Annotated in this window: 90 protein-coding genes and 1 other annotated feature (2 of these 91 cut by a window edge); of the genes, 41 read left to right on the top strand and 49 right to left on the bottom strand. The window is 46.0% G+C overall.

Features of this window, described 5'->3' with window-relative positions; translation table 11 throughout:
* Positions 1-2,261 carry the 5' portion of a chromosome segregation protein SMC gene (locus GWI56_RS10100; RefSeq protein WP_198572818.1) on the bottom strand. The gene continues 1,156 nt to the left of window position 1, outside the view, so 2,261 of the gene's 3,417 nt are visible here — the first part of the coding sequence; the start codon lies at positions 2,259-2,261; its stop codon lies beyond the left edge, outside the window.
* Positions 2,262-2,458: 197 nt separating this feature from the next.
* On the opposite strand from GWI56_RS10100, the gene cysZ reads away from it, so the two are divergent.
* Entirely contained in the window at positions 2,459-3,238 is a 780-nt protein-coding gene (gene cysZ, locus GWI56_RS10095; RefSeq protein ID WP_028760963.1) for a sulfate transporter CysZ, read from the top strand.
* 176 nt (positions 3,239-3,414) lie between these two features.
* Positions 3,415-5,823: a DUF5916 domain-containing protein gene (locus tag GWI56_RS10090; protein WP_242068383.1), complete on the top strand. Its 2,409-nt coding sequence runs from the start codon at positions 3,415-3,417 to the stop codon at positions 5,821-5,823.
* A gap of 100 nt (positions 5,824-5,923) precedes the next feature.
* Here the strand turns inward: GWI56_RS10090 and GWI56_RS10085 are convergent, their stop codons facing one another.
* The gene (locus GWI56_RS10085; RefSeq protein ID WP_028760965.1) at positions 5,924-7,045 is read right to left on the bottom strand and encodes a beta-ketoacyl-ACP synthase III; all 1,122 of its coding nucleotides are present in this window, start codon (positions 7,043-7,045) and stop codon (positions 5,924-5,926) included.
* The gene (locus tag GWI56_RS10080) at positions 7,042-8,244 is read right to left on the bottom strand and encodes an RDD family protein (RefSeq protein ID WP_198572816.1); all 1,203 of its coding nucleotides are present in this window, start codon (positions 8,242-8,244) and stop codon (positions 7,042-7,044) included. Before GWI56_RS10080 ends, GWI56_RS10085 begins: the two co-directional genes overlap by 4 nt.
* A gap of 250 nt (positions 8,245-8,494) precedes the next feature.
* Here GWI56_RS10080 and cysK point away from each other — a divergent pair, with 250 nt between their 5' ends.
* The 4 genes from cysK (at position 8,495) to GWI56_RS10060 (ending at position 15,298) form a co-directional block, all read left to right on the top strand.
* Positions 8,495-9,463 carry a cysteine synthase A gene (gene cysK / locus GWI56_RS10075; RefSeq protein ID WP_113940761.1) on the top strand — a complete coding sequence of 323 codons (969 nt, stop codon included), beginning with the start codon at positions 8,495-8,497 and terminating at the stop codon, positions 9,461-9,463.
* Positions 9,464-9,665: 202 nt separating this feature from the next.
* Entirely contained in the window at positions 9,666-10,739 is a 1,074-nt protein-coding gene (locus tag GWI56_RS10070) for a methyltransferase (protein WP_198572815.1), read from the top strand.
* Positions 10,740-10,891: 152 nt separating this feature from the next.
* On the top strand, positions 10,892-11,890 hold the full coding sequence (locus tag GWI56_RS10065) for a TDT family transporter (RefSeq protein ID WP_168824158.1): 999 nt from the start codon (positions 10,892-10,894) through the stop codon (positions 11,888-11,890).
* 693 nt (positions 11,891-12,583) lie between these two features.
* Positions 12,584-15,298, top strand: a complete 2,715-nt coding sequence (locus GWI56_RS10060) for a TonB-dependent receptor (RefSeq protein WP_198572814.1) — start codon at positions 12,584-12,586, stop codon at positions 15,296-15,298.
* Positions 15,299-15,450: 152 nt separating this feature from the next.
* Here GWI56_RS10060 and focA read toward each other — a convergent pair whose 3' ends face one another.
* Complete coding sequence (focA, locus tag GWI56_RS10055) at positions 15,451-16,446, bottom strand: formate transporter FocA (protein WP_028760971.1); 996 nt, start codon at positions 16,444-16,446, stop codon at positions 15,451-15,453.
* Between the two features lie 1,219 nt (positions 16,447-17,665).
* Here focA and pflB point away from each other — a divergent pair.
* On the top strand, positions 17,666-19,948 hold the full coding sequence (gene pflB / locus GWI56_RS10050; protein WP_028760972.1) for a formate C-acetyltransferase: 2,283 nt from the start codon (positions 17,666-17,668) through the stop codon (positions 19,946-19,948).
* A 63-nt stretch (positions 19,949-20,011) separates the two neighbouring features.
* Positions 20,012-20,752, top strand: coding sequence for a pyruvate formate lyase 1-activating protein (gene pflA / locus GWI56_RS10045; protein WP_105252135.1), 741 nt, complete (start codon positions 20,012-20,014; stop codon positions 20,750-20,752).
* A gap of 43 nt (positions 20,753-20,795) precedes the next feature.
* Here pflA and yfbV read toward each other — a convergent pair whose 3' ends face one another.
* Positions 20,796-21,239, bottom strand: a complete 444-nt coding sequence (gene yfbV, locus GWI56_RS10040) for a terminus macrodomain insulation protein YfbV (RefSeq protein ID WP_081729091.1) — start codon at positions 21,237-21,239, stop codon at positions 20,796-20,798.
* 141 nt (positions 21,240-21,380) lie between these two features.
* On the opposite strand from yfbV, the gene ackA reads away from it, so the two are divergent.
* From ackA to GWI56_RS21830, 4 genes are all read left to right on the top strand, one after another.
* A complete protein-coding gene (gene ackA, locus GWI56_RS10035) occupies positions 21,381-22,580 on the top strand; it encodes an acetate kinase (RefSeq protein WP_107948097.1) in 1,200 nt (399 codons plus the stop codon).
* A 111-nt stretch (positions 22,581-22,691) separates the two neighbouring features.
* Positions 22,692-24,845: a phosphate acetyltransferase gene (gene pta, locus GWI56_RS10030; protein ID WP_028760976.1), complete on the top strand. Its 2,154-nt coding sequence runs from the start codon at positions 22,692-22,694 to the stop codon at positions 24,843-24,845.
* A gap of 477 nt (positions 24,846-25,322) precedes the next feature.
* Positions 25,323-25,757, top strand: coding sequence for a hypothetical protein (locus tag GWI56_RS10025; protein WP_028760977.1), 435 nt, complete (start codon positions 25,323-25,325; stop codon positions 25,755-25,757).
* Between the two features lie 569 nt (positions 25,758-26,326).
* Entirely contained in the window at positions 26,327-26,455 is a 129-nt protein-coding gene (locus GWI56_RS21830; protein WP_263206196.1) for a hypothetical protein, read from the top strand.
* A 102-nt stretch (positions 26,456-26,557) separates the two neighbouring features.
* Here GWI56_RS21830 and GWI56_RS10020 read toward each other — a convergent pair whose 3' ends face one another.
* Both GWI56_RS10020 and GWI56_RS10015 read right to left on the bottom strand, forming a co-directional pair.
* Entirely contained in the window at positions 26,558-27,475 is a 918-nt protein-coding gene (locus GWI56_RS10020; RefSeq protein WP_198572813.1) for a class I SAM-dependent methyltransferase, read from the bottom strand.
* Positions 27,476-27,478: 3 nt separating this feature from the next.
* A complete protein-coding gene (locus tag GWI56_RS10015) occupies positions 27,479-28,591 on the bottom strand; it encodes an AI-2E family transporter (protein ID WP_198572812.1) in 1,113 nt (370 codons plus the stop codon).
* 98 nt (positions 28,592-28,689) lie between these two features.
* On the opposite strand from GWI56_RS10015, the gene folX reads away from it, so the two are divergent.
* From folX to gltS, 3 genes are all read left to right on the top strand, one after another.
* On the top strand, positions 28,690-29,052 hold the full coding sequence (gene folX, locus GWI56_RS10010; protein WP_198572811.1) for a dihydroneopterin triphosphate 2'-epimerase: 363 nt from the start codon (positions 28,690-28,692) through the stop codon (positions 29,050-29,052).
* Between the two features lie 87 nt (positions 29,053-29,139).
* Positions 29,140-30,033: a TIGR01777 family oxidoreductase gene (locus tag GWI56_RS10005; RefSeq protein WP_168824167.1), complete on the top strand. Its 894-nt coding sequence runs from the start codon at positions 29,140-29,142 to the stop codon at positions 30,031-30,033.
* 532 nt (positions 30,034-30,565) lie between these two features.
* Entirely contained in the window at positions 30,566-31,789 is a 1,224-nt protein-coding gene (gltS, locus tag GWI56_RS10000; protein WP_113940752.1) for a sodium/glutamate symporter, read from the top strand.
* 75 nt (positions 31,790-31,864) lie between these two features.
* Here gltS and lepB read toward each other — a convergent pair whose 3' ends face one another.
* The 3 genes from lepB to GWI56_RS09985 all read right to left on the bottom strand — a co-directional run bounded on the left by lepB (position 31,865) and on the right by GWI56_RS09985 (position 36,020).
* Entirely contained in the window at positions 31,865-32,527 is a 663-nt protein-coding gene (gene lepB, locus GWI56_RS09995; protein WP_198572810.1) for a signal peptidase I, read from the bottom strand.
* Positions 32,528-32,793: 266 nt separating this feature from the next.
* Positions 32,794-35,289 (bottom strand): FtsX-like permease family protein, encoded by a 2,496-nt coding sequence (locus GWI56_RS09990; protein ID WP_198572809.1) that lies wholly within the window; start codon positions 35,287-35,289, stop codon positions 32,794-32,796.
* Positions 35,290-35,291: 2 nt separating this feature from the next.
* Positions 35,292-36,020 (bottom strand): ABC transporter ATP-binding protein, encoded by a 729-nt coding sequence (locus GWI56_RS09985; RefSeq protein ID WP_028760984.1) that lies wholly within the window; start codon positions 36,018-36,020, stop codon positions 35,292-35,294.
* Positions 36,021-36,072: 52 nt separating this feature from the next.
* Between GWI56_RS09985 and GWI56_RS09980 the strand changes: the two genes are divergently transcribed.
* Both GWI56_RS09980 and GWI56_RS09975 read left to right on the top strand, forming a co-directional pair.
* The gene (locus tag GWI56_RS09980; RefSeq protein ID WP_198572808.1) at positions 36,073-36,672 is read left to right on the top strand and encodes an arylesterase; all 600 of its coding nucleotides are present in this window, start codon (positions 36,073-36,075) and stop codon (positions 36,670-36,672) included.
* A gap of 145 nt (positions 36,673-36,817) precedes the next feature.
* On the top strand, positions 36,818-37,885 hold the full coding sequence (locus tag GWI56_RS09975; protein ID WP_028760986.1) for a DUF3083 family protein: 1,068 nt from the start codon (positions 36,818-36,820) through the stop codon (positions 37,883-37,885).
* Between the two features lie 87 nt (positions 37,886-37,972).
* Here GWI56_RS09975 and sohB read toward each other — a convergent pair whose 3' ends face one another.
* Positions 37,973-38,989, bottom strand: coding sequence for a protease SohB (sohB, locus tag GWI56_RS09970; RefSeq protein WP_198572807.1), 1,017 nt, complete (start codon positions 38,987-38,989; stop codon positions 37,973-37,975).
* Positions 38,990-39,100: 111 nt separating this feature from the next.
* On the bottom strand, positions 39,101-41,584 hold the full coding sequence (locus tag GWI56_RS09965) for a VolA/Pla-1 family phospholipase (RefSeq protein ID WP_198572806.1): 2,484 nt from the start codon (positions 41,582-41,584) through the stop codon (positions 39,101-39,103).
* 262 nt (positions 41,585-41,846) lie between these two features.
* On the opposite strand from GWI56_RS09965, the gene GWI56_RS09960 reads away from it, so the two are divergent.
* Entirely contained in the window at positions 41,847-42,584 is a 738-nt protein-coding gene (locus GWI56_RS09960; protein WP_105252124.1) for a YciK family oxidoreductase, read from the top strand.
* A gap of 146 nt (positions 42,585-42,730) precedes the next feature.
* Here the strand turns inward: GWI56_RS09960 and GWI56_RS09955 are convergent, their stop codons facing one another.
* From GWI56_RS09955 to GWI56_RS09930, 6 genes are all read right to left on the bottom strand, one after another.
* Complete coding sequence (locus GWI56_RS09955) at positions 42,731-43,696, bottom strand: exo-alpha-sialidase (RefSeq protein WP_198572805.1); 966 nt, start codon at positions 43,694-43,696, stop codon at positions 42,731-42,733.
* A gap of 101 nt (positions 43,697-43,797) precedes the next feature.
* Positions 43,798-44,673, bottom strand: a complete 876-nt coding sequence (gene rluB, locus GWI56_RS09950) for a 23S rRNA pseudouridine(2605) synthase RluB (RefSeq protein WP_028760991.1) — start codon at positions 44,671-44,673, stop codon at positions 43,798-43,800.
* Positions 44,666-45,262 (bottom strand): SMC-Scp complex subunit ScpB, encoded by a 597-nt coding sequence (gene scpB / locus GWI56_RS09945; protein WP_198572804.1) that lies wholly within the window; start codon positions 45,260-45,262, stop codon positions 44,666-44,668. Before scpB ends, rluB begins: the two co-directional genes overlap by 8 nt.
* Positions 45,263-45,265: 3 nt before the next feature.
* The gene (locus GWI56_RS09940) at positions 45,266-46,054 is read right to left on the bottom strand and encodes a ScpA family protein (protein ID WP_105252121.1); all 789 of its coding nucleotides are present in this window, start codon (positions 46,052-46,054) and stop codon (positions 45,266-45,268) included.
* Between the two features lie 159 nt (positions 46,055-46,213).
* Positions 46,214-46,834 carry an L-threonylcarbamoyladenylate synthase gene (locus GWI56_RS09935; protein ID WP_028760994.1) on the bottom strand — a complete coding sequence of 207 codons (621 nt, stop codon included), beginning with the start codon at positions 46,832-46,834 and terminating at the stop codon, positions 46,214-46,216.
* Positions 46,831-47,691 (bottom strand): PHP domain-containing protein, encoded by an 861-nt coding sequence (locus GWI56_RS09930; protein WP_105253095.1) that lies wholly within the window; start codon positions 47,689-47,691, stop codon positions 46,831-46,833. The genes GWI56_RS09935 and GWI56_RS09930 overlap by 4 nt, the downstream gene beginning before the upstream one ends.
* A 211-nt stretch (positions 47,692-47,902) precedes the next feature.
* Positions 47,903-48,010 (top strand) — a sequence feature (Trp leader region).
* A 98-nt stretch (positions 48,011-48,108) separates the two neighbouring features.
* Between GWI56_RS09930 and GWI56_RS09925 the strand changes: the two genes are divergently transcribed.
* The 16 genes from GWI56_RS09925 to xthA all read left to right on the top strand — a co-directional run bounded on the left by GWI56_RS09925 (position 48,109) and on the right by xthA (position 66,384).
* Positions 48,109-49,782: an anthranilate synthase component 1 gene (locus GWI56_RS09925; RefSeq protein ID WP_198572803.1), complete on the top strand. Its 1,674-nt coding sequence runs from the start codon at positions 48,109-48,111 to the stop codon at positions 49,780-49,782.
* 9 nt (positions 49,783-49,791) lie between these two features.
* Positions 49,792-50,394 (top strand): aminodeoxychorismate/anthranilate synthase component II, encoded by a 603-nt coding sequence (locus GWI56_RS09920; protein ID WP_173496376.1) that lies wholly within the window; start codon positions 49,792-49,794, stop codon positions 50,392-50,394.
* Entirely contained in the window at positions 50,391-51,437 is a 1,047-nt protein-coding gene (gene trpD, locus GWI56_RS09915) for an anthranilate phosphoribosyltransferase (protein ID WP_173496377.1), read from the top strand. The genes GWI56_RS09920 and trpD overlap by 4 nt, the downstream gene beginning before the upstream one ends.
* 6 nt (positions 51,438-51,443) lie before the next feature.
* Complete coding sequence (trpCF, locus tag GWI56_RS09910) at positions 51,444-52,922, top strand: bifunctional indole-3-glycerol-phosphate synthase TrpC/phosphoribosylanthranilate isomerase TrpF (RefSeq protein ID WP_173496378.1); 1,479 nt, start codon at positions 51,444-51,446, stop codon at positions 52,920-52,922.
* Positions 52,923-53,117: 195 nt separating this feature from the next.
* Positions 53,118-54,308 carry a tryptophan synthase subunit beta gene (gene trpB / locus GWI56_RS09905; RefSeq protein ID WP_012089560.1) on the top strand — a complete coding sequence of 397 codons (1,191 nt, stop codon included), beginning with the start codon at positions 53,118-53,120 and terminating at the stop codon, positions 54,306-54,308.
* Positions 54,309-54,313: 5 nt separating this feature from the next.
* Entirely contained in the window at positions 54,314-55,150 is an 837-nt protein-coding gene (gene trpA, locus GWI56_RS09900; RefSeq protein WP_173496379.1) for a tryptophan synthase subunit alpha, read from the top strand.
* Positions 55,151-55,396: 246 nt separating this feature from the next.
* A complete protein-coding gene (locus GWI56_RS09895; RefSeq protein ID WP_198572802.1) occupies positions 55,397-55,831 on the top strand; it encodes a glycerate kinase in 435 nt (144 codons plus the stop codon).
* A 71-nt stretch (positions 55,832-55,902) separates the two neighbouring features.
* A complete protein-coding gene (locus tag GWI56_RS09890; protein WP_028761002.1) occupies positions 55,903-56,187 on the top strand; it encodes a DUF2798 domain-containing protein in 285 nt (94 codons plus the stop codon).
* Positions 56,188-56,920: 733 nt separating this feature from the next.
* Positions 56,921-58,435, top strand: coding sequence for a lysine N(6)-hydroxylase/L-ornithine N(5)-oxygenase family protein (locus GWI56_RS09885; RefSeq protein WP_198572801.1), 1,515 nt, complete (start codon positions 56,921-56,923; stop codon positions 58,433-58,435).
* A gap of 2 nt (positions 58,436-58,437) precedes the next feature.
* Positions 58,438-59,163 carry a GNAT family N-acetyltransferase gene (locus GWI56_RS09880; RefSeq protein WP_198572800.1) on the top strand — a complete coding sequence of 242 codons (726 nt, stop codon included), beginning with the start codon at positions 58,438-58,440 and terminating at the stop codon, positions 59,161-59,163.
* 9 nt (positions 59,164-59,172) lie between these two features.
* On the top strand, positions 59,173-61,101 hold the full coding sequence (locus tag GWI56_RS09875; protein ID WP_198572799.1) for an IucA/IucC family siderophore biosynthesis protein: 1,929 nt from the start codon (positions 59,173-59,175) through the stop codon (positions 61,099-61,101).
* Positions 61,102-61,197: 96 nt separating this feature from the next.
* Positions 61,198-63,402, top strand: a complete 2,205-nt coding sequence (locus tag GWI56_RS09870) for a TonB-dependent siderophore receptor (protein WP_198572798.1) — start codon at positions 61,198-61,200, stop codon at positions 63,400-63,402.
* A 123-nt stretch (positions 63,403-63,525) separates the two neighbouring features.
* A complete protein-coding gene (gene fhuF, locus GWI56_RS09865) occupies positions 63,526-64,614 on the top strand; it encodes a siderophore-iron reductase FhuF (RefSeq protein ID WP_198572797.1) in 1,089 nt (362 codons plus the stop codon).
* Between the two features lie 113 nt (positions 64,615-64,727).
* The gene (locus tag GWI56_RS09860; RefSeq protein ID WP_028761007.1) at positions 64,728-65,273 is read left to right on the top strand and encodes a septation protein A; all 546 of its coding nucleotides are present in this window, start codon (positions 64,728-64,730) and stop codon (positions 65,271-65,273) included.
* Entirely contained in the window at positions 65,273-65,572 is a 300-nt protein-coding gene (locus GWI56_RS09855; protein WP_028761008.1) for a YciI family protein, read from the top strand. Before GWI56_RS09860 ends, GWI56_RS09855 begins: the two co-directional genes overlap by 1 nt.
* Positions 65,572-66,384, top strand: coding sequence for an exodeoxyribonuclease III (xthA, locus tag GWI56_RS09850; protein WP_028761009.1), 813 nt, complete (start codon positions 65,572-65,574; stop codon positions 66,382-66,384). The genes GWI56_RS09855 and xthA overlap by 1 nt, the downstream gene beginning before the upstream one ends.
* A gap of 993 nt (positions 66,385-67,377) precedes the next feature.
* Here xthA and GWI56_RS09845 read toward each other — a convergent pair.
* The 10 genes from GWI56_RS09845 to GWI56_RS09800 form a co-directional block, all read right to left on the bottom strand.
* Complete coding sequence (locus tag GWI56_RS09845) at positions 67,378-67,803, bottom strand: SMI1/KNR4 family protein (RefSeq protein ID WP_198572796.1); 426 nt, start codon at positions 67,801-67,803, stop codon at positions 67,378-67,380.
* A gap of 187 nt (positions 67,804-67,990) precedes the next feature.
* A complete protein-coding gene (locus tag GWI56_RS09840) occupies positions 67,991-68,359 on the bottom strand; it encodes an SMI1/KNR4 family protein (protein ID WP_028761011.1) in 369 nt (122 codons plus the stop codon).
* A gap of 485 nt (positions 68,360-68,844) precedes the next feature.
* On the bottom strand, positions 68,845-70,296 hold the full coding sequence (locus GWI56_RS09835; RefSeq protein WP_198572795.1) for a methyl-accepting chemotaxis protein: 1,452 nt from the start codon (positions 70,294-70,296) through the stop codon (positions 68,845-68,847).
* Positions 70,297-70,400: 104 nt separating this feature from the next.
* Positions 70,401-70,892, bottom strand: a complete 492-nt coding sequence (locus GWI56_RS09830; RefSeq protein ID WP_028761013.1) for a DUF1097 domain-containing protein — start codon at positions 70,890-70,892, stop codon at positions 70,401-70,403.
* Between the two features lie 260 nt (positions 70,893-71,152).
* Positions 71,153-73,399, bottom strand: a complete 2,247-nt coding sequence (locus tag GWI56_RS09825; protein WP_198572794.1) for a molybdopterin cofactor-binding domain-containing protein — start codon at positions 73,397-73,399, stop codon at positions 71,153-71,155.
* A 1-nt stretch (position 73,400) separates the two neighbouring features.
* Complete coding sequence (locus GWI56_RS09820) at positions 73,401-73,904, bottom strand: (2Fe-2S)-binding protein (RefSeq protein WP_198572793.1); 504 nt, start codon at positions 73,902-73,904, stop codon at positions 73,401-73,403.
* Positions 73,905-73,907: 3 nt separating this feature from the next.
* Positions 73,908-74,639: a nucleotidyltransferase family protein gene (locus GWI56_RS09815; RefSeq protein WP_198572792.1), complete on the bottom strand. Its 732-nt coding sequence runs from the start codon at positions 74,637-74,639 to the stop codon at positions 73,908-73,910.
* 35 nt (positions 74,640-74,674) lie between these two features.
* On the bottom strand, positions 74,675-75,691 hold the full coding sequence (locus tag GWI56_RS09810) for an XdhC/CoxI family protein (protein ID WP_198572791.1): 1,017 nt from the start codon (positions 75,689-75,691) through the stop codon (positions 74,675-74,677).
* Positions 75,692-76,012: 321 nt separating this feature from the next.
* Complete coding sequence (locus GWI56_RS09805) at positions 76,013-77,752, bottom strand: methyl-accepting chemotaxis protein (RefSeq protein ID WP_198572790.1); 1,740 nt, start codon at positions 77,750-77,752, stop codon at positions 76,013-76,015.
* Positions 77,753-77,897: 145 nt separating this feature from the next.
* On the bottom strand, positions 77,898-78,542 hold the full coding sequence (locus GWI56_RS09800) for an MBL fold metallo-hydrolase (protein WP_198572789.1): 645 nt from the start codon (positions 78,540-78,542) through the stop codon (positions 77,898-77,900).
* Between the two features lie 255 nt (positions 78,543-78,797).
* On the opposite strand from GWI56_RS09800, the gene GWI56_RS09795 reads away from it, so the two are divergent.
* Positions 78,798-80,087 (top strand): alpha/beta fold hydrolase, encoded by a 1,290-nt coding sequence (locus GWI56_RS09795; RefSeq protein WP_198572788.1) that lies wholly within the window; start codon positions 78,798-78,800, stop codon positions 80,085-80,087.
* Between the two features lie 207 nt (positions 80,088-80,294).
* Here the strand turns inward: GWI56_RS09795 and GWI56_RS09790 are convergent, their stop codons facing one another.
* From GWI56_RS09790 to GWI56_RS09780, 3 genes are read right to left on the bottom strand one after another with little or no spacing between them, the layout of a single operon-like run.
* On the bottom strand, positions 80,295-80,678 hold the full coding sequence (locus tag GWI56_RS09790; RefSeq protein ID WP_173244080.1) for a cytochrome c3 family protein: 384 nt from the start codon (positions 80,676-80,678) through the stop codon (positions 80,295-80,297).
* 42 nt (positions 80,679-80,720) lie between these two features.
* Positions 80,721-82,358, bottom strand: a complete 1,638-nt coding sequence (locus GWI56_RS09785; RefSeq protein ID WP_198572787.1) for an aromatic amino acid ammonia-lyase — start codon at positions 82,356-82,358, stop codon at positions 80,721-80,723.
* A 40-nt stretch (positions 82,359-82,398) separates the two neighbouring features.
* Complete coding sequence (locus GWI56_RS09780) at positions 82,399-83,952, bottom strand: flavocytochrome c (protein WP_198572786.1); 1,554 nt, start codon at positions 83,950-83,952, stop codon at positions 82,399-82,401.
* A gap of 165 nt (positions 83,953-84,117) precedes the next feature.
* Here GWI56_RS09780 and GWI56_RS09775 point away from each other — a divergent pair, with 165 nt between their 5' ends.
* On the top strand, positions 84,118-85,644 hold the full coding sequence (locus GWI56_RS09775; RefSeq protein WP_028761024.1) for a sigma-54 dependent transcriptional regulator: 1,527 nt from the start codon (positions 84,118-84,120) through the stop codon (positions 85,642-85,644).
* A gap of 115 nt (positions 85,645-85,759) precedes the next feature.
* Here GWI56_RS09775 and GWI56_RS09770 read toward each other — a convergent pair whose 3' ends face one another.
* Positions 85,760-86,929 carry a porin gene (locus tag GWI56_RS09770; protein WP_198572785.1) on the bottom strand — a complete coding sequence of 390 codons (1,170 nt, stop codon included), beginning with the start codon at positions 86,927-86,929 and terminating at the stop codon, positions 85,760-85,762.
* Between the two features lie 248 nt (positions 86,930-87,177).
* Entirely contained in the window at positions 87,178-89,304 is a 2,127-nt protein-coding gene (locus GWI56_RS09765) for a DNA topoisomerase III (RefSeq protein ID WP_198572784.1), read from the bottom strand.
* Positions 89,305-89,470: 166 nt separating this feature from the next.
* Here GWI56_RS09765 and GWI56_RS09760 point away from each other — a divergent pair, with 166 nt between their 5' ends.
* Positions 89,471-89,758 carry a hypothetical protein gene (locus GWI56_RS09760; protein WP_113940721.1) on the top strand — a complete coding sequence of 96 codons (288 nt, stop codon included), beginning with the start codon at positions 89,471-89,473 and terminating at the stop codon, positions 89,756-89,758.
* 267 nt (positions 89,759-90,025) lie between these two features.
* On the top strand, positions 90,026-91,504 hold the full coding sequence (locus tag GWI56_RS09755; RefSeq protein WP_105252099.1) for an alanine/glycine:cation symporter family protein: 1,479 nt from the start codon (positions 90,026-90,028) through the stop codon (positions 91,502-91,504).
* 126 nt (positions 91,505-91,630) lie between these two features.
* Here the strand turns inward: GWI56_RS09755 and purF are convergent, their stop codons facing one another.
* The 9 genes from purF to fabB form a co-directional block, all read right to left on the bottom strand.
* Positions 91,631-93,145: an amidophosphoribosyltransferase gene (purF, locus tag GWI56_RS09750; RefSeq protein ID WP_028761029.1), complete on the bottom strand. Its 1,515-nt coding sequence runs from the start codon at positions 93,143-93,145 to the stop codon at positions 91,631-91,633.
* Between the two features lie 57 nt (positions 93,146-93,202).
* A complete protein-coding gene (locus GWI56_RS09745) occupies positions 93,203-93,691 on the bottom strand; it encodes a CvpA family protein (RefSeq protein WP_028761030.1) in 489 nt (162 codons plus the stop codon).
* Positions 93,692-93,806: 115 nt separating this feature from the next.
* Positions 93,807-94,580 (bottom strand): SPOR domain-containing protein, encoded by a 774-nt coding sequence (locus GWI56_RS09740; RefSeq protein ID WP_198572783.1) that lies wholly within the window; start codon positions 94,578-94,580, stop codon positions 93,807-93,809.
* Positions 94,573-95,844, bottom strand: a complete 1,272-nt coding sequence (gene folC, locus GWI56_RS09735; RefSeq protein WP_198572782.1) for a bifunctional tetrahydrofolate synthase/dihydrofolate synthase — start codon at positions 95,842-95,844, stop codon at positions 94,573-94,575. Before folC ends, GWI56_RS09740 begins: the two co-directional genes overlap by 8 nt.
* A gap of 44 nt (positions 95,845-95,888) precedes the next feature.
* On the bottom strand, positions 95,889-96,674 hold the full coding sequence (truA, locus tag GWI56_RS09730) for a tRNA pseudouridine(38-40) synthase TruA (RefSeq protein WP_028761033.1): 786 nt from the start codon (positions 96,672-96,674) through the stop codon (positions 95,889-95,891).
* Positions 96,675-96,776: 102 nt separating this feature from the next.
* The gene (locus tag GWI56_RS09725; protein ID WP_198572781.1) at positions 96,777-100,208 is read right to left on the bottom strand and encodes a FimV/HubP family polar landmark protein; all 3,432 of its coding nucleotides are present in this window, start codon (positions 100,206-100,208) and stop codon (positions 96,777-96,779) included.
* A gap of 177 nt (positions 100,209-100,385) precedes the next feature.
* On the bottom strand, positions 100,386-101,402 hold the full coding sequence (locus GWI56_RS09720) for an aspartate-semialdehyde dehydrogenase (protein ID WP_198572780.1): 1,017 nt from the start codon (positions 101,400-101,402) through the stop codon (positions 100,386-100,388).
* Between the two features lie 2 nt (positions 101,403-101,404).
* Positions 101,405-102,535: a 4-phosphoerythronate dehydrogenase gene (locus GWI56_RS09715; protein WP_198572779.1), complete on the bottom strand. Its 1,131-nt coding sequence runs from the start codon at positions 102,533-102,535 to the stop codon at positions 101,405-101,407.
* A gap of 160 nt (positions 102,536-102,695) precedes the next feature.
* A complete protein-coding gene (fabB, locus tag GWI56_RS09710) occupies positions 102,696-103,907 on the bottom strand; it encodes a beta-ketoacyl-ACP synthase I (RefSeq protein WP_198572778.1) in 1,212 nt (403 codons plus the stop codon).
* A gap of 138 nt (positions 103,908-104,045) precedes the next feature.
* On the opposite strand from fabB, the gene mnmC reads away from it, so the two are divergent.
* Entirely contained in the window at positions 104,046-106,088 is a 2,043-nt protein-coding gene (mnmC, locus tag GWI56_RS09705; protein ID WP_198572777.1) for an FAD-dependent 5-carboxymethylaminomethyl-2-thiouridine(34) oxidoreductase MnmC, read from the top strand.
* Between the two features lie 96 nt (positions 106,089-106,184).
* On the opposite strand, the gene GWI56_RS09700 is transcribed toward mnmC, so the two are convergent.
* From GWI56_RS09700 to prmB, 6 genes are all read right to left on the bottom strand, one after another.
* The gene (locus tag GWI56_RS09700; RefSeq protein WP_198572776.1) at positions 106,185-106,958 is read right to left on the bottom strand and encodes an RNA methyltransferase; all 774 of its coding nucleotides are present in this window, start codon (positions 106,956-106,958) and stop codon (positions 106,185-106,187) included.
* A complete protein-coding gene (locus GWI56_RS09695; RefSeq protein ID WP_011788898.1) occupies positions 106,948-107,232 on the bottom strand; it encodes a YfcL family protein in 285 nt (94 codons plus the stop codon). The genes GWI56_RS09700 and GWI56_RS09695 overlap by 11 nt, the downstream gene beginning before the upstream one ends.
* Positions 107,233-107,236: 4 nt before the next feature.
* Positions 107,237-108,415 (bottom strand): ATP-NAD kinase family protein, encoded by a 1,179-nt coding sequence (locus GWI56_RS09690; RefSeq protein ID WP_198572775.1) that lies wholly within the window; start codon positions 108,413-108,415, stop codon positions 107,237-107,239.
* Between the two features lie 60 nt (positions 108,416-108,475).
* The gene (locus tag GWI56_RS09685; RefSeq protein WP_198572774.1) at positions 108,476-109,651 is read right to left on the bottom strand and encodes an MFS transporter; all 1,176 of its coding nucleotides are present in this window, start codon (positions 109,649-109,651) and stop codon (positions 108,476-108,478) included.
* A gap of 91 nt (positions 109,652-109,742) precedes the next feature.
* Entirely contained in the window at positions 109,743-110,837 is a 1,095-nt protein-coding gene (gene aroC, locus GWI56_RS09680; RefSeq protein ID WP_028761043.1) for a chorismate synthase, read from the bottom strand.
* A 124-nt stretch (positions 110,838-110,961) separates the two neighbouring features.
* The gene (gene prmB, locus GWI56_RS09675) at positions 110,962-111,906 is read right to left on the bottom strand and encodes a 50S ribosomal protein L3 N(5)-glutamine methyltransferase (protein WP_011788895.1); all 945 of its coding nucleotides are present in this window, start codon (positions 111,904-111,906) and stop codon (positions 110,962-110,964) included.
* Between the two features lie 80 nt (positions 111,907-111,986).
* On the opposite strand from prmB, the gene smrB reads away from it, so the two are divergent.
* A complete protein-coding gene (gene smrB / locus GWI56_RS09670; RefSeq protein WP_028761044.1) occupies positions 111,987-112,517 on the top strand; it encodes an endonuclease SmrB in 531 nt (176 codons plus the stop codon).
* A gap of 99 nt (positions 112,518-112,616) precedes the next feature.
* Here smrB and sixA read toward each other — a convergent pair whose 3' ends face one another.
* Positions 112,617-113,087 carry a phosphohistidine phosphatase SixA gene (gene sixA, locus GWI56_RS09665; protein WP_198572773.1) on the bottom strand — a complete coding sequence of 157 codons (471 nt, stop codon included), beginning with the start codon at positions 113,085-113,087 and terminating at the stop codon, positions 112,617-112,619.
* Between the two features lie 169 nt (positions 113,088-113,256).
* Here sixA and GWI56_RS09660 point away from each other — a divergent pair, with 169 nt between their 5' ends.
* Positions 113,257-115,343, top strand: partial view of an insulinase family protein gene (locus tag GWI56_RS09660; RefSeq protein WP_198572772.1) — the 5' portion only. 703 nt of this gene lie beyond the right edge of the window; only the first 2,087 of its 2,790 coding nucleotides appear in the window; the start codon lies at positions 113,257-113,259; the stop codon falls past the right edge of the window.

Raw genomic sequence — 115,343 nt, 5'->3', positions numbered from 1 at the left:
GCTTGATGGCGCACACTATCGGCCTGTGTGTCTTGGATGAGTTGCCGCTGAATATCTTCACTAGCCTGCAGCGTCTCATCGAGCTCCATTTCTTGTTCTGCTAATAATTCGCATTGCTCGCTTAAGCGTTCAATATCAATCAAACTCGTACTTAAAGCCGCGTCGAGTTTACTTTGCTGTTCAACGCGCGCCTTCACTTGTTCGATTAAACCACTAAGCTGCATCGACTTAGTCGCTTTATCTAACTGCAATTGATGCAATTTTTGCGCGCCATCGGTCAGTTGCAGTCTTTGTTGCTGCAAAATAGCCGCAAGATCTGTCATCTTGTCTTGCCGAATCTGCAGGGATTGTTGCAAATCGAGGATATTTTGCGCTAACTGAGCTTGCTCTTTACTGAGTTGCACCAGTGACTGGGCGCCCTCTGTTTTCGTGATTAAAAAACCTTGTCCCAGTAGATAACCGTCGGCAGTGACAATCCGTTGATCGGATGTTAGCTGTGGCAGCAGTTCTTTCGCTGCATGGATATCCTTTGCCCACTTAAGCCCCGCTAACCAAGGGGCGAGATTCACCTTAGCCTGTAAAAATTCACTTTGGCTTGATTGTGACGCTAACGCTTGAAACCCCATTTCAGTTTCAGTGACGCCAACGGGCAAGGTCAACAAGCCATTTAGGGCGAGTTCGGCCGCGGTTTCCCAACCATTTTCAACGGTTAAACTCTGCCATAACTGCGGTTTATCACTCTGCTGTTCTTGCTTAGTCAACCATTGTTCAACCAGCTCATGGCGCGCTTTAGTCGCGGTTAATTGCTGCTGAATTTGCTCAGCGCTATGGCGGGCTTCATCTAAGGCTTGCGTACTTGCACTTACACTTTGTTCTTGCTGATGATTAATTTCATTTTGCAGTGTGAGCGCATCATCCAAAGACTCAATATCTTGCTGCAATGGTGTAATACTCGATGCGAGATCACCGTCCATTAACGCCGAAAGTTGCGCCTGCTGCTCACGACTTTGCTGCTGTTTGTGTTGCAGTAATTGCTGCTGATGCGCTAACTGGCTGCGACGTAGTTCAAGCTGCAACTTATGCTGAGAAACATCCGCTGCCTGTTGGCGCGCCACTTCGGCCTGCTGCTGACTGCGTTCTATGCTCATTTCCCATTGGGATTGCAGCTCATCCATGATCTCTTGTTGCTCATCATGCTGTGGCCCAAGTTTGGCAAGCTCAAGCTCCAATGCGCTAAGACTCGCTTTATAACCGTTAAGCTTATCGGTATTTTGTTGGATCTGCTCTTTGACTTGCGCCAACTGGGTTTCGAGCTGGGCGTCGCGCTGCTTTTGATTCTGTAACTGTTGCTCTAACTTAGCGATTTCAGTACCAGTCAGATAATAGGCCTCAACCGCTCGCTGCTCTTGCTCCGCCAATTGCGCGAGTTGCACTTGCAATTCAGTGGTTTGTAATTCATCGGTTTGCGCGAGTGACTGCGCCGCCGCTTGCTGCACTTCAATAGCACTTATCTGCTCAGATAGGCTCGCCATCTGAGCTTGCAACTCTTGATAGCGCATCACAAGGAGTTCAGCATGGGTCTTACGCTCGGCCTGTTTAAGCTCACGATATTGTTTAGCGGCTTTAGCCTGCTGCGCGAGTTTATCTAACTGCTTACCGAGTTCACTGCGAATATCGCCCAAACGCTCGAGGTTTTCGCGGGTATGACGAATACGGTTTTCAGTTTCGCGCCGACGCTCTTTATAGCGGGAAATCCCGGCGGCTTCCTCAATAAAGGTGCGCAAGTCTTGGGGTTTAGATTCAATCAGGCGGGAAATAGTGCCTTGCTCGATAATGGCATAACTTCGCGGACCAAGACCTGTGCCCATAAACAAGTCGGTAATGTCTTTACGACGACACTTTTGACCATTGAGAAAATACCAAGACTCACCGTCGCGGCTCACTTGACGCTTAACGGCGATTTCTTCATAACTGGCATACTGACCAGCGAGGCGACCTTCTTTGTTTTCAAAAATAAGTTCAACACCCGCCACAGACACAGGTTTTCGCGCACTTGAACCGTTAAATATCACATCGGCCATAGAATCACCGCGTAGGTGCTTCGCCGAGCTTTCACCGAGCACCCAACGCACGGCATCGATCACGTTCGATTTGCCGCAGCCATTTGGGCCAATAATGGCGGTTAATGCCTGTAAAAAAGGAATTTTTGTGGGATCGACAAACGACTTAAAGCCGGCAAGTTTTATCTGTTTTAATCTCATGGTGCCAGTTAGCGCGTCTCTGAAGTCTGGCCCGAAAATGAGCCAAGCGGTGCAAATGCATTTATCGGCCAACTTTAACAAAGCAGGCAGCATTTTGTAACGCTTTTTATTGAATTCATGCGGCTTTTAGCTTGTCATCTGTCCATGAGTTGATCACAATCGCATATAGCTGTCGCTTAACTTTTTGGAAAAACGATATGACACAGAAAAAAACCTTGCCCTTCCCAGCCAAAAGTGGCGTTAATTATTTTCTCGATGGCTTTGGTTTAATCACACGTAAAGGCCTGCGCACTTTCGTATTTATTCCGCTAATGATTAACCTTCTGCTGTTTGCTGGCGTCATTTATGTAGCCATAGGCCAGTTAGATACGCTATTCACTTGGATGAATGCCCAGCTCCCTGACTACTTAAGCTGGTTAAACTTTTTACTTTGGCCACTCGCCGTCACCACTATGCTGGTGATGCTTGCTTTTGTATTTAGCTCCGTCATGAACTGGCTCGCCGCCCCCTTTAATGGTCTGTTGGCTGAAAAAGTCGAGCAGTTGTTAACTGGTAAGCAGCTGAATACCGGTTCTGGTATTGATTTAATCAAAGACTTACCGCGTATCCTTGGGCGTGAGTGGATCAAACTCAAATACTATCTGCCCCGCGCACTGGTATTTTTGTTATTGTTTTTAGTGCCTATGGTAGGCCAGACGCTGGCGCCGATTTTATGGTTTCTGTTCAGCGCTTGGATGATGGCGATTCAGTACTGCGATTATCCCTTCGATAACCACAAGGTCAGTTTTAAAGATATGCGCTTTGCCTTGAATCAAACCCGTGGCACCAGTTTTAGCTTTGGCGCCACTGTGACGCTATTTTCGATGATCCCCATAGTCAACTTTATCGTCATGCCAGTGGCGATTTGTGGCGCGACGGCCATGTGGGTCGATAAGTATCGTGAAGCGTATCGCAACCATGCCATCGCACCCGAGTAGTAACACCAGCAGTGCTGAGTCATGGCTCAGCACTGCTCCCCAATTTTTTAGATCCAATAATCTCATCATGTTTCGCCTCGTTAAAATCAACGCAAACCTTGTAACAATTACTCGCTATTGTTAACTTCACATTTTCTGGCAAAATGCGCGCCACGAATGTGTTATTTGAGTCTTTTTTGTTGAAATCAATCTTAGCCATCATCTTATCTAGTCTTACTTTTCTACCTGTAACTTGCCTTGCTGGCTATGCCAGCCAATTTCAGTTAGCCATTCCAACACTTAACAGTGCTGCCAATATTGACGGAGAGTTGGACGATGCCATTTGGCAACAAGCCGCAGTCACAGAGCTCAAATATGAAACCCAACCAGGGGAAAATATTGCCGCATTAGTGAGAACCGAGGCGCGAGTCTATGCGACTAAAACCAGTCTTTTTGTGGCATTTACTGCCAAAGACATTAATCCCAAACTCATTCGCGCCACACTCAAGGACAGAGACAAGCTGTGGAGTGATGATTTAGTCGGAATTAAACTCGATACTTTTAATAATGCCCGTTTAGCATACCAATTTTTTATTAATCCTCTTGGCGTGCAATTAGACTCAATTGAAAACGAATTAACGGGTGAAGAAAGCGAAGCATGGGATGGTATTTGGAAATCCGCAGGCAAGATCACCGCCGATGGCTATCAGGTCGAAGTCGAGTTACCACTGAGACTGTTCAACTTTGACGACAAGAAAAGCCTGCAAGAATGGGGCTTTGAGTTAATTCGTTATTATCCACGCAATGAAAAACATCGCCTATCGACCCATAAGATTGACCGTAATACGAGTTGTCAACTTTGTCAGTTAGGTGTGGCTTCTGGCTTGGCGGGGGCAGAACAAGGACAGGATGTACAAATCACCCCGACTTTTATCGCCAACCGTAACGAACATAAACAGGCGGATGGCTGGGAAGCTGATAACAATCTCGAGCCAGGTGTAGACTTGCGCTGGGGCATTAATTCCAGCACCTTACTCAATGCCACCATTAATCCCGATTTTTCCCAAGTGGAATCCGATGCTGGCCAGCTCGATGTGAACAGCACTTTCTCCTTGTTCTATGATGAGAAACGGCCGTTCTTTTTGGATAATAAAGACTATTTCGACACACAGGTGAATCTGCTGCACACCCGCAATATTGTTGCACCTGACTATGGTATCAAACTGACAAGTAAGAGCGATGATCACACTTTAGCTCTGCTAGCGAGTAACGATAGCCAAACCACGTTTTTGGTACCGGGAAATTTAAGCTCAGAGGTTGCCTCGCTTGATCAAGAAAGTTTGAACCTTGCGGGACGTTATCGTTTCGACATTAGCAAAACCTTCTCCATCGGCGGATTACTTACCGCGAAAACAAGCAGTGACAACACTCACAATGGTACAGCAAATACCCCCCACAATGAGATCAACAGCCAACCCGATTACCACAACTATGTGATTAGTCTAGATGCGAAATATCAACCAACACCACAGGACAGTTTCACTGCACAAGTGGCCCAATCGGATACTCAATACCCCACGGGAGTCTATCGTCAATTTTGTACTGATACTGAAAATGACTCTAGTAATGGTTTGCCCTGTGGCCAATCTCAGCTTGATTGCGAACTCGGTCATTGTCAACTCAACGAACAAGTATTACGTAGCCAATCTGATAGCCGCTTTGGCGGCAATTTATATCAGTTAACCTTTAAACACGAAGAGCGAAATTGGTTTGCTTACAGCGAATACAACGCAGTTGATCCCGATTTTCGTGCCGATTTAGGCTTTGTCGAAAAAATCGATTACCGCACCTTTGAGGCTGGTGCGGGTTTGATTTGGTATCCTACGGGCACCTTTAACAAGGTGGAATTAGCGGGAGATTGGGATATCACTCATAACCAAGCAGGCGAACGACTTGAAGAAGAGTATGAAGCCTACATCGAAATCATCGGCGCATTACAAAGCGAAATCACCTTTGGTGTAGAAACCCGTGAACGTGTGGGGCCTCGCCGCGATGCTTCACAACTCACTATCGCCGGAAATAGTCAACTATATGATGAAACCCAAGTGTGGTTTTATGGCGCAGTAACCCCGTTATCGCCCCTGAGTATGGAGCTTGAAATGTACTACGGCGATGAAATTGATTTTATCAATGATAGGCTGGGCACTAAAACGCAAATGAACCCGAGTATCAATTGGAAAATTGCTAATGGACTTTCTATCGATATCTCCCATCTTTATCAGCAAATGGATGTGGAACAAGGTGCACTTTTTACCGCTAATCTGAGCGATGTACGCCTCAACTGGCAATTCAGTCTACACAGTTTTATTCGCCTTTCTAGCATTTACACCCGGATAAATCGCAATGTGGCGCAGTATTTATATTCAGCGCCGCAGAGTGAGGAAGCGCATTTAGGCAATGAGCTCCTCTACGGTTATAAACTCAATCCGCAGAGTGTGTTCTACCTCGGATACTCTGATAGTTTGCAGGCTAATGATGAGTTAACCCGCCTAACGCGGGACGAGAAAACCTACTTTATGAAGTTAAGTTACGCATGGCTGCTATAAACAATCATTGCCTTAAACAGAAAGCAACTTAGACAAACAACTGACATAAAAAAGCCCACATCTTCCTCGATGTGGGCTTTTTATTATGACGGTGAGAATCTTAGACCTTCTGCAGAATAACACTGCCAATAGAATATCCTGCGCCAAACGAACTCAATAAACCTAAATCGCCAGTCTTAAAGTCACCGGAAAACTTGTGAAATGCAATAACAGAACCCGCGGAAGCCGTATTGGCGTATTCATCTAGTACCACGGGCGCTTGTTCCGCAGACACATCATCCCCAAGCAACTTTCTCACCACAAACTGATTCATGTTGATGTTCGCTTGATGTAACCACAAACGTTTGAAAGACTGTGGCGTTAACGCTTGTTCGGCCAGATGTTCATCCAAATGTTGATAAATCATCGGCAACAGCTCTTTAAATACCTTGCGCCCTTGTTGGTGGAATAACTTATCGGCTTGATGGGCCGCACTCGGATCGCAGCGATTCAAGAAACCGAAATTACTGCGAATATTGTTCGAGTAATCGGTAAAACAGCGGCTTGAGAGGATCTTAAACACATGGTCAGACTGGGCTAAGCTTTGTTCTTCCAGTACCAGAGCCGTCGCCACATCACCGAAGATAAAATGGCTGTCACGGTCGCGATAATTCACCTGTGCCGAGCAAATTTCAGGGTTGATCACTAGCACTCTTGAGGCAGAACCCGTAGCAATGGCATTAGCCGCGGCGACAATTGCAAACGTCGCCGATGAACACGCTACCTGCATGTCGTAACCATAACCCCGCGTACCCAGTGCACGTTGAATTTCAATCGCCATAGCAGGATACGCACGCTGAGTATAAGCGCAGGCAACAATCACTAAGTCAATTTGCTCAGCCTTGAGATTGGCATTCTTTAGTGCCATCAAGGCAGCTTCAAGGCCAATCTCAGCCTGCATCGATAATTCGTCACTGCTGCGCTCAGGAATCAACGGCATCATGACTTCGGGATCCAGAATGCCCTCTTTCACCATCACATATCGGTGCTTGATGCCTGAGGCTTTTTCAATAAACTCGCTCGATGAATAGGACAAAGCCGCAACATGGCCTTGCTCAATTAAGCCTGCATTTTCAAGATTGAAAATATCCACATAAGCATTGAAGCTCTCAACTAAGGCTTCATTGGAAATACTGTGGGGCGGCGTAAATAGGCCACTCCCCGAAATGACGACCTGTTTCATAAATGCTCCAAACGGGTACTGGTTGTAAGGTGAGCAGAGGATGCATCATCACTCGTAAGCACAGGTGCTAACTCATTTTGCCCCTGCGCTTGTTGCTCTAATCGTTGCTTTTTATGCATTTGCACTAAGTCTATCACGACTGTTGAAGATATTTTATCTTGGATCCCCTGCCGATTGGCATCCCAAAATATTTGCATAAAGCCAAGTAAGCCTGTGGTAAAGCCTGCGGCATAGCCACCATAACGGCCAAACGCGGCCCATAAACTGATGTTGGCACCATCGAGCTGGATCACCCGAATGCCCAGCATCTTCTTACCTAAGGTTTGACCATCAAATCGTGCAGTAAAGACGGTAAAGTAAAACGCTGCCCACCCAAAACCCAGCCCCATATCACTCAGAAAGCCTTTCACCCAAGCGACAACACTATGGCTTGTAGCTTCATCAACGGTTCTGAGGCGAGAATATTGCGAAGGGCTCACATTCACTGCATCAGCCACCGCACTTTGCGGCTGTACATCCGGCGAAATAGCTTGAATAGGCTGAAGTGGCTCAGGCGGAGAATCTGTTGTCGCCAACTCAACAGGAAGCGTAATAACAGGCCATAGGCTGCCATTAAGCACTTCCGCCTGTAACTTTTCACTGTCTATGGCAGGCAAACTACTGTTGGCTATGGTTGCTAGCACTATTTCACGTTGATCATTTTCTGTCATGCCCTTTGATCCTGAAGCATTTTTTATCGCTTCATGTAGGGACTGAACTTGAGTTTTACCACAAGCATAATTATTACACTGGCTCAACGACATCAATGCTGGTAGTGACGTAATGATTTGTTCACCTAATGCCAATTGTTGCTCTACTCCCTCACTGCTTTTAACGTCTGTTCCATTAAAATCAAACAGATTATTAGCGGTTGTCAGCAACATAAAAACCAACATCAAGGCATAAAGTCCCCACTTTAATAAACGACCAAACTTACGACTGCGCTTTTCAATCCAGATAATACTGACCACCAGCAAGACAAACATCCAATCCATCTGCTCAGCTAACACAGTGATCAGCAAACCATCAATCAGTATGGCTAACATCCGCTTCAACGGTGTCGCCAATGGGGTATATAACACGGCTGCTGCAATGGTAAATGCCTTTGGTGTTACCATCGTTTTTGGATCTTTACCCAGATCCATTTGTTGCTGCTTCATCTTTGCGCTTGTCCGATACGAGTGATAGGCTAGTTTTACGATTGAGACATCAAGAAGTTATCCCTGTTAATGCCACAATCTTTTTTATGTTAGCAAGAGGTTAACACAGTTAAACTGGCTGCCAATCAGGGTTTGCGAATAACAGCACACCCTTTAATAACCAAATCGAATAAAGAAGAACAAACAATCACTTCTAAAAGCGCCACAGCAGATTATGATTCAGTAGTGCCAACATAGGAGCAAGCAATCCATGAGCAAAATTTTCGAAGATAATTCATATACTATTGGTAATACACCACTAGTACGTTTAAACCGTGTTAGCCAAGGTAAAGTGCTGGCCAAAGTCGAAGCCCGTAACCCAAGTTTCAGTGTTAAATGCCGTATCGGTGCCAATATGATTTGGGATGCCGAGAAGAAAGGTCTATTAACAAAAAATCACGAGCTGATTGAGCCAACATCAGGCAACACAGGTATTGCATTAGCGTATGTTGCCGCGGCCCGTGGCTATAAACTGACCCTTACCATGCCAAATACCATGAGTTTAGAGCGTCGTAAGCTACTCAAAGCCTTAGGCGCAACTCTCGTGCTGACTGAAGGCGCGAAAGGCATGAAAGGTGCGATTGATAAAGCGGAAGAAATTCGCCAATCGGCTCCTGAAAAATACATTTTATTGCAGCAGTTTAATAACCCTGCTAACCCAGAAATCCATGAAAAAACCACAGGTCCAGAAATCTGGAATGATACCGATGGTGAAGTTGATGTGTTTGTTGCCGGTGTAGGTACTGGCGGTACAATTACTGGCGTAAGCCGTTACTTGAAAAAAGTGGCCGGTAAAACCATCACCTCAGTTGCGGTTGAGCCAGCAGATTCCCCTGTTATAGCTCAAACCTTAGCGGGTTTACCTGTGCAACCAGGGCCGCATAAAATCCAAGGTATTGGTGCAGGCTTTATCCCAGGTAACTTAGATTTAGAATTGATTGACCGTGTTGAAGCTGTAACTAACGATGAAGCCATCGACATGGCCCGCCGCTTAATGCAAGAAGAAGGCATTTTAGTGGGTATTTCATCGGGTGCCGCCGTTGTCGCCGCCAACCGCATCGCTGAGTTGCCAGAGTTTGCAGGCAAAACCATTGTGGTGATTTTGCCATCGGCTGCCGAGCGTTACCTATCTTCAGTCTTGTTCCAAGGCCAATTCGGCGACGAAGAAAACGTTCAATAAACGACGTTTTATCGTCCTTAAAATACCCAGCTTTGGCTGGGTATTTTTATTTATGGCATTCCATTATTTAGATCTCGATTACAGAGCATAAACAAGTTACTGCTCAAGTTTGGATACAGCTCATAGTTCTTTGTATCTCAACTGGCTTTCACGGCTAACTTGGTTATAAAGAACGGACCCGCTCGCCAATTCATTCCTTTTTATGTCTTTTTACCGAACACCAAGTAACATCAGCGCCTTCAATGCAAAGTTTGAAGCTCAAAAAATTGCCTTTGGCCCCATTAGTTTCCAAGTCGCCCACTGCCTACTCAAATTCGATGTGCTAGCCCAAATAGATAACGCGGCCGAGCATGGGATCACTGCGGCCGAGTTAAGCCAATCCACCCCACTGAGTGAATATGCCTTGGGGGTATTGTTGGATATGGGGCTCAGTATGGGTCTCGTTTGGCAAAATGAAAATGGCTATGTGCTCGACAAAACGGGGCACTTTTTACTCCATGACGACATGGCAGCCATCAATCTTAACTTTGTGCAAGATGTTTGCTATCAAGGCCTTTTTAACCTTGATACCGCGCTACTAGAAGGCAAGGCCACAGGACTTAAGGTGTTCGGTGACTGGAATACCATCTACCCCGCCTTAAAAGATCTACCACCCAAAGCGAAACAGAGCTGGTTTGCCTTCGATCATTACTATTCGGATCATGCCTTTCCACAGCTTCTGCCATTAGTGTTTGCCCATAAGCCAATCCATTTAGTGGATATAGGCGGCAATACGGGCAAATGGGCACTGAGCTGCTGTGATTATGACGCGAACGTTGAAGTCACGATTATGGATTTCCCGGGGCAACTAGAGGTAGCCACACAAAATGCACTCGCACGAGGTTTTGCAGCGCGCGTGCATACCTTTGCCACCGATCTGCTGGACGACTCCCTACCCTTTGTCGAAGGCGCCGATACTTACTGGATGAGTCAATTTCTGGATTGCTTCTCAAAAAGCCAAATCCTGAGCATTTTACAACGCACGGCAAAGGCAATGACATCAAACAGCCAACTCTTTATCGTCGAAACCTTTTGGGATAGACAGCCATCGGCCGCCTCCGCCTATTGCGTAAATGCCACTAGCCTCTATTTCAGCGCCATGGCCAATGGCAATAGCCGCATGTATCACTCTAAGGATTTATTGGCCCTGCTTCACCAAGCGGGACTGTATGTGGATGAAGATACAGACAATCTTGGCCTAGGGCACACGCTACTGCGTTGTAAACTCAAACCTTAAGTTTAATAGCAACATTAAAGTAAGCAAAACTTATGTAATGAATAAAATTAATCAAATTTATTTATCATAGATACCCGCAGTACACTAAATACATCAAAACAGCGCCCCAAAAAAGCGATGTTAAGCATTGTCAGTATTGAGAGGTATTCAAAATGACTTCAAAACGCAAACGCTGGACATCCCACGCAGCTAAACTTCCCAGCCCTATGGCTGGGTTGGCACTGGCAATTGCCAGCTTAGGTTGGACATGGGAGAACATGACACCTTCACTTAATGGCGCAGGACAACTCACAGGTGCCATCATAGCCTCTGTGTTACTGTTATTGCTCATGGGTAAATTCATGCTTCATCCTAATATTTTAAAGGACGAGCTGAGTCACCCTGTGATTGGTAGTGTGATCCCCACCTTCGCCATGGGCTTGATGGTGGTGTCTAAATCACTCGGCGATTATTTCCCCCATGCAGGCTTAACTCTGTGGCTAGTCGCCATTGGTATCCATGTGATCTTCCTAAGCGCGTTTATCTATTATCGCGCCATTGATTTTAAACTCGAGCACATGGTTCCAAGCTGGTTTGTACCACCGATTGGCATTATCGTCGCGGCAGTGTCTTTCCCTGTGTCTGACTACCAATGGTTAGCAAATGCCATTTTGGTTTTTGGGATGTTGGCTTACTTAATCATGCTGCCTTTGATGCTCTATCGCCTCATTTTCTGTCAGGCGATACCCGATGCCGCTAAACCAACCATTGCCATTCTCGCGGCGCCCGCCAGTTTATCACTTGCAGGTTATCTGACCGTTTGCGAGCAGGCGTCGATTCCCTTAGTCGCCTTACTACTGAGCATCGCCATTCTGATGACCAGCATCATCTACTTGGCCTTCTTTCACCTACTAAAACTGCCCTTTAGCCCAGGCTACGCAGCCTTTACCTTCCCTATGGTGATCGGTGCAACCGCCCTCTTTAAAACCGCTGCTTGGTTAACGCAGTTCAATAACATGGGTGAGTTAGCGATATGGATAAAATACTTAGCAGAATTCGAACTGGTAATCGCCACCTTAGTGGTTGCCTATGTCGCCCTACGTTATTTAGGACACTACTTTCCACTGCAATTTAACGTGGTAGAGCACAAATCAGTTCTAAATAGCAAATAAACAGAACAGCTTTTTGTAAAAATAATTAACCATACAAATGAATTGTTCACTCAAAAAACTAAACAATAAACCGAAAGCGAAGTGAATAGATATTCACTTCGCTTTTATATTTAAACAGTCAAAATTAAATAATCAGAAATAGCATTTGATTAGTTTTTATTCTTTACAACATTTCATTCCATAATTTTACTTCTAGCTTACTGACGCGGTGTAAAAATATCACCATACAAAATTAAACCGCATGAAAACCCTTATTGATAACACTCCTCAATCATCCAATCTAAAATATATGGAATGACAAACCATATCGTTATTAATCTTTACTTTTTCACATAAAATAGTTTCAAACTATTATTGAAAACAACAAAATTAAAACACAATAAAACAAAATATTAGCAACAATAAAAAAACAAAAAGAATCAATAATAAAAACAAAAAGCCAAATAAAAAACAAAACCCTCAAATTAAAACCTTATCTGCCACCGATTACACACACACCCTACTTATATCTGCATTTTAAAAAGAGAGTAAATAACAAATTTTAAACAAAACTCCAGCATGACCAATGTTGCACTTGTTATTTTCTTGTGGTTATATCCTGAACTCAATTAAATGAGAGCTTAATTCTTTACATAAGTAACCATTTAAGAAAAATAAAAAATAAACATACAACATGTGTTAAGGGAGAATAAAATGCGTGCAAATTCTACATTAGCCAAAGCCGTTCGCTTTGCATTAATAAGCGGAGCAGCTACTGCCGCGTTAACCACTTCGATAGTATATGCAGCTGAAGATGGTGCCAAAGTTGAACGTATTGAAGTAACAGGTTCACGTATTAAGCGTACCGATATGGAAACCGCAACCCCAGTTACAGTACTAAGTGCTGATGATATGGCAAAACAAGGTTTTACTAACGTACAAGATGCATTGCAGAGCCTGACTTCAACAACAGGAGCAATGACAACTCAATCAGTACATGGTTTTACACCAGCTGCGTCATCAATCAGTTTACGTAATGCGGGTGCAAGCAGAACGCTAACATTGATTAACGGTAAACGTCTCAACCAATATCCTAAACCAGCAGGTGGTACAGACAACTTTGTTGATACCGCAAACTTACCAATGGAAGCAGTTGCTCGTATTGAGATATTACAATCTGGTGGTTCAGCAATTTATGGTGCAGATGCTGTTGGTGGCGTAGTAAACATTATTTTAAAAAGAGATTTTGATGGCGTCGCATTAAAATATCGACATGGTGATACTACTGAAGGCGGTGGTGGAAGCGATCGAATTGCGCTATCTCTGGGTTCATCTTCCGAACGTGGTAACGTCTCAACCTTCATCGAATTTACTGATACTGAGCGTTTGAATGCAACTGATAGAGCTGTTTTTGGATTAGATACAGACAAAGTACCTTATAGTAAATATTCACAATACAGCTCATATGGGGCTGGCATTACAGGTAAAAAACCTGCTGGTGGAACGACACCAAAAGGCCAACGTGTCCTCACTGCGAGTGAATGCGAAGCGGGCGGTTTTCTTTGGACAGGTAACGCATGTGGCTTTGATCGCTCAAAGTGGCGCGATCTATCACCAGAAAGCACCCGTTTTATCAGTTCAACGAACTTTAACTATGAACTTGCAGATAATTTGAACTTTGTAGGACGTCTTGATTTTGCAGAAGCAAAATCAACAACACGTATCGAACCTATGGGTATCGATAACTACACAGTCAATGTTGCAGGAGACAAAGTAACTTTAGGCGTTGATTTAGATGATTCACTGACAAAGACATTCGACAAGAATACAGGTCTTGGTGGAGATTTTAAAAATGCCGAAAATGGTGACTACAACTATATTCGTCGTTTGCACGAATTCGGCAACCGCGCAGGAGAAACAAGTACCCGTAACTATTTCTTCACCGCGGGCTTGGAAGGCGTGATCGCTGATGATTATAGTTGGGATACATCCGTAAATTACGGCCGTACTAATGTGGATGTATTCAATAGTGGCTTTGCGACTGTTGGTGGATTATTTAATTATCTAGCTCAAGGCACTGACGGTAAATCACTGCTTGCGCCAATCAGCACAAATGATGTCAGCGGTATAGCGTACACTCCGTTTGAAAAAGCTCAATCAACTCAAAAAAATATTCAGGCAAATATCACAGGTCCAGCATTTGAACTGCCAGCAGGTTCAGCAGACTTTGCTTTTGGGGCGGAATATACCACTCAAGACTACTCATCAGAATCTGACTCAGAATCTGTTAAAGGCAATATTCTAAGCCGTGGTGGTTCATCAGGTGCTGGTGAGCGTTCATACTGGGCAACCTATATGGAATTAAAGCTTCCAGTTCTTGAGGACTTAACACTTGATGCGGCCTTACGTTATGACCGATATGATGATTTCGGTGGAAATTTGTCGCCGCAATTAACCGTAGAGTATCGTCCACTTGATGAATTATTAGTTCGTGGCTCTATCAGTAAAGTGTTCCGTGCACCAGATATGCATCGCGTATATGGAGATGCAACTAAAGCATATAGCAATATCATTGATTTTAAACAGTGCCAAGCTCTAGGTGGAACTCCATCTCAGAAAAATCCAGATCCAACACTGAACAAAATCTGTAATGAACTCAATATTGATATCACTACTGGTGCTAACAAAGATCTTAGCGCTGAAACAGGCTATACAGCCAACATAGGTGCTGTATATGGTGGCGATAGCTTAAATGCTTCACTCGATATTTGGGAGTGGAAACTGGATGACATGGTAAGTGACATCTCTGCAAGCAAAGCTGCTCGTGAATATGAAACTTATGCAAACATGATCACCCGTGACGCATTAGGTACTATTACTCACATTAATACCGTCGCACAAAACCTTGCTTATCAGAAAGTTCGTGGTATTGACTTAACCACTGGTTACGGATGGGATGTCGCTGACTTTGGTGAGTTAAAACTAAACTTTAATGGTACTTATATTCTTCTTTCTGAAGGACAAACAGATCCTACAGCTGCAATTGATGATGACATCGATGATGGTGGTTTACCGCAATATAAAGCCAATATCATTTTAGGTTGGTATATAAACGATTTTGAAACAACTTTAGGCGCTTACCACACAGCAAGAATGCATGGTGTTGGATATAAATCGTTTAAAAAAGCTGCATTAGATAAAGGTTTGGCATTCGATGAAAGTGCAAACGAAATTGCATCACAAACGAAGTGGAACTTAACATCGGCTTATAACATCACAGACGCAATTAAAGTGACTGGCGGTGTAATGAACTTATTTAATGTTGGACCAAACTTTGATCCAACAGATACAGCCTGGCCACACTATAACCGCTCATCATATGATGCGCGTGGTCGTGAATGGTTTATCGAAGGCGAAGTTAAATTCTAATATGGTGTTTATGAGTTAGAACCTAATCAAAAAACGGCATCTTCGGATGCCGTTTTTATTTACTTCATTATTTACACATCATAGTAAACCGACATAAAAATGCCCAGCTACCTGCTGGGCACTTTCACTTCAGACTAATAATTAAAGGCGTTCTAGGAATGTTTAGTCAGCTTAATCTCACTCTGATGCTGAGATTTTTCAGCATGCGAATGTGGTGCAGAAAAATGTTCATGATGAGCTTTGTGTGGTTCAGCCAAGGTGACTTTACCCTGCTCTATCCACCAATAACCTAAACCAACAATCACACCGCCACCGACAATATTGCCTAAGGTTACAGGTATTAAATTATTGAATATAAAGTTTGCCACGGTTAAATCGGCAAATTGTGCTTGAGTAACCCCTAAAGACACGAAGAACTCTGGGCTGGCGATAGATTGGATCATCATGCCCATAGGCACCATAAATAAGTTAGCGATACTGTGTTCAAAGCCACTACTAACGAACATAGCCACAGGTAAAATTAACAGTAACGATTTCGTCAGTACATCACGACTAGCAAAGGTCATCCACACACCTAAACACACCAACATGTTACATAAAATGCCTAAACTAAAGGCTTGAATCCAAGTATGGTGCAGTTTGTGCTGTGCCACTTTAAGTGCATTTAATCCCCAATTACCACCATCGAGATCATACATACCTGCGGCAGTGATCAAGCAAACCATCAACATAGCGCCGACAAAATTGCCGGCATACACGCGGCACCAACATTTGAGTAATTCAGCGCCAGTGACCTGTTTTTGTGCCCAGGCGACGGTACTGAGTACAGAACTGGTGAACAGTTCTCCACCGCAAACAACCACTAAGATTAAACCTAAACTAAAGGCTATTCCGCCAACGAAACGAACTAAACCCCAAGACGCATCGCCTGCGCCAGTAGTTACGGTTAAATAAAAAACAAAGGCTAAAGCGATAAATGCGCCAGCAAACACGGCTAAGCCAAAGGACTGCCAAGGTGCTTTAACCACTTTGCTTGTCCCGTAAATTTCAGCCTGATTGTAACAACTAAAATGAGCTGAAACCTGTGGCGCTTCATGTGCGCTGTTTGTCACAGTTGGAACTGATGACGATGGATTTGGGCTTTTCATTGCATAACTCCAACTTCAGATAAACAAACTTGAACGCGTAGCATAGGTATCTCCAGCAGCGCCATTGCGCAGATAACACGAATCAAAACCGAGATAATGATTTGCTGCTTAAATGATGATTCACTAAAGTCTCGCTTTGTATCATACAACACGCTTATGCTGTGAAGCAGATATTGCTAAAGCGTGATGCTATTCACACCCAAAATGTGAAAACTTTGAAGCCAAAAACACAAAAGGTTAATTGGTCTTACCATGTCAACCCGATTTTCATCGCGAGAATGTGGCTTAATTAAGATGGTATACAATGCATATCCTGCACGTTTCCATCTCATATTTAGCGAACTAACGCTTAAATTAATGCGCTATAGATTCAAGTTAACCTCAGCAATGACACATTAAATGACCAATAGCTTGACGCGTGTATCTCGGTATTCATTAAATTGAACCCACTATAACCCATAATTTAGCATTGACAGTTCAGTCCAACAGCAAGTAACAAGTTGCCTGCATCATTGCAAACTACCATATTTAGCCACTCTCTAACCCTTCCTGAATGATTTAAGTATTGCATGCTTTATTTGATGGCGTTATGACATGCCGTATCCTAAATCGACACTAAGTTAGCAAAGAAAAATAAATTAATACAAATAGCTAACATCAAACTTATTTTTAATATCATAACCACTGCGCCTACTGTGACAGCTCCCATTATCGAGCCGTGACTCCCACCAATCAAAATCAGCCTATACGAGGATAGATTTATCCTCGCTAAAGGTGGACAGTAAATGGTAACAATATAGGCAGGCTGATTTAAGAGATAATGGGGTTCAGATGTCACACCAAGTTAAAAAGCGTGCCGTATTCCCTATTGTGGTAAAAAAATGCTACCTAGCTAGCAAATTTGGGATTAACAGAGCATAAACCAAGCCGTTTAAGATGCGATAGCGACAGACCTATGTTAATATGCCTATGGACAATTGGTCTTACCAATTATAAAGATTTATCAGTAGCCGATAATCAAAGTAAGCGAATATTTGTCATCTTATCGGGTATCAATAGACAGACTTTTGGAGTGACGAGCGCTTCAAAATCCAGTTCCCATCATAGGGCGTCATCATGAAGGGAGCTTTATTTCAGGAATTAGCTATTGGCTTATACTCAGCATTGCTTAACGCTGATCGCCAATAACCTTTTATCTCAACCAGAAGGTATTAGTACGATGACCGACAAAACTGAACTGTTTGCCAACGCATGGGAAGGCTTTACTCCTGGCGATTGGAAATCTGAAGTCAATGTACGTGACTTTATCCAACAAAACTACGCGCCTTTTGAAGGCGACGAGTCCTTCCTCGCCGGTGCCACCGAAGCGACCACAAAATTGTGGGATAAAGTCATGGAAGGCATCAAACAGGAAAACCGTACCCACGCGCCTGTTGATTTCGACACTAAGATGGTTTCAACCATCACTTCCCACGACGCTGGCTACATCAACAAAGAATTAGAAACTATCGTTGGCTTACAAACAGACGCGCCGCTAAAACGCGCTATGTTGCCTAACGGTGGTATTCGTATGGTGGAAAGCTCATGCGCCGCCTACGATCGTGTACTGGATGAAGATGTTAAATACGTTTATTCAGAACTGCGCAAAACCCATAACCAAGGTGTGTTCGATGTTTACACCCCCGAAATTATGGCCTGTCGTAAATCAGGTATTTTAACGGGCTTACCCGATGCCTATGGCCGTGGCCGTATCATTGGTGACTATCGCCGTGTGGCACTTTACGGTATCGATTACCTGATGAAAGATAAGTTTGCCCAATTTAGCTCACTGCAAGCGCAGTTTGAAGCGGGTGAAGAGTTATCTAACGTTATCCAATTACGTGAAGAAATTGCCGAGCAACACCGTGCATTAGGCCAAATGAAGAAAATGGCTGCCAAGTATGGCTTCGATATTTCTCGTCCAGCGACCAATGCACAAGAAGCGATCCAATGGACTTACTTCGGCTATTTAGCTGCAGTGAAAAGCCAAAACGGCGCAGCCATGTCATTAGGTCGTACCTCTTCATTCCTCGACATCTATATTGAACGTGATCTGAAAAATGGCACCTTAACTGAGCAACAAGCTCAGGAAATGGTTGACCATTTCGTGATGAAATTGCGTATGGTGCGTTTCCTACGTACCCCTGAATACGACGAATTGTTCTCAGGCGACCCAATTTGGGCGACAGAGTCAATCGGCGGTATGGGCTTAGATGGCCGTACGTTAGTGACGAAATCAAGCTTCCGTTTCTTGAACACCCTTTACACTATGGGTCCAAGTCCAGAGCCAAACATCACAGTCTTATGGTCAGATAAACTGCCAATCGGTTTCAAAAAATATTGCGCCAAAGTGTCTATCGACACTAGCTCAATCCAATACGAAAACGATGACTTAATGCGTCCAGATTTCCAATCAGACGACTATGCAATCGCCTGTTGTGTGAGCCCTATGGTTGTGGGTAAACACATGCAGTTCTTCGGTGCTCGCGCTAACTTAGCGAAAACCATGCTGTATGCGATTAACGGCGGCGTAGACGAAAAACTGAAAATCCAGATTGCCCCTAAAGCAGACATGATCACAGACGAAGTGCTCAACTTTGATGATGTGATGAATCGCTTAGACGGTTTAATGGATTGGTTAGCGACTCAATATGTCACTGCACTGAACTCAATCCACTACATGCACGATAAGTACTCTTACGAAGCCGCGCTTATGGCGCTGCACGACAGAGACGTACGTCGCACTATGGCTTGTGGTATTGCGGGTTTATCTATCGCAGCCGACTCACTGTCTGCCATCAAATACGCCACCGTAAAACCAGTGCGTGATGAAAACGGCATAGCCGTTGATTTCGATATCAGCGGTGACTATCCAAAATTTGGTAACAACGACCCACGTGTAGATGATATCGCCTGTGACTTAGTTGAACGTTTTATGGCGAAAATTCGTGACCGTAAAATGTATCGCAATGCGATCCCAACGCAGTCAATTCTGACCATCACCTCAAACGTGGTTTATGGTAAGAAAACCGGTAACACACCCGATGGTCGTCGTTCAGGTGCGCCATTTGCACCGGGTGCAAACCCTATGCATGGCCGTGATGAAAAAGGCGCAATCGCTTCTTTAACCTCAGTGGCAAAACTCCCATTTGCCCACGCTCAAGATGGTATCTCTTATACCTTCTCAATCGTGCCAAATGCGCTGGGTAAAGATGATGATGCTCGCCGTACCAACTTAGCGGCATTGATGGACGGATACTTCGACCACAATGACAAAAAAGAAGGTGGCCAACACTTAAACGTCAACGTGATGAACCGCGAGATGCTCGAAGATGCCGTTAAGCATCCAGACAAATATCCACAGCTGACCATCCGTGTTTCTGGCTATGCAGTGCGCTTTAACTCACTGACGCCAGAACAACAACAAGATGTGATCACGCGTACATTCACAAAAGGTCTGTAAGCTAAATTAGTCAAGGCTGTAGTACACTGTGCTACAGCCTCACTTATTTTAACAGGAGTCACAATGGCAGTTATCGGTCGGATCCACTCGGTGGAATCCTTTGGCACAGTAGATGGTCCCGGCATACGGTTTATCACCTTTATGCAGGGCTGTTTAATGCGCTGCCAATATTGCCACAACCGTGACACTTGGGATCTTGATGGCGGAAAAGAAGTTCTGGTCGATGAGTTAATGAGTCAAATCATCAGCTATCGGCCTTTTCTCGATGCCAGCAATGGTGGTGTTACGGCCAGTGGTGGTGAAGCCATTTTACAGGCCGAATTTGTCGCCGAATTATTCACAGCCTGTCAGCAAGAAGGTATTCATACCTGTTTAGATACCAATGGTTTTGTACGTAAGTACACGCCAGTGATTGATGAGTTACTCGACCATACTGACTTGGTCCTGCTCGACATCAAGCACATGGACGATGAAAAACATATTGAGTTAACCAAAGTCAGCAACCATAGAACATTACAGTTTGCGCAGTATTTGGCAGAGCGTAATCAAGCGACGTGGATACGTTATGTCGTAGTGGGCGGATTTACCGACGATGAAGCATCGGCATTACAACTGGCCGAGTTTATCAAGCCCATGAAAAACATTGAAAAGGTAGAGTTACTACCCTATCACGAATTAGGTAAACATAAGTGGGAAGCCATGGGCGAAAGCTATCAACTCGATGGGATATCCCCCCCGAGTCGAGAAACCATGGAAAAGATCAAAGCGGTATTTGTCCAACAAGGGATTAACGCGATTTATTAATCCACAGTAATAGAAAGCCAAAACGGATAACCGCGGCAACGGCCTAAAGTTCTTCCCAATAACTGGCATCTAAACGCTCAAAGGCTATTTTTAAAATCAGTGCCATATCGAGGTAACAGGCCTTAGCGCCTAACGTGTGGCAATTGATACCCATGGATGACAACTTCGCACTCAACTGGTTAATCCAGTCGAACAGCGTTAACGGTAATGGATGGCGAGCTCGCCAGCCTAACCACAGCAGCCCCTGTAACGGTAAGCTGATGAAAAATAAACCGAGAGTGACAGCTTGGGGCAGAAATGCCCAACCGTGAATATACAGCTGGCTCATGCTCACAAAAATCGCCAGCACTGGCATCACCAGTATGGCAAGCTGAGTCGCTCGGACGACCCGATACTCAGGAAAATAAAAACCCAGTTGTCTAACCATAGGCCAAGTCTTCATATACTGATGACCATCACCTAAGGTTTTGAGGATCTTAATGCTCAATCTTAGACACCAACTACAATGGAATACTGCTCTTACCATAGCACAATCTGGCGAATCGCCCCAAGACTGATATGGTAAAAACACCGCAGTTCCTCATTATTTTGAATCGTTATATTAAACACAATGGCAAAGGGTTTACACATGTCAAATAAACTGGTTTTAGTTCTCAATTGCGGTAGCTCTTCTCTCAAATTTGCCGTCATTGACGCGCAAACAGGTGACGACCAAATTTCTGGCTTAGCTGAATGTTTTGGTTTAGAAGACTCTCGCATTAAATGGAAAATCAACGGCGAAAAACATGAAGCAGCCTTAGGTGCATTTACGGCTCACCGTGAAGCAGTTGAATACATTGTTAATAAAATTCTTGCGGAACAACCTGAATTAGCAGCAAAAATTCAAGCCGTTGGCCATCGTATTGTTCACGGTGGTGAGAAATTCACTCGCTCAGTGATCATCGATGAGAGCGTGATCAAAGGTATCGAAGACTGTGCTTCATTAGCACCACTGCACAATCCTGCTCACCTTATTGGCATCCGCGCGGCAATGGCCTCTTTCCCTAAATTGCCACAGGTTGCTGTATTTGATACCGCTTTCCACCAAAGCATGCCAGACAGAGCTTATGTCTACGCCCTGCCTTACAAGTTATACCGTGAACACGGTATTCGTCGTTATGGCATGCATGGCACGAGTCATTTATTCGTTAGCCGTGAAGCGGCAAAAATGCTCAACAAGCCCATCGAAGAAACGAATGTTATCTGTGCTCATTTAGGCAATGGCGCGTCAGTCACGGCCATCAAAGGCGGCAAAAGTGTCGACACTTCTATGGGCTTAACCCCATTAGAGGGTTTGGTCATGGGCACGCGTTGTGGCGATATTGACCCTTCAATCATCTATCACTTAGTCCATCAACTGGGTTACACCTTAGAAGAAGTGAATAACCTGATGAACAAGCAAAGTGGTCTGCTGGGTATTTCCGAGCTGACCAACGATTGCCGTGGCATCGAAGAAGGTTACGCAGACGGTCATAAAGGCGCGACCTTAGCCTTAGAAATCTTCTGCTACCGCTTAGCCAAGTACATCGCCTCTTACACTGTGCCACTGGGCCGTTTAGATGCAGTCGTCTTCACCGGCGGTATTGGCGAAAACTCAGATTTAATCCGTGAAAAAGTGCTCAACATGCTGGAAATCTTCAATTTCCATGTCGATAGTGAGCGCAACAAAGCGGCGCGTTTCGGTAAGAAAGGTATCATCACCCAAGATAAAGGCACGATTGCCATGGTGATCCCAACGAACGAAGAATGGGTTATCGCTGAAGATTCCATTAAACTTATCAACAAATAAAAAGACCTAAGCCGTTTGCTCACCCAGACGGCTTTATACCTTACGTAGCCGTACTCACAAGCAAATTTGCAGAAACTATTCTGCCAAAAACCATCGAAACTAGAGGTTTTTATGTCTCGTAATATTATGTTAATCCCCATAGGTACCGGAGTCGGCCTGACCTCCTTAAGCCTTGGGATGGTGCGCGCACTGGAGCGCCACGGGGTTAAGGTTCAGTTCTTTAAGCCTATTTCTCAGCTTCGTCCAAACGATAATGGCCCAGAACGCTCGACCACTATTCTGAGCAAATCGCCAACAGTAAACCCCTTAGAGCCCTTCGACATGGCCCATGCCGAAGCCTTAATTCGCGCTGACCAAATCGACGTCTTAATGGAGCAAATCATCGCCCGTGCGGCCGATTGCGCTAGCAACACGGAGACCTTAATTGTCGAAGGTTTAGTGCCAACGCGTAATCATCCCTTCGCCGATGATGTGAACTATGCCATTGCTAAAGCCATGGATGCCGACGTGATTTTTATTGCCACACCAGGCAGTGATACGGCTACAGGGCTAATGAATCGCCTCGAAATCGCCTATAACTCTTGGGGCGGGAAAAAGAATAAACGCTTAATTGGCGCCGTAATTAACAAGATTGGAGCACCCGTTGACGACGAAGGTCGCGCGCGCCCTGACTTATCTGAAGTCTTTGATCACCAAGGTGTTCAACGCTCAGATGCGGCCAGCATGTTCCAACTGCCGGGTAAAAGCCCACTGCGTATCTTAGGCAGCGTGCCCTACAACCTTGATCTTGTCGCTCCTCGTGCGTCAGATTTAGCGAAACATTTAAGTGCACGCATTCTGAATGCTGGTGAAATGCATACTCGTCGTCTGCGTAAAGTAACCTTTTGTGCCCGCAGTATTCCGAATATGGTCACTCATATTAAGACTGACTCCTTGCTTGTAACCTCAGGCGATCGCTCAGATGTGATCGTATCAGCCTGTCTTGCGGCCATGAACGGCGTAAAAATTGGTGCCCTGTTATTAACTGGTAGCTACGAGCCGGAGCCAGAAATTCTTAAGCTGTGTGAACAGGCCTTTGAAACCGGTTTACCTGTGTTCTTGATCGACAGTAACACTTGGCAAACCTCGCTCAACATTCAACGTTTCGACCATGAAGTACCCGTCGATGACGCGGTTCGTATCGATCTGGTGCAGGATTATGTGGCCAGCCACATCGACCAAACGTGGATTGAAAGCGTGACTAAAAACTCACCCCGTGAGCATCGCCTGTCACCACCGGCTTTCCGTTACAAACTCACGGAATTGGCGCGTGCCGCCCACAAGACTGTGGTGCTGCCAGAAGGTGATGAGCCGCGTACCATTAAAGCGGCGGCCATTTGTGCCGAACGCGGTATCGCTCGCTGTGTACTTTTAGGTAAAAAAGATGAAATCCTGCGTATCGCCGCACAGCAAGATGTGGTGCTTGGCGAAGGCGTGATCATTATCGATCCAGAAGAGGTGCGCGACCGTTACGTAGAACCTATGTTGGAACTGCGTCGCAGCAAAGGCTTAACTGAAGTCGTTGCCCGTGAACAGTTAGAAGACAACATGGTGCTCGGCACTATGATGCTGGCGCAAAACGAAGTCGACGGTATAGTTTCTGGTGCGGTTAACACTACAGCCAATACCATTCGCCCACCACTGCAATTGATCAAAACGGCACCGGGCTCAAGCTTAGTTTCATCCATCTTCTTTATGCTGATGCCAGATCAAGTGCTTGTTTACGGTGACTGTGCGATTAACCCAGATCCCAATGCTGAGCAGTTAGCAGATATCGCCATCCAATCGGCGGAATCAGCAAAAGCCTTCGGTATCGAGCCAAGAGTGGCAATGATCAGCTACTCAACTGGCAACTCAGGTACAGGTTCTGATGTGGATAAAGTGCGTGAAGCAACCCGTATTGCCAAAGAAAAACGCCCAGATCTGATTATTGATGGTCCATTGCAATACGATGCGGCAGTCATGCCTAACGTTGCACGCTCTAAGGCACCTAATAGCCCTGTCGCTGGTCAAGCTACCGTTTTCGTGTTCCCAGACCTTAATACAGGCAACACGACTTACAAGGCCGTACAGCGAAGCGCCGATCTGATCAGTATTGGTCCTATGCTGCAAGGTATGCGCAAACCTGTGAACGACTTGTCTCGCGGCGCGTTAGTCGATGACATCGTCTACACTATCGCACTAACGGCAATTCAAGCCGCACAAAACGACGCAGCTAAAGGCTAACAGCATTAAATCTGCATAGCGTTACGCACAAAAAAGCACTGGTTATTACCGGTGCTTTTTTATGCTCAAATTTAGCGTAAACCATACCGTTGATCGCAAGAATCGCTTAATGGATAAGTCGAAATTACAAAAGATGAAGAAAAAACGAGAAATATCGAATTATGCAGTGTGAATAAGCTCGGCAAATTGCGAAAAATATCCACAAGTAGAAGTGGAACATAATGGAAAGCAGAAAAGCGTCACTTTTTAACCAGGAAATAAAGCAAGACAATATCAGTGACTTACAAAGTATCACTGAAGTCTTCAACATAGTTTTCCACAGTTTCTGTGGATAACCTTTTTATATGACTCCTAACTATATGCCACACACATGAGGTTTGAGTCAATGCTTTTCACAATAGACAGCGAATCACGACAAGACTTGTACATTACAGCTAAAATCGCGATACTCGGAACAAATTCCAATAACTAAAACTTATGCGAACTCTATTTTTTTTCTCCCTCCTGTTTCTCTTCGGTTGTGGCGATCCCTCAACGCAAGAGCAGCGCCAGTTATCACCGGAAGAAGTGAGCTTAGGCTTTTTTCAAGCGATTTATGTTGATCGTAATGTTGAACAAGCCAAGCAATACGTCGACGATCCCATTAAACAAGTGCTCACCCATTACCACATTGCCGCAGCCGTACAGCGTAATATGCTCGGCCTATCTATGACCAATGTTGAAATGGAAATTGATGATATCGATATCGACTTCTTCCGCAAATTTACCAAAGACGTCATTGTTGTGGTCAAAATGAAAGGTCTTAAAGGTGGTCAACCATGGATTGATGACAGGACCATACGCCTACACAAAATTGGGAGCCAATGGATTATCGTCGAACTTCTGCCTGAAAAGCGCAAAGTTAACGGTTAACCCCCTTTCTTGCCTGCTTTCACCGCGCATACCTTGTCATACAATCATTCTGCTTACTTTCAACCAAAAAAATAGCAACCTTAGGGTTGCTATTTTTTTGTGCTTGTTCTGTTATTTCCGACTCATAAGTACCGTCAGTTTAATCACTATCGATTAAGCTTGGATCACTTCTTCTTCGCTTTCAGCAGGTAAAGACGTTAGTACATCGTCTTTCACTTGATAATAAGCATTTTCGTATTCATGAACTTCCATAACAACTCCTGCTTGATTGGGTAAGGTCGCAGAGGCTTGCCATTCTATGCTGACATTTTGCCTATGAGGAAAGGGATACATTCCGTGGGCTGGAGTATAACAAAGCAAAAGCCACAATTACAGAAAACTTTCAGTTTTGTATCACCAAGCATAGTGTTTAAGGCTGGTTATCATTTAAATAGCTCACAATCAGTGATTCGACATGAAAGACTTTCACTTTCTACGAGGATATTGAGGCCATGCTGACGCCATTTCATCATTCGCTTTATACACAAAAGCGATTAACAGAAATCGCTTACATAAAATGAATCTAGGGAATGCCATTAGATGTTCAGGGCAGGCTTTATGGTGAAATTTCTATCCTCAAACACTTAGACCAACATCAAGTCAGTAAAGTGATTGAAACCTATGGGCGATCGCAGCTATCTGAGCGATTAAGCTACTGAAGAATAAGTGCTGTGTAATAAGCGACAGTGTCGAAAGCTAAACACTCAACCTAAGCCGACAAAAAAGGCCAGTTAATACTGGCCAGTTAAGCTAAATCAGGCCTAGGCTTGAGTCGATAAGCGGTAGCGAAGCACCTTAAGTGACTTCTCTTCCGACACATCCATAAAGGCTAGCGGATTGGCTAAGCGCTCTATGTATTCGAGTGCAGGTGCAGCTTCCGCTACCTGTTGACGCAGGAAAGTGGTATCGAGTTCAGGTGCATTTAGACACAGTAATACTTCGCCATTCTCGGCAAGCAACTCAGGTAAACGCCTAATTAAACGCACATAATCCTTAGTCGCGACAAAACTGCCCTTTTGATTGCTCGGTGGATCGGCAACAACAATGTCGTAGGGACCGAGCTTTTTCAGTTTGCCCCAAGATTTAAAAATATCATGGCCTAAAAAACGGGCTCCCGCGCTAAAGCCATTAAGCAAATGATTCTGCTTACCTATGCCTAATGCGCCTTTGCTCATGTCCATATTCACAACTTCATCGGCGCCCCCTTGTAATGCGGCGACCGAGAAACCACAGGTATAAGCGAACAAATTAAGCACCTTTTTATAACGGGCGTTTGCTCTCACCCACTCGCGGCCATTGGCCATATCGAGGAAGAGTCCGTGGTTTTGTCCGCGCATTAGGTGCACCTGAAACCGTGCGCCATTTTCGCTAACGATATGCGGCTCAGGCACTTCACCTTGCAATAATTGGGTAAACGTCTCCCCTGCACTACGGTATTGGTAGACTAAATTCAATTGGCTATCTGGCCGAATAGCTTGCCAGCGCGCTGCAATCGCCTGTTGGCAGAGGGTTAAATCCGTATCCTCCAAGGGAGTAAAGCTGGTCAGCAATAGTACGGGTGCAAACCAATCTAAACATAGGTGCTCACACCCCACGTAATGCCCACCGCGGCCGTGGAATAACCGCACCGCATCATCACCTAACTCAATTGTCGCTAGCGCTTGTATAAAACTTTGCATCTTCTATTGCTTACTCTCAGTTGCACTTGTATTGGCTTCATCGCCATTGGAAATTGCATTTTCCGTGTTACTGGCCAAGAGCTTATCTTCGATATCGTCCGATAATAAAATGGCTAACCAATTACCACTTTTACTCGATTCGAGGGCAATTTTAACCACCATAGTCAATGGCACTGACAGCAACATGCCCACAGAACCTAATAACCAGCCCCAGAAAATTAATGATAAAAACACCACTAAGGTCGATAACCCCAGACCGCGCCCCATAAATTTAGGCTCAATGATATTGCCCATCACCATGTTGGCACCCACGTACAAAAGTGCAGTCCCCCCCGCAGCCGCAGGGCCAAGCTGAATAAAAGCCAACAACACCGCTGGAATGGCGGCAATGATAGAACCAATATTGGGAATATAATTAAACAGGAAAGCAATCACCGCCCATAACATGGCGTAATCCACGCCGATGAAGGTCAATCCCACACCGACGATGATCCCAGTAGCCAAACTCACTAACGTCTTGATCACCATGTACTGATTCACAGATTGTAAAAAGCGGTCAATCTGCTTTAAGCGCATATCGGGATCGTCCAATGCCAGGTGCAATTTCTTTGGCAGCGACTGAGCTTCAAACAGCATAAAGACGATAGTGAGGATGATCAGAAATAAATTCGCCATCACATTGCCGACACCCGATAGCATATTCGTGGTCATAGACAAGGCCATACCTGGGTCAAAATAGGCTAATACCTGATCCTTCGAAATCTGAATATTTAATGCCTGTAATTTATGGATAATCCACGAAAACTGCTCCACCAGCTGATCGCGATATTGGGGCAATTGTTTAGAAAACTCATTGACAGAACTGCCGACGACTGAGGCTAACCATAGGCCCATCAACACAATAAAACCCATCAAGAGGATCACTGCCAGCCATTTAGGCACACGGAACTTTGTCATCAAACCGATTGCAGGATTACAAATCACCGCAAGAAAACTGGACAGCACAAACGGCACCACAATAGGGCTCGCCGCCTTAATCCCTGCCAAAATAATCACTACAAAGGCCATAACCGCAAAGCCACGATAAGCAGCAGAGGGCGCATTAGGTCGAGTCATTTATTAAAAATCCTTCTTGATCTTAGATAAAATTGTTAGGCTAACCCTTGAAACCACTTAACCTCAGCAACTTTAGCTTAAGATAGCCATTTGTCATTATGAAACCAGAAACCGCGATTATACGCATTAAAAACTTAAGACTTCGTACTTTTATTGGCATTAAAGAAGATGAAATCCAAAATCGCCAAGACGTGATCATCAATGTCGTGATCCATTATTGTGCCGAACGTGCCCGCAACAGTGACAATGTCGAGGATGCGCTCAATTACCGCACGATCACTAAAAAGATCATTGAACTGATTGAGAATAACCGTTTCTCATTACTCGAAAATCTCACCAGCCAAACGCTGGCCATCGCCAGTGAGCATCCTTGGGTTGAATTTGCCAGTGTCGAAATCGACAAACCCTATGCACTACGCTTTGCCGATTCAGTCTCGATGGAGTTATGTTATCAAAAATAATCTGGCTAAAAATACTCCGACTAAGTGATCGTTGCACACCGCATTTTGGTATATATCCGCAGAGCTTAACCAATTAAGAGAGGTTCCATGAATATACTGATCACCGGCGCAAGCGGCTTTATTGGTCGCCAATTAGTTGAACGACTGGCGCCATATCATCAACTGACGTTATTAACTCGCTCAGTGCAACAAACACAAAAAGTGCTCGGTAATCAGCACCATTACCTCGAGAGTCTCGATGCGCTAAGCGACTTAAATCACATTGATGCCATTGTAAATCTTGCGGGTGAACCCATAGTCGCTAAACGTTGGAGTAAAAACCAGAAGCAACGCATTTGTGATAGTCGCTGGAATATTACGGCAAGATTAACTCAGCTAATACAACAGAGTAGCACTCCTCCTCAGATCATGGTGAGTGGTTCGGCAGTAGGTTATTACGGGCGGCACGATGATAAATTACTCGATGAGTCTAGTGGCGCCCATGTTGAGTTTAGCCATGACATCTGTCGAAAATGGGAACAAGAGGCGCTAAATGCAACCTCAGAGCACACACGCGTCTGTATTATCCGTATTGGTATCGTGCTAGGTAAAGGTGGTGCCTTAGAGAAAATGTTACCGCCATTTAAACTCGGACTCGGTGGCCCAATTGGCCATGGACGCCAAGGTATGAGCTGGATCCATGTGCAGGATCTCATTTCCCTTATTGATTTTTTACTCACTCAACAACACTGTAAAGGCATATTTAATGCCACTGCACCCAATCCAGTGAGTAACGCTGTGTTTACCAAAGCGCTCGGAAAAGCACTTAATCGCCCAGCGTTAATCACGACCCCACCGCTTGCATTACGCTTAGCGATGGGCGAAATGTCGGAGCTGCTGACAGAAGGGCAATTTGTTTACCCCAAACGTGCCCTCGAAGCGGGTTTTCAGTTTCAATTCAGTGATCTTGATAACGCCTTAACAAACGTGTTAGCCAAATAGGCTAGCACGCTAGAGCCCAAACTCAGCTTTAATATGCTGATAAAATCAGTCACTGATGCAGGCGGTTCTTAGTACTCAAATCCGCTCAACAACCAGGTATATTGTAGCGTCAATCTTGCCATTATTTTAGCAACACTAGAAAAACAAGAATGTAACATCATGATTTATATTATGATTTAGCGACAATCCGTCCATTTTCTGCTAAACTCGCCTCCATTCGGTCATAGGAGGCACGCATTAACCGCCTCAGCCTTGACCACAGATAGACTCAGCAACACCTCATAAATAGACAGTTATTTATGCTCAGGAACAGGCTATTTAATCTGCTGTTCTTGGTCTGTAGACCATAAAACGATACACACTCGCGCCTACTCGTCCTTTAAATTTTTTATCGGATTGACACTGATCTGTCCTCGACATCAAGCGCTTAACATCCAGCATTAGCAGGTACTTAATAACAAGATGGGTTACTTCTCATTGGACATTGTGCCCAATGAAACGCCCGCACTAAGACAGTTTGTAAGGAATTTTCATGCACACGACCTATATGATTGGCGAGCTAGAATCATTTTTAATTGCCATTTTCGTGCTGTTTATCGGCCACTCTATCAATCGCCATGTACGTGTCTTCAGGCAATATAATATCCCCGAACCCATAGTGGGTGGCCTTGTTGTCGCCGCGGGAGTCACATTTCTTCACTTTCAAAATATCAGTCTCGACTTCAGCCTATCACTGCAAAATACCTTAATGCTGATGTTTTTTAGCACCATTGGCCTCTCGGCAAACTACAAGCTATTGCTCAGCGGTGGTAAAAAAGTCTTCATCTTTTTAGGTGTGGCCTCAGTGTATATTGTGATTCAAAATGCCGTCGGCGTCAGTTTAGCCAGCCTATTGGGGCTCGATCCCATCATGGGACTTATCGCAGGATCAATTACCCTGTCGGGCGGCCATGGTACCGGCGTCGCTTGGTCACAAACCTTTGCTGAGCGCTACGGTATCAACACCTTAGAGTTTGCTATGGCCGCGGCAACCTTTGGTTTGATCATGGGTGGGATCATCGGTGGCCCCGTCGCGCAGCGATTAATCGGTAAGCATAATCTTGTTTCTCGCTATGGGGTTGGCCGCAAGCATCACAGTGAACATCCACATTTAGTCACTTATGATCACTTAGAAGAAGACCAAGTCACCGCCAAAACCATATTAGAAACTCTGTTTGTGCTGTTGTTGTGTGTTGCAGGATCAAAATGGCTCACGCTGTGGATCAGCCAATCGGGTATTGCATGGCTAAAAATGCCCGACTTTGTATATGCTCTTTTTCTTGGCGTGCTCATCGCTAATCTCACAGAACTCACCCGCGGTTACAAACCCCATACCGAAAGTATCGATGTGATAGGGACGGTCGCACTGTCTCTCTTCCTCTCAATGGCCTTAATGACTTTAAAATTATGGGAAATTTTTGATTTAGCGATCCCGCTATTGGTGATTTTACTGGTACAAACCGCAGTGTTAGCCATTTTTGCCTATTTCGTGACGTTCAAAGTCATGGGCAGTAATTACGATGCTGCGGTGATCACCGGTGGCCACTGCGGCTTTGGTATGGGTGCAACCCCAACAGCGGTAATGAATATGGGCGCGCTAGTCTCACGCACAGGGCCATCACCCCAAGCCTTTATGGTAGTACCTATCGTCGGAGCTTTCTTTATCGACATAGTTAACTTAATTGTCTTACAGGGCTATCTGAGCTTTATGAAGTAGTTGCGAATAAACCAATCACTTAAAAAATAGGGCGCCGACTTTGGCGCCCTATTTCATGGTTCAAAATAGTTAAGACTAGAATTCACGCATTAAGCGTTCAGGCCGAGGCAGGTAATTATCATCATAATCAAGGGAGAAAACGACTGAACTTGAACGGCCAACAATCTCATCACGGGGCACGAAGCCAATAACCCGAGAGTCTGCGCTGTTATCACGATTATCACCCAGGGCTAAATAATGCGCATCCGGCACTGTGACAGGTCCAAAATTGGCAAGCCTTGAGGGTACAGGGTTAAGGCGAATACTGTGGACCATACCGAGTAAATTTTCCTGCATTTCTGTCACATCAGCGGGAGCATAAGCACTCAATGCTTGGGATGTGTAGCTAAGCATTTCACCGTTTAAATACAAGCGATTATCCTGCATCATCACAGTATCGCCTGGCACAGCTATTACCCGCTTAATCAGTTTTTTATCGGCCTTTTTCGAGTCAAATACCACAATATCGCCACGAGCAGGATCTGCCAGTTTAACTAATGCAATATGCGTAAATGGCACCCTAAGATCATAAGCCATCTTATTAACAAGAATGCGATCACCCTCGACGATAGTCGGCAGCATAGAACCCGATGGCACAGTATTCCAATCGGCCACCGCGCTCCTGAACACTAGCATTAAACTGATAAACAGAAAAAAGGAGCGATTATCCTTAAGCAGTTTTGTTATTCCTTTGAACATAATATTCCCTCTATGGCATATATAAGCTAGTCGCTGTTCTCAGTTAGATAGACCCATTGCATTGCACTAAGTTCTGTTGCTACCTGCTTAAGCACAGATCAATTTGTAAGCCGATGTAAAAAGCATATTCAATTCAAGTGCAGCAGAATCAACCCCATAACAAAAAAGCACTGAGCTTATGTCGCATCAGTGCTTTTAATGTTGGCTCAGCTTGTTGTCTTAATAAGCTTTATGTTTTAGCCCATCAACAGAGTTCACAAACCGCCCTAGCTCCCAGCCTTTAATAGCTCAGAGCAAGATTGGCTGAGCAATTGTCGACAACGCCAAACCCCTAGTAAGGCGACGATTAAGGCTCCAGAAACAGGGGCAATACCCCACCAAGGCCAGTGCATGTATACATTAAGTTCAAATACTTGCGTCTTAAGTAGATATAACGCAAATTCGGCCACAATTACGGCTAACACACCCGCAATACCGCCAAGTAAGGCGAACTCTAAACCCGTTGCACTGCGCAATAACCATCCTGAGGCACCAAAGGTACGTAACACCGCCAGTTCACGTTGCCGAGTTGCCATGCCCGCTTCAGTCTGTGCAATCAAGACTAAGGCACTGGCTAATAACACTAAGGCCAGCACTAAAGACAACGACAGCGACACTTGCTCAATTATCTGCCGCAACTGCCCCACCATAGCGCCAACATCTATGATCGATATGGTCGGGAATTGCTGAATAAGCGCAAGGATCACTGCATCCTTAGGCGTACCATCAGCATTCATAGTCTTATCGTTAGTCGCCTGATCATTCAGATAGAAACTCGCCATCGAAGTATAAGCAAAAGGCGCGAGCGCTTCTTGGGTGAAAATCATAAAGAAGTTCGGTTGCAGTGTTTCCCAATGCACGGCACGAATACTGGCAACTTTAACTGTGAGCTCTTGATTATCAATCACGTAAGTCAGCTTATCGCCAAGACCAATACCTAAACGCTCCGCCACGCCAGACTCCACCGACACTTCATCGACGGCTTGATTAAAATGCCCCTCTAACAGTTCGTTGTTAGCAGGCAGTGTATTGCGCCACGTTAGATTTAACTCGCGCGAAATGCCCACTCTCCCCTTTTCACCCGCTTCGGACTGTTCATTCGAAATCAGTGCTTCACCATTAATTTGGGTTAACCGGCCACGGATCACCGGATAAATGTCCGTCGCCACTATCCCCTTAGTAGTCATGAAATCATTCAAGGGCTTTGCATCATCAGGCGCAATATTGACAAGGAAATAATTAGGCGCATTTTCGGGCAACTGTTTTTGCCATTCGTTAAGTAAATCTTGTCTTAACGCCAAAATAGTCAATAACAGTACCAGTGCAGCGCTAAAGCCAACCAATTGCACCGCATTTTGCCGCGCACGACGCCTTAGCCCCGCCAGCGCTAATTGCAAAGGATTGGTAGTCTTCATACCAACACTGTGTCCTGCTCGTATCATCACAAATCCAAGCAGACTTAATAGCACTGCCAGCAATAGCACAGCCGCGACCACTGTCAGAGTCAAAGTCCAACTTTGGGAATACAAATAGCCCAATAGCGCCATAGCCCCTAGACTCAGTAGCAAATGCAGCCACATACCAAGCTGTAAGCCTTCTAACTGGCGCTGCAACACCCGCAGTGGCGGAATAGCCAGTAAACGCATCAATGGATAAGCCGAAAACATAAAGGCGCTGATGAGCCCAGTGCTGATACCGAGTAATAATGGCCGTGTGAGTGGCGGTGAATAGGCCGCAATTTCGGGTGGCAAGAGATAACTGATCCCAAAATCGAGTAACCCTCCCCCAATAAGGCCTAGACCAATTCCCAGTAGCGTTACCAACAATAAATGAGTACCAAACAACAGGCGAATTTGCTTTGCCGAGGCGCCAAAGGTTTTCAGCATGGCCACCACATCGTAATGGCGCTGACAATAACGCTGGGCGGCAATACCGATCGCCGCGCAGGCCAATGCAATGCCCATCAAACTTGCCAGCAGTAAGAAGCGCTCCGCTCGCTTAACGGCTCCCGCAATCGGCGAGTCACCGGATTGCACATCGACCCAACGCTGGGTACTATTCAAAAGCGGTTTAACACTTTGTTCAAAGGCCGTAAGCGAGGCTTCATCTCCGGCAAATTGATACAGATAAGTCACGCGACTGCCCGGTTGAATAACACCTGTTTTGGCGACATCCTCCATCCGCATCAATACCACAGGCGATGAAGCAAAAGGATTAAAACCTGCGTCGGGTAAGCGGCTGATCTCATTGCTGAGCACAAATTCGCTGTTACCTAGTTCGATGGATTTGGGATAACCCAAAAGTCCGCCTAAGCGAGTCTCAAACCAGATTTCGCCCGCTTGAGGTAACGCCTTTGTTTTACCGCTGGTGAGTTCAATATCCCCCTTAAGCGGGTAACCCGACTCTACGGCGCGTACTGTGACTAACTGAAACTTATCTCCCGAATAGACCATGGAATTAAATTGCATGTTAGTCACATGCTTAAGCCCAAGCGCTTCGGCTTTGGATAAAATCGCCGCATCAATTTTAACCGGCGAATCGATAATACGGTCGGCCGCAATAAACTGTGAAGCTTGACCACTAATTGCCACTTGCAGACGTTCACTCACCCGCGCCAAGCCACTCACAGACAAAACTGCGAGCGTAATAGCGAGGATAATCAATAACAATTGTCCTTGCTGTAACTCGCGTTTAAACAGGCGCCATGCCAGACTTAACTCCATTATTAAGCCTCCTTAACATCAGCTAGCAGTTCTGTTTGAGTGATATCTTCCTGTAAATGGCCGTTATCCATCACTAGTTGACGCTCACACCGCTTGGCCAGCAGCAGATCATGGGTAACAAGGACTAAGGTTGTATGGCTTTCTTGATTAAGCTCAAACAACATATCGGCAATCTTATGGCCGTTGACGCTGTCTAAATTGCCTGTTGGTTCATCGGCAAACAAAACTGTAGGTTCACAGATAAAAGCGCGGGCAATCGCCACCCTTTGCTGTTCACCACCCGAAAGCTGTTTGGGTAAATGGGTCAAGCGATGGGATAAACCAACACGCACCAACATGGCCTGCGCTTTTTCCTTGGCATTGCTCACACCCGCAAGCTCGGCGGGTAACATGACGTTCTCGAGTGCAGTTAAGGTATCCACTAACATAAAGGATTGAAAAATAAAGCTGACCTTCTGTTTACGCAGTGCCGCTTTTTGCTCTTCATTCAGTGGTGATAATGCCACACCATCGAGCCAAATCTCCCCCGACGTAGGCGTATCAAGCGCCGCAAGCAATCCCAATAAGGTGGATTTGCCTGAACCTGATGGGCCGAGAATAGCCACACTCTCACCTTGCTTGACATCTAAGTTAATGCCCTTGAGGATAGTGAGCGTTCCTTCCTGAGTAATCACTGATTTTTCGAGGTTAACAACATTAATGGCACTGTTTTTTAAGATGACGTTAGACATAGGATCCTTCTTATATAAATCGTTCTGGTATCAATCGCTAAGATTAAAATCAATGGCGAAGACCCTAGGGGCATTCATCCTACTGAGTGTACTCATGGTCACGCCCGCTCACGCGGCAAAGATACTGATCCTCGGCGATAGCTTAGGCGCTAGCTACGGCATGGCAGAACAGTCAGGCTGGGTAGCACTACTGCAAAAAAATCTGCCCGAACATCAGTTTACCAATGGCTCAGTGAGCGGCGAAACCACAGCGGGCGGCCTACGCCGATTACCCGCCTTGCTCGATTCTGTTGCTCCCGATCTTGTGGTCGTTGAGCTAGGAGGTAATGATGGTTTACGTGGATTCCCCCCAACGCAACTCGAAAATAATCTAATCCAAATCATTACCCTAGCCAAAGATAGCGGCGCAAAAGTGCTGCTGACCGAGATCATGGTACCGCCTAACTATGGCCCTCGCTATACCCAAAAGTTCACCCAAGTGTATCAAGACATATCTAAAACCCAGAATATAGTGTTGATCCCCTTCTTTATGCAGGATATCGCGCCCCATCCAGAATTAATGCAAAGGGATGGCATTCATCCCAACGAAAAGGCGCAAGCTCAGATTGCGGCTTGGATGCAACCATGGATAGAAAATGCGTTAACCCAATAAAATAGCTGCTATTTTAAGCTAACGAACCGCTTACTTAGCTAAACTCATGTTCAACGGATAAAAACGTGTTCTAACGCAAGATTCACCCTATAGATAAACAGTAAAATTCGTGTTAGCAAATGGTTAACTCAAACAAGGAGTCAATATGTCCCTTAGCCATCAGCAAAAAGTGTACATACCCAAGGAAGCCCGTACAAATCAATACATCACAGCCGAAATCAAGGTGACGGATGAGCTACTCAATCAATATCCCGATTATCAAAGCTGTTATCAAACGTTAAGCCGTTTGATATTTAATTTGGCAGAACAACACGATCTCCGTAATGTTCACGTGATCACTAACGATAAACTGCCAGTAGTGCGTTACCATACCGAAGCATATTGCTTCCAAACCACTGAACAAATTCTATTTTTTTATAACCCAGCCTACCACGAAGCCCAAAACTTATTCTCGCAAGAAAACTATCGCGCCCGTAAACTGCGCATTGTGTTTCTCGCCACAGGTGACGATATTCGCAGTAATTCCGCCAGTTTCCATATCAAGGTGCGTGAGTTACTCACTGAATTAATGCCCTTAATGCCAATAAGCGATCTTAAGGTTAAGGTCCGCGACCATCAGCATTTATCCTATGATCTGTTCGCAAAAGCTAAGGGCTATAAAGAAACCTATGGTTATAAACTGCGCGCCATCGGCCCAAGATATAAAGCCAGAAAATGTGAGTTACCAGAAAACGTTAGCTCTCTTACCTATGTGACGGTGAGCTTGCCGCTGAGCCGCAAACTCAAACAGGGTTTATTACCTGACTCAGCCACTGACTTTACGCCTTTATATCAGCATCTTGAAGACTGCTTCCTCAAAGCGGCAGCTAATAGACAGCTGACACGCCTTGCTATGATAGCGAACGGCTTAACACCACTTGTGCGTAACAGTAAGTTTGAAAAGCTCGACAGCAAAGCCGAAGTACAAATGATAGGGTTTGATCCTAATGCGACTGAGCAACAAGTTATCCGTCGTTGGGATGCCGATAACTTAGTCGAAGCCGCGCACTTTACCATAGTGGCAGGTACTAAGGACTGTGACGATTCGGGTTTCGGTCGTTTTATGAACAATGTTGAAACGGCTCTGAAGGCCTTCGCAGCCGACATAGGTGTCGATCCGGAGCGTGAAGATCTCATCGTACGCTTCCATCAACATATCAGCTATCAAATCTAACCCACTTCGGTATTAGCCGCGAAAGCTCAGCAAATGAAAACGCCTGCAAATGCAGGCGTTTTTACTTTTATTCACCAATAGACAGAATTACATAGGACGATTTTTTTCTATGAGGCGATTGAAAATAGCGTTCACAGACAAAGAGGCACCGTGGGCAATTTTATCAGCGAGTTTCTTTCTCACCTGATAACGTATCTTGTACACAGTACGCTCTGTGGCGAGTGACATTATCACATCATCGCTGGTCGAAATCGCATCAACTAAACCTAATTCAATAGCTTGCTGACCGTACCAATGCTCGCCAGTAGCGACTTTCACTAAATCCAACTCAGGGCGATACTTACCAACAAACGCTTTAAATAAGACGTGGGTTTCTTCGAGTTCTTCTTGAAACTTCTGTCTTCCCTCATCGGAGTTTTCACCAAATACTGTCAAGGTGCGCTTAAAATTACCGGCCGTATGTTGCTCATAATCAATTTCATGCTTTTTCAGCAGGCGATTAAAGTTAGGCAGTTGAGCAACAACACCAATAGAACCGACAATGGCAAAAGGTGCAGCATAAATTTTATTCGCTACACAAGCCATCATATAGCCACCACTGGCGGCGACTTTATCAACACAGACAGTCAATGGAATATCTGATTGACGTAAGCGATCTAACTGGCTGGAGGCTAAACCATAACCATGCACCATACCACCGCCACTCTCTACATTGACAACCACTTCATCGCCTTTTTCTGCGATAGCGATAATTGCACTGATTTCTTCACGCAGTGATGCAACCTCAGCGGCATCGATACTGCCCTTAAAATCAATCACGAACACTTTGCCCGTGCAGGCTTCATCTGCGGCTTTGTCTTTTGCCTTTTCGTCAGCTTTTAATTGCTTTTCATAGGCTTTGAATTGTTTCTTTGACAGAAGTTCTTCTTTTAAGCCATGCTTAAGTTCTTCTAACTCTTCAGACAAGTTAGTGATCCTCAGCTCGCCCTTATCTGACTTGTGTTTTACAGTAGAAGCCAACACCACAATAATAACGGCAACGATTGCGACCACTATTGTGACGGCTTTCGCCAAAAACATTCCATACTCGTATAAAAATTCCAAAGTGTTCTCCGTTAGGGCGTTACATCATTCAGTCAATTGCGCGCTATTCTAACAGCCTAAAAGCCCATAAAAAAACCCAGCAAAGGCTGGGTTTTTCCGATTAAGGCAAGATTAGTTAGGACAAGTCGCAATGACCCCACTGTTTGTCACTAAAATCGTCACGTCGTCCTTACCTGCAGTAGCAGCATAGGTTGCCACTTGAGTCTGCATTTCAACCGTGGCAGCCGCGGCCATACCATCCGTTGATTCCTTTTCTTTAGGATCAACAATCGAACTGTGGTGACCTTTAGCGAAACGCACAACGCCATGACCTTTGCTCGTGCTATCGGCACAAGGTAGCCCGATGGCAGCGATCAGCGGCTCAGTGCCCGATAATGGGAAGTTATCGACGCGATTAGGCAGCACTTGATCTGCTAAGTTACCGTTACCATCACCCGCAACTTCAATTAAGTGCACAGGTAAGCCAGTCGCTTTTAACATAGCAGCATGGTTAACAGGATCTGCAGAATCTACCGCTGTTTGAACCGCAAAGGCAAACGTCGGAATAAACTGTGCGTATACCGCCTGCACCAGTGCCGCATATTCAGGGCTACCAGGCTCATAACCTGCTGTATTAGCCGCATCGACCTGTGCTTGGAAAGTTGCAGATGCCGTAATATTACTAAACAGTACTGGGCCAAAGGTTGCAGAACCTGCGAATGATCCTGCTAATCCACCTGCTGGCGCAACTAAGGATACAGCATTGATAACATAAGCATTTGGCAAGGCATCGCCGGTTGCTGGATTCTTCATACCTGTGCTGGCATAGGTCGCAAAATCGGTGCCCACAATGGCGCCTAAACTCAGACCTTGAGCACTGATTTTAGTCACATCAAATACTTGCGGCTGACCTGCTTGTGCTAAGCCCTGTGCTAAGCCCGTAAGAGCAAGACGCACCCCTAAATGGTCCATCGTCGCTTGACGGAAATTATCTCGCACCGACAAAGTGCTAGAAATATTCACAAACACCAACGGGTTACCATTTTTAAAGGCGTCCGGTTTACCAACAACTGCACCGAAGGCAGGATCTGTCGCAGAGACTTCATAAATCCCATCTCCGTTAGCATCAAATGAACGCGCACCGTGAAGTGGCATATCAATAGCAACAGTCGCAACCCCCATTGCCGCATACGTGCCGGCATAGGCCAATGACATTTCTTTACCGCCACCTAAACCGTGAAGGGCAATTGTTGTTGGCCAACCAGATGTAGGAGGAATAAACTCACGACCTTGCTGTTGATAAAAAGCGGCCAATTTCGTTGCATTGGGCATAGAAATCAGTACGGATACTGTTTCATAACCTTTGATTGCTGGAATAGGATTGAACTTAGTCAGATGTTTGGTTTTATCAACTGCCGTACCATCATCTAAAACCCATGTTTTACCCGCCATTAACGAGGGATTGGCTAAAGCATCAGCAGGGTTGGCAATACCATTAGCCACGGCTTGCATACCAAAATTATTCTGGCTGAGTGTGCCCGCTTGCAGGGCTAGTAGCACAGAGACAGGGCTATCACCTTGGGCTTTCCAATGACCATTAATTAATGGTTTACCTTCAGCGGATAAACAACCAACTGAAGAACAATCACCGTAAATAGGCAGTTTAATTTTTGCCGTATACACATCAGCCAAGTTTGCGGCAACATAGGCAGCTCCAGCAGCCGGTGTTAAGCCCGCCACTTGAGCCACAGTCAATCCAGTTGGTGTTGGCATCTGGGCAAAGCTTGGTGCATAGGGAGCACCCTTCGCCATCAGCAATTTGGTGGTTTCATAGACGTTAGCAACAGACTGAGTTGTAAATAAGCCAGAGTAACTGATGGTTAAAGGATCGACCTTATGGGCCGCAGCAATCCCTTTCTCATAACTATTCACTAAGGTTTGCAGCATCAATTGGTCTGGCGTTTCTAAAGGTAACGTATTGATATCCAGCTTCAACAAACCATAGGTCGTTGAAGGAGCGATACCACGACCTTCAGAATCTTGAATAAGATTCGTTGTCGCATAAATATAAGATTGCCCAGCTTTGAGTGGCTTAAGCGGAATTATTACCACTTTTTTGCCCGAAGCGGTTGATATAAAGTCAACGCCAAACTGCAACTCAGCACCCACTTTACAGGCTGAAACTGACGGTTTAGCCTTACATTCGGGATCAGACGATAATGCGCCGCCTACTGTGGCTTCAAACATTCTGACAGCACCCGGTTGTGCAACCGATGCCGCCATTAAGGTCAGCGGTGTACCGTCATGTTTTTTCGCCAAATCGATATCAATAGAAATCGGTGATGTTGTCGACCACCCATCTAACGCCCCAAGCGCTATTTGTGGATCAACATAATTGCCCGAGCTTTCACCCGGAATCGATAATGTGCCATCTTTGGTGCCACTGAACAGCAAATCATTCGGTAATGGAACTTTTGAATTAGCAGGGTCGAACACCATGTGCGATTCAGGGATGAGCACTTCTGTCTTATCCTTGAGTTCATTAAAACTGTCCTCACCACATCCTGTGAGGCCCAGTGCAGATGCAATCGCAACACCCAAAATGAGTCTTTTCATCTTTTTTCCCCAAATCTTGTTGTAATAGTTTTGTTTTCCCCAAGAAATTAGTCACAATAGCTTTTAGATCTGTGACCAATAGGGCTTATGTTAGCCCCTAACTCATTTCAAGTTAACGTAAAAATATTGAGTTAGCCACAAGTTTGTCACAAAGATTTTAGCTATTGATAACAAAGTTTCATTCATTTGTTTGAAACATGCGTTTATCACTTCGGCGACTCTAGAAGTGGCGGGCATTCTCGCCAAGAGGAAAAAGAGACTCATGTTGGAATATCAAGCAGCAAAAGATTTACTCAAGGGCAAGACGATTTTAGTCACAGGCGCTGGTGCTGGCATAGGCCGAACCGCCGCCATTGAGTTTGCAAAACACGGCGCCACTGTGATTTTACTTGGTAAAACAGTGAAAAAATTGGAAGCAGTTTACGACGTAATAGAACAAGCCGGTTATCCCAAACCTGCTATAGTGCCATTAGATCTTAAGGGCGCAACGGAACAAAATTACCGCGATATGGCCGATACCATTGCCGAGCAATTCGATCATTTAGACGGCTTATTACATAACGCTAGCTTACTCGGTGCCTTAGGTCCGTTTGAACACATAGATATTCCATCACTCGAAGACGTGCTCAAAGTGAACGTCACGGCCCAAGTCATGCTAACTAAAGCATTACTACCTGTGATGCGCCAAGCACCCAGTGCATCGATTATCTTTACGTCGAGCAGTGTGGGTCGTCAAGGCCGCGCTTATTGGGGACCTTATGCCTTCTCTAAATTTGCCACCGAAGGCATGATGCAAGTTCTCGCCCATGAATGCGATGGCACCTCAGTTCGAGTTAACAGCATCAATCCAGGAGCTACCCGCACTGAGATGCGCGCTAAAGCCTACCCTGCAGAGAATCCTCTGGATCTCAAAACCGCTGAAGAGATCATGCCGACCTATCTCTATTTGATGGGTCAAGATTCTAGTGCCGTCAACGGACAGCAGTTTAACGCACAGTAATCGAATCGCTTATTGAGTTTCTGCCGGTATGATTCAGCAATATTAAAGGGCCTATCAAGGGCTCTTTAATATTTTAGATATTCTCAAAATGAAACCCAGAACTTGTCGATGACATTAAGTACGACAAAGATACCGCACCGCCAATCTTAGCTTAAATGAATTTTTGCAAAATAAATCATAGCTTTAGCTTTGGCGACTCTGTTTGATTCATCAAGCGAATTTTGCGTATCCAGCTGTGAGTCAGCTAACTCATGGCTGGAGTAATAACTTACCCACAACTCATTTCCATCAATAACAACGCCCGCATAACTAGTATCGCCCTTCGATGGCAGTGTCAGTAGTTCTTGAACCACGCCAGTATCTGGATGAATTTCAACTAAAGCCGTTCGAACTTGTTCATCATATAAACGCACTACAGCCAACAAACGGGATTGATACATCAACATCACTGGCCCACCAATGCGCTTATCGAGTTCTTGCCATTGCCAATCAGTGAATGGCATTTGACTGCGGCCGAGTAAACCGACAAATTCTGGGCCCCATACGGGATCGCGCCTCAATAGACAAAAGCCGTTTTCTTGATGAAAAACAATGGCAGTTTCGTTGACATAACCTTGATTATTAAACACCTTTAACCAAGTCTCAAACTGCACCCCATCATCACTTTTATACAAGCGGGTATCGCCATCAGGCCCAGCGCGATAACCCACGCCATAGAGTGCATTTTGATGCTCGGTTAAGCGCCATAACCAATAGCCTTTATCAGCGACTTTTAACGCATCCGACCACGCTAGCCCATTGGCTGAGCGCCAAAGATATGATTGTAAGCCAGACTTATCGTGTAAAGTCCCGCCACCGAGTAAGAGTAATGCCCCTTGATACTCTATCAGTTTGCCATCGCGTAAATCCGCCTCATCCGAACGGATCAGCGCCACGCTCTGCCAAGTGTCGCCTAAATCCGCTGAGCGTAGAATTCGTAGCGCACCATCGGGTGACACATGGGCAGTCCCTTCACGGAAAACGCAAAACAGTGCCCCCTGAAACGTGATTAAATCGGTAAACGCATTATGGGCAGCGTGTTCCCAAATCCGTTTCACTGAAATTAGCTTCATCCATTCACTCCTCAATCCAACTGAGACTTGTTATAACATAGCTGCAAATAACAGAAAGCAAAAAGGCCGCTTAGCGGCCTTTTTCATTGGGATAAAACAACTTAGCTGCGCTGACGCGATGGCTTAGGTTTTCCCGATCCGGTTACTTTATGCTTACGTACGGCGCGGCGAATTTTAGCACTCTTCACCTGAGCACGGGCTACGCTGTGTTTATCAGCGGCGAGCATAGTACGAGTTTCGGGCTCAAGACCCGCCAGCTTACGCAAGTAGTTAACTTGCTCTACGGGCAATTCAACCCAGCCACCGCGAGGCAGTGATTTTGGCAGTTCGACCATACCATAACGAATACGGATCAAACGACTCACCTGTACTTCTTGGGATTCCCACAAACGGCGCACTTCACGGTTGCGACCTTCGCGTAAACACACATGCCACCACTGGTTCATGCCTTCGCCGCCCGCTGGTTTGATGCTATCAAACTGCGCAGGGCCGTCTTCTAACATGACGCCAGTACGTAAACGTTGTACTGTCGCCTCAGGGATTTCACCAAAGGTACGCACTGCGTATTCGCGGTCGACTTCGTTCGATGGATGCATTAAACGGTTCGCCAACTCACCATCTGACGTAAACAACAATAAGCCTGAGGTGTTAATGTCTAAACGGCCAACCGCTACCCAGCGTGAATCACGCACTTTAGGTAAGCGATCGAATACCGTTGGACGGCCTTCTGGATCTTTACGACTACAAATTTCGCCTTCAGGTTTATGATATGCCAGCACACGGCAAATCACATCTTCGGCAGACTTTAACGAAATGGCTCTGCCATCGATACGCACTTTAGCATCAGCTTCAATACGATCCCCAAGGCTAGCAATTTCACCATCAATACTAACTCGGCCTGCAGCAATCCATGCCTCCATCTCACGACGGGAGCCATGGCCTGCACGGGCCAAGACTTTCTGCAATTTTTCACTCATTAGTATTTTGCTCTTCTGACTGTTCTGGCGATGATTTCAAACCTGAAAAAACCGCCTGCAATGACTCAGTATCCGACAGCGGCGGTAAATCCGCTAAGGTATCTAAGCCAAAATATGCTAAAAATTCTAAGGTAGTGGCATATAACGCGGGTCGCCCCGGTACTTCTTTATGGCCAACTACTTTAATCCAATGTCTATCTGACAAACTTTTTATGATATGGCTACTTATAGCCACACCGCGCACCTGTTCAATATCGCCGCGAGTCACAGGTTGACGATAAGCAATCACCGCCAAGGTTTCTAATGTCGCACGCGAATATTTAGGCGCCTTTTCTTGCCACAGAGGCTGCAAAAAAGGACTCAAGACTTCTAAGGTCTGGAAGCGATAACCTCCAGCGACTTTCACAAGTTGCACACCTCTGTCTTGATAATCCTGCTGCAGCTCATCCAATGCAGCTTTTATTTTGTCTCTGGAAACCGTGAAATCCACCAATACAGTGTCTTTCAACATTTTCGCCGACAAGGGTTTCCCCAATACAAACAAACTCGCTTCAATAAGCTGTTTTAATTGAGTCGGATTTATCTGCATCAATTAATAGGCCTTAACGTAAATAGTTGAAAACGGCTCTGTTTGGTACAATTCGACCAATAATTCTTTGACTAATTCCATCAAAGCTAAGAAGGTGACTACCACGCCGGCACGGCCTTCTTCTAGGGTAAATAAACGTTCAAATGCCGTAAAATCTTCCGAGTTCAACATGGCTAAAATCTGGCTCATGCGCTCACGGGTCGATAACTGTTCACGCTTAACATGATGATCTTCATAGGCATCGATACGTTTGAGTACATCACCAAAGGCGCGGGCAATTTCAAACAACGAAACTTCTGGCGGGATCATTAACGGCTTAATGTCGGGTGCTGCCACTGCTTTGGCTTGAAATACATCCCGCTCGAGCCGCGGTAAATCATCGAGTTTTTGCGACGCTTCTTTAATCACTTCATAGGCTTTAAGCTGCCGAATAAGCTGTGCCCGTGGATCTTCCTCAACCTCATCTTCGGCCACCATACGCGGCAGCAGCAAACGGGATTTAATCTCGGCAAGCGTTGCCGCCATCACTAAATAATCAGCGGCAAGTTCGATTCGAGCCTGAGTCAGCAACGTAATATATTCTAAATACTGCGCGGTGATTTGCTGAATGGGTAAATCGACAACGTCTAATTTTTGCTTACGGATCAAATATAAAAGTAAATCCAATGGCCCTTCAAAGGACTCGAGGAACACTTCCAATGCCTCAGGCGGAATAAACAAATCCAGCGGCATTTCGGTCATTGCCTGACCACGAATAACGGCTAAGGGTAAACTTTGTTGCGTGCCCTGCATCCGCTATCTTGCTCCGTTAACACTGCGCTATCCAACCTAGGCTAACGCCAAACGCGCGATTATACCTGTAAATCTACGGCGATAAAACTGCCAAATGTTGACTACCACTATCCGAATCACTTACCCGCATCCATTAGCGATAAATCTAATGCGGCAAATTTAGAGGAACGGCGTGATATCACCCGCGCCTTCACGTAAAATCTCGGCGCCATCTTCAGACATATCAATCACAGTCGTTGGCTTTTCGCCTAAATAACCACCGTGGATAATCACATCCACCTGATGCTCGAGCAAATCACGAATTTGTTCAGGATCAGACTCGGCAAATTCTGCATTCGGCATCACTAAACTGGTCGACATCAGCGGCGCATCTAAGGCTTCAAGTAACGCCAGTGCGATCACATTGTCGGGCACACGAATACCTATGGTCTTTTTCTTGTCATTTTGTAAGCGACGCGGTACTTCTTTAGTCGCTTTGAAAATGAAGGTATAAGGTCCAGGCGTGCAACTTTTTAGGATGCGATACGCCTGATTATCCACTTTAGCGTAAGTCGCAAGCTCGGATAAATCGCGGCACATCAAGGAAAAGTTATGATCGTTCTCAATTTGACGAATTCTCGCCATCCGCGTCATCGCGTCTTTCTCACCAATCAGGCAGCCTAAGGCATAGCCCGAATCGGTGGGATAAACAATCACACCGCCGCTTTTCAATACGGCAACCGCCTGACTAATAAGCCGCGTTTGCGGATTTACTTCATGTACATAAAAAAACTGACTCATGGTCGTTCCATCCAAGATTCCGATTGCCAGACCCAATCAATACCTTGGGGCTGATACAGATTTTTACCTAATTCTATCCAATTGCTCGGAAAGTGAAAATCACTCCCTATCGATGCAAGCAACTGGTTTTGGACACTCAGCGCCACAAGATTGGCCCTGTCGTCTAATGTTTGCTGGCCAAGCACCACTTCCATGGCATCTCCACCCGCTTCTTTAAATTCACGCACTAAGCGCTTAAGCCACTTAGCCGATAACTTATAACCACTGGGGTGCGCCAACACGGCTAACCCACCTGCGTTATGGATGATATCAATAGCACTGGCCATATCACCCCAATTATTAGGCACATAACCGGTTTTACCGCGTGCAAGGTAGCGTTTAAAGACGCTCGGCATATCCACAGCATGACCATTTTCAGCCATCCAGCGAGCGTAATGTCCACGGCTCAATGCCGCATCACCCGCCAACGCCTTAGCACCTTCGTAGGCACCTTCAATGCCAGCTTTAGCTAATCTATGACCAATTTCTTGAGCACGTAATTCACGTAATTCACGCTGGTTTTCTAAAAATGCTAATAACGCTGGATTATCAGCATCGAAGTTAAGCGCCACTATGTGGATATCGTAACTGTTCCAGCGAGTAGAGATTTCCACGCCAGAAATCAATTTCAATGGAGTAGCTTGTGCCTGATTAAAGGCACGGGCTTCAGGTAAACCAGCCACTGTGTCGTGATCGGTAATGGCAAATAACTGCACACCCTTTTCAAGGGCTCTTGCCACCAATTCAGACGGCGTTAATTGACCGTCTGATGCGGTCGTGTGGCTATGTAGATCAGCCAATATGCTTTGAGTATTCATGGCGCTATTGTACGCGAACTTGTTAACAAATGCGCTGTTATCTCGTATTTTGTGGCTGAGTAACATCAATTTTATGCATCATTGCAGCGAATAAATCGCAGGAAGTGAAAAATATTCAATTGACATTCAGCTCCAGCTAAGGTTTTCTATACACCAATTGACTGAATTAGCGAGACCCTTTTGAATGACACACATTAACGCTTCATTAAACATCATTTGGTGGTGGCACTTCCCAACGTAGCGGGTGGTGTGAAGCTCTGTGCTCATTTGAAAGTGACCAGAATCAACAAGAAGCCCGCAGAAATGCGGGCTTTTTTGTTAGGTGCGAAAAATGTCGGCAGACTCGGGTAAAAAAATTAAGAAAGCGAGATAACTCATGATGTTAAAGACATTTTATAAGGTAGCTGGAATATGAACATGCCCAAACAGACATTCGCACGCTCAAGCACACTCAAGGCGGCATTAACCTACCACAGCGATCCACTACGCTTATATCAGCACATCACCCAAGATGCGCCCCATACTATGTTGCTCGAATCGGCCGAAATCGACAGTAAAGATCACTTAAAAAGCATGGTGATGACCCATGCCGCCATGATGATCCGCTGTGACGGTTATCAGCTGACCTTCACTGCACTGACCGACAATGGCGCGAGCTTACTTGCTCCCATCGCGCTATTTTTCAGTACTGCTGTCAATGTAGCCCGAGATAACTTGACCTTAGTGGTGACGCTGCAAAAAGACACTCAGCTGCAGGATGAAGATGCGCGCTTAAAATCGACCTCGCCACTCGATGGTCTGCGGATGTTTATCCAGCAGATTGATTGTGGCGCTCATACTGACAGCCAGACTAAACCCGCCTTTGAGGATCTGTTTTTAGGTGGCGTACTGGCCTACGACTTGATTGATACCGTCGAACCACTGCCAGCCGTACCGAACCGCGATAACGATTGCCCTGATTACCTATTTTACCTCGCTGAAACCTTAATCCTTATCGATCATAAACTTAAACAAGCCGACATCATTACCCATAACTTCAGTCACGATTCAGCTCAATATGCCACCATCACCGCAACGCTAAGTGAGCGGGTACAAAGTTTAACTGCAGAGTGTAAAACCCTCGGTAATTCACCTGCCGATATACCGACACTGGTCGCCATCGACGCAACTGAGCAAGTCAATATTTCCGATGAGGTGTTCAAACAAACCATTATCGATTTGAAAGAACACATTATTGCGGGCGATATTTTCCAAGTAGTGCCATCCCGTAGCTTTAGTTTGCCTTGCCCGAATACTTTAGGGGCTTATCGTGCCCTGCGCCTGACGAACCCTAGCCCTTACATGTTTTATTTCAGAGGCCAAGATTTCACGCTTTTTGGTGCCTCACCAGAAAGTGCGCTCAAATTTGATGCCAGCAGTAATCAGGTGGAAGTCTATCCGATTGCTGGCACCCGTAAACGCGGTAAAACCGCCACGGGCGAGATTGATTTTGACTTAGACAGCCGTATTGAACTTGAACTGCGTTTAGATAAAAAAGAACTGTCGGAACACTTAATGCTGGTCGATTTAGCGCGCAACGATATCGCACGCATCAGCCAAAGCGGCAGCCGCAAAGTCGCCGAACTATTAAAAGTTGACCGTTATTCCCATGTGATGCACCTCGTCAGCCGTGTAACGGGTCAACTGCGCCAAGATTTAGATGCCCTGCATGCTTATCAGGCCTGTATGAATATGGGCACATTAGTGGGCGCACCAAAAGTACGTGCATCACAACTGGTACGCCAAGCAGAAAAAGCCCGTCGCGGCAGCTATGGCGGCGCTGTGGGTTACCTTAATGCCCTTGGAGACATGGACACTTGCATCGTGATCCGCTCCGCCTTTGTTAAAAATGGTACCGCCTTTATTCAAGCGGGCGCTGGCGTGGTATTTGATTCTGATCCCCAAAGCGAGGCTGATGAAACCCGTCAAAAAGCCCAAGCCGTGATTTCGGCCATCAAAATGGGCGCTGGACTGCTAGTAACTGAATCACCAGTGAATGAATCGTCAGCCCAATCCACTTCAGCACAATCCTCTTCAGCACAATATAAATAGGAGCCAAACATGAAACTCTATCTACTCGATAACTTTGACTCCTTTACCTATAACTTAGTGGATCAATTTCGCAGCCTTGGCTGTGAAGTGGTGATTTACCGCAACGATGTTGCCGCCGATTATATCGCTGAAAAACTGCTTAACGAACAAGAGCCTGCAGCCCTCGTGTTATCACCAGGACCAGGTGCACCCCATGAGGCAGGTTCTATGATGGCACTTATCGCCAAAGTTGCGGGTAAGGTGCCTATGCTGGGTATCTGCCTTGGGCATCAAGCCATGGTGGAATATTACGGCGGCACAGTGGCACGCGCACCTTTTGTGGTACACGGCAAGGCAAGCCCGACTTTCCATGACGGTACTGGCGTATTTGCCAGTTTGCCCTCTCCCCTGCCCGTTGCCCGCTATCACAGTCTCGTCGCCACTCAAGTGCCGGATTGCCTGCAAGTGATCGCAACCACTGAAGATATGCCTATGGCGATTTTGCACCCTGAGCATAAAGCCGTTGGGTTTCAGTTCCACCCAGAATCAATTCTGACGACGTTGGGCAGCACACTGCTCATTCAAACCTTGGCATTTCTGACCCAAGACATGACAGTAGGAGTAAATGCATGAGTACAAACAATATTCAGCCTTTACTCGACCTTTTATACCAAGGTAAGAGTTTAAGTCGCGAGCACACCTTTGAGATTTTTAGCGCGTTAATTCGCGGTGAAATGAGTGAAGCCACTATGGCTGGCATGTTAGTCGCGCTCAAGATGCGCGGCGAAACCATTGATGAAATCAGCGGCGCCGCCGATGCGATGCGCGCCGCCGCCAAGACGTTTCCCTACTCGAATGGCGATAACCTTAGCAATGGAATCGTTGACATAGTTGGCACGGGTGGCGATGGCTTTAATACCATTAATATTTCCACCACTGCGGCCTTTGTTGCCGCGGCGGCGGGCGCCAAGGTCGCCAAACACGGCAATCGTAGCGTGTCGAGTAAATCGGGTTCATCGGATCTTTTGGCGCAGTTTGGCATTGACTTAACCATGTCACCAGACACCGCCAGTCGTTGCCTCGACGCATTGAACCTGTGCTTTTTATTTGCGCCCCACTACCACGGCGGAGTAAAACATGCGGGGCCGGTCAGGCAAGCACTGAAAACGCGCACTTTATTCAATGTGTTAGGGCCACTTATCAATCCTGCCCGCCCCGAATTTATGTTACTTGGCGTGTATAGCCCTGAGTTAGTCTTACCGATAGCGAAAGTATTAAAGGCGCTTGGCACAAAACGCGCTATGGTAGTGCACGGCAGTGGTTTAGATGAAGTCGCGCTGCACGGCAACACCCAAGTGGCCGAATTAAAAGACGGCGACATCATAGAGTATCAACTCACGCCCGCCGATTTAGGTGTGCCTTTAGCACAAATCAGTGACTTAGAAGGCGGCGAACCCGCGCAGAATGCCTTGATCACCGAGGCAATTTTAAAAGGTTACGGCACAAATGCGCATGCCAATGCGGTCGCCATCAATGCCGGTTGTGCTTTATATGTGTGTGGGATTGCTGATTCAGTGAAAACAGGAACCTTACTTGCGCTCAGTACCATACAAAGCGGTAAAGCCTTTGAATTGTTAAGCCAATTAGCTAAAGTCAGCAGTGAAACAAAGGAATAAGTGGCAATGACTCAAGAACTGATAACAGATAGCCAAGATATGAGAACTCAGCCACAGGCAGCAACAAACCCTATGCCAAAAAGTAATGTGTTAACCCGTATTGTCGATACCAAAGCGGCCCATATTGCCGCACTGAAACTGCGTTTTCCTGAGGCCAGTCTGTCGCCAAAAATCTCTGACCGCAGTTTATTTGCCGCACTCAAGGCGCCCAAGGCGGGTTACATTTTAGAATGTAAAAAAGCCAGCCCGTCCAAAGGGCTTATCCGCGATGTGTTTGATGTAGAAGCCATTGCCGATATTTACGGAAAATATGCGGCGGGCATTTCGGTATTAACCGACGAGCAGTTTTTCCAAGGGGATATGGACTATATCCCTAAGGTGCGCGCTCGGGTGAACCAACCGATTCTGTGTAAAGATTTTTTTGTCGATGAATACCAAATTAAACTCGCTGCTCACCAAGGCGCCGATGCCATTCTGCTGATGCTATCCGTACTCGATGATGCGCAATATCAACGTCTGGCGAAAGAAGCCGCTAAGTATCAACTCGATGTGCTGACCGAAGTCAGTAATGAAGAGGAACTTAAACGCGCCATCGCATTAGATGCGCCGATTATTGGGATCAATAACCGTAACTTAAGGGATTTGAGTACCGATCTCGCTACCACAGAGGCCTTAGCGCCACACATTAGCAGCGACCGCGTGGTGATCAGCGAATCTGGTATCTACAACAATCAGCAAGTACGCCGCCTGAGTCCACTGGTTGATGGTTTCCTCGTCGGTAGTTCGATAATGGCCGAGGCTGATATCGACTTAGCCTGCCGTAAATTGATCTTCGGTCACAATAAAGTCTGCGGCCTCACCCGCATGGAAGATATTCGCGCCGCGGCAACGTCAGGTGCCGTCTATGCCGGGCTGATTTTTGCTGAAAAATCCCCGCGCGCATTAACCCTTAATGCAGCTGAACAATTGCTCAGGGAATATCGCGCATCCGCGGCTCCCGCCATTGAATTCGTCGGTGTGTTTGTTAATGCCGCGCCAAGCACCATTACGGATACCGCAGCCAGTTTGCAGTTATCTGCCGTACAGCTGCATGGCACTGAAACTGAACTTGAAATCGCACAACTCGCAGAGCGACTTGAGCAAGCGGGACTCACTACTCAAATTTGGAAAGCCGTCAGCGTCGATGCGCAAACGGGTGAGCTTGGTAACTTACCTCAGGGAGCATCGCGATATCTCTTTGATAGTAAAACGGCAGACCAATTTGGCGGCTCGGGCCAAGCCTTTAATTGGCAAAATATTGATGTAAAATCCCTCTGCCCACAAAAGGCCTATGCCATGTTGGCGGGCGGACTCAACGCCGACAATGCGGCCAGTGCCAATGCCCAAGGATTTTACGGTTTAGATTTTAATTCTGGCCTAGAAACCGCCGCAGGAATTAAATCGGCGCAACTGATCCAAACGGCTTTTGCCCATTTACGTCTCTAGCCTATCGCGCTAAGCAAGAAGCCCTAGATGCTGTTGGTGCTCGACAAGAGTGATGCTCAACAAACAATATGAACCTATTAATGCCAGTGGCCAAATAGATAACGGCTCAGTTAACACTATGATGCGGTTAACCCCAAGACGCTATTAGCACCATCAAGCCACTGACAAACTGATTGATAAGATAAGGAAAAAGGTATGTCAAAGTTAAAGCTTAACCCTTATTTCGGCGAATACGGCGGCATGTATGTGCCACAGATTTTAGTGCCAGCCCTTAAGCAATTAGAAACTGCCTTTGTGGAAGCGCAGGAAGATGACGACTTTAAAGCCGAATTTACCGATTTACTGAAAAACTACGCGGGTCGCCCAACAGCACTCACCTTAACCCGCAATTTAAGCCCAAATCCTATGGTGAAAATCTACCTTAAACGGGAAGATTTACTCCACGGCGGCGCCCATAAAACCAACCAAGTGTTAGGCCAAGCCCTGCTTGCTAAACGCATGGGTAAAAAAGAAATTATTGCTGAAACCGGCGCAGGACAACACGGCGTTGCCACCGCCCTTGCCTGCGCGCTGTTAGGCTTAAAATGTAAAGTCTATATGGGTGCCAAAGACGTTGCGCGCCAATCACCGAACGTATTTAGAATGCGTTTGATGGGCGCAGAAGTGATCCCTGTCACCTCAGGTTCTGCCACCCTAAAAGATGCCTGTAACGAGGCGATGCGCGACTGGTCTGGCAGCTACGAAAAAGCCCACTATCTTCTGGGCACAGCTGCGGGGCCACATCCGTTCCCAACCATAGTGCGTGAATTCCAACGCATTATTGGCGAAGAAACCAAGAAGCAAATGCTGGAACGTGAAGGTCGCCTGCCCGATGCCGTTATCGCCTGTGTGGGCGGCGGTTCCAACGCTATCGGCATGTTTGCTGATTTTATCGACGAACCAAGTGTCGAACTGATTGGCGTCGAACCTGCGGGTAAAGGCATAGACACGCCAATGCACGGCGCGCCGCTTAAACACGGTAAGACTGGTATTTTCTTCGGCATGAAAGCGCCTTTGATGCAAGACAGCGAAGGGCAAATCGAAGAATCTTACTCGATTTCAGCCGGATTGGACTTCCCCTCCGTTGGCCCGCAGCACGCGCATCTTAATGCCACTGGCCGCGCCCGTTATGAATCGGCTACCGACGATGAAGCCTTAGAAGCCTTCCAACAACTGGCGCGCTGTGAAGGGATTATCCCCGCATTAGAATCAGCGCATGCTATCGCCTATGCCGTCAAAATGGCGCGCGAGTGCACCAAAGAAACCATTTTAGTGGTCAATCTTTCCGGTCGTGGCGACAAAGATATTTTCACCGTTTCTGACATTTTGAATGGTAAAGAGGTATAACGAACATGAGTGATACATTGACTAACCCAGGCCTTTACCAAGCGGCCCGTTACCAAGCCACCTTTGCCAAACTCAACGCCGAAGGCCGTGGCGCTTTTGTCCCCTTCGTCACCCTTGGCGATCCTAGCCCTGAGTTATCGCTAAAAATTATCGATACCTTAGTGCAAAACGGCGCCGATGCCTTAGAACTGGGCTTTCCGTTTTCCGATCCCTTGGCCGATGGCCCAGTGATCCAAGGCGCTAACCTGCGTTCTTTAGCCGCAGGCACGACTCCAACGGCGTGTTTTGAATTACTGGCGCAAGTGCGTGCTAAATATCCTGAACTTCCAATCGGTTTGCTGCTGTATGCGAACTTGGTGTTTGCTAACGGCATAGATGCGTTTTACGCCAAAGCGCAGCAAGCGGGTGTGGATTCAGTACTTATCGCCGATGTGCCAGTGGAAGAATCAGCGCCCTTTAGCGAAGCCGCTAAAGCACATGGTATTGCGCCGATTTTTATCGCGCCGCCCAATGCTGACAGTGAAACCCTGGAGCAAGTGAGTAAAAGTGGTGAAGGTTACACCTATCTCTTATCCCGCGCAGGAGTCACAGGCACAGACACGAAAGCTGGCGTGCCGGTAGAGGAAATTTTATCTAAATTAAAAGCCTTTAACGCCCCGCCACCGCTCCTCGGTTTTGGTATTGCCGAGCCTTCACAGGTAAGCGCCGCCATCAAAGCGGGCGCTGCGGGGGCGATTTCTGGCTCTGCCGTAGTAAAAATCATCGAAACCCACCAGCACGATGAAGTTAAGCTACTTGCAACGCTTGGGGAATTTACTCGCACAATGAAGGCTGCAACCTAAGCGAGTCTTGATTTAAATAATCCAATATAAATCAAGAATTCAATTACAAATAAAATAAGTGAGGTAGACTCGTCGCCTCGCTTATTTTGTTTATATTTACCAAGCTCTATGTTTACTCAGCCTTTATCTCCCTCAAACACTATCTATCAAGGCAATACTGACACTCACGCAGTACTACACTGACAGCGTATTTATTTAGTCACAGTTCCTCGATAGAATGCCCTATTGAAGAAAAACGGACTTTTTATGCAGTATCGGATCTATATTCTCGAATTAACGCCTTGGGGCTGTGGTTTTGAAGGTGAAGTTGCAGGTAAATGCGATAATGGTGCGCCAATTTGGTTTTACTACCAAGGTAGCGATCAGCAGGCCGAAATTCGCTTTCCGGTTAACCAATGGGTCACAATTGAGTTGCTTGGCCGATTAGCGAGTGCAAGCATTCAAGCTAATGATATAATTAAACAAACTCCACACCAACATCTGAAGTTCCCGCTGCATAACTGTCACTTTGAAGCTTCAGGACAAATCATCGACATCAGCCAAACACCCGAAGATACAATTTACCTGTTGCAATCAAACTTACCGCTCCCCTTTGATAATGAACTTGGGAAATCCCCTATCTCGCTAGGCCATTGGGTTAATGTAACAGGCGAGCTTTGGGTAACAAATTGGATGAATTGAGTCGATAAAAAAAGGTATAGTGCTAGCCTGTAACAAATCATTCGCCTGATACATATCCATTAGAGGATCCGATGACCATTTCTAAATCTTTACCCGATAACAAACCTCGTACTTTTTTGGGAACACCCAAATTACCGGCCAAGTATGCCACTGTGGTGATGCCATTTTTTCTCTCTATTCTCATGAGTTGTATCGTTTCTGGGATCAGCACTTTCAATGGCGTTGGCGCTTCACCGCAATTTCTCGAACTCTGGCTCGGCGCTTGGCTGATATCATGGGTTGTCGCCTTTCCGACACTGCTGATGGTGTTACCTTTGGTGCGTAAAATCACAGCTCATTTTGTCGATTTACGCTAGTTTTACGACTTAATCTTCCGATTTAACTATTTTATTTCAAAGCCGTTTTAGGACGGCTTTATCTTGAACTCCTTCTCTTATGCGTACAGCGACTAAAAATTACATCGATAATTGCTCGATCTGTTACCCTGCCCATATTCACTTAAACTAAAACAGTACGACCTACATCATACCAATCGTATTAAATCAAAGCGCTCATTGAGCCCCCTGTCCACGCTTTACAATGGATTTACACAGACCGTTTAGCGGCACCTATGTTTATTGTATAAGGATGACATGACTCCCACCTAAATCAATTTCCCTCTGCTCTCGAACCAACTCAAGCATTAATGTAAACCACTGTATTTATATCTTTTATAAAAATAGAGATCGTAAAATCCTAAATGATATACCCCCAAAACGCTGCCTAATTATCACCACTTTATCATTTACTTATTTGTACCATTAACCGTATCTGCCCCCCTTATTTATCAGTTAAAAGTATTAACCTACAACCCCACTCAAATGAGAATGGTTTGCATTTGAATATTTTCACATGCTAATTTACCTACCGTTGTCGGGACAGAGACAGCAGGAAATGGCCTAAGGACTGAGCTAAAAATAGCGAGTTGAACAACGCAAGATAAATAGCCAAACAGTCTATTTTGATAACCGCATTCACTTTGGTTTGCGTCCTTAGGTAACTGATTACTGGATCGGCAACGCGCAGCAGCATGTTGCCAAGGAGGCGTAAGTGAGTACACAGCAAAGGGAAATGGATCGCGAAATCTTTGATCTACTTGGCATAGGCATTGGCCCATTCAATCTTGGCCTCGCCGCCTTATCAGAACCTATTGACGGCTTTAACTGCTTATTTTTAGATGCTAAAACCAGTTTTGACTGGCATCCAGGCATGCTACTCAAATCCTCAAGATTGCAAACACCCTTTATGTCGGATCTGGTGACTATGGCCGATCCCACCAGCCGCTACAGTTACCTTAATTTTGCCAAGCAAACGGGCAGACTTTATCCCTTTTATATTCGTGAGAATTTCTTTTTACCTCGCCACGAATACAACTTGTATTGCCAATGGGTGAGCCAACAACTCAGCAACCTTAAATTTGGTTTTAAGGTCACTCAAGTGGATTACAACGCAGGTGAAAGTATTTATCGAGTTACAGGTTTTGATAGGCGCAGTGGTAAAACCCATACCTATCAATGCCGAAAGCTAGTGCTAGGCACTGGCACTGAACCTTATCTACCAAAGGATTGCCCAATCCAAGATACACGGGTCATGCATACCGCCAGTTATATGCAGCAAAAAACCTACCTGCAGAGTCAGAGTGCCATCACAGTAATTGGTAGTGGCCAGAGTGCGGCGGAAGTGTTTTACGATCTACTGCAAGATATTGATACCTATGGTTATCAACTCAATTGGATGACACGATCAGCGCGTTTTTATCCCTTGGAATATACCAAGCTTACTTTAGAGATGACCTCGCCAGATTATGTCGATTACTTCCACGAGTTGACCCCTAATCAAAGATGCTCACTGATCGCCAGCCAGAAACAGCTCTACAAAGGGATAAATTCTGAGCTGATAAACGACATTTACGATTTGTTATATCAAAAGCGCCTATTGGCCGATTTTCAATGCCGACTGATGACGAATGCGGCGCTGACTCATATCGAGCCCCAAGCCAATATGCTCAAGTTGCATTTCCACCACAATGAAAAAAATCACACCTTTGAGCAAGAAACGGGCGCCGTTATTTTAGGCACAGGTTACCACTATCGTTTACCCGAGTTTATCAGTGGTATTAAGCAACAAGTCGAATTCGATGACGCCGGACAACTTAGCGTGCAGCGTGATTACAGCATAGATATTCGAGGGGATATTTTTGTCCAGAATGTCGGTTTGCATACCCATGGGATAAGCTCTCCAGATCTGGGTATGGGCTGTTATCGAAACGGCACTATCTTAAAAGCCGTGCTCGGTTATGCGCCCTACCACATTGAGGAACATATCGCGTTTCAAACCTTCGATCCGGCCAAACTTGCTAGTCATCAGCCCTGCGGCGCCAATGCAATTAACACGCTGGATCTTAATCCAAGACATTTTCCTAAGGCGCCGCACAGAAAAACTCAAGTTGATGCGCCACAAACTATCCCTCCAACCAAGATTCCAAGTTCTGGCACAAGTTCAACCGTGAGTTCAGGCGCGGGAACCAATATGCCGGTTTTAATGGCGCCGAACCTGGAGGCATAATAATGGCAAGCCAATTTAGTAACCATTGTTTAACGCAACTATCCGCTATTTCGAGCATTAATGGTTTTCAGTTCAGAGCGTTAGACCTTACACAAGACATCCCAACACTACAGTCTTGGTTTAACCAAGATTACGCCAAGTTTTGGGGTATGCAGGGCTTGAACCTTGATGCCATAAAAAATCTGTTAGCAACAACAGAACACAAGTTTGCCTTGATAGGTGAATGGCAGGCCAAAGCGCTATTTATGGTGGAACTCTACGATCCCGTCCACGATGAAGTCGGTCAGCACTATCGTGTTGCGCCGGGTGATTGTGGTATGCATCTCATTATCGCGCCGCCAGATGGTAAACCCGTCAGCGGCTTATCCTTGAAGGTGATGGATGCGATAGCGCAGCTCGTGCTTGAAAAACTGGCCTTTAATCGCCTGGTGGTTGAACCTGATCAACTCAATAGCAAAATTCATCGCTTAAATAGCCTGATAGGCATTCGCTATGAAAAAGCGATTCAATTAAGCACTAAAGCTGCTTTCCTCGGATTTTGCACTGCGGCCCAGCGCCTTCAACCATCGAGCACGCCCTCTTTGACGAGCCTAGCCCAAACAACCTCAGCCCTGCCAAGCTCAGCTCCGTCAACGTCTGCTCTGCCAAACTTAGCAAGCCCAACCCTAGCAAAGCCAAGCTCGCACGCGGCATCTGCAATCTCTCCCATGACATTATCGACTCTTTAGGTGAATTAGATGAACTTACCCACAAAAGCCTTATTAATAAATCCATTGCCAACGCAAGATCATCATGCTCAAGCAGTACATGCTCAACAAAGCTCGGCGCTGTCGACAACATCGACTTCTATGCCAGAGCATTTAACCCCCGCCTATTGGCAAGCAGCTAATCATCATTTAGTGAAGAAAATCCTCTGCGAATTCACCCACGAGAAGCTCATTACGCCGACCCTGTACGGGCAAAAAGCGGGACTCAATCACTATGAACTCAGGCTCAAAGACAGCACTTATTATTTTAGTGCGCGGCACTATCAGCTCGATCATCTTGCTATCGATGCTGATTCCATCCGCGTTTCACTTGCAGGACAAGAGCAAATCCTCGATGCGATGTCGCTGATCATTTCCCTTAAAAATGACTTAGGGATCAGCGAAACCTTACTACCAACCTATTTAGAAGAAATCACCAGCACCCTCTACAGCAAGGCGTACAAGTTAGCGCATCAGGCGATTCCCGCAGCCACACTGGCGCGAGCCGATTATCAAAGCATAGAAGCGGGTATGACAGAAGGTCATCCGGTGTTTATCGCCAATAATGGCCGGATTGGTTTTGATATGCAGGATTACCGTCAATTTGCCCCAGAAAGCGCGATGCCGATGCAGTTAGTCTGGCTTGGAGTTCGCAAAAACAAAACCACGTTTGCCGCCCTCGAAAACTTGAGTCACGACGCATTATTAAAGAAGGAGCTTGGCCAGCAGTTCGATGATTTTCAGCAGCATCTTAAAACCCAGCAGCATGATCCACAGGACTTCTACTTTATGCCTGTGCATCCTTGGCAGTGGCGCGAAAAAATCGCCCGCGTCTTTGCCGGCGACATAGCCCGCGGCGATCTGGTTTATCTTGGTGAAGGCAATGAGCAATATCAAGTGCAGCAATCGATACGCACTTTCTTCAATCTTGCATCACCGCAAAAGTGCTATGTCAAAACCGCGCTTTCTATCCTAAATATGGGCTTTATGCGTGGTCTATCGCCTCTTTACATGAGCTGCACACCGCAAATTAATGCGTGGGTTGCAAACTTGGTTGAAAACGATCCTTACTTTGCCAAACAAGGCTTTGTGATCCTTAAGGAAATTGCCGCCATAGGTTACCACCACCATTATTACGAGCAGGCGCTCACCCAAGATAGCGCCTACAAAAAAATGCTCTCTGCCCTGTGGCGCGAAAGCCCACTGCCACACATTGAGCCTAAACAAAATCTGATGACCATGGCTGCGCTACTGCATACGGATCATGAAGATAAGGCCCTTATTGCAGCCTTGATAGCCGCCTCAGGCTTGCCAGCAAAAGACTGGCTGAGCCGTTACCTCAACTTGTATTTATCGCCGCTGTTACATGCCTTTTTTGCCTACGATCTGGTCTTTATGCCGCACGGGGAAAACCTGATCTTAGTGCTCGATGAATACGTGCCAGTCAAGATTTTAATGAAAGACATAGGCGAAGAAGTCGCGGTACTCAATGGCGCGAAGCCGCTACCTGATGATGTAAAACGCCTTGCGGTGAGCCTTGAAGAAGAGATGAAGCTTAACTACATCTTACTGGATATTTTTGACTGTATTTTCCGCTATTTAGCACCGCTGCTCGATGAGCAAACCAGTGTCAGTGAAAGCCAATTCTGGGAGTTAGTGGCGGACAATGTACGTGATTACCAAGCCCAGCATCCACATTTGGCCGACAAGTTTGCCCAATACGATCTGTTTAAGGACAGCTTTGTACGCACGTGCCTCAATCGTATCCAATTGAATAATAACCAACAAATGATAGACCTCGCCGACAGGGAGAAAAACCTGCGTTTCGCCGGCGGCATCGACAATCCCTTGGCGGCCTTTAGACAAAGCCATGCCTTTAAGCGCCCTATGCTTAGCAACGCTGAGCAAAGGACACGTTAACACACCACAAAGTGGATAACCCCGAAACTTTAGCATGGGCCAATGTTGGCCCAGCTTGTTTAACCCCCAACCTAAACGGAATTAAAGATCAACATTATGAAGACTTTTCCCCTCTCCAGCATCGCACTCGTCTGTCGGCAAGCCCTCGTTAACCCGAAGCTATTGCTGTGCTCAGCCATGTTAGCTACGGTTCCCCATGCCACAGCTGACACTGTCGATGCGGATAGTAAGACTAAAAAGCACCAGAAAGAAATTGAAGTCATCAATGTCATTGGCGCTAAGGACTTACACGACAACCGTTATAAAACCCAAGCGATGAACACGGCAACTGGGCTCGATTTATCCTATCTAGAAACACCGCAGTCGGTCACGTCTATCACCCGCCAAATGATGAATGATCAACAGCTTAATAGCGTGATTGATGCCATGACCAGCGTCGCGGGGATCAATGCCCGCCCAATGGATAACGACAGATACAGTATTAGTGCCCGCGGCATTGCCGTGAGCAGCATTTTGTACGATGGCGTGCCAACCACCTACGATACTCGCTTCAACTATGGGGATAATCTGATCGACACCGCCATCTACGAGCGAGTAGAAGTGGTACGCGGCGCGACTGGCCTCATGACGGGAGCCGGTAATCCCTCGGCGGCCATTAACCTTATCCGTAAACGCCCGACTCAAGAGTTTATGGGCAACACCTCGTTAAGTGTGGGCTCATGGAATAATGTGCGCGGTATGGTCGATGTTTCCAGCGGCTTAAATGACTCGGGTTCTGTGCGCGGTCGCGTGGTGGCCGCCTATCAGGATAAAGATTCATTCCAAGACAGGTACGAGCAGCAGCGCACTACGCTATACGGCATAGTCGAAACCGATATTGGCGATAGCACCTTATTCACCCTTGGTGTCGATTACCAAAATGCTACGCCGAGCGGCACTATGTCGGGCGGTTTACCGCTATTTTACAGCGATGGCAGTCGCACTAATTATGATCGTGCCACTTCAACGGCGCCCGATTGGGGCTCGGCGCATACCCAAGGCCTCAACACTTTTGCGAGTCTCGAACACAGATTAGACAACGGTTGGAACCTAAAAGGGACTTACACCTACGGCGATAACTCATTGGAGTTCGATGTACTATGGGCCACGGGATATCCTGATCCTGTAACCAATATCGGCGCCACTGCAGGCTCTATCGCCTATGTCGACGGCAGCCGCACCCAACACAATGTGGATTTGCGCGCCGAAGGACAATACCAACTCTTTGGATTAGAACATCAATTGATGTTTGGCTGGAATGGCCAACGCCAAGAGTTCGCCAATCCCTACTATTATCCCACTGCGGCAGTACCGCCTTTGGGGGATTTTCGCGATCCGAACTTCCAATATCCAAAACCTCAATGGAAGGAAACTTATACCACGGGTTCATTTGGCGAAACCAAACAGAGTGCAGCCTATGTAGCAACTCAGCTTAATCTCAGCGACGCGTTAGCTGTCCTCGTCGGATTACGCCTCAATGAGTGGGAAACCGACCAAGATAATTTTGGCAGCCGTTACGATTTCAACATCAGCAACGAACTCACCACTTACTTCGGCCTCACCTACGCCCTGACCGAGCAATATTCGCTCTATGCCAGTTATACGGATATTTTTGCACCGCAAACTAAGCAAAGAATCGATAAAAGCTACCTAGATCCAGTCAAAGGGAAAAACTACGAAGGCGGGATTAAGGCGAGCCTGTTCGATGAGGCTTTAGATATGTCGCTGTCGGTGTTTGAGATCAGGCAAGACAATGTCGGAGTCAGCACTGGCGATGTGATCCCAGGAACAACAACGCAAGTGTATGAAGGCGTAAACGGTACAAAAACACAGGGATTCGAATTTGAATCGACGGGTAAAATCACTGATGACTGGAATCTTTACTTAGGTTACACCCAGTTCACTAGCGAAGATCCTGAAGGCAAACGTATCAGTACCACTTCACCACGCCAGCAATTAAAACTCTTCACCACTTATACCTTTGGCGGTGATTGGCATAAATTGCAAATAGGTGCGGGGGTTAACTGGCAGAGCCGCGTCTACCAAACAGTTAATTCGCCACTTGGCAAAGTCGAAGTCGAGCAAGGCTCTTACGCGCTAGCGAGTCTAATGGCGAGTTACGCCTTCACCGAGCAACTTAAGCTCAGCGCAAACCTGCACAACGCCTTAGATAAAAGCTACTACAGCCAAGTCGGTCAATATAGTCAATTCCAATACGGTACGCCGCGAAGTGCCAGCTTAACCTTGGACTATCGCTTCTAAGTCAGATTTATATTGAGATCGTTCGAAAAACCTTGTGAGCCCAAATCTTGGGCTCGCAAGGTAATCATTTACATGGACTTATCGATAACCGCGGCAATCAATCACAGCCATTAAGGAGTCACTATGGCAAGCCAACGGAGAGACACCAGACTGCAAACATTGTGCGATATCTCGCCAAGCCACAACGCGTTGAATCAAACTATTTTGTCACTCAATCAGCTGTTACATCAACGGGCACCCTTCTATGGCGAGCACCTTCGCGCAACGCAGTCCACTACTGGGCTCAGTTTTGATGAATGGAGTAACGTCGATACTTATCAAAAACTCATTGCACGTTTTGCCATCGCACACCCTAGCGCAGAAACTCAGAGTGAAACTGAGGCTGTAACTAAAGATAAAACCGAGGCTACTAAAACAGCTGCAACCAGCCGAGCGCACGCTTTCGCCAGTAAAAGCGCTTTGGTCAGTAAAAGCGCTGCGGCCAGTAGAAAAGACACTCGCAAAGCGCTGCATTCACTTTGGGGTCAATGGTATTTTGGCCTTTTAGTTCCGCCTGTGATGGAGTGGATTTTTAACGCAAAAAAAGCCGATTTCGAGCCTATTCACTGGCAGCCACAGTCCGTTTTTATGCAGGTACACGCCAGTGGCCGAGTGGCAAAATTTGAATTTAAAATAACAAAGCAACAGCCAAATACCGCTTTGACCTTTAAAAAACACCACGGCATCGAACCACTTTCCCAAATAAACACTAAGCCAAGTTTCAAGACAGACACTAAGGTACACTCGCCATTAACCTCATATAAGCCGCCAGTTGATAAAGAACTCGCCCTACAAGGCCTTATCTTAAACTTACTGCAACCGAGTGTTGAGCGACTACTCACTTTGAGCCCCGTGCCCGCTAAATTATATTGGAGTCACTTAGGCTATCTGATCCACTGGTATCTAGGAGAGTTGGGATTATCTCAGCAACAAAGTCAGCAACTTAAGCAAGCTCTGTTTCGCAGAACGACCTTTTTTGATGGCACCCAAAATCCACTGTATAACAGCATCAATTTGATTGTTGAACCCAAAGAAGGCAGCACAAACATCCACTGCATTCGGCGTACTTGCTGCCTAAGGTATCAACTCGCCAACACTGGCCAATGCCACGATTGCCCACTACTAAGTCGCCCTAACGCTAAGACAAACGCAACCAAACAGGCACAAGTCTAACTTGCCCATTAAACCCATTTAATGGGCAAGATCGCAATCCTAGGCCCATGGTGCTTTTGCCCTTATGTTGCACATGCTACACTCAAGCCCATGTCTCTTTAACATGATTATTTATGAAACAACTGCTTGATTTCCTGCCCCTCGTCATCTTTTTTGCCGTTTATAAATTTTTCGATATTTATATCGCCAGCGGCGCATTGATCGCAGCCACAGCGCTTCAATTGATCGTGACCTATGCGCTATATAAGAAACTTGAAAAGATGCACTTAATCACCTTTGCTATGGTGACAGTGTTTGGCACACTCACTTTAGTGTTTCACGATGATTCTTTTATCAAGTGGAAAGTGACCATTATCTATAGTTTGTTTGCCATCGCCTTAGGTGTCAGTCAATTGCTCAATAAATCGATATTAAAGTCGATGTTAGGCAAAGAAATGCAAGTAGACGACAAAATTTGGGCTCGCGTAACTTGGTATTGGGTGATCTTTTTCGCCGCTTGTGGCCTAGTCAATATTTATGTCGCCTTTAGTTTGCCATTAGAAACTTGGGTCAATTTTAAAGTGTTTGGTTTAACCGCTTTAACCTTAATTAATACTGTCCTGACCGTATTTTATCTTTATAAACACCTTCCCGAAGATCAACGCAAGGAACTCAAATAATGTGGTATATGATTTCAGCTCAAGATTTTGAGAATAGTTTAGAAAAACGTTTAGCCGCACGCCCAGCCCATTTAGCTCGCCTGCAAGCCCTCGCCGATGAAGGTCGTTTACTGATCGCTGGCCCACACCCAGCCATCGACAGTGAAAACCCTGGTGATGCAGGCTTTAGTGGTTCACTGGTTGTCGCAGATTTTGAATCCTTAGTGGCAGCAAAACACTGGGCCGATGCCGATCCCTATATCGAAGCGGGCGTTTACCAAAGTGTTGTGGTTAAACCCTTTAAACGAGTCCTACCTTAATGAAAATAGTGTCCTTTAACATCAATGGTCTGCGGGCACGCTTGCATCAATTGCAAGCCTTAATCGATAGCCACCAGCCCGACATTATCGGCCTGCAAGAAACCAAAGTGCACGATGAGGCGTTTCCATTAGCCGAAGTCGAAGCTATGGGATATCAAGTGCATTACCACGGCGGTAAAGCTCACTATGGTGTTGCCATGCTGTCTAAAGTAGCACCAGAAAAACTGCAAAAGGGTTTTCCAAGCGATGACGAAGATGCCCAGCGCCGCATGATTATCGGCACATTTACCCAAGCGAATGGTCGTCCATTGACTGTGTTCAACGGCTATTTCCCCCAGGGCGAAAGCATAGACCACCCAACAAAATATCCTGCTAAACGTAAGTTTTATCAGGACTTAATGCACTACTTGCAGACAAACCACAGCAACGATGAAGATATCGCCATCATAGGTGACATCAATATTTCGCCGACCGATTTAGACATAGGCATAGGTGAAGTCAATCGTAAGCGTTGGCTGAAAACCGGCAAATGTAGCTTCCAACCGGAAGAACGTGAGTGGTTAAAAACCTTACAAGACTGGGGCTTAATCGACACTTTCCGTCAATTACATCCAGAGCGCATCGAACGTTATTCTTGGTTCGATTACCGCAGCAAAGGGTTCGATGACAACCGCGGCCTGCGAATTGATGTGATTTTAGCAACGCCTTCACTGGCAGCACGTTTAGTCGAATCCGATGTCGATTACGATCTGCGCGGCATAGATAAACCTTCAGATCACGCGCCCATTTGGAGCACGTTCAAAGAGGCTTAATCCGCTAACGTTCGACCATCTTAGTAGATATAAAACATCGGCTTAGGCCGATGTTTTTTTATGGGCGAAACATATTTTATCTTTGTCGTTCGATGAATGGTAAATGAGTCAAGTGTGATACTGAACGTAATTCACTTTTGGACAGATATGTCTTGAAGACGAGTGTTTTGGGACCAATAATTTTAGTTGTGAGGAGTTTAGCATTTGCTGATATCCACTCACACATGCTTGCCATGGTATTTGCTCGTCGACTCGCAGCCAGTCCATCCGTGAATGCTCGACCGCCCCATCTGATGTGAAAGGATTCACAAATGCCGCGATGGCATGGACGCCAAAGAGCGGCCATGGGGCGGACGATCGTCTCGCAAATCACCAAGGCTCACCTGTTTAGCATTGGCGAAACCTGTTTGTTTTTAAAGAAATAGGTAGCATGCTTTGGGACAAAAGCGTATTAGGTCATCAGCTATAACAAGTGAATTTCGCATAGAAATTTCTATGGTGTAACGCCTTGCTCAGCTGCATTTTTGGAGTAGAAGCTTTTGTGTTATCAAACAAAAAAGAAGGAACGGAAAAATTTCAGATACAGCAATTTGTTATGTTCGCATTCTGATAATACTATCAACATATTGATGGACCATTATTCAACTTTCACATAGAAGCAATTACATTTACAACTGAAAAGACCAATTTGAGGATCTTTAGGTGTAACTCCCTTACGTTTAGCTTGTGAGTTAGCAACTTCTACAGCGTGCTTAATCTCATTAATTTCTTTGCTAGATAGCCTTCTCGTATGCCCATGTACAGGACATCGTTCTCGTTCTCCATCACCCGATATTCGCTCTCCTGACATATTGATGCCCTCTTTCTAATTTCTACCGCTTTAAACATAACGCCGCCAGCAACTGCCGGAGTGAGTTGGAAGCTTTTTTACGTCTTTTTTGCAAAAAAGAAGACAGTTTACGGAGGTCAGATTGACTGGCCTTGTTAAACATTTTAGAAATTGAGCGAATAACCACTGGAAACCCACTCATTGAAATTTTCCGCCAACAATACCATAGACTCTTTCGTTAAATCGCCGAAAGGTACCCTATAAACTGGCCAGTCTTCTGAACTTATATTATGTGTGGTATCGAAGACAATTGACTCTCCCCCACCATCTGAACCAATAGCAACCAACCCAGGCAAGTATTGCTCGTAGCAATAGGCTTCTGTTAATTCGGATATCTCTTTAGCGCTCCAGAGCACAACTGAGTCATCTGGTTCTTGCACGCCAATCGGAGTTTCTGCCCCATTAGTTTCAAGCAAGAACTTCTTATACTCACTCGGAAGATCTGTTCCTAACCATTTCTCAAGAGCCTGAATTTCTTCAGCACTTGCTGGATTTTCCGGATATTCGAATTTATCTCGATATTTGCTCATAATGCTTAACGCCCATTTAAGGGGCTGATAATCGTTTGCTAAAATTGTGTAGCGAAGCGAAGTCGAGCAAACTGTTAGCAGTCCCGCTTTAAATGCTTGTATGGGTTAACGTTTGGCTAAGGGGCAGGCTTTAACCCATCACTGAGAGCGGAGCGAACGATTTGAACCACTATTTAGGCTATCACAGTTACTCAAGGTCTACACAAACCTGCTTGTGCCATGCAGAAAGATTCGGCCATTCTTCCTTAGTGCTGCCGTTGTGAGACCAATAAATTATCTCACCCGTCTTTGCTATGCAGAAATAGTCGCCATTATCCTCGATGAATGGCAAAAGGTCTCTTGGAAGACCCATGACATTCCAGGCTGTTTCAGCAATGTCAAAGATATCAAGATGGCCAGAGCCGGGTAAAATTACCGCAGGCTCAAAGGTAGCGTTTGCAACATCGCTGCCAGACTTCAAAAATGATCGGTAGTCGTCATGAAAACTGATGCCCAGTTTGCTTTCTGCGCTAGCTATTTCGGTATCTGTCGGGTTTCGAAATGGATCGTTATTCATAATTATTGTTGCCTAACGTTAAGCGGCGTCCCAAGCCAATTTTAATTGACCGAGGCGAACAAGTGATACTCTGGTGAACGTTTATCATCAACAAACAATTTAAAATTGCTTGATATTTTTCTTAAATATTTCCGATAAAGGTTAACACAATCAGCCATATAGAAACCATCAATTTCCCCAAATTCTATTTTTACAAAACACAGATTTCCACCGCCAACCACAGTGAAATACCCTCCGCAAAAAGGACATTTTCAGACATAACTTTCTCCCCTGAAATCTATGACCGTCAATTTAGATAATGTCACGCTGATAGAACGGAATGGGGCAATATAACTAAATAGTTCTTTGGGTACTTCCAAATTAAAATGGCGGAAATCAAAGATTTCCGCCATTGTCGGATGATACGTTACTACTTCATATGAGACTCAGTATCGTGCGTTATTGCTCAACACCCCATGCCGACGACTCACATTAAAGGTGACATATTAACTCGTGCGGTACTGCTTTAAAATGCCATCTAACTCGACCGAGGCATGGTGCAAATCATTGGCTAAGGTCACACTGCGCTGGGCTGTTTGTTTGATAGTTTCCGACTGATGGCGGATTTCATTCAATTGTCCGGCAATGTCGCGAGCGGCGACACTCTGCTCTTCCGCCGAGGCGGCAATTTGGCTGCTCATATCAAATACCGCATTGACCGATTGCGCCATGCCTTGAACATCATCACCGACGGCGATAATCGCACTGCGACCTTCATCGGCCTGATCGACTATCTCCATGGTAATGCTAGATAAACGACTCGTGCCAGATTGTAAGCCTTCAATCATGGCCTGAATTTCTACTGTGGCCTGTTGAGTTCGACCCGCTAAGGTACGCACTTCATCGGCTACAACAGCAAAGCCACGACCTTGCTCACCGGCACGGGCCGCTTCAATGGCCGCATTTAAGGCTAATAAATTAGTTTGCTGGGAAATACTGTTAATGGTTGTGACTACAGCATCGATACTCGCCGCATCCTTAGACAATTGTTCCACCGATGAAAACGCCGCGCCAATCTTAGTTGAGAGTAAACCAATGCTTTCCACTGTGTGGCTAATACGCCCACGACTGGCCAACATTTGGCTTGAATTTTCCTTGGTTTGCAACGAAGTATTACTCGCATTAACAGAGACTTCTTCAATCGCTGAGGTCATTTGCGCCATCGCCACGGCAACGGAATCGAGGAATTGATGTTGGAACCCAATCAGTTTATCACTGGTGGCCGCCTGTTGATTAAATTCATCAGATGCCAATGATAAGGTCTGTGCATTTTTGCCAATGGCTGACACCATTTCACTCATATTGTCGGCGCAGCGATCGATTTCGCGGGCAATCAAACTGAAATCGTCAGTACCAAAGAAGTTTAATCTAAAGCTCAAATCACCATCGGCTAAGCGTTTGATGGCTAAGTACATGTCCCATAATCCACCACCGAGTGAAGTCGAAATCCAGTAACTCAGTTGGAATAAAGGCAACAAGCCCACTAATGCTAACCAAAACATAAAGTTAGCATCGCTACGCGCATCGGCTTCCCACTCATGGACATTCTGCGTCAGTTGTAAGGCTTGGCCTGACACACTGGCGCTGGCCGTCACTTTATCCCCTTGACGCTGCGCATCACTTTGCCTTGAAGTTACAGTTAACCCGTATTGGCTGGCAAATTGAGATAAGGCGTCAGCTTGTAGCTTTTGCGCCATTGCAACTTGCGCTAGGGTATCGACGCTAGCTTGAACCCGAGCGATAGAGGCCTGCTCAAGGTTACGGTGCGCATGTTGATAGTTGACAAGCGCCACGGCGGCCGTGATCAACGCCACCATAGAACACACTACCCAAAATTTTCCGTTGAGACTGAACTTGATCAATATGGCATCAATGGTACGAAACTGGATTTGTTTCATCTTGATAATTCCTAAGAACAAAATGCTATTTGGCACTAAATCAGCAGTATAGCTCAGATCGCCACGACAACTATGTCAGTCATAAGATCTGAGCAGGTATTATGCTAATCAGCGCTAGCAACTTGGTTACGTGTGGCGGCAGACCACTTTTGTGTCAGAGTAACCAACTGCCCCGTTAACAGGCTCATGCTAAAACCTAATAAGCCACCAATGATCAACGACGGCACGACATTGGCCACATCACCCGCCATAGCAAAGGTAGTGCAACAGCCAATAAATGCGCCGGGAATAAAGCTAAGCTTTTGATAACTTGCCTGTAAACACATGGCCGAAGTGGCTATGCCGGTAAAAATATACCCAAATACGGGCGAAATAAAAAAGCTGCTACCCGAGATAATGAGCCAAGCCCAAAATACACCGGACAGGTTTGTGCACCACGCCATCATCACGCCCTGAAAGCCAGCCTTAGGTTGAGCAAAAAAAGTGCTACAACCTAAAAAGCCGATCCAAGTGACCAGATGAAAAGCATCTGCGACGCCACACCAAATAGCCGCCAATAGGCCGGCAGAAATAGCGACTTGCCAACGATTTTCCATGGATGACCCCTTTAGTAATTCTATTCACGGAAGTTTAATACCCTTGGGCGCTCTAAAATGTGTATTTTGAGGTGGCTTGGGTAAACATATTGGTTAAATTACCTCTATTTTGGTAACAAAAACCTGATCTATTGCTAATTTTCGGCATTAATGCCCGTAAAATCGCTAACAAGCAAATTTTTTGTGGTAAAAAAACGAAAAAAGCGCTTATTAGGCGCTTTTTTGTTCAAACGGCTTTCAGTTAACCCTCTTGCCGACACTTACACTCGCAATAGTTTATTCACGGGAAGATCGCGGATCCTCTGCCCCGTCGCCGCAAAAATCGCATTGGTTAAACTCGGGGCAACGGGCGGCACACCCGGCTCACCCACGCCCGCTGGCGCAGCATCAGACTCAATAATGATGATCTCCATATCGGGAGTTTGGGGAAGTCGCAGCAAAGGATAATCGTGGAAATTCGATTGCTGCACCTTGCCCTCTTTGTAAGTGATTTCCCCCATCAAGGCTAAACTCAAGCCAAATACAATCGCACCTTCTGTCTGTGCTTTTACCCTATCAGGGTTAACTATCGTGCCCGCATCTATGGCTGCGATGGCATTAAGCACTTTAAGCTGTTTATCCTCACTCACTTCCACCAACATAGCCACAGCGACGTAACTCACAAAACTGCGGTGTACAGCAAAACCCCAGCCCTGATTTTTACCCGCCTTGGGCGCCTTAGCTTGGGCTTTTTCGACCGCGTCGATTACCCCAAAATAGCGACTGACGTCCACGGGATGACGATCAAGATCTTCGCCATAGTTGCCATATTTAAACTGTTGGTCGGTAAAGGTCTCACGCCTTGCTTCACCTAACAGGCTACGCCACATTGCAGGGCAAGAAACCTGAGAACGATGAGCCATTTCATCGACAAAACTGCCGACACTAAAACCGTGCTGAATGTTACACACAGAGCGCATCCAACCAATACGGCTATGCGCCTGCGCTTTTACCGCTTCGTATCTTAAATTTGGCAAAGCAAAGGGCACATCCACAAAGCCTAAATCCAACTCACCGCCAGAGGGATATTCCACCCCTTCAGCAAAGGTTGAACTGATCGATGGGAATCCCGTACGGGCTAAAAGCGCGGTCGGTTTGTTGCTGGCATCAAACAGTGCCTGATAGGACTGGGCGCTGATAGCATGGTAATAACCGTTTTGAATTTCATCTTCGCGGCTCCAACTCACCTTAATTGGACGCTTGAATTGCTTCGATAACAGCGCGGCTTCAACGCTAAAATCAGGTTTAGATTTACGCCCAAAACCACCACCCAATAGGGTGACATTCACTTTAATCGCATCTTCTTCCATACCCAGCGCAGCGGCCACATTTTGCTGTGTACTTTGCGGCGTTTGGGTCGATGCCCAGATTTCACAGCCCTTTTCAGTCACATGGGCAGTAGCAACGGGCGGCTCGATAGAAGAATGAATTAAATAAGGCACGGTATAAACCGCCTTTAACGTATTCGCCTCGGGCCAGTTTTTGATCTCATCACCAACTTGGCGCACGACATTACCGCTTTGCTGTACCCGCTCAACCAACTCTTTCAAATAAAGGCTTGAATCATGCTGACTATTGTCGGCCTGAGTCCAAGTGACTTTTAAAGCTTTGCGCCCTTCAAGGGCACTCCACGTGTTTGTGGCGATGACAGCAACGCCGCCCAAAGCCTGAAAAGCGGGGGCGCCCTTAGCGGCGGGCAAACGATACACATCCACGACACCGGCCACTTTGCGCGCTGCGGTATAATCCAAGCTTGCCACATCGCTCCCAAGCACGGGCGGACGCATGATGCTGGCGTAGAGCATAACCTCGAGTTTGATATCGTAACCATAAATCGCGCTGCCACTTAACATGGCATCCATATCCACGATTTGGCGTGATGCGCCAATCTGCTTGAAATCTTTAACCTCTTTAAAGGTTAACAACTCAACAGCGGGTACGGGCTGCTTTGATGCGGCTAACGCTAACTCGCCGAACTTGGCCGAACGGCCCGTTTTAGCATGCAACACTTTATGGCTGGCGGTATGCACCTCGCTCACGGGAACTTTCCAGCGCGCAGCGGCGGCTTGCTCTAGCATGGTTCTTGCCATAGCCCCCATCTGGCGCATGCGGTCGTAATTTTCGCGAATACTGCGGCTACCGTCGGTGTTTTGGCTGGCATAACGTTTATCAGCTAAGCCTTGAATGGGGACGATTTTATCCCAATCCGCGTCTAACTCTTCGGCTAAGACTTGCAGAATACCGGTTCTGATCCCCTGTCCCATCTCGGAGCGATGGCAAGTCAGGTACACTTTGTCGTCTTCACCAATGGCAATAAACAGATTCAGCCGCGCTTCTTTATCCTGCGCCAGTGCCATGGGGCTCCAAGTTAATCCACTCGCCCCTAATGCTAATCCGCCACCCACTGCGCCAAACAGTTTTAACACATCGCGGCGGCTGATATTTTCTACGGCAGTAAAAGTACTCATATTAGCCCTCCTGTTTGGCATAGTTTTGCAGTGCGGCTTTGATCCGAGGATAGGTGCCGCAGCGGCAGATATTACCCGACATGGCAGAGTTGATTTGTTCTGCAGAAGGTTTCGGATGCTGCGCCACTAACGCCGCAGCCGACATCAGTTGTCCCGCTTGGCAATAGCCGCACTGGGGCACGTTATGTTCGGCCCAAGCATTTTTAAGCTTTTGATTATCTAGCCCTTCAATTGTTGTCAAACGTTTTCCCTGTGCCTGCCCCAAACTGGTTAAACAGGCGCGTACGGGTTGGCCGTCTAAATGCACAGTGCAAGCACCGCATAACCCGGCACCACAACCATATTTAGTGCCAGTGAGCCCTAAAATATCCCGTAACGCCCACAGGATTGGCATCTTAGGATCGGCATCTAAGGTAAATGATTTACCGTTGATGAAAAGTGTTTGGGTGGAAGCGGCGGTACTAGCTTCCTTGATAACTGCAGTGGTTGATAATACTTCTGCCATAACTCACTCCTTAAGTGCCAACCACGACGCAAGATCGGCTTGGGTATCAATATCAATTGCGGCGCGGGGTAGTGTTATAGCGACTAACGCTCCCCGCTGTGCTTGTTGTTTTAGAATCGATTTCGCCCCGCGATCACCACTCAAGTGAGTGAACTGCGGTAATGTAGAGGCATTAAAAATAGCAGGTACGCCTAAATCATCCAAATAATGGGCGGCAACGTCTTTACCGGTTTCATACCATGTCAAAATCAGTTGTCGATAATCGTCTGCACTCAAGGCCACTTGGTCTGCCAATGTCAGCAGCATGGCATCAAAGCCCTGCTCCTTGGCATAACTTGCTGCCAAACTCACGGAGGATGCCAAGCCTGTTTGCCACTGTGGATTAACTAAAATATCAAAGGGTTGGCGGGAATGAAGCTCGACTAATAATGGCTGCAATATGTGCTGATGAGCACCGAGTATGATTAACAAAGGCGTATGCTGGAGCGAATGAGTGTCTTTGCGATCCAAACCTAAATCTTGGCAACTAAGCTGCTGTAAACGCTCAACATGAGTGTTAATGATGGTTTGTTCGCGAATTTTCGTAGCGCTATGTGATGGTAGAAGTTGCGCTAACTTTACCCCGTCAAAGCGCTTACTCTCGCCGGCCGCAAGTACCACAATCAGCAGCCGCTTGGATGAAAGTGGCGTTTGCTCTGTCAACGTTAGCGCTGCCGACTTTGGCGCTATAGACATTAGTACAGAAGACTTTTGTACTGGCGGCAATGTCATTAACGCATTATCTCATCGAGATGTTTTAAGGTTGCGCCATGGAGCACGCCGTGGCACTGGGCCAAAATACTTAACGCCACGGCACTCGGTAACTCGCCGCCAAGGGCAAGCCCTGCGGGAGCAGAAAATACCCCAGAAAAAGATTCAGTACTGAGCCCTGCCATTCCAAGCACTTTATCCCGTCGATGGGCAGGACCAAGCAAGGCAATATAGGCTAGCGGATGCGCTTGAATAACCTTTAATGCCGCAGCATCTAAGCCCAAGTTATGGTTCATCACCACGGCGCAATCCAATTGAGCGATATGATTCGCGGTTAATTCCCCCGCGGTCAGTTTCACTATATGGGCATGGGGGAAATCCGCCGCTCTGGCATAGGCGGTACGACCATCGAAAACAGTCACTTGCCAACCTAAAGTGTGGGCCATGGCGGCAACGGGCTTAGCATCGATACCACCGCCAAAGATCCCAAGATGGAATCTTGGTCTCAAGGGAATAATCAGTGATTCTCCCGCGTCTTGGGTGAAAACGCCCGTGCGTACAAAATCGCTGGCGGGGAACGGCGTCAACTCCTCAGAATAAAACGCAGCGTGATACTGGCGCGCATCCGTCCCCGCTTTGACTAAAGGCAATTGGTAAAAACCCGACCGACCGTGGCGAAATGACTGCACTAGCTCAACTAAGCCAAGATCATGATTCTCTTTTAGCAGAGGGATCAACATGATATCTACTATGCCACCACAACCGAGTCGATAGCTGGCATCGGACTCATCGCTTGCATCATAGGTGACGCACATGACTTGCTTAGTCTGCATGGCATTTTGAGCATGACGGCGTAAATCGGCTTCTAAACAGCCGCCACTTAACATACCCACGCCTTGACCAAACTCATGGAACAACATCATGGCGCCGGGTTTACGATAGGCCGAACCTTGAATTTGGGTGATCACCGCAAGCACCCAAGCGTCATCCGCCAGCGGTAGCCAATGCTCTAGTAAATCTTCGATTTGGTGATCCATCCGCAAGGACTCCATTGGGTTAGGGAGATTTAAAAAATTTAATGCGCTTATCGCTATTGAAACTATCACAGTTAATAACGCAGCTATCGACGTCTATTTGTCATCAAAGCTTGACGCAAGTTTTATCAGCAAATAAAACCGCTTCGTCAAACGCTCGCATTAAACATATGGACAACCAAGTTAGCAAAGGCGTGTGCGTATTGAAAGGAGTAATAGATTTCAGAAAGTGTTGAAGCATAAAATATGTTCAGGGGAAGTTAAAGAGGAAGAATTGACGTCCATGTCTGAGTGGCGTTTGTTCGCAAATCAACCACATTTCATCTAAAACTGGTATTCGCCCGCCTTAGTGCGCAGTATCTGGGATTGGTTGTCTAGACTAATGGATGTCGATTCAATCTGTTCGATAATCTGTGATACTTCACGGGAATTATCGCGGATCACCATCATGCTCGAAGCTATTTCTTTAGAAACTAAGGATTGTTCTTCGGTTGAAGCGGCAACCTGAGTATTGATCCCATGAATCGCTTCCGTACTATGGCGGATATCCTCAAATACTGCCACGATACGTTGCAGTTCTACCCCCGCCTTTTGCATTAGCGTCGCCGCTTGAGTCACAGATGTACCAACTTGATTAGTACGGCTTTGAAGGCTTGCGACAATATCATCGATTTCCTTGGTGGAATCTTGAGTGCGCTGGGCTAATGATCGAACCTCATCAGCTACCACAGCGAAGCCTCGTCCTTGCTCACCGGCCCGTGCGGCTTCAATCGCGGCATTCAGTGCCAGCAAATTCGTCTGCTCAGCAATCGCCTTAATCACACTCAACACATTGCTGACTTGGGTACTTTCGTTCACTAGGTGTGACATAGAGTCCTGAGTATTCCTAAACTCAGTTTCTAATACCGACATGGCTTTCAACGCTTCCGATACTGTCTGTTTACCTACAGTGACATGCGTTTCATTTTCGGCGGCGCGGCTTTCAGCATTCGAGGTGCTCTCACTCACATGCACTAAGGTCGTGGTCATTTCTTCCATCGCACTGGCGCTGGCGTCCAGTTCTCTCGCCACTCGATTTGAGCTTTCACGCGAAATTTGAATGGATGCTTTAGTTTGCTTAGCTAAATCAGCCACCTCTTTTGCAATGCCATCCGTCGTCGATAATGAACTGGCAAGGGAGGATATAAACAAGTTGATTTGATTAACGATTTCGCCAATTTCCCCCTGAGTCGTAACAGAGATCCGCCGCGCAAGATTTTTAGAACGCTGAATATCGAGCAATTCAACACAGGTCTGCACTAAGGGAGTCACAATCCTGCTCTTAACGATAATAAATCCGCCAACGGCGGCTAAAATCACGATAAATAACACCAGTTGGGACCAGTTTAATGCCGCATGCAGGGAGTCGAGTCGGTTATTCACATCACCATCGGTACGTTTATCCAACGCCGTAAAAAACTCATCAATCGGCTGCATGATCTTAGCTTTTTCTCTGTGGTATTGGTCGCTATGTAATAACTCCCTCGCCATGGTTAAGTTAGGCTCACCTTTGATCGTGTAGGTTTGGGTGTTGGGGTCCATAAAAATACCTTTAACGGCATTCATGGCTTTCACTTCGAGGGCGACTAACGCATCTGAGTTTTGCTGGGCTTGTTCAAGGTAACGGAATTCTTCATCAGAAAAACCGAGGGACTTCATTTGCGCGTTTATCGCAATGCTAGCACCGTCGGGCTTTGGCTTATCGCCATAACTCAACACCAAATCCCAGTAAATCTGGTGATATTTTTCAGGTCTAGACTTCTCACCATTACGGATAGCCAAAATATCCATATACATTTTTTCGTATTTTTCATCACCCGTAACAGCGTAAGTTCGAGCGAGACGCGTTAGGTCATCGGAACTTTGTCTTAACTCATCGGCGACTTGATAGGACTGATATCGGACGCTAGCCGCATCATTAAAGAGATCGATTTTAGACTTAACATTGAAGCTCAATACCGCAGAAATCACGGCACTCGCGACGATGGTCGAAAAGACCACGCTCATCATTGTTTTTGTTTTCATACTTACCCCAGTAGACGGAAGAACTGCTTTAAGTCTAGAAGGAAAAACAGAAAACATAAAAAAGGTTGGTTTATTAGCTGAAATAATCATTTGATTTGCGAGTGATTATCGCTCACAAATCAAGCAATGCTGAATGGCGTCTCAATTACAGTAAAAGTTGGTCCGCGACAAAGGGGTTATGCTCGCGCTCTTCGCCAAAAGTCGACATAGGACCATGCCCAGGAATGAATTCAACCTCGGCACCTAAGGGCCACAGTTTTTCGGTGATCGAGTGAATTAAATCCTGATGATTTGATTGGGGGAAATCGGTGCGACCGATAGAACTTCGAAACAAAATATCCCCCACCCACGCCAACTTAGATTGGGCAGAGAAAAGTGCAATGTGTCCCGGCGTATGCCCAGGGCAATGCAGCACAGATAAACTTTGCTCGCCCACTTTAACAATATCGCCATCCTGTAGATATTGATCCGGTTCAAAGGCATCGCAATGGGGAAAACCAAAATTTTGGCTTTGCTTAGGTAAGTTATCAATCCAGAATTTATCGGCAATATGCGGGCCAATAATCGGCACATTGGCGGCTTTCGCTAAGGCTTTTGCACCACCGACATGATCGATATGCCCATGGGTAAGGATGATTTTTTCGAGGACGAGTCCAAGTTTCACCACTTCGTTTTGGATCCTGTCAATATTCCCGCCGGGATCCACAACTGCAGCACGCTTGGTTTTTTCACACCAGATCAAGCTGCAATTTTGCTGAAAAGGTGTCACTGGAATAATCTGATACTTCATAGCTTCAATCTCGTGTTATCCATAAGCGATAGATTACGCTAAGAAACTCATCATGGCTCAAATTTGTATCCAAAAAATTGATCTTCACCAAAAGCTAATCAAATAATCCTAGCTTACGACATAAACTATTTTGTCTATACCCAAGTTAGCTGAAGATACGCGTTTCAGGTAGCCTAGGTTACTGCATCTTCAGCTTATTTGGGTATACAATCTGCCAATCACAATAACATGATCCTCTGCCATTAAGGTTGTTTGATGAAACCCGATATTATTCTCGCCGGAGTGCTGGCGAAGAAACACACTTTTACCTTGCCCCTCAACTATCAAAATCCAATTGCAGAGCAAATCCAAGTGTTTGCCAGAGAACTCTGTAGCCCAGAAAACAAAGATAAAAAACTACCTTATATCGTATTTTTTCAAGGCGGCCCTGGATTTGCGGCCATGCGTCCCGCCAGCAACAGCGGCTGGATCCGCCGCGCATTAAAAGAATATCGAGTGTTATTACTCGATCAACGTGGTACAGGCTTATCAACACCGATTAATTACCAAAGCCTGCAACACTTAGATCCCGCAGCTCAAGCGGATTACCTAAGCCATTTCAGGGCTGACAATATCATTCGTGATGCCGAAACGATTCGTGCCCAGCTTTGTCCCGCCGATAAGTGGGCGATTCTCGGCCAAAGTTTCGGGGGATTTTGCGTGTTACATTATTTAAGCGCCGCCCCTCAAGGCGTCAGTGAAGCCTATATCACGGGTGGCATACCATCATTAACCCGTAGCGCCGATGACGTCTATCTTGCGACTTATCAACGCGTACTGGCGAAGAATAAACAATTTTTCCAACGCTTCCACGATGCTCAACATCTCGTCACTCGCTTAGCAAAACATTTGATTGAAAATGAAGTGTATTTGGCAACAGGTGAACGCCTCACGGTTGAAATGCTGCAACTGCTGGGGATTAATATTGGAATGGAGCAAGGGCCTGAATCGGTTTATTATTTGCTTGAACAAGCCTTGATCAACACGGCTTCAGGGACAGTCGTTAACCCGTTATTTTTAAATCATTTCGGTCAAATGCTCGATTACAACACTAACCCGATTTTTGCCCTGTTGCATGAAGCCATCTACTGTCAACACTCGGCTTCACAATGGTCGGCACACAGGGTTAGACAGCAATTCCCCGCCTTTAACTATCAACAAGGTAAACCGTTTTTATTCACAGGTGAGATGATATACCCATGGATGTTTGACCAATTTAGTCACTTAGTGCCGCTTAAAGCCGCGGCAGAAATCCTCGCCCATAAATCAGATTGGCCAGCACTTTACAATCTAGAGCAACTGGCACAAAACCGAGTCCCTGTTGCAGCAGCCATTTACAGTGAAGATATGTTTGTAGAGATGCAATACAGTTTAGAAACCACAAAACAAGTTGGCAGGCTAAAGTATTGGTTAACATCAGAATATGAGCACAACGGCATCCGCATGGATGGAGAACGCATACTGGATAAGCTCATCAGCTTAAACCGAGGCGACACCTTAAGATAAATGTGAGCTTTAAGGGCTAATTAAGTTAATGCTGAGATTATATGCCTGCTCCTCATCAGTTGAGTGATTTTGGCAAGCTTTAACGACCCATTTCCGTATGAGTAAACCGTTTTGGTTTACTCTTTTTTTTGCAAAAAATGCACTCACCTTCGGCGAGTGCATTGCCCAATAAAATAGACGACAAAGCAAAGTGACAAAATCTTAAAACTATCGCTTCATTTTAGGATAAGTAAATTCATGACATTGATTACAATAAACTTTACTTTCTTTATGTTCTTGATGACAGTAGGTACATGGTAAATCAGAACCGTAATGTAAACTGTCATGGGGATTAGGCTCGACCGAATGCCCCGCGTCTTCAGGTCGCTTAGTCAGTTTAGCCACATCCTGAGGAGAACCATGGCAGTTAGCGCACACTGCGGCATCAGGTATGGTCTTACGCTTTACATCACCATGACAGGCAGTACAGTCGACCTGACCATTCTCACTTGTCATCACATCCTTATGATAATCCTTAATATTCATCGCATTTGTTGTTATTGGCAGCATGAACATGCAACCAAGTAAAAGTGTATATAAGGGTTTTAACATCAGACTCTTCCTATAGCGGGGCATACTGCCCCGCATAACATATTAATAATTTGCGATAAATTCAGTTGAAGTTTGGATATCAGGCGTGAATGGGCGATCTTGAGCAACAAATGGCACTTTTTCTCGGTAAGCCTTGTACATGGCTTCGGTCGCTTTACCTAAATGAAGATCTGGAGCGGCCAACTTACGTAAATCAATCGCTTGACTTGAATGCAGCAACTCTAAACCGTAGATCACACGTGTGTTGTCGACAATCTGGATCAAATTGTCCGCAGCAAGCTTCAGGTTAGTGAAAGTATCTTCAATTCCCCCCGCAATTGAAATCCCATCAAATGACACTGGGGTCGCGAACTGTTTATTACGAACCTGCATATCTACAAAAGCTTTTTGAATCGCGCCAAAAGCATGGCCATTATTACCTGGAGCACTTAAAAAGCGTGGCAGTTTAGTAAAGTGATCATCGGATAAATGGATGGTGCGCATAACACTGTTATGGGATACATGCGTCAACGCCACGCTCAAGTTTTGTACTGCCAGTGCAACAGGCAAAGGTTCAAAGTTCGTGGTTGGGAACACACCACCTTGCCCTTCGACAATATACTTAGCAACCTGTGGAAACTTCGCATACTCATTCGATGCGCCAACAATAACTGCAGGGTTATCATCCGAATGATTTATTTGAATATTTACCACATCATTCAATTCTGCTAACGCTTGTTCAGCACTGGCTAACGTGTATGCTGTCGTTCGGTAACTGAGAGGGTCCTGCAAAGGACGTTCATCATTAAGCTGCCATAAATAACTGCCATCTAACTGTTTTAGAATGTCACTTGTGCTGGCTTTAATATAAGGGAAAGGACGAATATCATTGGTTTGTGGTAAAAATGGTGCCACGTTACCATTTAATCCCTCAAGGCTTAAACCAAATAGCGTTGGCGAGATAGAGAGTAATTGCTTGGCCTCACGGTAACCTTGCATCGCATAAGCTACTGAAAACGAATTGTTAGACAGAATTGATAGTGCATCTTTACCCATAGGCACAAGTGGTGTAATTCCGGCATCCGCCATAGCATCTTTACTGCTAACACGTTGTCCTTTGTAGAATACTTCCCACTCACCCACCATAGCTAACCCGACATGGGATGAGAGCAAAATATCCGCTTCACCTACAGTACCGTGGGCGGGGATGACTGGCGTTAACCCTTTGTTAAGGTATGCCTCATAGAGTTCAGCCACAACAGGTTGCACCCCTGTTTGTCCCGCGAGCATAGTATTTAAGCGTACCGCCAAGGCTAATCGAGTTAACCGAATCGGTGCAGCGTCACCGACGCCAGCACTATGAGCTCGAAAAGTGCTGTAGTTAAAGTTACGTGATGCCTCAAGCACTTCATCACTTAACTTGCCGTTGGCATCAAATAACTTGTGATCTTTGTTCAAACCAACGCCCACAGTAAGACCATAAACAGGCTTACCTAAACGAGCAGCTTCCATCAACAAACTATTAGCTTTAACGAGTTGGGTTTTCGCTTGAGATGCAATCTTGACTTTAGCGCCATCGGCGATTGCCCATGCTTGTTCTTGCGTTAAATGTTTACCATCGAGGACAACGTGCTCCATCGCTAAAGCACTCCCAGAGAGTAGGCTTAAAGTAAGCGATGCCATCAACACTGATTTATTCATTACCATTCTCCAATACATTGTAATTTTTAATAAAATCTAATTATGCTTGCTTAAGCACCGCCGCCTTTGCCGCGGCACAATTTCGGCCCGCGTTGCGACCAGTAACAACACCCTCTGCGACAGCACAAGCGCCTAAACGGCTAGCACCGTGAATTCCTCCGGTTGCTTCACCTGCGGCATACAGCCCTGGAATGGCTTGGTTGGTGACTAAATGAAGTACTTCTGATCGGGTATTCACTTTAACGCCGCCCATGCAATAGTGAACTTTTGGCCACATACGAACGGCATACCAAGGCCCTTTATCTAGCACAATGGCTTCTTGCAGAGGACGTGCGAATTCTTTATCAACACCACTTTTTACCGCTTCGTTCCACCGGGCGACTTGAGCTTTTAGAGCTTTGGCTGGCATACCATAAATAGCAGCAAGTTCGTCTAAAGTTTCTGCTTTACTAATCACCTTATATTTCAGTCCCCAATCTAAGGTTTGCGCCTTACTAGCCCCTTCTGCATTAGTGAAACCAATAGGATAAACAGGCTGACCATGTTCATCACGGCGAGTCATGATAGCGTCAGCTCTCGCTTTGCGGTCTGCAAGTTCATTGAAGAAACGTTCACCAGTGCGCACATCCACCACAATACCGTGGGGATAGGTCGCAATCGTGTTGAACTGGGATGCGGTACCAAAGCCTTTTTCATCGGGAGATGCCCATGGGCCGAGTTGAATTTGGTCTAAATGAATAGGGTTAGCACCTAAGAGCATCATTTGCTTTAGGGCTTCTGAAGTTGCACCAGCATGATTGGTGGAATCTAAGTCGTTATTTAACTCAGGTAACTGCATCATGCGATATTCAATATCGCGACCAAAGCCTCCCGTTGCCATGACAACACCACAACGCGCGCCTATGCGACGTATTTTACCGGTTCGCTCATTAGGGAAATAAAAACCTTCACGAACTTCGACCCCAATCACGCGACCATCGAGATCTTTCACAAAGCTTTCGAGCTTGGTCTGATTTCTCATCACCACGCCTTTATCTCTCGCGGCGTTAATCAGCGGTCTGATAATACCTGCCCCTGAACTTTCAACGGTTTGCAAGACTCGTTGTATTGAGTGTCCACCAAAATGCTGCACAAAAGGTTTCCACTTAACCCCATGTTCAATCAACCACTGACAGGATTCAGCCGTGCCATTACACACCAGTTTTAACATCTCAACATCGTTCATGCCCCGACCTGCTCGCATCATATCGGCGACCATTTCATCGACAGAATCATTAATTCCGGCCTGTTTTTGCAACTCAGAGCCCGCCACAGCCATGGCACCGCCATTGATTGTTGAGTTACCGCCAAAGACAGGCATCTTGTCCACAACCATCACACTGACACCGACTTCCCTTGCTTGTAATGCTGCAGACATACCAGCAAAGCCGCTGCCGACGACCAGCACATCTACAATCTCGTCGAATGCTTCAGGAACAGCATCGCAACTTGCTGTTGCAGGTAAGGCTATTGCAGCCCCAAAGCCCGCAGCCATCACAGCCCCACCTTTTAGCAACTGCCGACGGCCCGTATCAATATCTTGAGTTTTACTCATGCTTACTTCCTTCAATAATGGCTGGAACTTGTCTGCATGGAAGTGCATGCGCTGTGCCAAGCACCTAAAAAGAGGTAATTAAGTGGGGAACTTTGATTGGAGGCACGGAATCACGAAATATAAAGATCTACAATCACGATACTTAATGATTAACATGAAATATCAATGGAAAAACACTTTTATCACGAATCGACACTGAGATTATGCAGTAGCCTACAACTCGAAAAGTCCCTGCAAAGTTACTTCGAGTTTATTCGGGATGAACTGCCTATTGATGGGCTATTTATTAATATTTTTCGCAAACAATTTAATGACATACAATTTATTGCTCATGTCAATGCTAACCAATCATGTACCTTAGATAGGCAAATATCTATCCCTGAAGAACTGGCTAAGTGCTTAGATGATCCTCAACGCCCACGCGTGAGAATTGTTAATGATATTGAGCACGACCCAATCACAGCTTTAGTTGCGCCTAAGGTGATCAGTGGTATTCGTTCGCTGATCATTTTGAGAATGTCTATCGAAAATACCCACCTTGGGATAGTCGGATTTTATGCCAAAACGACAGGCGTTTTTCGCCCTCGTCATGCTGATTTAATTGCTCCGCATATGCATGCATTAGCCTTAATCACTGCACTAAATCTACGCGGACGTAATTTACTTAAAGAAAATGAAGCACTCTCAAAGCAGAATGTGAGTCTTCGCAGAACACTGGATGTCCAGAATGGCGTAGTGGGAGCCAATTCAGGCTTGAAACACGTCATGCAGCAAGTGCAATCTATTGCCAAGATTAATACGACCGTCCTAATGCTGGGTGAAACGGGGTGTGGAAAAGAAGTGATAGCTAATGCTATTCACGAACTTTCTGAACGTTCGGATAAGCCCTTTATCAAGGTCAACTGCGGCGCCATTCCAGATACTTTGATTGACTCCGAACTCTTTGGTTATGAAAAAGGGGCATTTACTGGGGCTGAGTCCCGTAAAATTGGCTACTTCGAACAAGCCAATGGCGGCACTATCTTCCTCGATGAAATTGGTGAGCTACCACTATCCGCACAGGTTCGATTACTCCGTGTGCTTCAAAATAGCAGTATTACCCGTGTGGGTGGGCATGATGCTGTACAGCTGGATATTCGTATAGTGGCTGCCACCCATAGAAATTTACAAGCTATGGTACACAGAGAAATGTTTCGGGAAGATCTTTGGTATCGCTTAGCTATTTTCCCTATTGAAATCCCTTCATTAAGACAAAGACGTACAGACATTCCTTTACTCGTACAGCATTTTATCGAGCAACTGAGTTCAAAGTTCAACCTGCCTCAATTACCAAGAGTTACACCGGAACAATTGAATATTCTGAATCAATACGCTTGGCCAGGAAATGTCCGAGAACTCATTAACGTGCTCGAACGGGCGATAATACAACAACCTTCAGGACCGTTAGATTTTGGCTTCCTTGCTCCACATCAGGGTGAGGAAATTACGACCCAAGCAAATCAAACCGTTATCATAGATCCAAACTATGCGAGCGATAAACTTGTGCCCCTTGATGTTATGACCAGAAAATATATTAGTCATGCACTGAGGATTACAGGTGGAAAACTCTATGGTCCAGGAGGTGCGGCTGAGTTATTGGACATCAATGCCAATACCCTGCGCAGCAAAATGAAGAAACTGGGGATTGTATAATCTTTCAAGGCTAACGAGTGCTCTATAACAAAAATAGAAAGCATCGGTTAACAAAGTGCATAAATAACAAAGGTCACATAAGTGACCTTTGAAAAATTAATGATAACCATAGGATCTAGAAGAAATAACGGATTCCCACCGCATAGTTGTTATCTTGTAGATCTTCATAGGCTTTATCATCCATACTGCTGAAATCTATTTTGGCCTCAACGTACATAATTGTGTCGCGGCTATAGCGATAATGCAGACCTAACACTGCAAATTGGCGTGTCCATTTTCCTTGGATCGCAGTATCTACATCGGTATCAAGATCTTGATATGTCAGTAATACTGTTGGAACGAAACCATTATCATACTGATAAGCAACAATAAACTCTGCTCCAGTTGAATCATATAAATCTCCCCCCACTAATTCGTTTTGCTCACTCTTATGGGCGTTAAAACCTACGTATAAACCGTCAGCATCACGACCTGGAGCATATTGATAGAAACTACCGTATTGGGCGCCAATCCCAATAATTTGGTTAGTGTTATCAACCTCTTGGCCTGCAAGATTTCCGGTAAAATCACCACGATTAAATCCCGCTAGCACTTTAAATTTATCAGTAAAGTTGTAAGTTACACTTGCACCGTAGCTAGGTTCGAAACTCAATTCGGAACCATCTTTCAAGGGAGCACCACTGCCATCATACAAGGCAACATCGCTATTTTGTTTAGAGGCATACTGCACTGCGACATTTAGATTACCAAAAGTATTACGATATTGCAGCGCAGCATCGGCACGTCCTGCCCCTGTTAAACCACCGTCACCGAAGGTATAGGCCCCCACTGACCACCCCGTAAAAGCATTGAGCACATCGGTTGTGTAAGCAACATCATAGTAAGCCCCCCATTGCTTACCAAAACTGATCTTTCCCCATTTCTCATGGGACATCCCTACATAACCCAGTCGATTGAATAAAAAATCTGAATTTTTAGATGCAGATAACTGACCGCCACCTTGGCCTTGCGTGTATATAAGGCCGTCATCACTGGTCACCATATTGATACCCCATTCCGTATGGGCAAAGGAGCTCCAGCCATTTTTCTCTTGACGGTCGAAACGAAAACCAACACGAGAAAAATTATCTATAACGGAAGTTTCATGACCATCATTTAACGCGGCAAAACCTAACCAACCTATCATGTTAACGCTGTTAGTTTGGTCATTATACAACTCAACGGCTTGAGCAGTTCCCATTAACAATAAGCTTGGGATCATCAAAGCGAGCAATGTCTTTTTCATTTCATCTACCTTTAAATTCAGCGAAACCACATATAATTACATGATTTATTTGATATATTATTTTCCCCAATCAATAGTAAGCAGGTTATATGCCACCGGGAGGAAAAGCTGAAAATCAAGGTGTTTTTTAGATACGGATCAGGCAATCTCGAAATATCGTGATTATCGGTTGTTAAATACCGTTAGATAAATTAAATGTCGTTATTACATCAAAAGACAATAACGACATATATGCAACAAGTGTGTCATTACACTGCTGTTGTAGATTTGCGGCTATTAGAAGCTGAACGACTGGTTGATCGAGTTACCGAACTTTTGGAACTGGTCTTTTGGGAAGCATATTTGTTGGAACCATCGTTTTTTGTTGTACCGATACCTTTCGCTGAACTTGATTTTTTAGAATACGACTTATGATAACCAGATTTATTACTTGCCGTTTTACGATAACCTTGGCCTTGTAAACCATTAAGCGCGGTTGGCAGTTGGGCGCCTGCATTCTGGATAAGCGTGGATAAGGTGCCGAGCAGTGGCTGCATAAAGGCTTGATAAGAGGTTTCTTTATGGCAAATGCCATTCAGACTCGCTTCCCAAAGCGCTGTCATATCCGGCGTAGTCGCACTCGCGGGCAAGCTGTTAATCAATCCTTTCCCCACGTCTGTCGAGACAATAGATTTACCTAAGCGTTGTAAAAAACCGCGTTTGAATAGCAATTCGATAATACCTGCACGGGTAGCCTCTGTACCTAATCCGTCGGTTTCTTTAAGAATTTTACGGATCTCAGGATCGGTCACATAACGGCTAATACCCGTCATAGCTCCGAGTAAAGTGGCATCGGTAAAGGCCTTTGGTGGCTGAGTATTTTTCTCCAACAATTCGCCTCGAGTACAATGCAAAGCCTGTCCCAATTTCAAAGGCGGTAATTGGCCGATAAACTCGTCATTCTCCTCATCGTCCTTACCTGCGCTTTCTTCCGTCGACTTGTTGCCACTCGCCTTACTGCCATTTGGCTCTTGGCGGGCAAAGAGTTGCTTCCAGCCGAGGGATTTATCCTGACGCGCCTTGGTATTAAATAAACCACCCTCGATTGTCACTTGCACTGTGGTTTCATTGTAACAATAAGCCGGATAAAACTGGGCTAAGTACTGGCGAGCAACATGAAGATATAACTGCCTCTCACGCTGACTCAAGCTAGATAAGTTAGCCGTCTTCTCTGTGGGGACGATTGCGTGATGGGCGTCCACTTTTTTATCATCCCATGCTTTAGATTTAAGACGGGGATCGGGTGCATCAGCACCTTGCAATAACTCAGCAGCACCGTCACTTATCGCCTTAAGTACCGAAGGCGCAAGGTTATGTTGCTCAACGGGTAAATAACGACTGTCGGAGCGTGGGTAAGTAATGAGTTTATGACGTTCATACAAACTTTGGCAGGTATCGAGCACATCCTTAGCACTCATACCAAACCGTTTGGCCGCATCAATCTGTAACGCGGATAAGCTGTAGGGCAATGGTGGATTCTGTTTCTTGTCCTTAGCCACTAATTGAGTGACTAAGGCGGGCTTATCACTGATGCGACTCACCACATTTTGCGCTAACCCTCTCACTAACACTCGTCCTTCTTCATCCATATAAGGCTGACAAGCTTCGCTAGGTTGCCACTTGGCGCTGAAAGTTTCTTGCTTCTCGGTCGCCAAATGCGCTAGTACTTCATAAAAAGGCTTAGATTGAAAGTGGGCAATCTCTTCATCACGGCGCACCACTAGCCCAAGCAATGGCGTTTGTACTCGGCCGACGGATAACACGCCTTGATAACCGACCTTTTTACCTTGGATGGTGTACGCACGCGTCATATTCATGCCATAGAGCCAATCGGCACGACTGCGGGCTAAGGCCGATGTGGATAAAGGAATAAACTCGCGATTACTGCGTAGCTGCGTTAGAGCCCGTTTTACAGCTTGTGGGTTTAAGTCACTGATCAGTAAACGCTGGGTTTGATGTAGCTTGTCCCCCGTCACGCCAAGATAGGCAATCACTTCATCCACGAGTAACTGCCCTTCGCGGTCGGGATCGCCCGCGTTAACCAGCGTGTTGGCTTGTTTGACTAATCGTTTTAGCACTGTGAGTTGGCTGCGGGTCGCAGCCTTAGGCTTTAGTTGCCACTTGTCTGGCACTATTGGCAAATGCTCGAATTTCCAAGACTTAAATTCGGGATTATAGGCATCAGGTTCTGCTTGCTCGAGCAAGTGACCAACGCACCAAGACACACAATCGCCATTGGCGGCTTCGATAAATCCATCGCCTTTTTTATGGGGTTTAGGCAATACATCGGCAATGGCCCGCCCTAGGCTAGGTTTTTCTGCGATATAGAGAATCATACAAACACCAAGCACTGGATATAATTACAGTACAATTTAGCCCAAACGCCAGTTGAGTGCAAATTTCTGTAGTAAACCGAGCTTAAATGTAAAAGCTTAAGTGTAAATTCAATTGCGAATGATTCTCAACAATGCATAAGATACACTAAATAACTAAGGAGTAACTATGAGACAGTTTGCAATAAATGCGCGACAGGCTATGACAATAACTCCAGCATTAATATTAAGATTCAATCAGTTATTGATATTCCATAGCTTAATGTTACTCGCAATAAGCATGCTCACCAGTACCTGGCTGGGACAAATGAAAATCATCGATATGCCGTTAGCATGGGGATTCATTCTCGTCATTCCTATTGCTGTGAGTGTATCTCTATTACTCAGCCACCAAATCACGCGCCATAGCTTAAGCAGCTTATTCGGCGTGTGGATGCTACTTTGGGTAATGGGATAACTGACATTCATAATAAATCACTACCGTATTTCGAGTTAACTCGCCCCTCCGCTCTATTTATCCATGCTAAAACTCAATTTCAAAACACATTGGTTTCAAATATTTAACACTTTAACTATGAAGCTCCCAAAAAAATAGTTATGTTGAGTATCTTGGATATTTACAAAAAATGTCTTAATCAAAAGTGAATGTCCTAACTCAACATCTGTTGAATAACCGTAAACCTAAAAACTCTGCTAAAACAACACAATAAAGGAATCGGAGTCTATGAATGAGATTGTCAACGCGATCAATAGTGTAATTTGGAGCCCTGCACTTATTTTTCTTTGCCTAGGTGTCGGGCTCTATTTCTCCCTTCGCACTCGATTTTTACAGCTGCGCCATCTGCCAGAAATGATCCGCCTGATGTTTGATGGTAAGAGTACTGATGCGGGAGTGTCGTCTTTTCAAGCACTCGCGATGACATTAGCGGGTCGAGTCGGTACAGGTAACATTGCAGGGGTTGCCACAGCAATCACCTTTGGTGGTCCTGGCGCTTTATTTTGGATGTGGATGGTTGCCTTTCTCGGTGCCAGCTCCGCCTTCGTTGAATCTACCTTAGGTCAAGTCTATAAAGAAAAAATCAATGGCGAGTATCGTGGTGGGCCTGCTTTTTATATTGAAAAAGGCTTAGGCATGAAATGGTATGCATGGGTATTTGCAATTGCGACCATATTTGCTTGCGGGATCCTGCTGCCAGGCGTACAAGCTAACTCGATAGGTTCAAGTTTAAAAACCGCTTTCAACATAGATCCTAATGTGACGGCAGCCATACTGGCCATGCTTCTTGGTTTTATCATTTTTGGCGGTGTAAAACGTATCGCTCACTTTGCCAGTGCCGTCGTCCCCTTTATGGCACTGGGTTACATCATAGTGGCTTGTGTCATCATAGCGCTAAATATTGGCCAGCTACCGGGTATTTTATGGTTAATTATCAAAAGTGCCTTTGGCTTTGATGCGGGTTTTGGTGCCATTTTAGGCTTAGCCATCATGTGGGGGGTAAAGCGGGGTATTTACTCCAACGAAGCGGGTCAAGGTACAGCGCCACATGCCTCATCTGCAGCGGCGGTAAGCCATCCAGCCAAACAAGGGTTAGTTCAAGCTTTTTCTGTGTATATCGACACCTTATTCGTTTGCTCTGCAACTGGTTTCATGCTGCTCATTACAGGACTGTATAATGTTCAGGGCCCAGACGGTGCGGCGCTCTATACAGGCATTGCCGGAGTCGCTGCAGGACCAGGCTACGTACAAACGGCAATGGAAAGTATGATGCCAGGATTTGGCAATATCTTTGTGGCTATCGCACTGTTCTTCTTCGCCTTTACGACCATAGTGGCTTATTACTACATTGCTGAGACCAACATTGCCTATATTAACCGTAAAGTAAATCATCCTTGGTTCATGGTCGTTCTCAAAGTCGTGATCATTGGCTCAACCGTATACGGCACAGTTAAAACGGCTGATATGGCTTGGGGAATGGGTGACATTGGTGTCGGACTCATGGCATGGCTCAATATTATTGCCATTATTCTATTGAGGAAAACCGCATTCACTTGCCTTAAAGATTATGAATCACAGCAAGCACTCGGCATAGAGCCACTTTTCGACCCGGTAAAACTGGGTATTAAAAATGCGGATTACTGGGTTGAACGTAAGCACGCTGAAGAAAATGTAATGACTGAAACAGCGCAACGCATAAATACGTAGACGTTACCACTATGATCCGTTAAGCAAATATAAGCCATTAAAAAGCCAGTGATTTCTCACTGGCTTTTTTGTATCGTTTAGAACAAAAAGGACACAAACTTTACGATACTAAATGACTCACAATCCTTATGGGTGACAGACGTTATGCAGCTCTAAGTTAGTGCCGATATCTTTATTTCGATCGGCTTTGGCATCGTCATTACGCAGTTGCGTCAAGTGATCTAAATACGCTTGGTCAACGTCGTTCGTGATGTAGTGACCATCAAATACGGACGTTTCGAAACGTTTAATCGCAGGATTCTCCATTCTTACCGCTTCAATTAAATCGGGCAAGTCTTGGAAAATAATGCCATCAGCACCAATTAACTTGGCGATTTCATCGGCATCACGACCGTGGGCAATAAGCTCATTCGACGTTGGCATGTCAATACCGTACACGTTCGGGAAACGAATTTCCGGTGCGGCAGAGGCAAAGTACACTTTCTTAGCACCTGCTTCACGGGCCATTTCGATGATTTGCTCTGAGGTCGTACCGCGAACGATAGAGTCGTCCACCAACAGGACATTTTTGCCTTTGAACTCAGTGTTAATGGCATTCAACTTACGACGCACTGACTTCTTACGCTCCTGTTGACCAGGCATGATGAAGGTACGGCCAATATAACGGTTTTTCACAAAACCTTGGCGGTACGGTAAATCCATGCAACGGGCAATTTCCAGCGCGATATCGCAAGAGGTTTCAGGAATAGGAATAACCACGTCGATATCGTGATCGTACCATTCCTTCTTAATCTTCTCGCCAAGCTTAGCGCCCATGTTGACGCGACTTGCATATACAGACACTTTGTCGATCGTCGAATCTGGACGGGCAAAATAGACGAATTCGAAGATACAAGGTGCATAGCTAGGCTCGGCTGCACATTGACGGGTATACAGCTGACCGTCAATTGAAACATAAATCGCTTCACCCGGTGCCACATCACGCATCACTTCAAAGCCAACGGCATCGAGTGCCACGCTTTCAGAAGCCACCATGTATTCAGTGCCAGTGGCGGTTTCGTGCTTACCTAATACTAAAGGACGAATACCAAATGGGTCACGGAACGCAACTAAGCCTTGACCAATAATCATGGCAACAACCGCATAGGCGCCACGAGCTTGTTGGTGTACGTTAGCGACCGCATCGAACACTTCTTCCGACGTCAGGGTTAAACTCGTGGTTTTTTGCAGTTCGTCGGCGAGCAGGTTTAACAAGACTTCAGAATCCGAAGTGGTGTTCACATGACGACGTTTTTTGATCAGCCCTTCGGCTAATTCGACTGTGTTGGTTAAGTTACCGTTATGGGCTAATGAGATCCCAAATGGCGAGTTAACATAGAAAGGCTGCGCTTCAGATGCGCTTGAACTGCCCGCAGTTGGATAACGCACATGGCCAATACCAGCATTACCTTGTAGGCGTTGCATATGTTTGACTTCAAAAACGTCTTTAACCAAACCATTGGCTTTACGTAGTCTGAAAGCACCACGATCAATGGTCACAATACCTGCCGCATCCTGACCTCTGTGCTGCAACACTGTCAGTGCATCATAAATGGTCTGATTAACCGATGATTGGCCAACTATTCCGACGATACCACACATGGGTAAGCTTCCTCATTGTAAGATGTTCTATCACTTAGGATTATTTTATTTTCTTTCTTATAGTTTGGGTACAAAGCTGGAGGTATTTTCCAAATAGTCAAAAAACCATTGAATAACAACGCCAAATTCGGGTACTAGCACAGAATCTTTCCACCATTGGGAGTTGGGAGAGCCTGTAAAAGCATCCATGAAAAACAACAAGGCGCTCACAATAAGCGCGCCTCGAATAGCACCGAAGCACAAGCCCAAAAGCCTGTCAGTGCCAGATAATCCGGTTTTGACAACAAGTTGTCCGAGAATATAGTTAACTAAGGCACCGAGTACCAAAGTGGTAATAAAGAGGATGGCAATAGAAACGCCATTACGCAGCATCTCATCGTTCATTTGTGTTAAGTGAACGGCAAGATCTTGGTAAAATTGGCTGGCAACAAAGAAAGCCGCAAACCATACCACTAAGGACATGGCTTCTTTGGCAAATCCACGGATCAGACTGATGAGAGTCGATAATCCGATGACGAATATGATAGCGTAATCAATCCAAACCATTGAGATGGCTTTCCGACATGGGCTTTAAGACGGCGCGATTCTACCAGAGACTGAAACGATTCTCACCCCTAGTGAGGTAAATAAATCATTTTCAGTCTCGTGTGTTGTATCACCATTAAGATTCTAAGGGATTAAAAGGAACAATCCAGCCCTTGAGACGTGTAAGGTTTTCCACCTCAACTTGTACTTTCTTCAGCTTTGCCTCAGACACATCGGGTCCGACAAACACTTTAGTTAATACGCCATCTTTAGGGTTTTCAGGAATAGTGTACGCTTTAAAACCACTCTTACGCAGCTGTGCAACCAAAGCTTTAACATTCGTTGCGTTGTTAAAACTGCCAAGCTGCAAGGTAAAGCCACTTTTCAAGCTGTCACGGCTGACCACTTTAACGGCATCCTCTTTGGCTGCACTGGCTTTGGGCGTTTCTGCTTTAGGCTTTTCAGCCTTAGCCACAGTAGTCGCTTTAGCGTCCGCTTTTTTAGCCGGCTCAGTTTTTACAGTGGCTTTAGGCGGCTCTTTTTTAGCTTCAGGTTTCGTTTCAGGCTTAGGCTCTGCTTTTTTAACATCAGGCTTAACGTCTTTCTTAACATCTTGCTTTGCGACTTCAATTACTGCCGCGGCGACAAACTTTTCATTGTCAGCATTAACTGGCATTTCGGCTAAGGCGACCTCAGTCCCATTCAGCGCGGCAGCATCCTCGGCCGACAAAACTTCAAACATATCATCGTCGGCTTTTTGCTGCTCAATCACGGTCGGGCGCAAAGGAATTTCGGAAAACTGCTCTTCTTGGCGATCTTTTTTGCCATCCAAAATATCCGGCAAAAAAATTACCCCAAGCGCAACCAGCACCACAGTGCCGACTAAACGATTATGAAACTGGCTAGACAAAACTGACTTCCTGCATAAATTGAGACTTAAAACCTGCCACAGTGTAAAAGGAGCCAAACACAATTACCACATCATCTGGGTTAATTTGCGCTTTTAATGCAGACCAAGCCTCAGATATGTCCTCAAACTCAAATGCAGCAGCCTCAGTGGCTAATGTTTTGCGTAACATGGCCGAACTCGCGCCACGCTCACCGTGCAGACTGACCAAATACCAAGTGTCGATCAGTGGGTTGATCACAGGCAACACACCTGCGATATCTTTATCCTTCAACATGCCGCAAAGGGCGAACACGCGCTTACCCACAACGATTGGCGCTAACTGTTGTACCAAAAACCGCGCCGCATGGGGATTATGGGCAACATCGAGTAACACTAACGGCTGCTCACTCACCCGCTCTAATCGACCCGTTAACCGAGCCGTGCTAATACCCTCAGCAATAATTGCAGGCGTGATATCCGGCCAGCCCTGTTCAATCACTGCCAATACAGTCGCCGCATTAGGTAATGGCAAAGTTGGTAACGCTAAATCGTGCAGTTTGAGCACTTGACCTTGAAAATCCCACAGATTGCCATGGGCTTGATAACTGAATTCGTTACCGACGCGATACAAGATGGCGCCAACCTCATTGGCGACATCATTGACAGTGTGTGGCAAGTTGGGTTCACCTACAATGGCAGGTTTACCACGGCGGAAAATGCCCGCCTTTTCACGGCCCACAAGCTCACGGGTATTACCGAGATAACTTTCATGGTCTAAATCGACCGACGTCAGTACGCTAATGTCGGCATCGATAATATTGGTAGCATCTAACCGTCCACCTAAACCGACTTCTAAGATAACCACATCAAGCTGAGCGGTTTTAAAGAGTATCAAGCCTGCGAGCGTAGCGTACTCAAAAAAGGTCAGAGAAATATCGCCGCGCGCGGCTTCAATTTGCTCAAATGCCGTAACAAAACCGCTATCACTGACATCGCTACCATTGATACGCACTCGCTCGTTGTACTTCAGCATGTGTGGCGAACTGTATACGCCCACCGTCAAACCCGATAGGCGCAGAATATTTTCGAGCATGGCGCAGGTGGTGCCTTTGCCGTTCGTCCCCGCCACTGTCACTATCTTGGTTGTACCTAAATCCAAAAGACCAAGGGTTTGCGCGACCTTAGAGACACGGGTTAACCCCATATCGATTTCGGTTGGATGTATAGATAGCAAATAATCCAACCACTGTTCCAATTCTGTATTTGACGCTGGTACTGTAAGCATGTCCGTATATCCTCGTATTCGATTATCTCTCAAATAAGATCTTTTCAATCCAACATGAATAATGGCCCAAGGGCGAGCTTAGGTAATTGATATTGTTCTGGATAAGTCACATCAACTAAATAGAGTCCATGGGGTTTAGCCGTTGCTGCGGCTTGGTTTCTGTCTTTTAACGCGAGCAAATCGCCCATCCAAGTCAGTGGCTGATTACCTAGACCGATTTCTAACAATGAACCGACAATATTGCGCACCATGTGATGCAAGAAAGCATTCGCAGCGATATCAACAATCACATACATACCTTGGCGCGTGACATTAACGCAATGTACATTACGAAACGGTGTTTTCGACTGACACTGGACAGCGCGAAAGCTGGTAAAATCCTGCTCACCCAAGAGTGCCTGTGCCGCTTGGTGCATTTTGTCAGCATCGATATTGCCGTGATAATGGCTTACACCATGGCGTAAAATCCCAGGGCGAAAAGTGTGATTATAAATCACATAGCGGTAGCGTCTGGCGGTCGCCGAAAAGCGCGCATGGAAGCTGTCGTCGACTTCTTTGACCCAACGTACGGCAATATTGTCGGGCAAATTAGCATTCACCCCTAAGGTCCATGCGCCTTCATTACGAATGGCATTGGTTTCAAAATGAACCACTTGGCCAGTGGCATGCACGCCCGCATCGGTACGGCCAGCGCAGAAGACGCCGATAGGCTCATTAGCCACTATCGATAACGCCCGTTCTAATTGCCCTTGTACTGAATCGACTTCGGCCTGACGTTGCCAGCCAAAATAACCATTACCGTCATATTCAATACCTAATGCAATCCGCATCCACTTATCCTCACAATTGATTTAGCGGCGCATTTTATCACAGCAGCCCATAAAAAAAACGGCGCTGAAGGCGCCGTTAGATTGAAACACTCTCAACCGGGATTAACTAATCTCTTTGAGCAAACGCCCAGCTTCATCTTGCTGGCGCTCGTTACCATCAATTTGCACTTCTTTGAGCAGGGCTTTCGCACTGTCGCTGTCGTCAATTTCGATATAAGCACGCGCTAAATCCAGCTTAGCGTTGACTGAGTTTTCTTCATCATCAACATCGATCATCGCGGCATCACCGATTAAGGCACCGACATCACTCATCTCAACGTCAACTTCCGAATACAAATCGGTATCAGCCCCCTCTTCATCGGCATCATTCAACAACTTGTCGATATCGATAAAACCGTTTTCATTTTGGAAACTGGTTAAATCATGGTCAGGAACAAACTTTTTCTGCGCTTTTCGCGACTCCTGGGCATCGAGTGCAGCCAAGGCTTCATCGACGGTAAGATTATGATCATCGACCAGAGAGAAACTGTCTTCCGACGTCAACACATCTTCATCGTCATAATCTGTATTGGCTGTAAAAGCGGCGAGCACGTTATCGTCACTTAAGTCTAGCCCTTGCTCAAGGTCCAAATCATCCGCGTCTTCTTTGATATCAAGTTTAAAATCTTCACTAAAATCAATATCATTACGCGTAGCCTTAATGGGCTTCTCTTGAGAAGCATAATCGAGCGCTGTGGCATCTTTGTTAGGCTCAACATCATTAGCCGTTACATCTGCTTGCGTTGCCGCAGGCTTAGCCTTAGGCGCAAAATCTAGCTCTGAGTCCCAATCGAGCACATGGGGATCTTTGCTCTTATTGGCTTTTAAATCATTAAAGAAAGAAGATTCTTTTTCTTTAATACTGGCCGCGGCTGCAGCAGCGGCCAAAGTGACTGCGGCCGTCGCTAATACATCAGCGTCGTTATCGTCACTCAATTCCTCGACTAATGTAAAAGTATCATCGGTGCCATCGATAGAGTGAGCCGCACCAATGCCTTTAAGTAAATTATCTTCGTCAACTGAATTGTCTTCTGAATCGAGCTGCGCCGTTTCCATATCGAAGTCGAATTCATCTTCATCGGCATCCAATTGCTCCGGCACATCAAACTCAGCTAAGAGTGCATCTAAATCATCATCACCTGATGCTTCACCTTTTATGTCTTCCGGTAACGAAGCTTCTAATTCTGCGGCGATTTCTGCACTGATATCATCATCTTCGGCATCGACTTTGAGTTCAGGCTCAGCATCAAAACTCGCCAGTAGTGAATCAATATCATCGGATTCTTCTACGCCTAATTCATTAAGTTCATCGTCTAACTCAGCGGCAATTTCAGCACGAATATCGGGCTCGACTTCAGGTTCAACCGCTGGCGTCAGTTTATCAAAATCCGCTAACAGAGCATCAATATCATCGGTATCTTCCACACCCAGCTCATCAAGCTCAGCGTCTAGCTCTGCGGCAATTTCAGCGCCGAGATCAGGTTCAACTTCAGGTTCTGCTGGTTTATCGAAATCGGCTAACAGGGCATCAATGTCGTCGGTATCTTCTACACCCAGTTCATTAAGCTCAGTGTCTAATTCAGCGGCAATTTCAGCGCCGAGATCAGGTTCAACTTCAGGTTCTACTGGTTTATCAAAATCGGCTAACAGGGCATCGATGTCATCGGTGTCTTCTACGCCCAGTTCATTAAGCTCCGCATCTAGTTCAGCAGCAATTTCAGCGCCAAGATCAGGCTCGACTTCAGGTTCAGCGGCTGGCGTTGGTTTATCGAAATCAGCCAATAAGGCATCGATATCATCAACGTCTTCTCCGCTAAGTTCATCATCTAGCTCATCACCGAGTTCTGCGGCTATGGCAGCACTGAGATCTTCATCATCAGACGCAACAACTTCTGGCGCTTGTGCAGTCTCAATATCTTCAGCAGGAACGCTAAACTCGGCAAGTAATGCATCAAGATCATCGTCATCCGCGATGGCTTCATCGGCAGGTTTGGTGTCTGCGACTTCAACATCATTCAGCTTAGAAGTAACATTATTACTGTCATCTTCTTGAGCTAAATCGCTCGCAAAGTTACGCTCTAATTCACTTAAATCCTCTTCGGCTTCGGTGCTGTCTTCAGAAGTGCTGTCGTCAGAACCTAGGCCAGCTAATAGTGCATCAAGATCGGCTTCCTCAAGAATATTGCCAGATTTGGGTTTCTCTTCAGGAATATCATCCTCCTGATCGCCCATAGCTTCTGCCCACAGGTCATCAAGAGATTGCCCTTCGTCTTCAACCTCAGGTTCGGCAGAGATCCCCGGATCGACAAACATTTCAGAAGCCATATCCATCTGATCGTGGGAGTCAGTCAAATCTTGCTCAGGTTGTAAATCGACACTGCCCATATCAAGAAGACTATCGATGGAGTCCGCATGGTCAGAATCTAAATGTACCGCCATATCGTCTAAATCGTCATCATCCATGTCCATGATGGCGGAACCCGCAATCCCAGCGGCACCGGCGGCCATAACCGCTTCTTGTGTCTGCATTTCACGACGTTCTTTATTGCGTTTACGGCGCAGGAACCAGAACACAGCAAGCAGTAAGAACAAGGCAGGGATCACAGCCGCGGCAATCAATAACACAGGACTATTAAGGATATTGCGCCACAAGTCATCGGGCTCAATAGGTGCCTCTGCCTCTACTTCAGCTTCAACAGCTGTCGTCTCTGGCACTTGCGCAGCTTCAACTTCGGCTTTCAAGGCTTGGTTTTGTAGTTTGCTGGCTTGAAGTGTTTCTTCCAGCACAGCAATCCGTTGATTTAATTCTTCAACTTTAACTTTTAGCGCTTCAACATCTGAAGTGCGCACTGAGAGTTGATCTTGCGTGCGGGCTAATTCATCGGTTAATGACAGATTTTTGCTTTCTGCAGCTTCTAACCGCGCCGTCACATCTGAACTCAGCATCTTGGGCTTTTCTGGAACAGGTGTTTCAACAACCGCTTTAGGTGGTGTCACTTTCGTTTCAACAATCACCGCAGGAGCCGTGACTGGCGCTTTCGCTGTCGTCACCTTAGCTGGCGGTTTAGACGTTGCTTTCGCCGGAGCACGAGATTGTCTATCACTTTGCTCTGCTCTGGCTATCGCCATACGATTGGGGATCGACAGCATGACTTCTTTAGACGGAATGAGCAGGATCATACCGCGTTCTAAACTGTTATAACTGGCAGAGTTAAACGCATGAGGGTTAGCATCGTATAAGGCGGCCATCACCTGATAGACGCTAACACTGGCATCAGGACGGACTTTTTGCGCTATGCTCCAAAAAGTGTCTTTCGATGTCGTTGGACCATATTGATGGTTAACTTGACGGATCTGTCCGTCTGGCCCCATGATTTTTAAGGGTTTTAATCTTGGTGTATCTGCAGCAACGGCGGGATCAATAAAATAAGCGGTAGAAGAAACAGCTAAAACAGTGGCCATTAGACCCACAAGATACGAAGTGCGAAATTTCATCAATCCTTCCCTTTGAAGCGCTATAAAGTTATCTCACTGATAACAGGCTTTAGGCAATTGTATTTATTGAGATTACTATAAACCAGAAATCCCCGCCCTGCTACTGTTCACAATTGTAAAACAAAAAAAGCCTGCTGACAGCAGGCTTTTCAATGGGCATCAAATGCAATCTAATGCTTAGTAATAATCTCTCACTAAGATCTCGGCAATTTGCACACTGTTCAAGGCTGCGCCTTTACGAATATTGTCTGACACGACCCACAAGTTAATCCCGTGAGAATGAGAAATATCCTTACGAATGCGACCCACATAAACCGGATCGGTTCCTGCGGCATCTGTCACAGCAGTTGGATAATCATCATCGGATTCAAACAATACCACTCCTTCGGCATTACGCAGTAAAGCTTTAACGTCTTCGGCATCAACAGGCTGACGAGTTTCGATATTAATGGCTTCCGAGTGACCATAAAACACAGGCACACGTACAGCAGTCGCATTCACTAAAATCTCATCGTCACCGAAAATCTTCTGGGTTTCCCAGACCATTTTCATTTCTTCTTTGGTATAGCCGTTATCCATAAATTTATCGATTTGTGGCAATACGTTAAAAGCAATTTGTTTTGGATAGACTTCAGCGTCAGCAGGTAAACCTTGCAGTAATTTAGTGCACTGATGCGCTAATTCTTCAATGGCTTTTTTACCTGTGCCCGATACTGACTGGTACGTTGCCACATTAATGCGGCTGATACCATAGGCATCATAAATAGGCTTAAGTGCCACCAGCATTTGAATGGTTGAGCAATTTGGGTTAGCAATGATATTGCGATTGCGGAAATCAGCGATAGCATGCGGATTCACTTCAGGTACAACCAAAGGAATATCGATGTCGTATCTAAAGTGAGAGGTGTTATCAATCACAACACAGCCTGCTTCAGCGGCAATCGGTGCCCATTTGGCGGAAACATCACCTCCTGCAGAGAAGAAACCAATTTGAGCTTGGGTCCAATCGAAGGTTTCTACGTCGAGAATGGTAATTTGTTTGCCATGAAAGTTGACCGTTTCACCGGCGCTGCGGCTACTGGCTAAAGGATACAAATTGGCAACCGGGAAATTACGCTCTTCGAGGATCTCTATCATAGTTTGACCCACTGCGCCCGATGCACCTAAAACGACAACATTAAATTCCTGTGACATAGCTACTGACCGACTCCTGAAAAACCTAAATTGGACAACCAATCTACCTCAGATTGACCGTCATAAGCCAGCGCCAATGCACTAAATTCGCGTCTATGTTGGTGATTTTTTCTCATAGTGTCGAAGCCATTCTCATTTAAGAATGTATTTCTGAACATCTTGTCATCATCGCGCAAATCATAGACAAAACGCGCGAGCTGTAATAACGCTTTTTCATTCGGCGCTGTCGCAAGTTCGACCGCCTTAATGTTAAAGCTTGGCAAGAGATCCAGCAGACTTTTATCGGCAGCAATATTAAGTAACTGACACAGCTTTTGATAGAGCATAAAAGTGCCGCGCGCCTTACCTTCTAAGCTGTAACCTGCAATATGCGGGGTGGCAAATTCAGCCAGTGGCACCAGTTCAGGCATCGGTGTTGGCTCGCCTTCCCACACATCGAGCACTAATTTAAGATCATCACGCTGCCGTTTAACTCTGATAAGTGCTTTGTTATCTATCACATCGCCACGACAGCAATTAACTAACCAAGTATTGGGTTTGAGCGCCTTTAAGCGCGCCTCATCGAATAAATGTTTGGTTTTATGCTCGCCCGTTCGCGTGATGGGCACATGTAAACTGATGATATCGGCCTGCGCCATGATGGTCTCTAAACTCACAAAACTGCGTGGATCGCCCTCTGCAGCTTTAATGGGATCGTTAAGCAACACGTTAATACCGTAGGCTTGCAAGCATTTAGCTGTTGCAGTACCGGTATTGCCCGCGCCCACTATGCCGACGACCTTGCCCTTAAGCGGCGAATTAAAGCGCTGCGCCAACTCCAGCATAGCGATAAAAGCAAACTCCCCAACCGCAGTCGCATTGCAACCTGGCGCATTAGAGAAGGGGATATTACGCTCGGCAAGGTAGGCTAAATCCACATGATCTGTGCCTATAGTGGCACTGCCGACAAACTTCAGTTGATGATTGTCCGAGAGCAACTCGGCATTCACTTTGGTGACTGAGCGCACTAATAACACATCGGCATCGCGCACTTGCACTGCGGTTAACGTGCGGCCATTAACAGGAATAATTTCCCCGAGATCGCCAAATAGCGGTTCAACATAGGGCATATTTTCATCGACTAAAATCTTCATGGGCACCTGATCTAAAAAAAGTGGGAATGGAAGGCATCAAGATGCTCGGTATTCTAACAAGACTAATGGGATAAATCCTTGTCGATGCAACAGGTTTACAAAAAACGCCCATAAAAAAGGGAAGCATAAGCTTCCCTTCTATCGCGTTTGATAAACAAACTTATTTGAATTTACGCATCACTAGCGTGGCGTTTGTACCGCCAAAACCAAAGCTGTTACTCATGACTGTATTCAGCTCAGCATCGCGATATTCACGCACGATAGGCATATCTTTCGCCGCTTCGTCCAGACTTTCGATATTGATGCTTGGGGCAATAAAGCTGTTTTCCATCATGATTAAGCTGTAAATCGCTTCATGTACGCCTGCGGCGCCTAATGCATGACCTGTCATAGACTTAGTCGATGCAATCGGTGGGCACTTGTCTTTGAAAACTTCACGTAGCGCTTCTAATTCACGCACGTCGCCCACTGGCGTTGAAGTGCCGTGAGTATTGATGTAATCGATTGGAGTATCGACATCCATCATCGCCATTTGCATACAACGCACAGCGCCTTCACCCGATGGCGCCACCATGTCATAACCGTCTGAAGACGCACCATAACCAATCACTTCAGCGTAAATTTTTGCGCCGCGAGCCAGAGCATGCTCTAACTCTTCAACCACTAAAATACCGCCGCCGCCAGAAATCACAAAACCATCACGGTCTGCATCATAGGTACGAGAGGCTTTTTCGGGTGTGGCATTGTACTTAGTTGACAGTGCGCCCATAGCGTCGAAGCCCATGGTCAGTGTCCAATCCACTTCTTCAGCACCACCGGCAAACACCATGTCTTGCTTACCCATTTGGATAAGTTCAACGGCGTGACCAATACAGTGGGCGCTGGTTGCACAGGCTGAACTGATAGAATAATTCATGCCTTTAATTTTAAATGGCGTGGCTAAACAAGCGCTGGCCGTGCTCGACATGATGCGAGGCACAATATACGGACCTACGCGTTTAACGCCTTTTTCACGCAATGTATCGGCAGATTGTACTTGGTTAGACGATGATGCGCCGCCTGTACCCACAATCAGCCCTACGCGCGGATCTGAATACTGCTCTTCAGTTAAATTGGCATCGGCAACCGCTTCTTGCATAGCAATGTAGGCATAAGCTGCCGCATCACCCATAAAACGCAATGCCTTACGATCGATATGCTCAGCAGGGTTTAACTTGATGTCACCCCATACGTGGCTACGTAACTGCATCTCTTCAAACTGAGCTGAATGCGTAATACCACTGCGGCCCGCTTTCAGTGACTCGGTCACTTCTTGCTTGTTATTACCGATACTTGAAACAACACCCATTCCGGTGATCACGACTCTTTTCATTTTATTGCTATCCATTGTGTACATGTCAGTACCTACTTTTCGCTGAGCCAATAGTATCTGTTTTGACTCAATTAAGTGGTCAGCTTTCCATAAAGGCGAGTAAAATAATGCCAATTATGAGACCGAGAGTAAATTTCTTTGACTGCAGAGCCCAATAAACCTTGCCAAATTAAGCGCGATTACCCGCAATTAATCAACCTTTATCCCGCAACCGCTCACACTGATGCACACTATCTCAGCAAATTGAGCATTTATCAGCAGCGGGTATTTGAGGCTCATTCACAGCAAAAACTCTTAGTATTAGGCCAAATGGGTTTAGGTAACGGGCTTGAACTCTTATCTTGGTGGCGCACTCAGGCGAACCCTAACCAACGTTTACTCCTTAACGTATTCGAACCCAATCCGATTAATGCGTACGAACTTAAATTACTTTGGGATCAATCCGCCTGTTTAGCCAAAGAGCCTGAGCTTGAGCCATTTGCCCAACGCTTACTTCATACAGAGCCGACGGCTATTATAGGTTGTCAGAGATTAATTTTTGATGACGGTCGTACCACAATCGACCTGCACTTTGGTGATATTCAATCCCAGCTCAGTTCGCTCATCCATTCTCCGCTTCACCCCGTTCAGCACTGGCTGGTATTGCCCCATCTACAAAATGGGTTAAATCAGCAGATCCATTGGCAGATGGCAAAACTCAGTGACGATGGCGCCACTGTTGCAACTATTGGATTAAACGAATCAAGCGGACTAAGCGAAACACCTGCGAGCCGTTTCCAAGCCTGCGGCTTTGAGGTGAGGGATTTTACCTGCGCTGAAATACAAACAAACCATCAGCCTGATGCCATTTTGTTACACGAGCGCCACGTCTTACGCCAGCAAGATGCTAAAGCCTATGCCTTTAATCCTATGGCTGCAATCTTATCCTCGGACGCGCCCAGCTCGATTGCCATCATAGGCGGCGGGTTAGCCTCGGCGCATTTGGCGCTGTCTTTGGCGGAACGAGGCCAATGTACGCAGCTCTTTTGTAAAGATGCCAAGCTTGGCCAAGGCGCCTCGGGCAACCGCCAAGGGGCGATTTATCCGCTGCTGACACCGGAAAATGATGAATTAAGCCGCTTCTTCCAGCAAGCATTTTTATTTAGTCGACGTAGAGTACAAGCGCTGACATCTGTCCCCGCCCCAAATCAAGCGCCGATTTCCCATGATTTTTGCGGGGTATTGCAAACTGCCCACGATGAACGCAGCCAATTACGACTCGATAAAATTATTCAAAGCCAGAACTGGCCAAGTGAAATTGCCTATCGAGTCGATGCGCAGCAGGCTAATTCTCTTGCGAACATTAATATTGACAAATCAGGCTTTTTCTATCCGCTGGCTGGCTGGGTTTGTCCCTACGAATATGCCGAAGCCGCAATACAAAAAGCGCAGCAGCTTTCTGAGGTCAAACTCCATTTGGAGACTGAGATCCTTGAAATTGAGCATCAAAGTGAAGGTTGGTATTTAATCACCGCTAAGCATCGCTTTGGCCCCTTTGCGCAAGTTGTGCTCGCCAATGGCGCAGCGCTCACGCAATTTGATGCCAGCAACAAATTACAAATTAGCCCTTTTCGCGGCCAAGTCAGCCATGTGCCCGCTCAATTTCAATTGAGTCAGCTCGCGACTGTGCTGTGCGCCAACGGTTATTTAACCCCGAGTCACGAAGGACTCCACTGCCTTGGCGCGAGTTACGTTAAAGAACCTAAGCATCTAGATTTTTGCCCGCAGGAGCAACAAGAAAACCTCGCCAAAATGCACGAGAGTTATCCCAATCAGCCTTGGCTTGAAGATATCGACATGAGTGGCAACAATGCCCGTGTTGGCGTGCGTATGGTGACGCGGGATCATTTCCCTATGATGGGCTGCGCGCCCGATGTGGCGCAAATTATTAAGGATTATGCAGAGCATCAACTCACGAAAGAGAGTCGTCACTACTGGCAAACCACGCCAGCGCCGGTGCATCAAGGGCTGTATATTCTCGGTGGGTTAGGCTCACGGGGGTTAAGTTCTGGGCCATTGGCCGCCGAATGTCTCGCGGCGCAGCTTTGCGGCGAGCCAATACCACTCGATAAAGCTACTCTGTGTAAACTCAACCCTAATCGTATGTGGCTGCGAAAATTGCTCAAGGGCAAAGCGCTCTAGGCAATCAATCGCTAGAAAAATAACGTTTTTGAGCGCTATAAAAAAGGGATTAAGCCATGGCTTAATCCCTTTTTAAAAATGTTATTTTTAAACCAATTAAGCTGCTGTGATGGCTATCGCGTTATCAATGCTGCTAGGTTCAAGGCTGCTAGACCCGACACTACTGGATTCAACATGTCGAGGTTTTCGCGGCGCTCTGGGCCCTTTCACCCGAGTACGATTGTTGTTATCACGACTCTGACGGATGAGCGCATCGCCGCTTAAGTTCGAAGGTAGACCAGATACTAGGCTCGATGTCAGGCTTGCAGCCTCACGGTGGGATTTAGCCAATCTGTCGTATAGCAACACATTGACCGAAGCCGCAAGATTCATACACCCGACCGTAGGCACATACACTACGGCATCGGCTTTATCGATAATCTCTTGGCCAATGGTGCCATCTTCAGGACCAAACACATAAAAGGCTTTCGCGGGATGAACAAAATCCGGCAGCGGCGTCGCGCCCACCACCAAATCGACACAGATAAGCTGAGTGTCCGCCGGAACCGCGGCTAACAATGAAGTGACGCCAGTGAGCGGAATGCGCTCGCCAGCATCTTTAGTATCGACATGGTATTGCACTGCACCCGAACGCGCGGCTAACTCGTAGCGCCTGCCAGTGTAAAATACGCCATCGACGCCATAACAACCCGATGCGCGCATAATGCCACCGACGTTAACGGGCGTTTTAGGATTCACTAAACCGATAAATACCGCGCTAGCATCGAGCGTTTGCTCACAGGCTAATTCAGCACTCGGCATTTCTACACTCGTTACTTCGGTATTAGTCACGTGCTCGTTGTCAGTCATCGGCTGGGAGCTAGGCAACATCCAATTCGCCTATAATCTTTGCCTGCAGCTGTGCCCATGCCTGTTCAACCAAGGCATAATCGGCATCGTTTAATTCTTGGCGCGCGAGTGCTAGACAGTCGGTCATTTTTAGCATTAAAGCATCAAGATCCGTTTCACCCTGCGCTTCCAATTGGGACAACACTACGGCCACATGGCCCTGTAAGTAGCCACAAGCAAACAAAGCATCGTCATCACCATGGCTAACAACGCTGGCGATCCACTGTTCTAATGCGTCTTCGTAATGCTCTAACATGGGTCTAACTCTCCATTAATACTGGATTGGCCGACACATCTGCTGCGACCAATAAATCTGGATTGGCCACCTGATACATGACGTAATCATGGTAGCCCGTCGTCACTTTATAATAGCCGCCAAGCTCGCTATCTAATTTAGGGTCGCCACTATCCACAATTAGTGGTCGTCCATCAAGTGCTTTTAGCTTAGTTTTTGTGGCAAGGATAATAATATTGTCTTTTCCGATGCGCCGAATGAGCTCGGGCGACAATTGTTGATTACCGCGCCCTAAGATATGGCCTTGACCGCCAATCAGAGTGATCACCAACTTAGTCGGCTTATCTTGGGTCAGTTCGAGTAATTTGTTCGCGGTTAAGTCACTGCCGACTAAACTTTTATTTTGAATAAGATCAACACCGAGCAGGGTATTATCGAGGCCTAACTCTTCCATCACAAAGGCAACCGTACTGCCAGAGCCCATGATGTACAGTTCATCTTCCATTTGATTGATCACATCGGCGGCGATATCGGCCAGCACGAGTTCATCGACTTCCTTGCCGCCCATCTTCACCGCTTGCACATAACGCGGCTCGGCGGGCACTAAGAGCTCACCAAAGCGTTTAGCGCGCACTGTGCCTTGGCGAAAAGCCACTTCATCAATATCCATTACATCGGCGGACATCAAACTGACAAGTTCGCCATCGAGTAACATCTTGACCACCATGCCAGACGCATGGGGCGTAATGCCGTAAACGCCGGAATGAATTTTCACCCCAGCAGGCACACCGAGCACAGGGAGTTTGTCGTCGATAGTGGCTTGTTCAAATACGGAGTAAACATCGCGGGCCGTGCCATCGCCACCGGCAAAAAGGAGTAAATCCAGCGGTTCATCCAGCAGCGCACGCACAACGGCCTGCGTATCCAGTGCCTGAGTTTTATCCGGAGTTTGATACACCACTCGCGTGGTAAAACCGAGTGTTTTAGCGGCGTCTTCACCCATGATGCCTGAAGCAGTAATGACTTCAATGTCATCACTATAATCACGGATAACCTCGAGGGCCTGCATCATACGCAAGGCGGCTTTGGGTTCAGCGCCTAAGGCGATCGCCTCTTCGGCAACGCCATCGCTGCCCTTAAGGCCAACACTGCCACCTAAGCCAGCTAATGGATTGATAACTAACCCTAAACGAAACCGAATCACCCTTTACCTCACTTAACGCAATCTTTTGATTTTTTTATACTTTTATCTTAATGGATATGACTAGGCCGTATGGGCTGCAACACTCGGTTTATCCTTAGGGATAAAGAATACCGCCAGCATAGCGGCAAAGGCGCATACTGCGGCAAATACCCAAGACCAAACCGCCCCACTACCATCGCCCCAAATATAGCCGCAAATCCAAGTACCGAGCGCGCCGCCAACCCCAAAACTTAAACTGGCGTATAGGGCTTGACCTTGGCTTCTGTGACTCGCATCGAAATGTTTATGCACAAATTGAATCGATGCCGCATGGGTTAAGCCAAAGGTAAAGGCATGTAATAATTGGCTAAAACCAAGCCACAACACACTATCTACCCCAAAAGCAACCAATAACCAACGTAGACAAGTCATGCCGATGCTGACAATCAATAAGGTATTCACGCCATAGCGGCCGAGTAAACGCGGCGCGAACATAAACATCACGATCTCGGCCATAGCGCCAAGGGCGACAAATATCCCCGCTGATGATTCTGAGTAACCCGCTTGTTTTAAATATAAGACGAAGAAGCCGTAGAAAGGTCCCGCGCTCATTTGCAGCAACATGGCCGAGACTAAGAACCAAATAATCGCCCGATTCCATTGCAATGGCGGCCGCACTTGGCTGGTGTCGCGCACTAAACGATTTGCTGGTAATGGCAACGCACTGGCTAACATGCCGATAAATAATGACAAACCGATATAAGGCAACACCTCAGTGCCCCACTGACCAATGGCAAAGCCCGCACCGACAACAAGACAAATATAACCGACACTACCCCAACTGCGAATTTGACCGTAGCGGCTGGCATTCTCGCCTAAGGTTTCTAAGGTGATCACTTCAAGCTGGGCAAGGATTGCGTTCCAAAAGAAGGTATAGAGGGCCAGACTCAGCGCCATATACACAAAACCGCCATGGTAGAAGAAACTCAAATACGCCAGCGCGGCGGCTCCCGCCCCCATTTTGATCAGCTCGGCGCGCATCCCGGTTCGGTCAGCCACTTTGGCCCACACATTCGGGGCAACGATGCGCGTCGCCATCAGGATGGCGAGTAGAAAGCCAATTTCTTGAGGATTAAAACCGCGATTTTCGAAGAAGACCCCAAGATAAGGGACCATAGTACCGAGAATAGAAAAGAAGAAAAAATAGCAGGCACAAAGCCAGCGTAATTGCCGGCTTGTGCTAGAAGAAGTTGACATTAACGCATTCCCTTTATCTCATGCCACTTGTTGTATCGTTATCGCATACCATCTATCACATGCGCCTATCTCATACCCCTATTTCATACGCCTATCGCATACCAAGCACGGGTGTGTGACTGCGTACATCCTGATTTTGCGCTCTGTGTCTTAACAAGTGATCCATCAACACAATGGCAAGCATAGCTTCGGCAATCGGTACCGCGCGGATCCCAACACAGGGATCGTGACGACCTTTAGTGACAACTTCGGCCATTTCACCCTGCGCCGTCATACTTTGGCCCGGCACACTGATACTGGAGGTGGGTTTTAACGCAATATGGGCAATGATCGGCTGACCCGACGAAATCCCACCGAGCACACCGCCCGCATGGTTGGATTCAAAGCCTTGCGGCGACATTAAGTCACGACCTTCGGAGCCCTTTTGCGTCACGACGCCAAAACCATCACCAATTTCAACACCTTTGACAGCATTGATGCCCATCAGCGCGTGGGCGATATCGGCATCGAGTCTATCAAATACTGGCTCACCTAAACCCACTGGCACACCTGTCGCGATAACGGAGATTTTCGCGCCAATCGAGTCACCGGATTTTTTCAGCTCACGCATGTATTCATCAAGCGCTTCCAGCTTGCTAGCATCGGGGAAGAAAAAGGCATTTTGCTCGATTTGGTCAAGATCAATGGTCTGCGCACAAATAGGACCCAGCTGCGACATATAGCCGTAGATCTCGATACCGTGAACTTGCTTTAAATACTTTTTAGCCACAGCACCCGCCGCAACCCGCATCGCAGTTTCACGGGCTGAAGAGCGGCCACCACCGCGGTAGTCACGCATACCGTACTTTTGCTGGTAGGTATAATCGGCGTGCCCAGGGCGAAATAAATCTTTGATATTAGAGTAATCTTGACTGCGTTGATCGGTATTTTCAATCAAGAGTCCAATCGAGGTGCCCGTGGTTTTACCTTCGAAGACGCCGGATAAAATCCGCACTTCATCGGGCTCACGGCGTGCCGTGGTATATCGGGATGTCCCAGGACGACGGCGGTCAAGATCATGCTGCATATCGGCTTCGGTTAATTCAAGCCCAGGAGGGCAACCATCAATAATGCAACCCAGTGCAACACCGTGACTCTCACCAAACGTCGTCACTACAAAATTTTGACCAATACTGTTTCCAGACATCCGCTTTGTACACCTTAGGTTATTTGTTCATCGCTCCGCGCCCAGCGAGTACTGGACAATTTATTTTCCCGCTGCAAGCCTAACTGGCAGCGGGAAAAGTCTCAACCTAATTTGCTATCTTAGGCTATTGCGCGTCGCGATAAATACCAAATACCGACTGATTTTCAACCAGTTGATCGCGGGTCAGTACGAATACGCCATCGCCACCATTTTCAAAGTTAATCCAAGTGAATGGCACTTCTGGAAACTGCTCAATCAAATGCACCATAGAATTACCGACTTCGACAACGAGTAAACCCGTTGGCGTGAGGTATTGCGCTGCATTGGCGAGTATACGCTTGGTTAAATCTAACCCGTCGCGACCTGAGGCTAAACCAATGGCAGGCTCATGATGATATTCATCAGGCATGTCGCCAATGTCTTCGGCATCCACATAAGGTGGGTTTGAGACAATCAAATCATACTGAGGCCCTTCTGGGATGGCCGAGAACAGATCCGATTGCATCGGGAATACTCTGTCCATCACACCTAAGGTTTCGATATTGATTTGCGCTACATCTAAGGCATCCTCGCTGATATCCAGCGCATCGACTTCGGCGTCTTCAAATTCATAGGCACAGGCAATCGCGATACAAGCGCTGCCAGTACATAAATCTAAAATACGTGTGACTGGCTTGTTATATAACCAAGGGCTAAAACGGTTAGCGATCATTTCGGCAATCGGTGAACGTGGCACTAACACGCGCTCATCGACGTAAAATTCCAATCCAGCAAAACGCGCTTTGTTGGTCAGGTAAGGCACAGGTAGGCGCTCTCTGACCCGACGAATGATCAACTCGACAATTTTATGCTTTTCACTGCTGGTCAAGTTGCTTAAAATCACTTGCTGGCCGATTTCTTCGGGTAAGTGTAAAGCATGGAAAACTAAGGCGATGGCTTCATCCCACGCATTATCAGTACCATGACCATAATACACATTGGCATCGTTAAAACGGCTCACGGCCCAACGTAACATATCGCCAATAGTGCGTAATTCTGTCACAGCTTCATCTACAAAGATCTTATCCAAAACGTGCTCCCGCTAGTATGTTCGCAAACATTGTAACTGAACTCTATTCAGAAACCATAGGATTCAATAGAATACCCGCCATGAATAAAGACGATGACAAAGAAGGCTTGGCGATGTTCTCAAAGCTTATTGATGGAATTAAACCCATCACGCAAAATAAGCGACACTTTCGCATGCCCTTAAAAACCAAACAAGAAATAGAACTGAAAGAGCAGCAACTGCATGCTAACAGTTATTTCTCAGATACTTATCAACCACTACTGCCTGTACAAGGGCCGATGCGTTGGTTAGAAGAAGGTGTTGACAGTTTAGAACTCAAACGCCTCAGACGTGGCGATTACCAGCCAGATTTACTGCTGGATTTACACGGCTATCGCCAATCAGAAGCCAAACTTGAGCTAGCAGCATTGATTCAAGCCTGCGTCAAACAACAGAGTCTGTGCTGCTGCATTATGCATGGTTATGGCAGTGGTATATTGAAACAACAAGTTCCCATGTGGTTAGTGCAGCATCCTATGGTGAAGGCTTTCCATCAGGCCCCTAAAGAATGGGGCGGCGATGCGGCGTTATTAGTGCTGATTGATATTGGTGAGCAACCGCATAGACGTTAGCTCGCTATCGGCTTAGGCTTTAACATTTACTATTTAGCTGAAAAAAACGGCCCATTTAATGTGGGCCGTTTGTTTTGTAAATAGAGATATTAACCTAGATTAGCTAATACTATGGGGGGCGTGCTGCCATACAATCGACGCTTGCTCGGCATGTTTATCAATGAGCGTAATGCCTGACGTCGCGAATAATGGCGGCTCAACGCCAGCCACTAACTCACTGACTAAGTAGCCCAGTAACGGCATGTGAGCAATCACGAGTACTTTATCCGCTTTGTATAACTCAGCATAAGCAACAACCAAGGCGGCTACATTGGCGGGATCGCCAGAAGGCACAAGATCATCGGCGACTAGCCACTTACGCGGCTCAGGAAAATGCTGACTCAGTTCCTGCCACGTTTGCTGTGCTCGTAAGTAAGGACTAACTAAAACAAGATCGAAATCAGCCACACTGCGAGCTAGCCAGTTGCTCATCAACATAGTATGGTGCCTTCCAACATCGGTCAGTGTTCTGTCTCTATCAGACTGAGCATTAAATCCGGCGTCACCATGTCTCATCAAAAATAGCTGCATACTTCTCTCGCGACTCAAACTTGTTTTTGTTTTATCCCAATTGTAGCCCTAAAATCCGTTTCAACAAACCTCACAAGACTTAATCTTTAGTCGATAAACACAAGAGATATTTGCTAAAAACCATTAAGACTATCAATATATAACAAGCTATCGTTACCGGAGTGTCTCTTTGCAAGCCTCTCAGTCCATATATAAAAGTCCAAATGATCACCGCCAGTATCGTTATCTTGTATTAGATAATGCGCTCAGGGTGTTATTGGTTGAAGATCAAGATGCTAGCCAAGCTGCCGCATCTATGGCTGTAGGCGTGGGTCATTTTGATGATCCCGCAGATAGACCCGGCATGGCGCACTTTTTAGAGCATATGCTCTTTCTAGGTACTGAGAAATTCCCAGACTCAGGCGAGTATCACGCCTTTATTAATCAGCATGGCGGCAGCAATAACGCTTGGACGGGCACAGAGCACACTAACTTCTTTTTCACCATCAATGAAGAAGTGTTTGCCGACTCCTTAGACAGATTCAGCCAATTTTTTATCGCCCCAAAATTTGATTTAGATTTAGTCGATAGAGAACGCCAAGCTATTGAATCTGAATTTAGTTTAAAACTGAAAGATGATATCCGTCGGACCTATCAAGTACTCAAAGAGACAGTCAACCCACTGCATCCATTTTCGAAATTTTCCGTGGGTAATTTAGTCACCTTAGGCGGAGAACAGGCACAAGTACGTAGTGAATTACTCGATTTCTATCAAAGCCATTACAGCGCCAACTTAATGACCTTGTGCTTAGTCGCTCCGCTTTCCCTTGATGAATTACAAGATTTAGCCTGCCACTATTTTAGTGGGATCCGAAACTTGAACTTAGTGAAAAACTATCCTCAAGTACCACTATTTTCAGAAAAAGAACTGTTGAGGCAAATCGATATTGTGCCGCTTAAGGAGCAAAAACGCTTAAGCATCAGTTTTAATTTCCCTGGAATTGATCACTACTACAAACGTAAGCCTTTGACTTATATCAGCCATATTTTAGGCAATGAGAGTCATGGCAGTCTGTTGTCGTATCTGAAAGAACAAGGATTAGTGAACAACTTGTCTGCGGGCGGCGGTGTAAATGGTTATAACTTCAAGGATTACAGTATCGGTTTACAGTTAACCGATAAAGGGCTAGGCAATCTCGATGAAATTATCAGCTGCTGTTTTGAGTATATTGAACTTATCAAAACCCAAGGCTTAGATGAATGGCGTTATTTGGAGCGTGCAAACCTGCTCAAAATGGCGTTTCGTTATCAAGAGCAAGTTAAATCACTCGATTTAGCCAGCCATCTCAGCATCAATATGCATCACTATGAGGTCGAAGACTTGGTCTTTGGCGATTATCGGATGGATGGGCTGGATATCCCTGAAACCATTGAGCTACTTGAGCTCATGGTGCCACAGAATATGCGTCTGCAGCTTATCGCCCAATCGGTTAAAACGGATCGTAAAGCTAACTGGTATCACACGCCGTACAAAGTCCGCCCAATTGCGCCACAGTCCCTAGCTCGTTGGCAAGTGAACAGTATTCGCCCTGAATTACAACTACCGGCTGCAAATCCTTTTATTGTCGCCGACTCGATTGCCCGTCCGGATAAGAGCGATGTTGACGTGCCAGTGATAGTTGCTGAATCAACTGGATACCGCATTTGGCATAAGAAAGATGATGAGTTTAATGTGCCAAAAGGTCACATGTATTTATCGCTGGATTCAGAGCAGGCAAGTAAAACGCCAAGGCATGCCGCCCTCACCCGCTTATATGTTGAAATGCTACTCGATTATCTCACCGAGCCAACCTATCAGGCCGAAGTTGCTGGATTAAGCTATAACATTTATCCGCATCAAGGCGGAATTACACTGCATTTATCGGGCTTTACCGGCAATCAAGAAACGTTATTAGCGCTATTAATCCATAAAGCCAGAGAGCGCAATTTTACCGAAGAGCGCTTTGCCCTCATAAAATCTCAGCTACTGCGCAGTTGGCAGAATCAAACACAGGCTAAACCGATTTCACAACTATTTACTAGCCTGACTGTTACGCTGCAAAAAAGCAGTTATGAACCAGCACGCATGGCTCAAATGTTGGAAGATATTAGCCTAGAGGATTTACATAACCATGTACGCGCCTTCTACGAAAAGATCTATCTTGAAGGGTTAGTCTACGGGGATTGGTTAGTCTCTGAAGCACAAGCTCTCGGCAAACGTTTAGAGCACATTTTATC

It is taken from the genome of Shewanella sp. DW31 (genome assembly GCF_015767295.1).
Classification (GTDB): domain Bacteria; phylum Pseudomonadota; class Gammaproteobacteria; order Enterobacterales; family Shewanellaceae; genus Shewanella; species Shewanella oncorhynchi.
This window is presented reverse-complemented; position numbering and strand designations above follow the sequence as displayed.

Bases quoted from the DNA above. Each gene is read 5' to 3' on its own strand.
- GWI56_RS09835 (WP_198572795.1), bottom strand. From the start codon at position 70,296: ATGAAACAAATCCAGTTTCGTACCATTGATGCCATATTGATCAAGTTC.
- GWI56_RS09855 (WP_028761008.1), top strand. From the start codon at position 65,273: ATGTGGTATATGATTTCAGCTCAAGATTTTGAGAATAGTTTAGAAAAA.
- trpD (WP_173496377.1), top strand. From the start codon at position 50,391: ATGAGTACAAACAATATTCAGCCTTTACTCGACCTTTTATACCAAGGT.
- pta (WP_028760976.1), top strand. From the start codon at position 22,692: ATGTCTCGTAATATTATGTTAATCCCCATAGGTACCGGAGTCGGCCTG.
- GWI56_RS09880 (WP_198572800.1), top strand. From the start codon at position 58,438: ATGGCAAGCCAATTTAGTAACCATTGTTTAACGCAACTATCCGCTATT.
- GWI56_RS09810 (WP_198572791.1), bottom strand. From the start codon at position 75,691: ATGGATCACCAAATCGAAGATTTACTAGAGCATTGGCTACCGCTGGCG.
- GWI56_RS10070 (WP_198572815.1), top strand. From the start codon at position 9,666: ATGTCTTTTTACCGAACACCAAGTAACATCAGCGCCTTCAATGCAAAG.
- xthA (WP_028761009.1), top strand. From the start codon at position 65,572: ATGAAAATAGTGTCCTTTAACATCAATGGTCTGCGGGCACGCTTGCAT.
- GWI56_RS09980 (WP_198572808.1), top strand. From the start codon at position 36,073: ATGGCGAAGACCCTAGGGGCATTCATCCTACTGAGTGTACTCATGGTC.
- GWI56_RS10065 (WP_168824158.1), top strand. From the start codon at position 10,892: ATGACTTCAAAACGCAAACGCTGGACATCCCACGCAGCTAAACTTCCC.
- GWI56_RS09990 (WP_198572809.1), bottom strand. From the start codon at position 35,289: ATGGAGTTAAGTCTGGCATGGCGCCTGTTTAAACGCGAGTTACAGCAA.
- GWI56_RS09920 (WP_173496376.1), top strand. From the start codon at position 49,792: ATGAAACTCTATCTACTCGATAACTTTGACTCCTTTACCTATAACTTA.
- truA (WP_028761033.1), bottom strand. From the start codon at position 96,674: ATGCGGATTGCATTAGGTATTGAATATGACGGTAATGGTTATTTTGGC.
- GWI56_RS09745 (WP_028761030.1), bottom strand. From the start codon at position 93,691: ATGGTTTGGATTGATTACGCTATCATATTCGTCATCGGATTATCGACT.
- GWI56_RS09940 (WP_105252121.1), bottom strand. From the start codon at position 46,054: ATGCAGGGCACGCAACAAAGTTTACCCTTAGCCGTTATTCGTGGTCAG.
- sixA (WP_198572773.1), bottom strand. From the start codon at position 113,087: ATGCAGCTATTTTTGATGAGACATGGTGACGCCGGATTTAATGCTCAG.
- GWI56_RS09875 (WP_198572799.1), top strand. From the start codon at position 59,173: ATGAACTTACCCACAAAAGCCTTATTAATAAATCCATTGCCAACGCAA.
- GWI56_RS09825 (WP_198572794.1), bottom strand. From the start codon at position 73,399: ATGAGTACTTTTACTGCCGTAGAAAATATCAGCCGCCGCGATGTGTTA.
- GWI56_RS09815 (WP_198572792.1), bottom strand. From the start codon at position 74,639: ATGTCTATAGCGCCAAAGTCGGCAGCGCTAACGTTGACAGAGCAAACG.
- GWI56_RS09840 (WP_028761011.1), bottom strand. From the start codon at position 68,359: ATGAATAACGATCCATTTCGAAACCCGACAGATACCGAAATAGCTAGC.
- GWI56_RS10060 (WP_198572814.1), top strand. From the start codon at position 12,584: ATGCGTGCAAATTCTACATTAGCCAAAGCCGTTCGCTTTGCATTAATA.
- GWI56_RS09890 (WP_028761002.1), top strand. From the start codon at position 55,903: ATGACCATTTCTAAATCTTTACCCGATAACAAACCTCGTACTTTTTTG.
- purF (WP_028761029.1), bottom strand. From the start codon at position 93,145: ATGTGTGGTATCGTCGGAATAGTTGGCCAATCATCGGTTAATCAGACC.
- GWI56_RS21830 (WP_263206196.1), top strand. From the start codon at position 26,327: ATGCCATTAGATGTTCAGGGCAGGCTTTATGGTGAAATTTCTATCCTC.
- folX (WP_198572811.1), top strand. From the start codon at position 28,690: ATGAAACCAGAAACCGCGATTATACGCATTAAAAACTTAAGACTTCGT.
- smrB (WP_028761044.1), top strand. From the start codon at position 111,987: ATGAATAAAGACGATGACAAAGAAGGCTTGGCGATGTTCTCAAAGCTT.
- trpB (WP_012089560.1), top strand. From the start codon at position 53,118: ATGTCAAAGTTAAAGCTTAACCCTTATTTCGGCGAATACGGCGGCATG.
- GWI56_RS09965 (WP_198572806.1), bottom strand. From the start codon at position 41,584: ATGAAAAGACTCATTTTGGGTGTTGCGATTGCATCTGCACTGGGCCTC.
- GWI56_RS09820 (WP_198572793.1), bottom strand. From the start codon at position 73,904: ATGGCAGAAGTATTATCAACCACTGCAGTTATCAAGGAAGCTAGTACC.
- GWI56_RS09985 (WP_028760984.1), bottom strand. From the start codon at position 36,020: ATGTCTAACGTCATCTTAAAAAACAGTGCCATTAATGTTGTTAACCTC.
- GWI56_RS09935 (WP_028760994.1), bottom strand. From the start codon at position 46,834: ATGAGTCAGTTTTTTTATGTACATGAAGTAAATCCGCAAACGCGGCTT.
- GWI56_RS09695 (WP_011788898.1), bottom strand. From the start codon at position 107,232: ATGTTAGAGCATTACGAAGACGCATTAGAACAGTGGATCGCCAGCGTT.
- GWI56_RS10080 (WP_198572816.1), bottom strand. From the start codon at position 8,244: ATGAAGCAGCAACAAATGGATCTGGGTAAAGATCCAAAAACGATGGTA.
- GWI56_RS09765 (WP_198572784.1), bottom strand. From the start codon at position 89,304: ATGATTCTCTATATCGCAGAAAAACCTAGCCTAGGGCGGGCCATTGCC.
- fabB (WP_198572778.1), bottom strand. From the start codon at position 103,907: ATGAAAAGAGTCGTGATCACCGGAATGGGTGTTGTTTCAAGTATCGGT.
- gltS (WP_113940752.1), top strand. From the start codon at position 30,566: ATGCACACGACCTATATGATTGGCGAGCTAGAATCATTTTTAATTGCC.
- GWI56_RS09775 (WP_028761024.1), top strand. From the start codon at position 84,118: ATGGAAAAACACTTTTATCACGAATCGACACTGAGATTATGCAGTAGC.
- focA (WP_028760971.1), bottom strand. From the start codon at position 16,446: ATGAAAAGCCCAAATCCATCGTCATCAGTTCCAACTGTGACAAACAGC.
- aroC (WP_028761043.1), bottom strand. From the start codon at position 110,837: ATGTCTGGAAACAGTATTGGTCAAAATTTTGTAGTGACGACGTTTGGT.
- GWI56_RS09805 (WP_198572790.1), bottom strand. From the start codon at position 77,752: ATGAAAACAAAAACAATGATGAGCGTGGTCTTTTCGACCATCGTCGCG.
- GWI56_RS09845 (WP_198572796.1), bottom strand. From the start codon at position 67,803: ATGAGCAAATATCGAGATAAATTCGAATATCCGGAAAATCCAGCAAGT.
- GWI56_RS09870 (WP_198572798.1), top strand. From the start codon at position 61,198: ATGAAGACTTTTCCCCTCTCCAGCATCGCACTCGTCTGTCGGCAAGCC.
- GWI56_RS09725 (WP_198572781.1), bottom strand. From the start codon at position 100,208: ATGAAATTTCGCACTTCGTATCTTGTGGGTCTAATGGCCACTGTTTTA.
- ackA (WP_107948097.1), top strand. From the start codon at position 21,381: ATGTCAAATAAACTGGTTTTAGTTCTCAATTGCGGTAGCTCTTCTCTC.
- GWI56_RS10020 (WP_198572813.1), bottom strand. From the start codon at position 27,475: ATGCAAAGTTTTATACAAGCGCTAGCGACAATTGAGTTAGGTGATGAT.
- pflA (WP_105252135.1), top strand. From the start codon at position 20,012: ATGGCAGTTATCGGTCGGATCCACTCGGTGGAATCCTTTGGCACAGTA.
- GWI56_RS09685 (WP_198572774.1), bottom strand. From the start codon at position 109,651: ATGTCAACTTCTTCTAGCACAAGCCGGCAATTACGCTGGCTTTGTGCC.
- GWI56_RS09955 (WP_198572805.1), bottom strand. From the start codon at position 43,696: ATGAAGCTAATTTCAGTGAAACGGATTTGGGAACACGCTGCCCATAAT.
- GWI56_RS09720 (WP_198572780.1), bottom strand. From the start codon at position 101,402: ATGTCACAGGAATTTAATGTTGTCGTTTTAGGTGCATCGGGCGCAGTG.
- lepB (WP_198572810.1), bottom strand. From the start codon at position 32,527: ATGTTCAAAGGAATAACAAAACTGCTTAAGGATAATCGCTCCTTTTTT.
- fhuF (WP_198572797.1), top strand. From the start codon at position 63,526: ATGGCAAGCCAACGGAGAGACACCAGACTGCAAACATTGTGCGATATC.
- GWI56_RS09795 (WP_198572788.1), top strand. From the start codon at position 78,798: ATGAAACCCGATATTATTCTCGCCGGAGTGCTGGCGAAGAAACACACT.
- GWI56_RS10025 (WP_028760977.1), top strand. From the start codon at position 25,323: ATGCGAACTCTATTTTTTTTCTCCCTCCTGTTTCTCTTCGGTTGTGGC.
- folC (WP_198572782.1), bottom strand. From the start codon at position 95,844: ATGCTTACAGTACCAGCGTCAAATACAGAATTGGAACAGTGGTTGGAT.
- GWI56_RS09930 (WP_105253095.1), bottom strand. From the start codon at position 47,691: ATGAATACTCAAAGCATATTGGCTGATCTACATAGCCACACGACCGCA.
- cysK (WP_113940761.1), top strand. From the start codon at position 8,495: ATGAGCAAAATTTTCGAAGATAATTCATATACTATTGGTAATACACCA.
- GWI56_RS09790 (WP_173244080.1), bottom strand. From the start codon at position 80,678: ATGTTAAAACCCTTATATACACTTTTACTTGGTTGCATGTTCATGCTG.
- cysZ (WP_028760963.1), top strand. From the start codon at position 2,459: ATGACACAGAAAAAAACCTTGCCCTTCCCAGCCAAAAGTGGCGTTAAT.
- trpCF (WP_173496378.1), top strand. From the start codon at position 51,444: ATGACTCAAGAACTGATAACAGATAGCCAAGATATGAGAACTCAGCCA.
- GWI56_RS09700 (WP_198572776.1), bottom strand. From the start codon at position 106,958: ATGTTGCCTAGCTCCCAGCCGATGACTGACAACGAGCACGTGACTAAT.
- GWI56_RS09860 (WP_028761007.1), top strand. From the start codon at position 64,728: ATGAAACAACTGCTTGATTTCCTGCCCCTCGTCATCTTTTTTGCCGTT.
- GWI56_RS09715 (WP_198572779.1), bottom strand. From the start codon at position 102,535: ATGAAGATTTTAGTCGATGAAAATATGCCCTATGTTGAACCGCTATTT.
- GWI56_RS09800 (WP_198572789.1), bottom strand. From the start codon at position 78,542: ATGAAGTATCAGATTATTCCAGTGACACCTTTTCAGCAAAATTGCAGC.
- scpB (WP_198572804.1), bottom strand. From the start codon at position 45,262: ATGCAGATAAATCCGACTCAATTAAAACAGCTTATTGAAGCGAGTTTG.
- GWI56_RS09895 (WP_198572802.1), top strand. From the start codon at position 55,397: ATGCAGTATCGGATCTATATTCTCGAATTAACGCCTTGGGGCTGTGGT.
- GWI56_RS09830 (WP_028761013.1), bottom strand. From the start codon at position 70,892: ATGGAAAATCGTTGGCAAGTCGCTATTTCTGCCGGCCTATTGGCGGCT.
- GWI56_RS09780 (WP_198572786.1), bottom strand. From the start codon at position 83,952: ATGAGTAAAACTCAAGATATTGATACGGGCCGTCGGCAGTTGCTAAAA.
- GWI56_RS10085 (WP_028760965.1), bottom strand. From the start codon at position 7,045: ATGAAACAGGTCGTCATTTCGGGGAGTGGCCTATTTACGCCGCCCCAC.
- GWI56_RS09925 (WP_198572803.1), top strand. From the start codon at position 48,109: ATGCCCAAACAGACATTCGCACGCTCAAGCACACTCAAGGCGGCATTA.
- GWI56_RS10005 (WP_168824167.1), top strand. From the start codon at position 29,140: ATGAATATACTGATCACCGGCGCAAGCGGCTTTATTGGTCGCCAATTA.
- GWI56_RS09975 (WP_028760986.1), top strand. From the start codon at position 36,818: ATGTCCCTTAGCCATCAGCAAAAAGTGTACATACCCAAGGAAGCCCGT.
- GWI56_RS09770 (WP_198572785.1), bottom strand. From the start codon at position 86,929: ATGAAAAAGACATTGCTCGCTTTGATGATCCCAAGCTTATTGTTAATG.
- GWI56_RS09760 (WP_113940721.1), top strand. From the start codon at position 89,471: ATGAGACAGTTTGCAATAAATGCGCGACAGGCTATGACAATAACTCCA.
- trpA (WP_173496379.1), top strand. From the start codon at position 54,314: ATGAGTGATACATTGACTAACCCAGGCCTTTACCAAGCGGCCCGTTAC.
- GWI56_RS10015 (WP_198572812.1), bottom strand. From the start codon at position 28,591: ATGACTCGACCTAATGCGCCCTCTGCTGCTTATCGTGGCTTTGCGGTT.
- rluB (WP_028760991.1), bottom strand. From the start codon at position 44,673: ATGAGTGAAAAATTGCAGAAAGTCTTGGCCCGTGCAGGCCATGGCTCC.
- pflB (WP_028760972.1), top strand. From the start codon at position 17,666: ATGACCGACAAAACTGAACTGTTTGCCAACGCATGGGAAGGCTTTACT.
- GWI56_RS09755 (WP_105252099.1), top strand. From the start codon at position 90,026: ATGAATGAGATTGTCAACGCGATCAATAGTGTAATTTGGAGCCCTGCA.
- GWI56_RS09960 (WP_105252124.1), top strand. From the start codon at position 41,847: ATGTTGGAATATCAAGCAGCAAAAGATTTACTCAAGGGCAAGACGATT.
- GWI56_RS09785 (WP_198572787.1), bottom strand. From the start codon at position 82,358: ATGAATAAATCAGTGTTGATGGCATCGCTTACTTTAAGCCTACTCTCT.